This window comes from Spirochaeta isovalerica (assembly GCF_014207565.1).
In the GTDB taxonomy this organism is placed as follows: domain Bacteria; phylum Spirochaetota; class Spirochaetia; order DSM-2461; family DSM-2461; genus Spirochaeta_F; species Spirochaeta_F isovalerica.
Genome location: NZ_JACHGJ010000005.1, coordinates 1 through 115,343, shown reverse-complemented (window position 1 = coordinate 115,343; position 115,343 = coordinate 1). Strand labels below are relative to the sequence as shown.

At 47.6% G+C, this 115,343-nt stretch carries 100 protein-coding genes, 5 tRNA genes and 2 riboswitches (1 of these 107 running past the window's edge); of the genes, 58 read left to right on the top strand and 47 right to left on the bottom strand.

Annotated elements, in window-relative coordinates:
- The 7 genes from HNR50_RS13500 to HNR50_RS13470 form a co-directional block, all read right to left on the bottom strand.
- Positions 1 to 15: transfer RNA gene (locus HNR50_RS13500), tRNA-Gly, on the bottom strand (it extends 57 nt beyond the left edge of the window).
- A gap of 14 nt (positions 16 to 29) precedes the next feature.
- Positions 30 to 110, bottom strand: a tRNA-Leu gene (locus HNR50_RS13495).
- A 49-nt stretch (positions 111 to 159) separates the two neighbouring features.
- A tRNA-Lys gene (locus HNR50_RS13490) sits at positions 160 to 232 on the bottom strand.
- 25 nt (positions 233 to 257) lie between these two features.
- Positions 258 to 331 (bottom strand) — tRNA-Arg (locus HNR50_RS13485).
- An 11-nt stretch (positions 332 to 342) separates the two neighbouring features.
- A tRNA-His gene (locus HNR50_RS13480) sits at positions 343 to 415 on the bottom strand.
- Between the two features lie 146 nt (positions 416 to 561).
- Complete coding sequence (locus HNR50_RS13475; protein WP_184747297.1) at positions 562 to 2,757, bottom strand: AAA family ATPase; 2,196 nt, start codon at positions 2,755 to 2,757, stop codon at positions 562 to 564.
- Between the two features lie 13 nt (positions 2,758 to 2,770).
- Complete coding sequence (locus tag HNR50_RS13470; RefSeq protein ID WP_184747296.1) at positions 2,771 to 3,352, bottom strand: DUF6657 family protein; 582 nt, start codon at positions 3,350 to 3,352, stop codon at positions 2,771 to 2,773.
- Positions 3,353 to 3,416: 64 nt separating this feature from the next.
- Between HNR50_RS13470 and HNR50_RS13465 the strand changes: the two genes are divergently transcribed.
- Positions 3,417 to 3,785, top strand: coding sequence for a hypothetical protein (locus HNR50_RS13465; RefSeq protein ID WP_184747295.1), 369 nt, complete (start codon positions 3,417 to 3,419; stop codon positions 3,783 to 3,785).
- On the opposite strand, the gene HNR50_RS13460 is transcribed toward HNR50_RS13465, so the two are convergent.
- Complete coding sequence (locus tag HNR50_RS13460; RefSeq protein WP_184747294.1) at positions 3,782 to 4,354, bottom strand: 5-formyltetrahydrofolate cyclo-ligase; 573 nt, start codon at positions 4,352 to 4,354, stop codon at positions 3,782 to 3,784. The genes HNR50_RS13465 and HNR50_RS13460 overlap by 4 nt on opposite strands.
- A 66-nt stretch (positions 4,355 to 4,420) precedes the next feature.
- On the opposite strand from HNR50_RS13460, the gene HNR50_RS13455 reads away from it, so the two are divergent.
- Together HNR50_RS13455 and folE are read left to right on the top strand one after the other, a co-directional pair.
- A complete protein-coding gene (locus HNR50_RS13455; protein ID WP_184747293.1) occupies positions 4,421 to 5,173 on the top strand; it encodes an SDR family oxidoreductase in 753 nt (250 codons plus the stop codon).
- Positions 5,174 to 5,221: 48 nt separating this feature from the next.
- Entirely contained in the window at positions 5,222 to 5,797 is a 576-nt protein-coding gene (gene folE, locus HNR50_RS13450; RefSeq protein WP_184747292.1) for a GTP cyclohydrolase I FolE, read from the top strand.
- Here folE and rlmN read toward each other — a convergent pair.
- The 9 genes from rlmN to rpsD all read right to left on the bottom strand — a co-directional run bounded on the left by rlmN (position 5,794) and on the right by rpsD (position 15,940).
- Positions 5,794 to 6,822, bottom strand: coding sequence for a dual-specificity RNA methyltransferase RlmN (rlmN, locus tag HNR50_RS13445; protein ID WP_184747291.1), 1,029 nt, complete (start codon positions 6,820 to 6,822; stop codon positions 5,794 to 5,796). The two genes, folE and rlmN, sit on opposite strands and share 4 nt — an antisense overlap.
- An 8-nt stretch (positions 6,823 to 6,830) precedes the next feature.
- Complete coding sequence (locus HNR50_RS13440; RefSeq protein ID WP_184747290.1) at positions 6,831 to 7,766, bottom strand: spore coat protein U domain-containing protein; 936 nt, start codon at positions 7,764 to 7,766, stop codon at positions 6,831 to 6,833.
- A gap of 2 nt (positions 7,767 to 7,768) precedes the next feature.
- Positions 7,769 to 10,639 (bottom strand): fimbria/pilus outer membrane usher protein, encoded by a 2,871-nt coding sequence (locus HNR50_RS13435; RefSeq protein ID WP_184747289.1) that lies wholly within the window; start codon positions 10,637 to 10,639, stop codon positions 7,769 to 7,771.
- Positions 10,611 to 11,336, bottom strand: a complete 726-nt coding sequence (locus HNR50_RS13430) for a fimbria/pilus periplasmic chaperone (RefSeq protein ID WP_184747288.1) — start codon at positions 11,334 to 11,336, stop codon at positions 10,611 to 10,613. The genes HNR50_RS13435 and HNR50_RS13430 overlap by 29 nt, the downstream gene beginning before the upstream one ends.
- A gap of 36 nt (positions 11,337 to 11,372) precedes the next feature.
- Positions 11,373 to 11,831 (bottom strand): hypothetical protein, encoded by a 459-nt coding sequence (locus HNR50_RS13425; protein WP_184747287.1) that lies wholly within the window; start codon positions 11,829 to 11,831, stop codon positions 11,373 to 11,375.
- A gap of 245 nt (positions 11,832 to 12,076) precedes the next feature.
- Positions 12,077 to 13,465, bottom strand: coding sequence for a sigma-54-dependent transcriptional regulator (locus HNR50_RS13420; RefSeq protein ID WP_184747286.1), 1,389 nt, complete (start codon positions 13,463 to 13,465; stop codon positions 12,077 to 12,079).
- A 41-nt stretch (positions 13,466 to 13,506) separates the two neighbouring features.
- Complete coding sequence (locus HNR50_RS13415; RefSeq protein ID WP_184747285.1) at positions 13,507 to 14,754, bottom strand: Y-family DNA polymerase; 1,248 nt, start codon at positions 14,752 to 14,754, stop codon at positions 13,507 to 13,509.
- Positions 14,751 to 15,179 (bottom strand): LexA family protein, encoded by a 429-nt coding sequence (locus HNR50_RS13410; RefSeq protein ID WP_184747284.1) that lies wholly within the window; start codon positions 15,177 to 15,179, stop codon positions 14,751 to 14,753. Before HNR50_RS13410 ends, HNR50_RS13415 begins: the two co-directional genes overlap by 4 nt.
- Before the next feature lie 143 nt (positions 15,180 to 15,322).
- Positions 15,323 to 15,940: a 30S ribosomal protein S4 gene (rpsD, locus tag HNR50_RS13405; protein WP_184747283.1), complete on the bottom strand. Its 618-nt coding sequence runs from the start codon at positions 15,938 to 15,940 to the stop codon at positions 15,323 to 15,325.
- Between the two features lie 177 nt (positions 15,941 to 16,117).
- On the opposite strand from rpsD, the gene HNR50_RS13400 reads away from it, so the two are divergent.
- The 7 genes from HNR50_RS13400 (at position 16,118) to HNR50_RS13370 (ending at position 23,514) form a co-directional block, all read left to right on the top strand.
- Positions 16,118 to 16,402 carry a Dabb family protein gene (locus HNR50_RS13400; protein ID WP_184747282.1) on the top strand — a complete coding sequence of 95 codons (285 nt, stop codon included), beginning with the start codon at positions 16,118 to 16,120 and terminating at the stop codon, positions 16,400 to 16,402.
- A gap of 48 nt (positions 16,403 to 16,450) precedes the next feature.
- Entirely contained in the window at positions 16,451 to 17,680 is a 1,230-nt protein-coding gene (locus tag HNR50_RS13395; protein ID WP_184747281.1) for a GAF and HD-GYP domain-containing protein, read from the top strand.
- A 100-nt stretch (positions 17,681 to 17,780) separates the two neighbouring features.
- Positions 17,781 to 19,262, top strand: a complete 1,482-nt coding sequence (locus tag HNR50_RS13390; protein ID WP_184747280.1) for an NfeD family protein — start codon at positions 17,781 to 17,783, stop codon at positions 19,260 to 19,262.
- A 2-nt stretch (positions 19,263 to 19,264) separates the two neighbouring features.
- Complete coding sequence (gene floA, locus HNR50_RS13385) at positions 19,265 to 20,263, top strand: flotillin-like protein FloA (protein WP_184747279.1); 999 nt, start codon at positions 19,265 to 19,267, stop codon at positions 20,261 to 20,263.
- The gene (locus HNR50_RS13380) at positions 20,264 to 20,635 is read left to right on the top strand and encodes a hypothetical protein (RefSeq protein WP_184747278.1); all 372 of its coding nucleotides are present in this window, start codon (positions 20,264 to 20,266) and stop codon (positions 20,633 to 20,635) included.
- Between the two features lie 34 nt (positions 20,636 to 20,669).
- The gene (locus HNR50_RS13375; RefSeq protein WP_184747277.1) at positions 20,670 to 21,638 is read left to right on the top strand and encodes a tRNA-dihydrouridine synthase; all 969 of its coding nucleotides are present in this window, start codon (positions 20,670 to 20,672) and stop codon (positions 21,636 to 21,638) included.
- A 55-nt stretch (positions 21,639 to 21,693) separates the two neighbouring features.
- A complete protein-coding gene (locus HNR50_RS13370) occupies positions 21,694 to 23,514 on the top strand; it encodes a M3 family metallopeptidase (RefSeq protein WP_184747276.1) in 1,821 nt (606 codons plus the stop codon).
- 193 nt (positions 23,515 to 23,707) lie between these two features.
- Here the strand turns inward: HNR50_RS13370 and HNR50_RS13365 are convergent, their stop codons facing one another.
- A complete protein-coding gene (locus HNR50_RS13365) occupies positions 23,708 to 24,049 on the bottom strand; it encodes a hypothetical protein (protein ID WP_184747275.1) in 342 nt (113 codons plus the stop codon).
- A gap of 70 nt (positions 24,050 to 24,119) precedes the next feature.
- On the opposite strand from HNR50_RS13365, the gene HNR50_RS13360 reads away from it, so the two are divergent.
- Positions 24,120 to 25,070 (top strand): class I SAM-dependent methyltransferase, encoded by a 951-nt coding sequence (locus HNR50_RS13360; protein ID WP_184747274.1) that lies wholly within the window; start codon positions 24,120 to 24,122, stop codon positions 25,068 to 25,070.
- On the opposite strand, the gene HNR50_RS13355 is transcribed toward HNR50_RS13360, so the two are convergent.
- From HNR50_RS13355 to HNR50_RS13345, 3 genes are read right to left on the bottom strand one after another with little or no spacing between them, the layout of a single operon-like run.
- Positions 25,054 to 25,842, bottom strand: coding sequence for an amino acid ABC transporter ATP-binding protein (locus tag HNR50_RS13355; protein WP_184747273.1), 789 nt, complete (start codon positions 25,840 to 25,842; stop codon positions 25,054 to 25,056). The two genes, HNR50_RS13360 and HNR50_RS13355, sit on opposite strands and share 17 nt — an antisense overlap.
- Complete coding sequence (locus HNR50_RS22415; protein WP_246434021.1) at positions 25,835 to 26,878, bottom strand: amino acid ABC transporter permease; 1,044 nt, start codon at positions 26,876 to 26,878, stop codon at positions 25,835 to 25,837. Before HNR50_RS22415 ends, HNR50_RS13355 begins: the two co-directional genes overlap by 8 nt.
- 11 nt (positions 26,879 to 26,889) lie before the next feature.
- Positions 26,890 to 27,681, bottom strand: a complete 792-nt coding sequence (locus tag HNR50_RS13345) for a transporter substrate-binding domain-containing protein (RefSeq protein WP_184747272.1) — start codon at positions 27,679 to 27,681, stop codon at positions 26,890 to 26,892.
- Positions 27,682 to 28,057: 376 nt separating this feature from the next.
- Between HNR50_RS13345 and HNR50_RS13340 the strand changes: the two genes are divergently transcribed.
- From HNR50_RS13340 to HNR50_RS22410, 3 genes are all read left to right on the top strand, one after another.
- Positions 28,058 to 29,710 (top strand): Na+/H+ antiporter NhaC family protein, encoded by a 1,653-nt coding sequence (locus tag HNR50_RS13340; protein WP_184747271.1) that lies wholly within the window; start codon positions 28,058 to 28,060, stop codon positions 29,708 to 29,710.
- A gap of 134 nt (positions 29,711 to 29,844) precedes the next feature.
- Entirely contained in the window at positions 29,845 to 30,450 is a 606-nt protein-coding gene (locus HNR50_RS13335) for a hypothetical protein (protein ID WP_184747270.1), read from the top strand.
- Positions 30,384 to 31,250 carry a lipase family protein gene (locus HNR50_RS22410; protein WP_184747269.1) on the top strand — a complete coding sequence of 289 codons (867 nt, stop codon included), beginning with the start codon at positions 30,384 to 30,386 and terminating at the stop codon, positions 31,248 to 31,250. The genes HNR50_RS13335 and HNR50_RS22410 overlap by 67 nt, the downstream gene beginning before the upstream one ends.
- Here the strand turns inward: HNR50_RS22410 and HNR50_RS13325 are convergent.
- From HNR50_RS13325 to lipA, 3 genes are read right to left on the bottom strand one after another with little or no spacing between them, the layout of a single operon-like run.
- On the bottom strand, positions 31,213 to 32,115 hold the full coding sequence (locus HNR50_RS13325; protein ID WP_221439882.1) for a DMT family transporter: 903 nt from the start codon (positions 32,113 to 32,115) through the stop codon (positions 31,213 to 31,215). The two genes, HNR50_RS22410 and HNR50_RS13325, sit on opposite strands and share 38 nt — an antisense overlap.
- 5 nt (positions 32,116 to 32,120) lie before the next feature.
- Positions 32,121 to 33,701 carry an alpha-amylase family glycosyl hydrolase gene (locus HNR50_RS13320; RefSeq protein ID WP_184747267.1) on the bottom strand — a complete coding sequence of 527 codons (1,581 nt, stop codon included), beginning with the start codon at positions 33,699 to 33,701 and terminating at the stop codon, positions 32,121 to 32,123.
- Between the two features lie 31 nt (positions 33,702 to 33,732).
- The gene (gene lipA / locus HNR50_RS13315; protein WP_221439881.1) at positions 33,733 to 34,623 is read right to left on the bottom strand and encodes a lipoyl synthase; all 891 of its coding nucleotides are present in this window, start codon (positions 34,621 to 34,623) and stop codon (positions 33,733 to 33,735) included.
- A gap of 111 nt (positions 34,624 to 34,734) precedes the next feature.
- On the opposite strand from lipA, the gene HNR50_RS13310 reads away from it, so the two are divergent.
- The 3 genes from HNR50_RS13310 (at position 34,735) to lysC (ending at position 37,990) form a co-directional block, all read left to right on the top strand.
- On the top strand, positions 34,735 to 35,097 hold the full coding sequence (locus HNR50_RS13310) for a response regulator (protein ID WP_184747265.1): 363 nt from the start codon (positions 34,735 to 34,737) through the stop codon (positions 35,095 to 35,097).
- A gap of 24 nt (positions 35,098 to 35,121) precedes the next feature.
- A complete protein-coding gene (locus tag HNR50_RS13305) occupies positions 35,122 to 36,378 on the top strand; it encodes an alanyl-tRNA editing protein (protein ID WP_184747264.1) in 1,257 nt (418 codons plus the stop codon).
- 38 nt (positions 36,379 to 36,416) lie between these two features.
- Positions 36,417 to 36,594, top strand: a riboswitch (Lysine riboswitch).
- Between the two features lie 58 nt (positions 36,595 to 36,652).
- A complete protein-coding gene (lysC, locus tag HNR50_RS13300) occupies positions 36,653 to 37,990 on the top strand; it encodes a lysine-sensitive aspartokinase 3 (protein WP_184747263.1) in 1,338 nt (445 codons plus the stop codon).
- Here lysC and HNR50_RS13295 read toward each other — a convergent pair.
- Entirely contained in the window at positions 37,983 to 38,429 is a 447-nt protein-coding gene (locus HNR50_RS13295) for a hypothetical protein (RefSeq protein WP_184747262.1), read from the bottom strand. The two genes, lysC and HNR50_RS13295, sit on opposite strands and share 8 nt — an antisense overlap.
- Positions 38,430 to 38,466: 37 nt before the next feature.
- Positions 38,467 to 39,096 carry a hypothetical protein gene (locus tag HNR50_RS13290; protein ID WP_184747261.1) on the bottom strand — a complete coding sequence of 210 codons (630 nt, stop codon included), beginning with the start codon at positions 39,094 to 39,096 and terminating at the stop codon, positions 38,467 to 38,469.
- 248 nt (positions 39,097 to 39,344) lie between these two features.
- Here HNR50_RS13290 and HNR50_RS13285 point away from each other — a divergent pair, with 248 nt between their 5' ends.
- On the top strand, positions 39,345 to 42,497 hold the full coding sequence (locus tag HNR50_RS13285; RefSeq protein WP_184747260.1) for an InlB B-repeat-containing protein: 3,153 nt from the start codon (positions 39,345 to 39,347) through the stop codon (positions 42,495 to 42,497).
- Positions 42,498 to 42,568: 71 nt separating this feature from the next.
- On the opposite strand, the gene HNR50_RS13280 is transcribed toward HNR50_RS13285, so the two are convergent.
- Complete coding sequence (locus HNR50_RS13280; protein WP_184747259.1) at positions 42,569 to 47,806, bottom strand: Ig-like domain-containing protein; 5,238 nt, start codon at positions 47,804 to 47,806, stop codon at positions 42,569 to 42,571.
- Positions 47,807 to 47,819: 13 nt separating this feature from the next.
- A complete protein-coding gene (locus tag HNR50_RS13275; protein WP_184747258.1) occupies positions 47,820 to 49,907 on the bottom strand; it encodes a tetratricopeptide repeat protein in 2,088 nt (695 codons plus the stop codon).
- A 299-nt stretch (positions 49,908 to 50,206) separates the two neighbouring features.
- Between HNR50_RS13275 and HNR50_RS13270 the strand changes: the two genes are divergently transcribed.
- Positions 50,207 to 51,103 (top strand): DMT family transporter, encoded by an 897-nt coding sequence (locus tag HNR50_RS13270; protein WP_246434020.1) that lies wholly within the window; start codon positions 50,207 to 50,209, stop codon positions 51,101 to 51,103.
- A gap of 6 nt (positions 51,104 to 51,109) precedes the next feature.
- On the opposite strand, the gene HNR50_RS13265 is transcribed toward HNR50_RS13270, so the two are convergent.
- Positions 51,110 to 53,692, bottom strand: coding sequence for a response regulator (locus HNR50_RS13265; RefSeq protein WP_184747257.1), 2,583 nt, complete (start codon positions 53,690 to 53,692; stop codon positions 51,110 to 51,112).
- 81 nt (positions 53,693 to 53,773) lie between these two features.
- Here HNR50_RS13265 and HNR50_RS13260 point away from each other — a divergent pair, with 81 nt between their 5' ends.
- The 12 genes from HNR50_RS13260 to HNR50_RS13205 all read left to right on the top strand — a co-directional run bounded on the left by HNR50_RS13260 (position 53,774) and on the right by HNR50_RS13205 (position 67,606).
- Positions 53,774 to 54,223 (top strand): Rrf2 family transcriptional regulator, encoded by a 450-nt coding sequence (locus HNR50_RS13260; RefSeq protein ID WP_184747256.1) that lies wholly within the window; start codon positions 53,774 to 53,776, stop codon positions 54,221 to 54,223.
- A 184-nt stretch (positions 54,224 to 54,407) separates the two neighbouring features.
- Positions 54,408 to 55,775, top strand: a complete 1,368-nt coding sequence (locus HNR50_RS13255; protein ID WP_184747255.1) for a patatin-like phospholipase family protein — start codon at positions 54,408 to 54,410, stop codon at positions 55,773 to 55,775.
- A gap of 68 nt (positions 55,776 to 55,843) precedes the next feature.
- Complete coding sequence (locus HNR50_RS13250) at positions 55,844 to 56,608, top strand: YIP1 family protein (protein ID WP_184747254.1); 765 nt, start codon at positions 55,844 to 55,846, stop codon at positions 56,606 to 56,608.
- Positions 56,609 to 56,631: 23 nt separating this feature from the next.
- Positions 56,632 to 57,900, top strand: a complete 1,269-nt coding sequence (locus HNR50_RS13245) for an efflux RND transporter periplasmic adaptor subunit (protein WP_184747253.1) — start codon at positions 56,632 to 56,634, stop codon at positions 57,898 to 57,900.
- On the top strand, positions 57,863 to 58,648 hold the full coding sequence (locus HNR50_RS13240; RefSeq protein WP_281389109.1) for an ABC transporter ATP-binding protein: 786 nt from the start codon (positions 57,863 to 57,865) through the stop codon (positions 58,646 to 58,648). Before HNR50_RS13245 ends, HNR50_RS13240 begins: the two co-directional genes overlap by 38 nt.
- A gap of 8 nt (positions 58,649 to 58,656) precedes the next feature.
- Positions 58,657 to 59,871 (top strand): ABC transporter permease, encoded by a 1,215-nt coding sequence (locus tag HNR50_RS13235; protein WP_184747252.1) that lies wholly within the window; start codon positions 58,657 to 58,659, stop codon positions 59,869 to 59,871.
- A 10-nt stretch (positions 59,872 to 59,881) separates the two neighbouring features.
- Entirely contained in the window at positions 59,882 to 61,108 is a 1,227-nt protein-coding gene (locus HNR50_RS13230) for an ABC transporter permease (RefSeq protein ID WP_184747251.1), read from the top strand.
- A gap of 63 nt (positions 61,109 to 61,171) precedes the next feature.
- The gene (locus HNR50_RS13225) at positions 61,172 to 62,083 is read left to right on the top strand and encodes an efflux RND transporter periplasmic adaptor subunit (RefSeq protein ID WP_184747250.1); all 912 of its coding nucleotides are present in this window, start codon (positions 61,172 to 61,174) and stop codon (positions 62,081 to 62,083) included.
- Positions 62,083 to 65,202, top strand: coding sequence for an efflux RND transporter permease subunit (locus HNR50_RS13220; RefSeq protein ID WP_184747249.1), 3,120 nt, complete (start codon positions 62,083 to 62,085; stop codon positions 65,200 to 65,202). Before HNR50_RS13225 ends, HNR50_RS13220 begins: the two co-directional genes overlap by 1 nt.
- A complete protein-coding gene (locus HNR50_RS13215; RefSeq protein WP_184747248.1) occupies positions 65,186 to 66,508 on the top strand; it encodes a TolC family protein in 1,323 nt (440 codons plus the stop codon). Before HNR50_RS13220 ends, HNR50_RS13215 begins: the two co-directional genes overlap by 17 nt.
- Positions 66,509 to 66,554: 46 nt before the next feature.
- Positions 66,555 to 67,268 (top strand): AzlC family ABC transporter permease, encoded by a 714-nt coding sequence (locus HNR50_RS13210; RefSeq protein WP_184747247.1) that lies wholly within the window; start codon positions 66,555 to 66,557, stop codon positions 67,266 to 67,268.
- The gene (locus tag HNR50_RS13205; RefSeq protein ID WP_221439880.1) at positions 67,265 to 67,606 is read left to right on the top strand and encodes an AzlD domain-containing protein; all 342 of its coding nucleotides are present in this window, start codon (positions 67,265 to 67,267) and stop codon (positions 67,604 to 67,606) included. Before HNR50_RS13210 ends, HNR50_RS13205 begins: the two co-directional genes overlap by 4 nt.
- Here HNR50_RS13205 and HNR50_RS13200 read toward each other — a convergent pair.
- On the bottom strand, positions 67,593 to 68,492 hold the full coding sequence (locus HNR50_RS13200; RefSeq protein ID WP_184747246.1) for an adenylate/guanylate cyclase domain-containing protein: 900 nt from the start codon (positions 68,490 to 68,492) through the stop codon (positions 67,593 to 67,595). The two genes, HNR50_RS13205 and HNR50_RS13200, sit on opposite strands and share 14 nt — an antisense overlap.
- A 118-nt stretch (positions 68,493 to 68,610) precedes the next feature.
- Between HNR50_RS13200 and HNR50_RS13195 the strand changes: the two genes are divergently transcribed.
- Positions 68,611 to 69,270 carry an HAD family hydrolase gene (locus HNR50_RS13195; protein WP_184747245.1) on the top strand — a complete coding sequence of 220 codons (660 nt, stop codon included), beginning with the start codon at positions 68,611 to 68,613 and terminating at the stop codon, positions 69,268 to 69,270.
- Here HNR50_RS13195 and HNR50_RS13190 read toward each other — a convergent pair.
- Both HNR50_RS13190 and HNR50_RS13185 read right to left on the bottom strand, forming a co-directional pair.
- Positions 69,224 to 70,387, bottom strand: a complete 1,164-nt coding sequence (locus HNR50_RS13190; RefSeq protein ID WP_184747244.1) for an MFS transporter — start codon at positions 70,385 to 70,387, stop codon at positions 69,224 to 69,226. The two genes, HNR50_RS13195 and HNR50_RS13190, sit on opposite strands and share 47 nt — an antisense overlap.
- On the bottom strand, positions 70,372 to 71,130 hold the full coding sequence (locus HNR50_RS13185) for a methyltransferase domain-containing protein (protein ID WP_184747243.1): 759 nt from the start codon (positions 71,128 to 71,130) through the stop codon (positions 70,372 to 70,374). Before HNR50_RS13185 ends, HNR50_RS13190 begins: the two co-directional genes overlap by 16 nt.
- 126 nt (positions 71,131 to 71,256) lie before the next feature.
- Between HNR50_RS13185 and HNR50_RS13180 the strand changes: the two genes are divergently transcribed.
- Complete coding sequence (locus HNR50_RS13180; RefSeq protein ID WP_184747242.1) at positions 71,257 to 71,817, top strand: DUF1847 domain-containing protein; 561 nt, start codon at positions 71,257 to 71,259, stop codon at positions 71,815 to 71,817.
- Between the two features lie 297 nt (positions 71,818 to 72,114).
- Here the strand turns inward: HNR50_RS13180 and HNR50_RS13175 are convergent, their stop codons facing one another.
- Positions 72,115 to 73,047, bottom strand: coding sequence for a DMT family transporter (locus tag HNR50_RS13175; RefSeq protein ID WP_184747241.1), 933 nt, complete (start codon positions 73,045 to 73,047; stop codon positions 72,115 to 72,117).
- 44 nt (positions 73,048 to 73,091) lie between these two features.
- On the opposite strand from HNR50_RS13175, the gene HNR50_RS13170 reads away from it, so the two are divergent.
- The 8 genes from HNR50_RS13170 to HNR50_RS13135 all read left to right on the top strand — a co-directional run bounded on the left by HNR50_RS13170 (position 73,092) and on the right by HNR50_RS13135 (position 81,500).
- Positions 73,092 to 73,718, top strand: coding sequence for a hypothetical protein (locus tag HNR50_RS13170; RefSeq protein WP_221439879.1), 627 nt, complete (start codon positions 73,092 to 73,094; stop codon positions 73,716 to 73,718).
- Positions 73,719 to 73,814: 96 nt separating this feature from the next.
- Positions 73,815 to 74,450, top strand: a complete 636-nt coding sequence (locus HNR50_RS13165) for a hypothetical protein (protein ID WP_184747240.1) — start codon at positions 73,815 to 73,817, stop codon at positions 74,448 to 74,450.
- Between the two features lie 350 nt (positions 74,451 to 74,800).
- A complete protein-coding gene (locus HNR50_RS13160) occupies positions 74,801 to 75,823 on the top strand; it encodes a LacI family DNA-binding transcriptional regulator (RefSeq protein ID WP_184747239.1) in 1,023 nt (340 codons plus the stop codon).
- Between the two features lie 60 nt (positions 75,824 to 75,883).
- Complete coding sequence (locus HNR50_RS13155; RefSeq protein WP_184747238.1) at positions 75,884 to 77,161, top strand: ABC transporter substrate-binding protein; 1,278 nt, start codon at positions 75,884 to 75,886, stop codon at positions 77,159 to 77,161.
- A 97-nt stretch (positions 77,162 to 77,258) separates the two neighbouring features.
- Positions 77,259 to 78,146, top strand: a complete 888-nt coding sequence (locus HNR50_RS13150) for a carbohydrate ABC transporter permease (RefSeq protein WP_184747237.1) — start codon at positions 77,259 to 77,261, stop codon at positions 78,144 to 78,146.
- Positions 78,146 to 79,042 carry a carbohydrate ABC transporter permease gene (locus HNR50_RS13145; protein ID WP_184747236.1) on the top strand — a complete coding sequence of 299 codons (897 nt, stop codon included), beginning with the start codon at positions 78,146 to 78,148 and terminating at the stop codon, positions 79,040 to 79,042. Before HNR50_RS13150 ends, HNR50_RS13145 begins: the two co-directional genes overlap by 1 nt.
- A gap of 291 nt (positions 79,043 to 79,333) precedes the next feature.
- Positions 79,334 to 79,990 carry a beta-phosphoglucomutase gene (pgmB, locus tag HNR50_RS13140; protein WP_221439878.1) on the top strand — a complete coding sequence of 219 codons (657 nt, stop codon included), beginning with the start codon at positions 79,334 to 79,336 and terminating at the stop codon, positions 79,988 to 79,990.
- 142 nt (positions 79,991 to 80,132) lie between these two features.
- Positions 80,133 to 81,500, top strand: a complete 1,368-nt coding sequence (locus HNR50_RS13135) for an Hsp70 family protein (protein WP_184747235.1) — start codon at positions 80,133 to 80,135, stop codon at positions 81,498 to 81,500.
- Here HNR50_RS13135 and HNR50_RS13130 read toward each other — a convergent pair.
- Positions 81,488 to 82,111 (bottom strand): histidine phosphatase family protein, encoded by a 624-nt coding sequence (locus tag HNR50_RS13130; protein ID WP_184747234.1) that lies wholly within the window; start codon positions 82,109 to 82,111, stop codon positions 81,488 to 81,490. The genes HNR50_RS13135 and HNR50_RS13130 overlap by 13 nt on opposite strands.
- Positions 82,111 to 83,322, bottom strand: coding sequence for an MFS transporter (locus tag HNR50_RS13125; RefSeq protein WP_184747233.1), 1,212 nt, complete (start codon positions 83,320 to 83,322; stop codon positions 82,111 to 82,113). The genes HNR50_RS13130 and HNR50_RS13125 overlap by 1 nt, the downstream gene beginning before the upstream one ends.
- A gap of 98 nt (positions 83,323 to 83,420) precedes the next feature.
- On the opposite strand from HNR50_RS13125, the gene HNR50_RS13120 reads away from it, so the two are divergent.
- Together HNR50_RS13120 and HNR50_RS13115 are read left to right on the top strand one after the other, a co-directional pair.
- Complete coding sequence (locus HNR50_RS13120; protein WP_184747232.1) at positions 83,421 to 84,662, top strand: sensor domain-containing diguanylate cyclase; 1,242 nt, start codon at positions 83,421 to 83,423, stop codon at positions 84,660 to 84,662.
- A 62-nt stretch (positions 84,663 to 84,724) separates the two neighbouring features.
- Positions 84,725 to 85,123, top strand: coding sequence for a hypothetical protein (locus HNR50_RS13115; RefSeq protein ID WP_184747231.1), 399 nt, complete (start codon positions 84,725 to 84,727; stop codon positions 85,121 to 85,123).
- Between the two features lie 6 nt (positions 85,124 to 85,129).
- Here HNR50_RS13115 and HNR50_RS13110 read toward each other — a convergent pair whose 3' ends face one another.
- Entirely contained in the window at positions 85,130 to 85,270 is a 141-nt protein-coding gene (locus tag HNR50_RS13110) for a hypothetical protein (protein ID WP_184747230.1), read from the bottom strand.
- A gap of 190 nt (positions 85,271 to 85,460) precedes the next feature.
- Between HNR50_RS13110 and HNR50_RS13105 the strand changes: the two genes are divergently transcribed.
- Positions 85,461 to 86,366, top strand: a complete 906-nt coding sequence (locus HNR50_RS13105; protein WP_221439877.1) for an ATP-binding protein — start codon at positions 85,461 to 85,463, stop codon at positions 86,364 to 86,366.
- On the opposite strand, the gene HNR50_RS13100 is transcribed toward HNR50_RS13105, so the two are convergent.
- Positions 86,367 to 88,337: a GNAT family N-acetyltransferase gene (locus tag HNR50_RS13100; protein ID WP_184747228.1), complete on the bottom strand. Its 1,971-nt coding sequence runs from the start codon at positions 88,335 to 88,337 to the stop codon at positions 86,367 to 86,369. It lies immediately after the preceding gene.
- A 57-nt stretch (positions 88,338 to 88,394) separates the two neighbouring features.
- On the opposite strand from HNR50_RS13100, the gene HNR50_RS13095 reads away from it, so the two are divergent.
- Positions 88,395 to 88,967: a DJ-1/PfpI family protein gene (locus HNR50_RS13095; protein ID WP_184747227.1), complete on the top strand. Its 573-nt coding sequence runs from the start codon at positions 88,395 to 88,397 to the stop codon at positions 88,965 to 88,967.
- Positions 88,968 to 88,991: 24 nt separating this feature from the next.
- Here the strand turns inward: HNR50_RS13095 and lepB are convergent, their stop codons facing one another.
- Positions 88,992 to 90,731, bottom strand: coding sequence for a signal peptidase I (gene lepB, locus HNR50_RS13090; RefSeq protein WP_184747226.1), 1,740 nt, complete (start codon positions 90,729 to 90,731; stop codon positions 88,992 to 88,994).
- A 111-nt stretch (positions 90,732 to 90,842) separates the two neighbouring features.
- Between lepB and HNR50_RS13085 the strand changes: the two genes are divergently transcribed.
- From HNR50_RS13085 to HNR50_RS13035, 11 genes are all read left to right on the top strand, one after another.
- Positions 90,843 to 91,292 carry a hypothetical protein gene (locus HNR50_RS13085; RefSeq protein WP_184747225.1) on the top strand — a complete coding sequence of 150 codons (450 nt, stop codon included), beginning with the start codon at positions 90,843 to 90,845 and terminating at the stop codon, positions 91,290 to 91,292.
- 95 nt (positions 91,293 to 91,387) lie between these two features.
- A complete protein-coding gene (locus HNR50_RS13080) occupies positions 91,388 to 91,984 on the top strand; it encodes a hypothetical protein (protein WP_184747224.1) in 597 nt (198 codons plus the stop codon).
- Positions 91,985 to 92,085: 101 nt separating this feature from the next.
- Positions 92,086 to 94,473 carry a cache domain-containing protein gene (locus HNR50_RS13075; RefSeq protein ID WP_184747223.1) on the top strand — a complete coding sequence of 796 codons (2,388 nt, stop codon included), beginning with the start codon at positions 92,086 to 92,088 and terminating at the stop codon, positions 94,471 to 94,473.
- Between the two features lie 30 nt (positions 94,474 to 94,503).
- A complete protein-coding gene (locus HNR50_RS13070) occupies positions 94,504 to 95,766 on the top strand; it encodes a DUF1576 domain-containing protein (protein WP_184747222.1) in 1,263 nt (420 codons plus the stop codon).
- Position 95,767: 1 nt separating this feature from the next.
- Complete coding sequence (locus tag HNR50_RS13065; RefSeq protein ID WP_184747221.1) at positions 95,768 to 96,151, top strand: hypothetical protein; 384 nt, start codon at positions 95,768 to 95,770, stop codon at positions 96,149 to 96,151.
- Between the two features lie 108 nt (positions 96,152 to 96,259).
- Positions 96,260 to 96,889, top strand: coding sequence for a TetR/AcrR family transcriptional regulator (locus tag HNR50_RS13060; protein ID WP_184747220.1), 630 nt, complete (start codon positions 96,260 to 96,262; stop codon positions 96,887 to 96,889).
- A gap of 23 nt (positions 96,890 to 96,912) precedes the next feature.
- Positions 96,913 to 97,497, top strand: coding sequence for a TetR/AcrR family transcriptional regulator (locus HNR50_RS13055; protein ID WP_221439876.1), 585 nt, complete (start codon positions 96,913 to 96,915; stop codon positions 97,495 to 97,497).
- A 48-nt stretch (positions 97,498 to 97,545) separates the two neighbouring features.
- A riboswitch (molybdenum cofactor riboswitch) is annotated at positions 97,546 to 97,664 on the top strand.
- 6 nt (positions 97,665 to 97,670) lie between these two features.
- Entirely contained in the window at positions 97,671 to 99,401 is a 1,731-nt protein-coding gene (locus HNR50_RS13050; RefSeq protein ID WP_184747218.1) for an aldehyde ferredoxin oxidoreductase family protein, read from the top strand.
- Position 99,402: 1 nt separating this feature from the next.
- Positions 99,403 to 99,843, top strand: coding sequence for a hypothetical protein (locus HNR50_RS13045; protein WP_184747217.1), 441 nt, complete (start codon positions 99,403 to 99,405; stop codon positions 99,841 to 99,843).
- A 6-nt stretch (positions 99,844 to 99,849) separates the two neighbouring features.
- Complete coding sequence (locus tag HNR50_RS13040) at positions 99,850 to 100,074, top strand: MoaD/ThiS family protein (protein ID WP_184747216.1); 225 nt, start codon at positions 99,850 to 99,852, stop codon at positions 100,072 to 100,074.
- A 31-nt stretch (positions 100,075 to 100,105) separates the two neighbouring features.
- Positions 100,106 to 101,626: a sensor domain-containing diguanylate cyclase gene (locus HNR50_RS13035; RefSeq protein ID WP_184747215.1), complete on the top strand. Its 1,521-nt coding sequence runs from the start codon at positions 100,106 to 100,108 to the stop codon at positions 101,624 to 101,626.
- Here HNR50_RS13035 and HNR50_RS13030 read toward each other — a convergent pair.
- The 4 genes from HNR50_RS13030 to HNR50_RS13015 all read right to left on the bottom strand — a co-directional run bounded on the left by HNR50_RS13030 (position 101,623) and on the right by HNR50_RS13015 (position 105,301).
- On the bottom strand, positions 101,623 to 102,963 hold the full coding sequence (locus HNR50_RS13030) for an ABC transporter permease subunit (protein WP_184747214.1): 1,341 nt from the start codon (positions 102,961 to 102,963) through the stop codon (positions 101,623 to 101,625). The two genes, HNR50_RS13035 and HNR50_RS13030, sit on opposite strands and share 4 nt — an antisense overlap.
- Complete coding sequence (locus HNR50_RS13025) at positions 102,960 to 103,874, bottom strand: ABC transporter ATP-binding protein (RefSeq protein ID WP_184747213.1); 915 nt, start codon at positions 103,872 to 103,874, stop codon at positions 102,960 to 102,962. The genes HNR50_RS13030 and HNR50_RS13025 overlap by 4 nt, the downstream gene beginning before the upstream one ends.
- Before the next feature lie 64 nt (positions 103,875 to 103,938).
- The gene (locus tag HNR50_RS13020) at positions 103,939 to 104,541 is read right to left on the bottom strand and encodes a TetR/AcrR family transcriptional regulator (RefSeq protein WP_184747212.1); all 603 of its coding nucleotides are present in this window, start codon (positions 104,539 to 104,541) and stop codon (positions 103,939 to 103,941) included.
- Between the two features lie 97 nt (positions 104,542 to 104,638).
- On the bottom strand, positions 104,639 to 105,301 hold the full coding sequence (locus tag HNR50_RS13015) for a substrate-binding periplasmic protein (protein WP_184747211.1): 663 nt from the start codon (positions 105,299 to 105,301) through the stop codon (positions 104,639 to 104,641).
- Positions 105,302 to 105,552: 251 nt separating this feature from the next.
- On the opposite strand from HNR50_RS13015, the gene HNR50_RS13010 reads away from it, so the two are divergent.
- The gene (locus HNR50_RS13010) at positions 105,553 to 106,368 is read left to right on the top strand and encodes a ZIP family metal transporter (protein WP_184747210.1); all 816 of its coding nucleotides are present in this window, start codon (positions 105,553 to 105,555) and stop codon (positions 106,366 to 106,368) included.
- Positions 106,369 to 107,855: 1,487 nt separating this feature from the next.
- On the opposite strand, the gene HNR50_RS13005 is transcribed toward HNR50_RS13010, so the two are convergent.
- From HNR50_RS13005 to HNR50_RS12990, 4 genes are read right to left on the bottom strand one after another with little or no spacing between them, the layout of a single operon-like run.
- Complete coding sequence (locus tag HNR50_RS13005; RefSeq protein WP_184747209.1) at positions 107,856 to 110,129, bottom strand: glycosyltransferase family 4 protein; 2,274 nt, start codon at positions 110,127 to 110,129, stop codon at positions 107,856 to 107,858.
- Positions 110,126 to 111,322: an amylo-alpha-1,6-glucosidase gene (locus tag HNR50_RS13000; RefSeq protein ID WP_221439875.1), complete on the bottom strand. Its 1,197-nt coding sequence runs from the start codon at positions 111,320 to 111,322 to the stop codon at positions 110,126 to 110,128. Before HNR50_RS13000 ends, HNR50_RS13005 begins: the two co-directional genes overlap by 4 nt.
- Positions 111,319 to 112,461, bottom strand: a complete 1,143-nt coding sequence (locus HNR50_RS12995) for a glycosyltransferase family 4 protein (protein WP_184747208.1) — start codon at positions 112,459 to 112,461, stop codon at positions 111,319 to 111,321. The genes HNR50_RS13000 and HNR50_RS12995 overlap by 4 nt, the downstream gene beginning before the upstream one ends.
- A complete protein-coding gene (locus tag HNR50_RS12990) occupies positions 112,439 to 113,107 on the bottom strand; it encodes a PIG-L deacetylase family protein (protein ID WP_184747207.1) in 669 nt (222 codons plus the stop codon). The genes HNR50_RS12995 and HNR50_RS12990 overlap by 23 nt, the downstream gene beginning before the upstream one ends.
- Before the next feature lie 171 nt (positions 113,108 to 113,278).
- Between HNR50_RS12990 and HNR50_RS12985 the strand changes: the two genes are divergently transcribed.
- Positions 113,279 to 114,769 carry a glycoside hydrolase family 130 protein gene (locus tag HNR50_RS12985; protein ID WP_221439874.1) on the top strand — a complete coding sequence of 497 codons (1,491 nt, stop codon included), beginning with the start codon at positions 113,279 to 113,281 and terminating at the stop codon, positions 114,767 to 114,769.
- Positions 114,770 to 114,898: 129 nt separating this feature from the next.
- Here the strand turns inward: HNR50_RS12985 and HNR50_RS12980 are convergent, their stop codons facing one another.
- Positions 114,899 to 115,264 (bottom strand): JAB domain-containing protein, encoded by a 366-nt coding sequence (locus HNR50_RS12980; protein ID WP_184747206.1) that lies wholly within the window; start codon positions 115,262 to 115,264, stop codon positions 114,899 to 114,901.
- Between the last annotated feature and the right edge of the window lie 79 nt (positions 115,265 to 115,343).

The window sequence follows — 115,343 nt, the reverse complement described above, 5'->3', positions numbered from 1 at the left end:
CTGAGCTACTTTCGCAAAATTGTGTTTCATGCGAGCGAAGGGACTCGAACCCTTACACCGGAGGCACTGGTTCCTAAGACCAGCGTGTCTACCAATTCCACCACGCTCGCGCATTATACAAACAAATTAACTTTACAGTCAATCCCTTCGATGCAGGAATGAGCCGTAAAGGGTTCGAACCTTTGACCCACAGATTAAGAGTCTGTTGCTCTACCAGCTGAGCTAACGGCCCGCATTCGTAATATACAAAGTAAGTTTACGCCCAGCAGGATTCGAACCTGCGACCTACGGATTCGAAGTCCGGCGCTCTATCCAGCTGAGCTATGGACGCATATTACTTCGGGTGAATGACGGGACTCGAACCCGCGACAACCAGAACCACAATCTGGCGCTCTACCAACTGAACTACATTCACCATGTTTTCGGCGGAATCCGTCGTTTCCGCTGAACGAAGGCAATAATTATATATTTGCTGATTTTTGTCAACAAGTCCCGTATAAAATTCTATAAAAAAACTTTCAGGTCAGAACGCATAACCGGGCAGGAGGCTTCAGGCTGTGATCAGGCTTTTTTTCCGTATAGAATAAGGCTCGATCGGTTCCAGGAAACGGTTTTTCCCGAAAGCTGTTTTTTCAGTTCGGACTTGATCGCCGAATAGGCATCGTCACCCAGCTTTTCAAGAACGGCCGCACCGTAGCTATTGTCCGTTTTGCTGTCCAGCCAGCGGTCGAGCTGTTCGGGAAGGATGAGGCGGTTCTCTCCGATCTGTATTTCTTCTACCGAACTCTCGGGGAAAAGAGATTTCAGATTTTCTTTAAAATCCTCTTTTCTGTCATAACCGGAGGCGCTGTAGAGTTCTCTCTCAACTTCAGCCAGTTTCTCCTTCAGATCCGGGGAGAACTCCGACGGAAGGAAGGAGGACAGTTTGGTTCCTCCGGCCCGATGCGTTTCCACTATTACCAGGCGCCCATTCTTACCCAGAGCTTTATGCGCGCTGCCGAGCAGTTCCGGAATATTTCTCCTGGTTCCGAAGAGGTCCCGGGCGGCAAGGCAGTCGAAGAGAAAGCCCTTTGTTTCTTCATGCTCTTCGCCGTTCCAGGCCGCAAGGCTGTCTGCGAAAATCACAGGCCTCTCATTTTCCGGAAGTGTGCGGGAGTAGTGTTCGGTCAGAGAGAAGTCCCTCTCGTCGGGAATCAGTCCGCAAACCAGTCCCTCCGGTGCTTTCCTGAAGGCTTCCCAGAGAAAGAGACCGCTTTTCTCTTCGGGAATGAGGACCCGTTCGTGCCGGAGGATATTGAGACGTTCGAAAACCCTGTCCCGGATTTCCTGGAGGTAGAGGCTCTGCCCCGATGTGATTCGCTTAACCCATTTTTCCCGGGTTTTATCTCCCGGGGAGTAGGTGAGCACTTCATCGCGTGTATTTTCCAGCATGACAGCCATCTGGGCTTCCCTTCGACGGACAACTTCCTGCTGTATCGTCGCTTCGTAACCCATGGATGATGGCTGATAGAAATATCGTCCCTTAAGCTCTTCAGGCAGGTAAGCCTGGGCAACCCAGTGGTCCCTGTAGGCATGGGGATAATTGTATCCCTCACCGTGGCCGAAGCTGTGTTTGTCCCGGCTGGGATCTCTTAAATGATTGGGAACTTCGCGATTTTCCTCTTCCACAACTGACCTGAGGGCATCGAAATAAGCCATGGCCGAGTTGGATTTGGGTGCTGTGGCCAGATAAATGGCCGCTTCGGTCAGGGGAAAGGCCCCTTCGGGCATGCCTATCCTGTCGTAGGCGGCGGCCGCTGAGGTGACAACCGATATGGCATGGGGGTCGGCCAGTCCGATATCTTCCGAAGCTGATATGATCATTCTTCTCAAGATGAACTTCGGGTCTTCGCCGGCGCGGAGCATTTTAGCCATCCAGTAGAGCGCCGCATCCGGGTCGGAGCCGCGAATCGATTTAATAAAAGCGCTTATGGTGTCGAAATGGTAGTCCCCTTCTTTATCGTAGAGAACCACTTTCTGCTGGATGCTTTCCTCGGCGGTCTGCAGGTTGATGTGAATCTCTTCTCCTTCGGGGGGAGGGAAGGATTCCGGCGTCGTCTCCACCGCCAGCTGCAGGGCGTTGAGCAGAGTCCTCGCATCGCCGGCGGCGATCTTAACCAGATGCTCCAGGGCGCCTTCTTCGAAAGTGACTTTCCATTTTCCATAACCCCTGGCCCTGTTTTCCAGAGCGTTCGCCGCGACGGCCATCAAGTCTTCATCGTGCAGTTCTTTGAGCTGAAAGATACGGCTCCGGCTGACCAGGGCGCTGTTAACTTCGAAATAAGGATTTTCCGTTGTGGCGCCGATGAGAATAAATGTTCCGTTTTCCACCCATGGAAGAAGGGCGTCCTGCTGGGCTTTGTTCCACCTGTGCACCTCATCGACGAAAAGGATGGTTTTGCGGTCATAGAGCTCGAAGTTGTTTTTGGCTTCTTCAATGGCTTCGCGGATATCTTTGACCCCGCAGAGAACGGCGTTTAGGCTGATGAAGCTGCTCTTCGTCGTGCCGGCGATGACTTTGGCCAGTGTCGTTTTCCCCGTTCCCGGAGGCCCGTAAAAAATAAGCGAGGAAAGCTGGTCCGCCTGAATGGATCGTCTTAAAAGACGGCCTTTCCCGACTATATGCTCCTGTCCGGCAAACTCATCGAGAGTGCGGGGGCGCATGCGCGAAGCGAGAGGTTCCCGGTCTGTTCTCGTGCTGTTTTCAAAAAGATCCACAGAAATATCCGGATCAGATAACTTTTTTCAGTTCCGCTTTGGCCTGGGCAATCACTTCATTGTACTGCTCTTCAAGGGCTCTGCGGTTTTGACTGAGCAATTCCATGAATTCGGGATCCTGTTCCGGTTCTATGGGGATATCCCGTCCGGTCTGCTGACGGATTTGCTGCTGTTTCTGTCTCAGAACCGGCATGTACTGCTGTTTCAGCGCTTCGGAAAGATTCTGAATGTCTTCCACGTATTTTCCGAAGAGCTGCTGTAGCTGGCTGAATACCAGTTTGTAGATATCTTCCCTGTCGGAAATAAGGGCAAAAGCCTCTTCCAGCTGGTTCAGCCTGTTGTCGCTGTTGATATAGAGAGGCAACCTGATGTTCGAGAGCAGGATTTCGGCAAAACCCTCCTTTATAAAAAGAATATCTCCTTCAGGAAATTTTGAGAGTTTCTCTTTTCCTTCCTTTTCCGTCCCGTTGATAATGGATGAAGCCAGTTTCTGTCCCGACTCTTTCAGTTCTTTCTGTTTGAGTTTTTCTCTGTCTACCGATAGCCCTTCAGTTTTTTCAAGGGCCAGTTCCAATGCTGATTTGATTTTTGCCATATTATGAAAATAATATCATTGGTAAATTGAATCAAGGAGAGGATTAGGGTTAAGATTTACATATATGAAAAAGAATAGAAGAAGCGAACGTCACAAAGCGGAAAAATTCCAGACACGGGCACAGTATCTCCTGGAGAATTTCACATGGGATACTGAAGAGAGAATCCTTCTCGATGTAATGGCTCAGGGAACTCTTTCCATGAGCGATGCCAGAGAAGCCTCCTGGATGGAAGTGAAACGGGGACTCGACCTGGTCATTATCAAAGGCGTGGAACTGAAGCTTTCGGAAGAGAGCCTTGCCGCTTTCGATAAAGCCATGAGCGAACTGGTTGATTTTTCCGGAGAGGAAATAGATCCCCGCAACACGCTGCACAAAATCTTTTCCCACGAAACGGGAAAAAATATCAGCAAGGAACTGGCTCAGACTGATTAATCTGCTTTAAAAATCAGAAATCGACTTTCCGTACTTAACCCGTCGAGACGTCGGTCCTGTTCTTCCATAGGTATATCATCTCTGAACTGCCATTCGAAGGACAGACCGACCGTTTTCAGAACATCGCCCTTTTCCGACAGGAAGCGGTCATAAAATCCCCCACCCCTGCCGAGCCGGGAACCCTCCGGTCCGAAAGCGACTCCCGGCGTCAGCATTAAGGTTTTCCCCTTTTCCGGATTCCATAGGGGCGAACCGGCCAGAGGCTCCCGTATGCCCCATCTGTTTGTTTCCAGCGCATCATCCAGGCCTTTGATGTAATGGAATGTCATCTCTTTCCCGCAGATCCGGGGAACGGCAACAGCCTTTTGATCTTTTAAAGCCTGCCTGATCAGAAAGTCCGTTTTGAATTCTTTCCCGAAACTGAGGAACAGAAGGATTTGTTTCGCTTCTTTCCATACAGGCTGTTCTATAACAAGTTCGGATACCCTGCGGCTCAAATCCGTCAGGATTGAATCTTCCATATTATCAATGAGTGTATTGATTTCTTTCCTGATTGCTTTTTTATTCATGGTAAAATTGTAAAATCCACCGCTTCTCTTTACAAGAGATAAGCGTAACGTTTAATCTGGAATTATATGGATATTCAAGGAAAGAAAGCCCTTGTTACGGGCGGGGCTAAAAGACTGGGAAACGCTTTGACTCTCATGCTGGCCGGAGCGGGAGCCGAAGTGGCCGTTCACTATAACCGGTCGGAAACCGACGCTTACGATCTCTGCGATATGATTTGCAATGACGGCGGAACAGCCTTTCCCGTAGCAAAAGATCTATCCCGGAAAGGAGCTGCAGAGGACCTTTTCGGAGATCTGGACGCCATGGATTTTTTTCCGGAAATTCTAATCAACAGCGCCTCGATTTTTCATCTTGAAAGGCTTCTCGATTCCAGTGAAGAAACCTTTCACAGAAACCTCGATATCAATGCTCTGGTACCTTTGATGCTCTCCCGGGAGATGGCGAAACGGGTCGATTCGGGAGTTGTAATCAATATGCTCGATTCCCGTATTACCGATTACGATAATCTTCACGTGCCTTATCACCTGAGCAAGCTATCTCTTTTTTCTCTGACAAGAATGCTCAGCGAAGAGCTGTCCCCCGATTTCCGGTTCAACGCTGTGGCTCCCGGAGTGATTCTTCCTCCCGTCGGCGCCGATCCTTCGGAAGAGGAGAGCTGGACTGAGAGGATGAAAAACTCAAACACACTGAAAAGAATCGGTACGGCGCAGCAGGTTTGTGATGCGGCGGAATTTCTGATCCGCAATGATTTCGTCACAGGGCAGATTATCTTTGTAGATGGCGGAAGACATTTGAAAGGCAGTTTTTACGGCCTTTAAGCAGTTTTCTATTGCATTTTTACTATATAAGGGATTTTAATACATATCATGAATAAAGAAAGAGTTGCCAATCTTATCAAAGAATTATTGATAGAGATCGGAGAAGATCCTGACAGGGAAGGACTGGTCAAGACTCCGCAGAGGGTTGCAGAAGCCTATTCGTTCCTGACTAGCGGTTATGGAATGGATCTGAAAACGGTGATTAATGATGCCATTTTCGAATCCGATGCCAACAATATGATCATTTCCCGGGATATTGAGGTTTTCAGCCTCTGCGAACACCATATGCTGCCCTTTTACGGCGTAGCCCATATCGGTTATATCGCTGAAGGCCGGGTTCTCGGCGTTAGCAAACTGGCCCGCATCGTCGATTTTTACGCGAGGCGCCTTCAGATCCAGGAGAGACTGACCAATCAGATCGCCCGGGCCGTCATGGATGCCGTCGGCGCCGAGGGCGTCGGAGTCGTTATCGAAGCGCGGCATATGTGCATGATGATGCGCGGTGTGGAAAAGCTCAATTCCTCGATGATTACTTCTTCAGTACTGGGTAGTTTTCACAACGACCTGGCGACGAGGGAAGAGTTCATGAGCCTTATTAACAGCCGCTCCAACTTTTCTATTTAATTATTTAATCGCTCTTTGGTGGAGAGGAGGCCGCAGGCCGCATCGATGTCCTGACCGCGGGATCTTCTGATAGTCGTGGTGATTCCCTTTTTCTGGAGATGGGCCTGGAAGGCTTCCATAACCGGCCTGGATGATCCGTTGAGAGCGGAATCCGGGATAGGGTGAAAACCGATGAGGTTAACCCGTGTGTCGAGTCCTTTCAGGAGCCTGGACAGAGCGGCGCTGTGCCGGTCATCGTCATTGACTCCCGCAAACATGATATATTCGAATGAGACCCGTCTCTGACCACCGAAATCGTGCTGTTTCAGAATTTCCACGATCTCCTCAATAGGGTATTTTTTTTCCACAGGCATCAGCCTTTGACGCTCTTCGGGAAAAGGGCTGTGAATGCTTATGGCCAGGTGGCACTTGCTCTCTTCGAGGAACCGCTTCATGGCGGGAATGACGCCAATGGTCGATACGGTGATCCGCTTGGGGCTCATGGCAAATCCGTAATCGGCTGTGAGAATTTCCAGGGAGGTCAGTACGCTGTCGATGTTGTCCATCGGTTCGCCCATCCCCATATAGACTATATTGGTAATCTGGCCGGCTTCCTCAATTTCTGTGAACTGGCTTAGTATTTCCGAAGGAGTCAGTTGGCTCTGAAATCCCTGCTTCGCCGTCATACAGAAGGTGCAGCCCATTTTACAGCCCGCCTGGGAAGATAGGCAGAGGGTCTTGCGTTCCCCGTCGGGAATCATGGCCGCTTCGATAAAACGGTTCTGACCAAGGTCGAAGAGATATTTCTTCGTTCCGTCCTGTGAGATGCTCACCTTTTCGGGCTTTTCCTTATCTATGGAGTACGTCTCCGCCAGGAGGCTCCGGTTGGCTTTGGATATATTGGTCATCTCTTCAAAGGAACCGGCATTTTTTTCATAGAGCCAGCTGCAGATCTGTTTCGCCGTAAAGGCGGGGAGTTTGAGTTCTCCGCAGATCTCCTGTATTTGAGGGAGTGTTTTTCCGTATAAATTGGTTATTTCTTTCATCTTTGCTTTTATTGGCTTGTTAATTCAATATAGATAATATCTTCAAATTCGCCCGCATTGATACCCCAGAAATCACCGATCTCGATTTTTATATTGTATCGGTCTCCGTCGGGATCCGTAGCCGAACCTGAAGCAATTTGCAGGAATGTCGAACTCAGGGAAATCAGACTCTCGTCGATATAGCAGTAGTAGGGAATTTCGGAGTCCGGATCGACGGCATCCGTTCTGATCATGACTCCGCCATTTTCCGATCTTATGCTCAGTTCATAAGGATCAGTTGATGAAACGACAATATCTCCAGTTTGAGTTTCTCCTGTCGTCAGATTTCCGAAGTCAAAGGTTTTGTCGGTGCTGGTCGATGCGAAAGGGGCCCCGGTATCGACAATGGATACTTCACAGACCATGGCGCTGGCAAGAGTTACCTGGATTTCTGAAACTACCGAGAAATCCTTCCAGTTTCGGGAAGAAGAACCCGAAACCGTTCCCGTATAGCCTTCCACCCGTACTGAATCGCTGTATTGTCCGGATTCGGGGAATTGATTCTGTATAGGGATTACTAGCCAGAATTTATGATGATTCGTCTGCGGATCTGAGCTGCTTTCAAAAGAGCCGGCGATGACATTTGAATCGTCCAGAATGATACTGCGCGTCTCGTCATAGAGGTTGTAGGCAACTTCGCTGCCTGTCTGTTGAGAAGTAAAGGCTCTTTCCGAAATGCTTCCGCCATTACCCCAGCCGAAAGAAAAGAAGTATGATATCGCCTCGCTGCCGGCACTGTATGCGACATCGAATTCGCAGAGAATGGCAATTTCCTCATTACCGCTATAGTCCGATATGGAGTTTCGAATTTCTGTCTGAACTTGTAAATTCCAGCTCTGAGCTTGAATTGGGAGCGCTATATTGAATAAAGCTATGATAAATACAATTCTTTTAATTTTCTTCATATCTATGACCTGTCTTCCCGGAGTACTTTTAAATCTCCGAGGTCCAGTTTTTTTTCGGTTTCCTCGGGAATCTGAATATTCAGAATATAAGAGGAATTGTTAATGTTTAATGTGCACTCTCCTCTCTGAAGCCCATAGATGAAAAAGACTCCTTCTCTGTCAGTGAAAAACAAGAACTCTTCTCCTTCCTGATCAGTCAGAGTTCCCGTTTCAAAAGAGAGTGCCGAACCCTGCCCGTCAACCAGCCGCCCCGTGATATAAACATTATTTCTTGTGCCTGTATATATAACCGTACCGCTTTTGTAGCGGGGGAAAAGTGTAAAGGTTGATGTGCCCAGTTCCGTATCGATATCTATCTGAGGTTCAGCTAAATTCACGGCGATTTTTTTAGAATTGTAAGATCTGAGATTGTTCACTACGGGATTTCCAAGAAAATCAGAGCGGAATTCATAGCTGTCGGAACGGGGATTGATTCCCACATTGAGGTTTTCCAGGTTGAAAACAGGAATAACAATGGCAAAGCTGTCTGTTATCGGTCTGGATAAGGCAATATGGCGGTCGGCGAAAACCAGAGCCGTCTCGAATCTTGACTGGAAGTAGGAGGTATAATTCCCTCCGTCCGAGCGAAGGGTTGAGGATAATGATCCGTAAAATCTGTTGAAGGATGTGCTTCCCCTCAATGACAATGTGCTTTCTGTATCTCCGGAAAAAGGGAGACCCGATATCCCTGCTGACAGAGAACTGCTGTTCGCGCCTTGAAATCTTTTTTTCCAGCTTATATCCGCTCCCTGTTGAGAGTTGCTGCTTTTCACAGTTAAGGATTGATTGTCATTGTAATCATTGATATGGATGAGAAGCGAGACAGTGAAATCACTACTTCCGTCAGGGAGAAATTTCTCTTTGAAATCCATACTGGCTGATAAGTTCCTTGAGAATTTTTTCCTTAACCCGAGAGATACCATGCCGCTGTTTCCGTTCTCCTCTCTTCCGAATGAGAAGGATGCTCCAGGCTGAATATATATGAAGTCTGCCAGATTGTAGGATAAAGTACCCTTGATTTCTAATAAATCCGGAGGAGATTCCTCTGTAGAGCCTACGGGAAAGAAGGCCGGGCTGTTGTAACGGCTGAATAAACTGAAAGTCGGGATCCTGGGATTATTGGCTGAATGGAAAAAATAAGAGAGGGCCGCGGAAAATCCCAAAGAGTTCCGCAGCGACGACCAGCTCTGATTGGCTTCCAGTTCAAAGGTTCCCGCTCTGGTCGGGAACAGGAATGAGAGCCCGGCCATTTCGTCACTGAAATCGCTTTGAATATTTATCCCTGCTGTCATAAATGAAAAGCCATAGAGAAAATTACCCGTAATAAGAGGCAGTTCCAGTGAGTATGGAGAAATTCCAATAGAAGCGGAGTAATCAATATCTCTGTGGCTTAAACCATCAGAAGCGTAGGGTATGAGGAATTCCTGCTCCTGGACTGACCCGAAACTGTCTTCGATGGAAAGACGGATTTCATTTATGCCCGATCTCAGAGGGAGATCGGTTAGGTTGAACCTGCCCGGAGGGAGTTGTCTGCTCTTTACGGGATACCCGTTAAGAAAAATGCGGACAAAAGAGGGTGATTCAAGTGTAAACTGAAAAAGGGGGTTCTCTGCACCATCCGCTGATGTTATCTCCGGTTTCCTCGCAAAACTGATACCCTGATATCGGCCGAATTTCTGAGCTCCTCTGTTGTCCACACTGAAATCGCCGAGAATGAGTCTGGATGAAATTCCTGTGAAATCGTGGATGATGCTGAGAGAGGGGTATTCCTCCTGGTAGGGGTAGTTCAGAGTATAATCCCCTGTAAAAATCCAATTGCGGAAGTTAATGGCCGTATTAAATTGTATTGAACCGGGCAGGCTGTGAGTGTTATCAGCTCCGATTGATTCCCAGATCCATTGCTGATTGTGGTATAAGTTGAGGTAGAAACTGAAATCGGATTGCTCTATCAGGTTTTCCCTGTCCGGGGATTGATAGTTTCTGACTCCGAGATTCTGTTCTTTTAACATGTCTGCTGGAATCGATATGGATAGATACAATTCACTGCTGTTATATGAACTCTTTATACCCGATTCTTCAAGAATTGTACTGACTCTGTACTCTTGTGGATCTTCGGGCAGGGGAAAACCGGCTAAAATATCATCGGTCAATAAGGGTGATAGATAGTCCAGAAGCTGCTGATAAAGTATTTTTATATCAGCTGATTCTTCGGGATATAGAGAAATCTCGCCTTTATAATCACCGTTTATTAAAATCGGGATCTGAATTTTCTGATCCTCTGTGCCGGACGGATCTCCGAAAACCAGGGCAAATAAATCTTCCTTGTCTATCTCTTTTGAGACTTTGCCAGCAGTGCTGCTTTCGATCTCTTCTATGAAATTCTGATTGATTTTATTGATTATGAAATCCAGTTTCCTCTCGATCCCCAGACTGATGGATCCCGATGAGCTGAGGCTGAAAATTGTATTTCCCTTTTCGCTTTCAAGGGCGGTTGAATTAATTGTGATATTATCTTCATCCAGTTCGAAAGTGTTTATTATGAGATAGCTAATATTATCCTTTCTGGATTTTTCCAGCAGTACAGGAGTTTCCTGGATCGGTATGTAAACCTCATCTTCATTGTAAAAGACAACCTCTGCTTCCATTTTTTCTTTAAAAGCTGTGTTCATATTATAAAGGAGTTCCGATAGGGCAGGGATGTCTTCCGTTTCAGCTTGATTTACCAGAAGAATTCTTGACTGGGCGGAAAGAGAATAGGGAAAGAAGAGTATGAGAAGTGTCAGTAATAGAAAACCATTAAATAAATTAGTGATCTTGATAGAAAATGACAGCATTCAGCTCTCCGTCAGTTACTTCTGGAGGCCGGGAGATGAAGAATTGTCTTTTTTCACCGGCCAGGATGTTTTCCCCTTCGATCCCCTCGAGATCAGGCCCGGATAGGATCAGAGGATCGCTTCCCATATTATCGGTGATTTGAAGACTTAAATTACTAAGAATCCCATGGGCTTGCCCTTTATTGCTGAGAACCAGGCGGAGTTTTCCGTCATCGACGGCAGTAAGAGATTCCACAATGACATCAGGCTTCATCGATTTTGATTTTACATAAACCGAGCCAATATAGCGGAACATTATTTTCAGTCCGCCGGACTCATTGTCTTCTGTTGAGAAGTTTACCGGAAGCTGCTCGGCAATAATCCTGAAAGGCAACTCCGATGTGATATCCGCCATTCCTTTCCATTGAACCTTTACAATCTGGTTCTCTCCGGGTTTCAGGATAATCTGGGAAGGATAGATGATAAACAGATCGTCTGCCGGTTCGTTTATCTCATCTCCCTCAAGGGTTGTCGAGCGCGAATATATGCTCATTTGAACAGCAATGATATCTTCATTGCTGTTGATAACCGTGAAGTTTTTTACTGATCCCGATCCAGTTGTAGACATGTCTGTAGAAATGGGAGTCAGTTGAAAAGAAAACAGCGGAACGCTTATCATTAAGAGCAGAATTGTGTATATGACTGTTTTTCTTTTCATACTTCCTCTAGTCCTGTTTATAGAATAGCAGGTGAATTAAGGTGCTGCAATTGTAAATGTCAGTGTATCCGTGTAAGTTCCGGAAGGGAGAGCGGGATTTCCCGTATAGGATATGTTGAGATCCTTGTCCAGGCCGTCAGCATCTGTGACGGTGGTTGTATTGGTGATAACCGCTGATCCGGAAGTCAGATCTATGGATGCACCGTCGTAGGTAAGCGTGTAAGCCAGAGAATCACTTGGTCCGGCCAGCTCTGACGAATTGTCCGAAGAGACGGTGACTGTGTAAGCTGAGTTACTGATTTCCGTTACAGTTGCGACTTTCAGATTCGAAGCATCATTTAGAAGGTCCAGATCGTTATACACACCATCTACCGGTGTTACGACAATTGCCATATTGCTATCTACCGTTCCGGTAAGGGTCAGTGTTCCTGTCGTGTCTGCCATAGCGGGAAGGGAAATGAAGGCTGCAACAGCCAGCGTCAAAATAAATTTCATATTTCTCATTTTATACCTCTTTAGGTTGTTTAATTTTGTTTACGGTAATCTATATGCATTAAGTGTGCCAAAAAAAACAAAAAAATGTATAAAATGGTAAAAAAAGGATAGGGAAAGGATCTGGGGGGCCTTTATCGCCGGATATTGAAGGAAAATGCTTTCCGGTTTTCGGGTGAATTTTCACATAGTATATCTATTCTCGTCGTCTTTATCGTTTTTATTCGACATTTATGACGAGAAGGATCTCAATTATCCCATTCGGTCGTATCTATTTGCAGAATCTGAATCCTGGAACGTATTCTTCTTTCGCTGATGCCGAGCTTTCTCGCCGCTTCGCTTTTGTTTCCTTCCGATTCTTTCATCGCCTGGACAATGAGATCCGTTTCATAGCTGTTCATCAGTTCATCAAAGTTTTTGTTGATGAGGACCCGGCTGTTTTTCTCATCGCGGGCCATATCAATGAGCGGAGGCAGATCGATCATTTTAATCGTATTGGAGCGGCTGAAGATAACGGCTCTCTCGATGATATTTTCAAGTTCCCGTATATTGCCGGGATAGTCGTACTTCATCAGGGCATCCATGGCGTCATGGGACACGCCGGTTATTTCTTTGTGATTTTTGTGGCTGAACTTTTCCACAAAGTGATTGATCAGCGGACTGATATCCGCTTTTCTCAGCCGTAAGGGCGGAATATCGATATGCACGACATTCAGTCTGTAATAGAGGTCCTGCCGGAATGTTCCCTCTTCAATCATTTTCTTCAGATCTTTGTTCGTCGCGGCGATTATCCGTATATCACAGGTTTCAAGTTTTTCCGAGCCGACCTTCTGGATCTGCCCGAATTGAATGGTGCGGAGGAGTTTGACCTGGACTGTCATGGGGATGTCGCCCACTTCATCGATAAAAAGGGTTCCTCCGTCGGCTATTTCAAAAACACCGCTTTTTTCACTTACCGCTCCGGTAAAAGCTCCCTTCACATGACCGAAGAGCTCGCTGTCGATAAGCGTTTCCGACAGAGCGGCAATGTTGACCACCCGCATGATTTTATCCTTGCGCGAGCTGGCGTAGTGAATGGCATTGGCCAGCATTTCCTTTCCGGTTCCGCTTTCACCGGTTATGAGAACCGATGCGTCGCTGGCGGAGATCCTCCAGGCCGTATTCAGTATGTTTTCCATGGTGCCGCTCTGGGAAATGATGGATTGGAATCCGTGTTTTTCCTCCAGCTGTTCCCTTAGCATTCTGTTTTCTCTGACAAGAAGGCTTTTTTCTTCTACAGAGAGAAGCAGCTTCTGAAGCATGGGAGCGGTAACCGGTTTTGTCAGATAATCCCGGGCGCCCTCCTTCATGAGATCAACAGCTACCTGGATATCAGTCTGGGCTGTGAGCATAGCCACATCTATATGGGGGTTGATCTCTTTTACCGACTTCAAAAGGTCCATACCGGAACCGCCGGGCATCATATAATCAGTCAGAATGAGGTCGATGTTTCTTCCCCTGACGATTTCAAGAGCCGGCTCCACGCTATCGGCTGAGAATAACTCAAAAACGGGCTGCTTAATCTCTCCGAAGAGAGATTCAATGTATTTTCTCTGGAGATTATCATCTTCGACTATTAGCACGGACATTTGTGACATATGTTTATTATAGTTAGAATAACCATTCTTGTACAATGACTTTATCCTGCGGAGATAAGAGGCAATTCATTCCAGTTCGTCGTGTAGCGCGGTGAGAGCTGCTCCCTTTTCATCTGCCAGTGGCTCGTCTCCCGGATGTTCATGCAGTTAACCGTATTCCGTCCGTATTTCCGGTTGATCCGGTCCACCGATTCCATGACACGGTATTTTCTCGGATCCTCCTTCAGGAACAGATCCAGCTGGCCTCTGTTCTCATCCTCTATTCCCGTGAGGTAGACGGTTATTTTCTTGTATTTGAACCCTTTGCGGTAGATCTGTTCCAATCCGCGCCTCGCCGCGCTGATGATATCGGGGGGGTAGGCGCTTGGTACCGCCAGTTCAATGGTGGCCGCATTGGAGTACTGCCGGTCTCCCTGACGGAAGTAATTGGTCGATACGGATATGTTCACATAGCGGCAGACCGATTTCTGCTTCCTCAGTTTTTCCGTTGCCGTTGTCCCGTAATCGGCCGCCGCCTCCATCAGATCCAGAAGGTCCGTAACGGGGTAGCTGAAGCTTTTGGAGGAGAGGATGCCCTTTTTCGGGGGAGGGGCCTGCTCCATGTCTATGGACGGTTTCCCCTCCAGCTCCCATTTTGTTCTCAGTCCCACCATGGTGAGGTTCTTCTTTACCCATGAGTCGCTCTGCTGCGTCAGCTGGAGTGCCGTAAAGATTCCGTTCCTGTTGAGAAAGGCCTGGTACTGGCGGCCGATTCCCCAGATATCACCCACTTCCAGCTCTTTGAGGAAAAGCCGGCTGTCGCTGCTGCTGAAGTCAAAATAGCCTTCCGGCCTCTTCTTTGCCACCTTGTTGGCCGCCTTGGCCAGAGTTTTCGTCGGTCCTATGCCCACGGAGACGGGAATTCCCGTCCAGGTCATAACCGTTCCCCGGATGAGCCGGGCGATATCATCCTGGCTTTCTCCTCCCAGAATGAGAAAAGCTTCGTCGATGGAGTATATCTCCAGTTCCGAGGCGAAATTCCGCAGGATATTCATAACACGGGACGACAAGTCGTGATAGAGTGTGTAATTGGAAGAAAAGACAGCAATATCATATTTCTTTATATGGGATTCCACTTTGAAAAGAGGAATCCCCCGGGGGATCCCCAGAGCTTTGGCTTCGCGGCTCATGGCGACAACGCACCCGTCGTTATTGGAGAGGACAATGACCGGCTTATTCTTCAGGTCGGGACGGAAAACCTTTTCGCAGGAGGCGTAGAAGGTATTGCAGTCCACCAGCGCGTATTTCATAGAAAGCTGTGGATGGCGTGGGTGACAACCCCCCACACCTGAAAATCAGTTTCGTCGCCGATTTCAATGACGGGGTAGTCGGGGTTTTCCGGGAGGAGGCACCATCGGCCCAGCTCCCGGTGGAGCCTTTTGACGGTAAATTCGCCGTCGACGACGGCTATGACGATCCGCCCCGTTTCCGGCCTGATGGAACGGTCCACGACGAGAAGGTCCCCCGTGTCGATTCCCGCTCCGATCATGGAATCGCCCTGGACGCGGACGATGAAGGTGGACGCGCGGTTTTTTATAAGGTACTCGTTGAAATCGAGAGAGCTGTCCGAGTAATCGTCGGCAGGCGAGGGGAATCCCGCCTTGATCAGATCGCAGAAAAGAGGGACTTCCACGACCGGGGCAATCTGTACCGGGGAAAAAATAAAACTAATCATATGTTAAGTATAATTCTGTTTAGACAGGCAGTCAATTATCCGGGAAGAGAAAGAAAAAAAAAGAGCCCCGGAGGACTCTCTTTTATGAGATGCATTAAAATCGCATCGAACAAACGACACAATGTGTCGGTCATTATGATGCTTTATTTGGAGTAGAACTCGACGACCATCTGCTCATTGGCAACGGAGTCGATATCAACTCTGAAGGGAAGTCTTTCGACTTTGCCTTTGAGGGCGTCTTCGGAGAAGCTGAGCCATGAAGGAACAGTTCTGTCGTTTTTGGAAACGCACTCTCTCAGGACTTTTTTGGTTGCATCGTTATCTTTAACAAGGATCTCGTCGCCCTCTTTGACAATCATCGAAGGAATGTCGGATCTCTTGCCGTTCAGTCTGATATGTCCGTGGTTTACGAACTGTCTGGCCTGAGCGCGGCTCTGTGCCATACCGAGTCTGTAAACAACGTTGTCCAGTCTTCTTTCGAGGAGGATCATCATGTTGTCACCCGTAAGACCTTTCAGTCTTTTCGCGTGAAGAAAGACGTTGTAGAACTGCTTTTCGCTTACGCCGTAAGCAAATCTGATTTTCTGCTTTTCAACGAGCTGCTTACCGTAGTCGCTCTCTTTCTTTCTGATTCTCTTCCCTTTTTCTACACCGGGACCGTGAGGTTTCTTTTTCAGTAATTTATCGTATTTATGGTTACCATAAATATTGACACCGAGACGGCGGACAATTTTACCTTTCGCTTTGGTATTTCTTGCCATTACTACACCTTACCCTTTAAAATATTTCTCTGGTTCATACGAACCGGGTTCCCATGATATAACCGAACAGATGGGCGTGTCAATTCCGGCAGCGCGGGTCTTCGCGCCTTTATTCGATTATTTATTGGAATATTGAGCTGAAGGTATATTATAAATGATAGTGAGGATAACCTGTTTATGATCAGTCATGTTGTTATGTGGAAGTTGAAAAATATCTCAGAGGGAGATGAGGTCGTCAGGAGACTGAAAAATCTGGAAGGGAAAATTCCCGGACTAATCAGTATAGAGGCAGGGGCCGATACTAATAGAAGCGATGCAGCATGGGATGTGGTTCTTATTTCAACACATGAATCGAAAGATGCCCTTGATTCCTATCAGGTTCACCCTGACCATATGGAAGTGAAGAAATTTATCGGTTCCGTTGCGGCTGAAAGGGCGGTAGTTGATTTTTCCGGCTCATAATTATCTAACAGGGGTTAACCAAAGCGGTCAGGAGATTGCATTCAGATTATGGCAGTAAAAAACAAAATTAAACGAATTCTTGAAATTGATTCCGATCTCAATAGAGTGCAGGACCTCGATTTGCTTCTGGACCGGGTTCTCTACGAAGCACGGCGATCCGCTAATGCTGATGCGGGGACTCTCTATATCAAAGAGAAAGGGAAACTCAGTTTCAAGTACTCCCATAACGATACGAAGCGGAAGGAGCTGGATCCCGGACAGAAACTGATTTACTCCTATTTCACCGTAGACATAAATGAAGAGTCCATTTCAGGATATGTCGCGGCGAACCAGATACCGCTCAATATTCCTGATATGTACAACATCCCCAAATCCAAACCCTACAGCTACAGCACCTGGTACGATGAGAAATCCAATTACAAGTGCGTTTCCTCTCTGACCATTCCCCTCGTTTCCAACCAGGGCGAGGTTCTGGGTGTTCTCCAGCTGATCAATGCTAAAGATGATGAGGGAAACATCGTCCGTTTCAAAAAAACCGACGAATCCTTTTTGATGCATTTCGCCAGTGTGGCCACCGTTGCCATCCAGCGCGCCCAGATGACCCGGCAGCTTCTGCTCCGGATGATACAGATGGCCGAGATGCGGGACCCGAAGGAAACGGGTCCTCATGTAAAAAGAGTCGCCGGTTATGCCGTGGAGCTCTATGAAGAATGGGCCCGTCGGAAGAAGATCGATCAGGGCGAAATTGAAAAGAACAAGGATATTCTCCGCATGGCGGCCATGCTTCACGATGTGGGGAAAGTGGGGATCTCCGACCTTATCCTGAAAAAGCCGGGACGCTTCACCGAAGAGGAATTCCTCATTATGCAGTCCCATGCCTATATCGGGGCTCAGCTCTTTTTCGGCAAACAGTCGGAGTTCGATCAGATGTCCATGGAAATATCGCTGTATCATCATGAAAACTGGGACGGCAGCGGTTATCCCGGACACATCGACCTCGAAACCGGCCGACCTCTGGATTCGGAAGTAAACGCCGGCGGCAAGAGAGGATTGGAAGGGGAGGAAATCCCCATCATGGCCAGAATCGTTTCCCTTGCCGATGTCTACGATGCTCTTTCTTGTCGCCGTGTCTACAAAGAAGCCTGGGATGAAGAAAGGGTCTATGAGGAACTGAGGAAGACACGCGGAAAAAAATTCGATCCCGAGCTTATCGATATTTTCTTTGATATTCTGCCTCACATCCTGCAGGTCAAGAAGCAGTATCCCGATGTGGATTGAATGGATTCTAAAATAATCATTATATAATGATTGATATATTTTCTTCACCTTTGACAGCGCCTTGCTGAAGGCTTAGTCTTTAAAGCAGAGGTGCACAGCAATGAAGAAGATTGCATTTCTATTTCTTATCTTTTCCTTACTGACTCTTCACAGCCTAATCTCACAGACCGATAGCGCAATACAGAACGGACCGGTTTACATCATTCCCGTCAATGAGGATATCGATCCCTTTCTCGTCGTATTTCTCAAGCGGAGCATCGTCAAAGCCAAAGAGGCTGAATCCCCCATGATCATTTTCCAGCTCAACACCTTCGGCGGGCGCGTCGACTCCGCGCTGGAGATTACATCTCTCATAGGCTCTGTCAGCTGGGCCGAGACGGTTGCCTACATTCCCTCCGCATCAGGAGGAACCGGTGTCAGCTGGTCTGCAGGAGCGCTCATTTCCTTTTCCTGCGATAAAATCGTTATGGACGCCGGAACATCCATGGGCGCAGCAGCTCCCGTATACCAATCTTCCGAAGGGATGGTCATGGCGGAGGAAAAAACCGTCAGCGCCGTGCGGGGGCAGATGGCGGCTCTCGCCGAGAAGAACGGTTACCCCCGGTCCATTGCTCTGGCCATGGTGGATGACGACCTTGAACTTTATGAGGTCGAAACCGATGAAGGCGTCCGCCTTTTCACTCCCGGAGAGATTCAGGAACTGGAGCGCGTCTCCGGCAGTACAATCGTCCGGGGGCGCCAGTTGTCGGCGGCCGATAAACTTCTGACCTTAACCGCGGGAGAGATGGAGCGATACGGCGTTTCTTCCGCCACCGTTACCGGCCGGGACAGCCTTTATGACTATTTGAAAATTACCGGATCCTCGGTTGTCGTTCTGGAAAAGAGCAGATCCGACTGGTTTGTGGCTTTTATCAGCAGCGCCGCCGTCACCAGCCTTCTTGTTATGGTCGGGCTTGTCGCCCTTTATCTTGAAGTGACCAGTCCCGGTTTCGGGATACCCGGCACAATCGCGCTGGTTTGTTTTACCGTTGTCTTTGCCGCCAGCACTATGATCGGCAATATGGGTTCGCTGGAATTGCTCCTGTTCCTGGCCGGCGTCGTTCTGCTCCTGGTCGAAATTTTCATTATTCCGGGATTCGGAGTCACCGGTATCAGCGGGATCATTCTCATCCTTCTGTCTCTGGTTCTGTCCCGGCAGGATTTCGTCGTCCCCGAGTTTGTCTGGCAGTGGGATCTCTTCCGGAAAAATCTCCTCTATGTTTCATTAAGCCTGGTAGGCGCTCTCGCCTTGATCGGGGTGCTGATGATTATGCTTCCCCAATCCCGACTCTTCAGCCGGCTCGTACTAAAGAGTGACGGAGATGGCGGCTCTGATGATGCAGTTGAATCAGCGGGCGAGGTCAAAAGTAATCGACTTGGAGAGAAGGGGACAGCTTTGACGGATTTGAGACCCGTCGGCAAAGCGGATTTCTCTGGAGAAATTCTCATCGTTCAGACCGATGGCGAGTATATCGAAAAAGGTTCAGAAGTTATTGTCATAAAAAAAGAGGGGCTGCGGCTCGTGGTCCGGAAAGGAGTTTAGGAATGTTTATAGCATTGTATATTGTCGGCGGAATTGTCAGCCTGATTTTTCTTTTTATCTTTATTATGTTCTTCGGTCTGTGGTTCCGGGCTCTGCTGTCGGGAGCTTCGGTAAAAATGAACCGGATTATCGGAATGTGGATCAGGAAAGTCAGTGCCAAGCAGATTGTCGACAGCCGGATCATGCTGGTGAAAGGCGGTCTGGCCACCAGTTCCGATCTTCTAGAAACCCATTATCTGGCCGGCGGGAATGTCATCAACGTGAGCAAAGCCCTCATAGCCGCCAACAAAGCGGATCTCGACTTGCCCTTTTCCAAAGCGGCGGCAATCGACCTGGCGGGACGGGATGTTCTTGAAGCGGTCAAAACCTGTGTTAATCCCAAAGTCATTGACTGCCCCCATCCCGACAAGGGGAAGACGACTATCGACGCGGTCGCCAAAGACGGAATTCAGCTGAAGGCGAAAGCCCGTGTCACTGTCCGGACCAATATCGAAAGACTGATCGGAGGAGCCACGGAAGAGACGATAATTGCCCGTGTCGGCGAGGGGATTGTCACGACGATCGGTTCCGCCCAGACTTACAAGGATGTGCTGGAAAACCCTGATAATATCTCCAAGACGGTACTGGCAAAAGGCCTCGATGCGGGGACCGCTTTTGAAATCCTCTCTATTGATATCGCCGATGTGGATGTGGGTTCCAATGTGGGAGCCAAGCTTCAGGCCGATCAGGCGGAAGCTGATATGCGGCGCTTCCAGGCTGTTGCCGAGCAGCGCCGGGCGGCAGCAAAAGCGAGAGAAGCGGAAATGCTGGCTGAGATCCAGGAAAACAGAGCCAAGGTTGTCCTGGCGGAAGTGGATATCCCGAAAGCCATGGCCGAATCGTTCAGAAAGGGGAATCTGGGTATTATGGATTATTACAGAATGAAGAATATCCAGGCGGATACGTCTATGCGGAACAGCATCGGGGGAGATGGCAATCCCGATAACGCAGGCGGCAGATAAATGAAAATCGGCGACCTTATATATAGCATGATCACACTCGCGCTCATGATCCTCGTCATCGCCAGTCCGATCCTGAGGAAGATCTTCCGGTCGGCCGGTAAGAATCTCAAAGGTAATACGGCACCGAGTGAGGATTCCCTGTATGATAGCGTCGATTCGGCAAAAGTCGTTGACAGAATGTTCAGCCAGGGAGAGAAGGCAGATAAAAAATGGGATTTTTCCCGACCCGACTCTGTACTTCCCCGTAAAATATCCAGTGAAGTGAAGACCCCTGCGGCTATGGAGCGTATTGATTCTCTTCCTCCCCTTAAGAAAGCTGTAATCTGGAGCGAGATTCTGGGAAAACCGGTCTCTCTGCGCGATTTGGAGTAGTGATCAGATTTCACTCCTGTATTAGAATATCCCGATGATTAAGACTCTTTACATGGCTCCCATGCTGGTTTACACGGACAACACATTCCGTGAAGTTTATTTCCGCCACTTTTCGGGATTTGACCGTGCTGTCGCTCCCTTTATCGTTGTTGCGGAAAACAGCCGATATCGGAAAAAATCCCTTCAGAGTTTGCTTCCCTCCCTGCATGAAGCAATACCTGTGGAACCTCAGATACTCAGTAAAGATCCCGATGCCTGCGCCGCTCTGGCCAATTTGCTGGAAGATGCGGGGTTCAAGTCGGTCAATATCAATATGGCCTGTCCGGCCGACGCTGTGGTGAATAAAGGTCGCGGTTCGGGTTTTCTGCCCCATCCTGAGAGGGTTCAGGATTTTCTCGCTTCAGTCATTCCGAAGATCCGTCTGCCCTTATCGGTAAAAGTGAGAACGGGATTGTACTCGCACAGGGAAATTGAAGCTCTCATACCTGTTTTCAATACCTTCCCCTTAAGTGAGGTTATAGTTCATCCCAGACTGGGAGTTGATAAATATGAGGGACCGGTCGATCTCGAAGCCATGAAATCTGTTGCCGCGACACTGAAACACCCGCTGGTTTTCAGCGGAGATGTGAGCCGCAGGACATGGATTGATTTTTCAAGTTCTTTTAAAGAGGTGGAAAGATGGATGATCGGTCGGGAATTGCTGCGGGATCCTTTTCTCCCGGAAGATATCCGGGCTTATGAGAGGGGAGAGGCCGATCGTCTCCGGGAAATAGTTCCTTTGAATCGGGAACGTAAAAACAGGCTTCGAGATTATCACGATGATCTTCTCGATACTTTGGGAAAGAAAATCAACCGGCAGGAAGCTCTGGTGGGAAAAATGAAGAGCTACTGGCAATATCTGGAAGCCCTTTTCCCCGGCCGCGAAGCGGAGATGGAAGAGATGAAGCGGATACTTCATCTTGACGAATATAACATATGGGTCAATAAATTATTTAAGGAATAAATTGTGCCTACAAAACACATCCGCCACTTTAAGTCATAAACAGGAAGTAAAAAAAATGTCATTGAATACAAAACTGAACAACGAATATCTGAAATTGCATACAGCGAAGGAAGAGAGCTTCTGGGCTGCCTATATGAACCATTCATCTTATGAACAGGGAGATTTTGAAAAAAAAGAAACGGCTCTCAAAGCCTTTATGTCCGATTTATCCCGTTTAAAAGAAATCAGAACCGAGCTGGATAAGGAAGGGCTTAGCCGCTGGGAGAAAACGGGACTTGAGGGATGGCTCCGTTTTTTTCAATGCCACGCCATTGAGGATCCCGAAGCTCTGGCCATTCAGAAGAGACTTATTGAGATGGAAGGCGATATGGGTCGGAAAAGACGGAATTATCCCCTTGGCTATACCGATCCGTCTACAGGGGAGCACAAGGAAGCCGGTATGGGAAAACTTCTCCTTCTTGTGGGAAGCGACCCCGATGAAGCTGTCCGGAAGGCCGCCTGGCAGGGTATGAGAGATCTTGAGATTTACCTGCTGGAAAATGGTTATATCGATCTGGTGAAGGAACGCAATAAACTGGCTGAAAAACTCGGGTTCGAAGATTATTACGATTACAGCTGCCAGGTAAACGAAGGATTTTCCCGCGATCAGCTTTTTTCTATTCTCGATGTTCTGAAAGATGATACCTCAGAAGCCTGTTTTGCTTCTTTTAAAAAAGCGGAAAAGGATAACAGTGGTTTGAAAGCCAATCCCTGGAATATCCGGTATATGGCATCGGGAGATCTGACAGAGAGACAGGATCCTTATTTCTCCTTTGATCAGGCCTTGCTCCGATGGGGCCGTTCTTTTTCCGCAATGGGAATCGACTATAAAGGTGCCCGCATTCAGATCGATCTTGTCGCCCGTAAAGGCAAATACGAAAACGGCTTTATGCACGGTCCTTTCCCTCCTTATAATGATGGCAGCCGGTTCCTGCCCGCCAGGCTGAATTTTACAGCCAATGCTGTTCCGGGACAGACCGGGGGCGGCTGGAAAGCTATAAAAACCCTCCTTCACGAAGGGGGGCATGCCGCTCATTTTTCCAATATCGATATGCCTGCTCCCTGTTATTCCCAGGAATTCGCTCCCACTTCGGGAGGATTCGCCGAAATTCAATCCATGCTGATGGATTCTCTGCTCTTTGATGGCGACTGGCTGTGGAAATATGCGGAAAACAGCGATGGCGGGAAAATGCCCGATGAGCTGATCAGTGAAATTGTCCATAATAAGTATCGCTTCCTGGCCTTCGATCTCCGGTATCTGACAGTCGTCGCTTATGGAGAAAAAAGGATATACGGATTATCCGATGATGAGCTCACAGCCGATAGAATTCTTAAAGAGCTGCGTGAAGCGGAGAATGAGTTCTTCGGATTTGACAGTCCCCGTCCGACTCTGGCTGTTCCCCATCTACTGACCGGCGAAGCCGCGGCGACCTACCATGCCTATGTTCTGGCTATTATGGGTGTTTACCAGACCAAACGCTACTTTATCAACAAATACGGTTATATAACCGACAACCGGGAAGTGGGACAGGAAATGGCTGAAAGATACTGGAAGCCCGGAAACTCTAAAACCATGCTTCAGTACATAAAGGATCTGACGGGAGAGAATTTCAGTGCCGACGCTACGGTTGAACTTGTCAATACATCTCTGGATGACCACAAAAAGGCTGCAATGGATTCAGTAGAACGTATCAAATCTATCGAGAGTGAAAGAACTCCCATAGACTTGAACTGTTCGATTAAAATGGTTCACGGAGATGAAGTTATCGCCGACTCGGAAGAGGGATTCGAAAAAATGTGTGAAAAGTACGGAGACTGGTACAGATCGCTTTCATAAACAAATGAAACAGGGCGTTCAGACCCCGAAAAGCTCAGTAAGGACCGCAAAGACCTTCAGCCGCCAGCTTGCCGCAGACAACATGAGCTCCCCCTTTTACGGGGAGCGAACAAAGGCTCCGATCATCTGAGGAGCCGACCTTAATGTTACTTGATAACCAGGATTGAAACAGGGCGTTCAGAAACCGAAAAGCTTAATAAGGACCGCACAATCCTTCAGCCGCCAGCTTGCCGCAGACAACAAACATCGACAGCCCTGTTTCAAGCAGCGTAATTCCGCTCTCTTCCGCCAGGGTGATCATCTCTTTGGAAATAAGTTTATCTCTCACGAAAAGAATGTGTGAAATTCCGGCCATATCGGCAGTACGTACAGCCTGAATGTTCGCTAGGCCCGTAATCAGTACGGCGTTTACCGGTTCGAGAGTGAGAATGTCGCTCATTAGATCGGAACTGCAGCCTGTTGTCAGGTCCTTGTCCAGATCGTCTCCGCAGATTACTCTGCCATCAACTGCTTTAATGATGTCACGTACTTTCATAGTTTCTACACATATATAATAATAAACATAAGCTATTTGCAATAGCCGTACCGAAAAAGGGAGTCAGATATTGTCCAATAACTTCGAAATCAGCAAAATCCTCAGCCATATCAGAAGCAATTTGACGAAAACCGAAAGCCGCGATTTGCAAAGGCTGTTTCACGGCCGCGGCGGAACATTTGACGGCTTGGGATTTCTCAATGCCGATTTCTATCCTCCGGCTATCTTTATCACCCTTTATGAAGAGCGTTCTCCCGGGTGGCTCGAAGAGTTCGCTTCGGAACTGATGGGATCAGGTTCGATTGCCTCTGTTGTCTTTCAGGACAGAACCTCGGCTCCCTGGAAAAACAGTTTTTTCGGCGAACCGCTTCCTCTTCCGCATATGGTCGAGGAGAATGGCCTGCGTTACCTGGTTTCTCTGGGGAAAGGGGAGAATCCGGGAATTTTCCCCGATATGGGCGAAGGAAGAAGCTATCTCCGCTCCATCAGTTCCGGCAGGAAAGTCCTCAATCTCTTCTCCTACACCTGTGCTTTCTCCGTAGCGGCAATAGCCGGCGGAGCTTCCTATGTCCTCAATGTGGATATGAACAGCAATTCCCTGTCCCGGGGGAGGGAGAATCACAGGCTGAACAATCAGAGTCTTGAATCTGTCTCCTTTATGAGTCACAACATATTGAAATCTTTCGGCAAAATAGTCCGTTCGGGCCCTTTTGATCTGGTCGTTATCGATCCTCCTCCCTCTCAGGGAACAAGTTTCAACCTTGAGAGGGATTATGGAAAAATCCTGAGAAGATCGGCGGAATTCCTGACTCCCGGCGGAGAAATCCTGGCCTGCCTCAATTCTCCCCGGTATGATTTTTCCTGGTTTGAAAAATTCATTGAAGAGAATTCCGGAAGCTTCAGACTGATAAACCGCCTTGAAGGAGGTGAGAGCTTTCCCGAATCCGGCCCGGGAGCCGGATTGAAAATTCTACACTTTCAGAGAAATACTGATGAACCGATTTCTAAAGAACATTCTTGAGAAAGTTCTTCAGCTTTTCATTTTTCGGGTTTTCAAAAAGATCCTTCGGTTTCCCTTCTTCCAGAATCATCCCGTCCGCCATAAAAACGACGCGGTCGGCCACTTCTTTTGCAAATCCCATTTCATGGGTTACGCAGAGCATGGTCATCCCCTGATTGGCTAGATCCCGCATAACCGCCAGTACTTCCCCTACCAGTTCCGGGTCGAGCGCGCTTGTCGGCTCGTCGAAGAGCATGATCTCCGGTTCCATCGCAAGCGCCCGTGCAATGGCGACGCGCTGCTGCTGTCCTCCCGACAGTTTGTTCGGGTATACATCTGTCTTATCGGATAATCCTACCCGTTCAATCAGTTTCGCTGCAGAAGCAATGGCATCGGCCTTTGATTTTTTCCGGATAATGATCGGTGCGAGTATCAGGTTTTCCAGAACGGTTTTATGGGGGAAAAGATTAAAGCGCTGAAATACCATTCCCATTTCCAGGAGCATGGCCTTCTGCTGATCCGCCGGAACCCTGTGAACGGTCCGGTTATGCTTTCTGTGAAGAAACAGTTTGTCCTGGACAAATATCTTGCCGCTCGTTATCTCCTCCAGGTGAATCAGCGAGCGGAGGTATGTCGATTTTCCCGCGCCGGACGGACCGATAATGCAGATCACTTCTCCTTTTTTGACGGCGAGATCCACATCTCTGAGGACTTCAAGATGTCCGAAAGATTTGGAGAGATTCTCAGTTCTGATGAGATATTCGTATTCATTGGTTTCTTTTTCGTTATTCATAGACAGACAACCTCTCTTCCATTTTTCCAAATATCCTGGTAAAGATTGCTGTTACAATCAGATAAATTACCAGAGCCGGAAGAAATACGAGATAGCTTCCTTCGCTGGTCATAATCGTTTTGGATATAGTGGTGATGTCCATGAGAGAAATCGCAAAAACAAGCGAAACATCTTTGATCATCATAATAAATTCATTGGCAAGAGGCGGGATCATTCTTCTTGTGGCCTGAGGAATGATAATATGGGTCATTGTCTGAGCATAACCCAGTCCCAGCGTTTTGGATGCTTCGTGCTGGCCTTTGTCGATAGACTGTATAGCCGCACGGACGATTTCGGCACAATAGGCTGCGGCATTCAGCGAGAAGGCAATTAAAGCCGCAATGAAAGCGCCTTTGTAAACAGCTTCGGGATCGGAGATGTCGAAAAGTCCTCTCCAGGAGAATCCGAAGATCCCCGGTACGGAAAAATACACCACGAAAAGCTGTATCAGAAGGGGAGTTCCCCTGAAGAAAAATATGTATGCACTGGAAAGCTTGCTGATAATTACATTTTTTGAAATCTTGCCAAGGGCGAGAAAAATACTGAAAACAAATCCGATCAGTATGGACAATGTTGTCAGCAGCATTGTCAGTTTGACGCCGTGCAGAAAATTCTGTTTGATTCCCAGCATCCGGTAGGTGTAGTTAATCATCTGTCCGGTAAACTTACCAACACCTTCATCGGCCTGGAAGATATTTCCGGCAAAACCGACATAGGATTCCTGAAGGGCTTTGGCTCCCGATGTCGTAAAGGACAGGTAGCTGATGGCTTTAAAATCGTTATAGGTTATGGTAAGGCGTTTTCGGGAACTGTCTTTTTCATCTTCGATCATCTGTTTCACTTCCGCCGAGGCATGATCCATCATGGCCGATTCGGAGACATTGATAACCGAAAGAACAATAAACAAAAGAACAACTGCCACAATAATTATGGCAGTTGTTTTTGAAGACTGTTCCCATTGTCTAATATTAATTAGTTTTTTGAGATAATCTTTCATTATGACCCTTATCAGCCACCGAACCAGTATTCAGTGTTTTCCTGGAAGAAGCCTTCCTTTTTCAGGTCATCGATTGCTTTGTTGATGGCGGACTGAAGAGCTGTGTTGCCTTTGGTCAATGCTACGCCGAACTGTTCGGCTTCGCTCTTGTCGAGATAGGCGATTTTGTATTTGCCGGGGTATTTTCCGACCTGCCCGTCCGCAACTGTGGAGTCTACGACTACGGCGTCGATCTCTTTATTGTCAAGCTGTGTGAAACAGGTTATGACCTTTTCGTTCTGGGCGACCGTACAGTTCAAAGATCCTGTGGAAATGTAATCGGAGATCAGAATATCCGAAGTGGTTTCTTTCTGGACCGCCAGCGCGAGTCCGTCGAGGTCCTGGAATTTTGTAACTTTTCTATCTGAATCGGCCCGTACCACGACTGCCTGGTAGTTGTCGATGTAGGGGGTTGAAAAATCCATGGTTTCTTTTCTTTCTTCAGTAATGGTTACAGCTGAAATAACAACGTCGTAATTAACGCCGATACCCTGAAAGATTCCGTCCCATGCCGTGTTGATGAAAACGATTTCAAGACCGAGTTTCTCTCCGAGCGCTTTTGCGAAATCAATATCGTAACCTACAGGCGTTACGCCGTCGTTGGCAAAATCCTCAAAAGGGGGATACCCGATTTCGACACCGATTGTCAGAGTCCCTTCTTGCATAAGGTTAAGGGGAGATGCTTCTTTTTCCTGAGAACCGCCCGCATACATTGACACAAGAGTGACAATGCTAATTAAAACTGTAAGAATCCTCTTCTTCATACTTAAGCTCCTGTTGTCTGTTTTTTATTTTCTACAGATAGATACAAATTATATTTTTTATAAAAATTGTGGTCAACAAATATTAAAAATTCATGATATTGAGTGAATTTAGATTGAAATCAACGAAAAATACTTTATGGTGTGCGCAAAAAAACGGAATTCAGCTTTATTTTTGTTACTTTTGAAGGAGTAAGAGGATTCTACACGTAGAAATACACTCTATTCCGCAAGATGCAATATTGTTTAATATTATTAATAAATTCGTATATTAATCCTACAGAGTTACGACTATCGTAGTAACTAAAAAAGCGTTGCCTGATTGAAAATTCAGCCGCATAATTTTTATGACTTTTCAAATTTTCCCAAGGAGTTATGTGTGAAGAAAAAAGTTTACCTTGTGCTTCTCTTGTGTCTTATTCCGGCAGCGCTGTTCGCTGAAGGAGATGCGGAAGTGAGTTTCGGGATCATCTCCCTGCTGCCTCCGCTTCTGGCAATTATTCTGGCTTTTGTAACCAGACAGGTTATTCTGTCTCTGTTCCTGGGAGTTTTTTCCGGGGCCCTGATGATGAATGGCTGGAATCCTTTCTATGCTTTCCTGAGAACGCTTGATTCCTATATTGTCGGCTCTCTGGCCGACGGTTGGAATGCCGCAATTATTATTTTTACGCTTTCCATCGGAGGCATGATCGGAATCGTAAATAAGATGGGTGGAACCCAGGCCATAGCCGAAGCTCTGGCGAAAAAAGCGAAAACAGCTAAAAGCGCTCAGATAGTCGCTTCGGTTATGGGCTGTGTCGTTTTCTTTGATGACTATGCCAATACGCTTATCGTAGGACCAACCATGCGGCCTCTTACGGATAAGATGAAGATCTCGAGAGAGAAACTTGCGTTTATTGTCGACTCAACCGCAGCTCCCATTGCCGGCCTGGCTGTCATTTCCACATGGATCGGTTATGAGTTCGGTCTTATCGGTGACGCTTTTGCTGCCATAGATCAGCCTGTAAACGTTTTTACTTTCTTTATGCAGACAATTCCCTATCGTTTTTATAATTTGTTCGCTCTGGCTCTGGTATTCATACTGGCTCTTCGGGGCCGTGATTACGGTCCAATGCTGAAAGCGGAAAAGAGAGCCAGGCTTACAGGACAGGTTCACCGCGAAGGCGCCAATCTTATGGCCGGTGATGTGACTGAAGGTGCAACGTTCAAAGAAGGGGTAAAACTGAAAGCCTCAAACGCTATCGTTCCCATTCTGACTCTGGTTATCGTGGCTTTTGCCGGTCTCTGGTATAATGGATACGGTTACAGCGATGAAGGAACCGTCTGGTATACATGGGAAGGGATCAGAACCTGTTTCGGTAATGCCGACGCTTCTGTAGTTCTTATCTGGGGGGCCATTACCGGTACAATCGTAGCGGGAGTTATGGCTCTTGCCCAGAAACTTATGAGCCTGGGAGAAGTTTTCGACGCTTTCGTTGATGGATCAAAATCTCTTCTCATTACGGCGATCATTCTCATACTCGCCTGGTCTCTCGGAACTGTTGCCGATGAAGTGGGAACCGCCAATTATCTGGTCGGCGCTGTTTCGGATAAAATCCCCGGCGGTCTGATTCCGATCATCGTTTTTGTTATTTCCATGGTTGTGGCATTCTCCACCGGTACGTCCTGGGGAACAATGGCAATCGTTATTCCTCTGGCTGTTCCTCTGGCTGCCGCTTATGTTCAGGCTGATCCCGCTCACGCGCCTCTGGTTGTCGGAACAATGAGTGCCGTTCTTTCCGGATCCATATTCGGAGACCATTGCTCACCCATTTCCGATACGACAATCATGTCTTCCATGGCTTCGGGATCGGACCATATCGACCATGTCAGAACCCAGGTTCCTTATGCGCTGACAGCTGCGGGTGTCGCTATCTTCGGTTATTTCCTGACTGGTGTCCTTAATGTTCCGTCATGGATCGCATTGATTATCGGTGTGGCGCTGCTTGTCGGTATCGTTCAGTTTATCGGTAAAAAAACAGACGAGGCATAACCGTTTTCATAGAGCTTCGCTAGCTTGAGATGTCTTGTTTTTGTAACACAATTAATCGTTAAGGTTTGGAGCTTCCTCCGGGGAGCTCCTTTTTTAATTTGATATCGGTTCCGGTGAGTCTTATAATAATTCCGATGGCACCTCATTTCTCAAAATCTGTTATTTCTTATCTTCTTATCCTTTTCGTTTTTGCTCCTATGGGTCTTTATGGTAATCCTGCGAACAGAGCATCTGATAAGAATCTTGTCACTATGGAGTATCTTCCTTTCTGGGCTTCCATTGCGGCTCGGGGCGGAGGAGCGGGCTTCGGGTATGAAAGGCGGATAAATGATTTCCTGGCTGTTCAGGTTCTGACCGGAGCCGGGGGCGTACCGGCGGAAAACGGCGGCTCGATTCTCTTTGGCGCTTTATCGGGCGATGCGGTTTTTTCGCCTTTTCCCAAAGCCAGGTCTTTAAAGCTGTCGACAGGAGTCGGTATTTTATACTTTGGAGCTATCGGAGAAGAGCGTCAGGGCTCTCTTGAAGCGCATTTTTTTATTCCTTCCGTTCATGGATCGATCGGCTGGCGTTTCAGTTTCGGCAAGCGAAAGGTCAGCTTTATACTTGAACCTCAACTGACTGCCGCCCTGATTTTTCCCGGTCCCACGGGTTCCGGTCCCGCAGGAGAGCTGGAGTGGTATTCCACGGGATACTGGATGGCGATGATCTATCCCAATCTGTCTCTGGGGGTGAGCTTCTGATGAAAGGTAAGCCGTTTTTTTACATCTTTTTCATAATTCTCTTCACAGGTTGTCAGATCGGTTTTTATCTTCAGGAAGATCGCTGGGGGGCTGATTCGATCCGCGGTGCCACGGATACGGACAGAGCATTGATGTTTCGTCATGAATCGCTCAGAACGGCTTACAAGGCGGGAGAACTGACAGAAGCCGATGGACTGAAAGTTTACAGCAATCTCAAGTATGTTATTCAGGAAGAGGGAGATGTTTTATACATCGTTTTTTTCGGTACCGATACGGCGGAGGATGTCTACTATGATATGATTCACTGGAAGGAACCCTTCTGGACGGATATCGATCCGGACATGGCGGTTCATGCCGGTTTCAACCGGCCTTTCCAGGATATCGCTCCTGAAATCCGGGAGGCGGTTCAGCTCTATCTCGACGGCGCGCCCCCGACCCCCCGGGTTCTTCTTTCCGGACACAGTGCCGGTGGCGTGCAGGCCGTGCTCTGCGCCTTTTATTTATCCCGGGAATTCACCACCGGGGAACTTGATGATATTTACTGTCAGATCGGAGGCTCTCCCGCCCCGGGAAACAAGGCTTTCGCCGATGCGGTTGAAGCGGAATCGAGAATCACTTTGCACCGCTACCGCAACGGAAGCGATATGATGCCCGGTATGCTGACCGAAGAGATGGGATATTATCACGCCGGACAACCCTACCATATCGGACCGGAACCCGATCCCATTACCGCTTTTTCCTCTTTATGGCTCGCCTGGCATTTTATCGGGGATTACGCCGATTCGCTCCGGGCAGAATAATGATCCCCTTCTGATAGAGAATGCCCCCGATGATGATTAAGAGGCCCGCGATAGTGGTCAAGGCGATTTTCTCTTTGAGAACCAGAGCTATGAGTACCAGTGATAGAAGAGGCGACAGATAAGCCAGAGTGCTGACCGATGCTGTCGATTCTGCCATTTTCAGAGCTTTTGACCAGAGGAAAAAAGTGATTCCCATTTCAAAGACACCCACATAAGCGGCGCTGACCAATCCTTTTACCGAAGGAAGGGTTATGTCCGAAAAGATCAGTCCGTAGACGACCACATAAATCAGTCCGAAGAGAAAATTCAGAAAGAGTTTCACCGACTCCTCCCGCTTATCTTTCATGTTTATTATCCAGTACGCTCCCCAGACTACGGCGCTTAAGAGGGCCAGGAACACGCCGAAGGAATTAACGGTCTGACCCGGCTCTCCTCCCGATGAGATGAGAACCACGCCGAGCAGGCACATGATTAAGGCAATCAGGCTTTTCCTGTCCGCCTTCTGGCCCAGAAAGGGAACGGATAGAAGAACAAGCATAATGGGCCAGGTGTAATTGAGAGGCTGGGCGATCTGGGCCGGAAGCAGTGAGTAGCTTTTGAAGAGAATCAGATAGTAGGCAAAGGGATTGAAAAGTCCCGCCAGTGTGGAAAAACGCAAATCGACCGAATTGATTTTCATCAGTACGCTGCTTTTTCCCTGAAAGAGGATCATCAGAAAGAGGATGATGACCGAAGAGAGGGTGGAAAAGAGCAGCAGATGGTAATGATCCATCTCTCCCAGGGCAATTTTAAACGCCGAGGCGACTGTCGCCCAGAAGAGGACCGCGGTCAATGCGGTGAGCACCGCTCTTTTCTGATTCTTCAATTTTTTTACTCCAGAAGCAGAACCGAAGCCCCGAATCCCTCCAGCTGGGAAAAAACAGTCCATTGACCTGATTCGGTCTTTCTCGAGGGAGCGGGTCTGGCTGTATTTGACGACCAGTATAGCTGTTTCACCTTTCTGTTGCCATAAGAATCGTCAAGTTCCACGGACACATCCCCGAGCTCTCTTTTACCCAGATTAATCAGGGTCAGAACTGTCTGGTCGGAATCTTCGCGGATAAAAGCGAAGACCGAAGGGGAGGATGTGGTCAGCAGCTTCATGTCACCCGTACGAAGTGCCCGGTATGATTTCCGAAGGTCTATAAGATCTTTATAGGTGTGAAAGAGAGATGAATCATCTTCCATCTGATCGGCCAGGCTGTCGGGGAAAGAGCTTTCCTGCCATCTCCAGGGAAAACCTGTGGTGAAACCATCCCGGGGACCTTCGAACCAGTGGAATGGGCGGCGGATATCCTCATCGGGTTTGACTCCTCTCATTCCGATTTCCTCTCCGTAATAAATGAAAGGGGTTCCGGGAGACGTCAGCAGGAGGAAAGCGGCGTTTTTTGCCAGTTCGCGGCTATTCATAAGCTGGGAGACCAGACGGTTCTGGTCGTGATTGGTCAGAAATGTGGCGTAGTCGTTTTTATCATAATTTTCCAGGACGCGGTTCCAGGCGGCGATCAGATTTCCCTTTCGGGCGGTTTTCACCGCGCTGACCATGGCATCGGCCAGAGAGAATTCGAAACATATATCGGTCTCGTCCCGGCTGTAGGGGAGAATGTTCTCCATGGAATCCCAGACTTCGCCGACGGTCAGAGCAGCGGGATTGATAGATTTGTAGTAGTTGTAAAAATCCTCAAGCCACTGGTGGGTTTCTTCTGTATTTTCCAGCTGGCCATCAGTTTCCACCATGTATTTGAGGGCGTCCAGTCTGAATCCGTCAACACCGGTCTCCAGCCAGAACCTGATGATATTATGCATCTCTTCCGTTACTTCATTATTGGTATAGTTCAGATCGGCCATGATCCGATCGAAGACCGAATAGTAGTATTCTCCGTCCTTCGGATACCAGATGTTCTGTCCCCAGGGGCCGGTTGAGGGCGTTTTCTCACTATTCCATATGTACCAGTCTTTATTCTCATTGAACCAGTTGACTTCAATCGACGAGTGATTCATAACCAGATCCATGATGATCTTGATATCCCGCTTGTGGCATTCATCGATCAGTTCTTTATAATCTTCAAGCGTGCCGTATTCGCTGTTCACATCGTAGTAATCGGAGACATCATACCCGTGGTAGGAGGGAGACTGATTGATCGGCATCAGCCAGATTCCATTGATTCCCAGGTCCTCTTGCAGGTAGTCGAGTTTGGCAATGATTCCCTGAAAATCGCCGATACCGTCTCCGTCGCTGTCGTAGAAACTGCGGACGAATATTTCGTAGAATACGCGGTTGCTCCACCATTCTCCCTGATCGGGCAGCGGCTGCTCTTTTTCAGAAAGACCCATTGTGAAAGCGTTTGCATTGATGAGCAATAAAAAAGCTGAAACCTTAAGAAGTCTCAGCTGTTGAAGTTTGAATCTCAAAACATAATCTCCTTAGGGATGATTATGGCGACTATTGAACTTTTTGTGAAATAATTTTTTTATAGAGATCGAAATGCTTGCCCGCATGATAGCTCGATCGCACCAGAGGACCGGATTCGCAGAAAGTAAATCCCTTTTCCAATGCCCGTTCACGCAGCTCTTCAAACTCTTCCGGCGTCCAGTATTTTATGACCGCGGCATTCTTTCTGGTGGGCTGGAGGTACTGGCCGATGTTCAGGATCGATACGCCTGCTTCCAGAAGATCGTCCATGGTTTCGAGAATCTCCTCCCGTGTTTCGCCCAGGCCTATCATCAGGCTCGATTTCACAACCGAATCGGGACTGTTATCCTTCATCATCTTCAGAACCTGAATGGAGTTTTCGTATGTGGCTCCGGAACAGATCTCCTTTTTGAGCCTTCTCACTGTTTCTATATTGTGGCTGACCACTTCGGGCTTCGAATTGCAGAGAACTTTGATGTTCTCCTCTTTTCCCCTGAGGTCCGAAGAAAGTATTTCAATGGAACAGACGGGATTTATTCGGCGGATTTCTCTGACTGTTTCCGCCAGGACAGCGGCCCCCCCGTCATCCAGATCATCTCTGGTCACCATGGTGATAACGGCGTGCTTCAAATCCAGATCTCTGACAGCTTCAGCTACTTCCAATGGTTCGGCTTCGCTGACAGGTCCCGGCTTTCCCGTGGTGACCGAACAGAACCGGCACCCTCTGGTACAGATCTCTCCGAGGATCATAAATGTCGCCGTTTTATATTTACCCCAGCACTCGTGCTGGTTGGGACAATTCGCTTCGGTACAAACCGTATTCAGCTTGCCGCCGCCCAGAGCCTTTCTCACATCTTTGTACTGGGTTGTCGTGTTGAGCCGCACGCGGAGCCATTCCGGTTTTCTTAAGGGTTTTTCCATAGCCATAAGATACAGAAAAAATGACTGATACGCCAGTAAAACTCCCCCCTTTCTTTGCATTTCCCGATTTGGTTGCTTAGAATAACTTATAGATATCCATGGGAGTGAATCATGAGTGCCAAAATTATGTGTGTAGATGACAGCCCGACCATCAGAATGCTGGTCAAACAGAATCTGGGACCGCAGGGCTTTGAAATTATTGAAGCGTCCAACGGACAGGAAGGTCTGGATAAACTCAGTTCCGATATAGGTCTGTTTCTGGTCGATGTGAATATGCCGGTTATGAACGGTTTCGATTTTGTCAAATCTCTCAAAGCCAACAGTTCCTACAGCTCCAAGCCCGTTGTTTTTCTCACGACAGAAAGCGGAGTGGATAAAAAAAGCGTCGGTAAAGAGCTGGGAGTCAACGGATGGATCGTCAAACCCTTTGAACCGGAGTCTCTGGTGAAAATCGTCACCATGCTGACCAAATAGACTCTCTTCTGTTAAGATAGGGATATGACAGAAAAACTCTTTTATAACGATCCCTATCTCTATAGTTTTACATGCTCCGTCATCTCTGCCGTTGAGGAAAAAGGTTTGTGGAAGCTCGAGCTCGATCGGACGGCCTTTTATCCCGAAGGCGGGGGACAGCCGGCAGACCGGGGGCTCCTCGGCGGGCAGGAAGTCGTCGATGTACAGAAAGATAAGGGACATGTTTTTCATTATTTAAAAGAAAAACCTTCAGTCGATGAGCTGAAGGGTGAAGTCGACCGGATATTCCGGATGGATTATATGCAGCAGCACACGGGACAGCATATCCTTTCGGCTGTGCTGAAGCGGGTTGCCGGAGCTGCGACCGTAGCTGTCCATCAGGCGGAAGATTACACATCCATCGAAATCGATCACAGCGAGTTTCCCGCTGAAACCATAGAGCTTATCGAAGATGAAGCCAATAAACTGGTCTGTGCCAATCATCCGGTATATTGCTTCCTTAACGGAGATATCCCCATATCTCTGTTCCCTTTGAGAAGAGATACCAAATTCACTGAGGATGTAAGACTCGTACAGATCGGCGGCGAGTCTCTGGAAAACCGCAAAGAGGCCCTTGAAGATGCCGCAAAAGCACTGGCTGATGATTTTGAAAGCTTTTCTCCGGGAATCAAGGACCTGGCGGCCTGCGGCGGCGTGCACCTGAAACGGACCGGAGAAGTGGGTCTTATTAAATTCCAGAAACAGGAGAAGGTGAGGGGAAGGCTGCGGCTGTTCTGGCTGATAGGAAACCGGGCTTACCGCGATTACAGGACCAAATCGCAGTTGACAGATAAAATAGGAGAGGCTCTTTCCGTTCCCCTTTCTGGAATAGAAAGCGAGTTTAACCGGTTCATGGGTGCTCTTGGTGAGGAGAAAAAAAGAAACAGCGACCTTCTGAAGGAGATGGCATCTCTGAAAGCGGAGGAGATCAGGGGCCAAAACCAGTCGGGAAAGCAGGTTTTTCTTTTTGATAAGGCTGATCCGTCCTATTTCAAGCAGATAACCATAGCCCTCAGTTCCTTCGATAACATTCATCTCTGTCTGCTCAACATCAGTGGAGGAGCGGGGCAGTGGGCCCTTATCTCTCATAAAGAAAATACTGACTTCAATGTGTTCCGGAATGACCTTCTGTCCCTTCTCGATGGAAAAGGAGGCGGGAAAGCGCCGCTCTGGCAGGGAAAGATCGGAAAGACTGAAGAGATTGATGTTTTTGCCGATCAATTTGAATCGGCCTTCTCTTGACCACTGAGGGCTTTTCATCTAATGTAGGGGCAACAAACCGGATCAATAGAGGTGCGGCTGATCATCAGTAAGCAGCGGAGGGGGTGATGCCCCGATGACGCTGGCCGAAAGGGGTCCGCCGCCGAAGAATAAGACTTCATCATAGGTATTATTCTGGTTTCTGGCGCTAAAACGTCAGAGGCTGTCACTGCCTGGCAGTGGAGAGCTATTGGTATTTCTCATATTCAGCTCCTTTATCCAGGTGTCCGGTTGTTACATAAAGGAGACTTTTCCCATGATAGTACTTAAATTCGGCGGAACTTCAGTTGAGAATGCCGAAAGAATCGATAGAATACTCGATATCGCGGAAGCGCAGCTCGATCGCGCTCCCGTACTGGTTTCTTCCGCCATGGGGAAAACCACCAATAAAATTGAAGAAATCATTGTCCATGCCGTCGAAGGCGACAGTGAAGAAGCGTACCGGCTGACCGGTGAAATCAGCGATCATCACCTCAATACGGCAAAGGAATTTCTGACAGGCGGTAACCTGGAATCGACCTATGCCGCAGTGAGCGAGCTCATGTCCCAGTTCTCATCGCTGGTGAAGGGTTTGTCGCTTCTGCACGAATGCAGTCCCCGCAGCCGTGACGCCCTTCTGTCCTTCGGCGAACTGCTCTCCACCAGACTGATTGCCGCCCGTGCCCTGGAGAGGGGAATCAATACGGAACTGCTTGATTCGCGGGATTTTGTTATAACCGATGAGAACTTCAATTCCGCCCGCCCCATCGGGGCATTAACCGAAAAAGCTGTTCGAGATAGGGTCTTTCCCGAACCTCTCAAGCTCATTATCGCCCAGGGATTTATTTCTTCCACGGAAAAAGGGGTAACCACAACTTTGGGCCGCGGAGGAAGCGATTATTCGGCAACCATCATCGGTTCTGCCCTGTCGGCTCAGGAAGTCCAGATCTGGACCGACGTCGACGGGATAATGACATCGGATCCCCGCTTTGTAAAGGGTGCCAAAACCATTGACAGCATAACCTATTCGGAAGCGGGAGAGCTGGCTTTCTTCGGAGCAAAGGTCGTTCATCCGGCGACCATCCAGCCGGCGGTTAAGCAGCAGATTCCCGTGCTGGTTAAAAACTCACACAATCCGCAGGCTCCGGGAACGGCGATTCTGCCTGCCGTTAACGACAAAGGAGTCAAGGCCATAACCGGAAAGAGGGAAATCACAGTGGTTTCCATCTCTTCGTCCAATATGCTCAATGCCTACGGGTTCCTAAAGAATATCTTTACAATTTTTGACAGATACAAGACTTCCGTCGACCTTATCTCCACTTCCGAGGTTTCGGTATCCATGACGATCGAAAACGCTGAAAGCGTGGAGGGGATCGTTAAGGAACTGGAGGAAATGGGCACGGTGACTGTCGAGTCCAACAAATCGATTATCTGTCTGGTCGGCCAGGAATTGTGGAAGGATTCGGTTTTTGTCTCACGGGTTTTCGGATCGCTGAACGGGACGCCGATCAGGATGATTTCCCTCGGAGCCTCCGATACGAATCTGTCCATTGTCGTGCCGGAGGAGAAGCTGATCGGGACGATACAGTCGCTGCATGATGAGTTTTTCAGTTGAGGTTGAATGATTTGATAAAGATGTCATAGCATTCAGCAAAATCCTTATCGTTTTCGTAATAAGAAAGCAGTTTGGATTGCAATTCATTCAGTTCGCCTTTATAGCTTTCGATACCGGAGATAATGAGCGTATTTATTTTATCTTTTGAGGATCTCGACGCTTTTCCATAGCTTAATCCGAAGCCCCCGGCATCATCGATCAGTCTATTGATAATGGCAATTCCATCTTCCGGGTTTTCGGTCTCGATAATTTCAAACATCTTCACCTGAATTTCCAGATATAATTCGGCTAATGCCTTTTCTTCCGATGGGAGCAGATCCTCATGAGTTTCCTTTCCCCTGACGAAATGTGCTTTGTCATCTATTTTCTTTTGAGAACAAGCGGAGAATATAAACGTGAGTGTTGTAGCGAATAAGACAAATTTCAGAATGTTATTCATATGCAAAGTAGGGGTCCCGAAGGAACCCCGATAAACATTATTTGATTAATAAAAGATCCAGAAGAGAATCAATATTTTCATTAGAGCTTCTCAGTAGGGCTCTGTAAGCATTAACATCTTTAGGCTTGGTCATCTCAGCAGCGGTTCTGTAATAACCTTCTGATATCAATGAGCCGTCGCTTCCGAATATTTTTATTTTCAGCTTAACAGAGTTTGCACCATTAATTCCGAAGCCGCTAACGCCACTTGTTTCGACCCGGGTTGTAACAACGACAAGAGCGTCGAGTTCCTTCTCCTGGATTATGGATACCGCATGATCTGCTGACGATTCTTCATTTTCGAAAAGAGCCGGGTCGGAATCAACTACGACAGCATCGGAATCCGTACGGGCGGCTACACCATTAACTATGGCTGAAGTTATTACCTCGGCATTTTCTGATTCAGCTGCAAGAAGCTCTTCTTTTACAGAACTGACGGCAGCGTTATGCAGACCCGCATCTATCAGGGGGATTACGGGTAGAGTTCTCTCTCCGTAAGAAACACTGGTAACGCCAATTCGGGAAATCCCGTCAAGAGAACCAAGCATAGAGCCTTCCAGTTTAAGTGTCGCACAGGAACTTAAAGCCAGAGTCAGAAGAAGAGCTAAAGCTAGAACCTTTTTTTTCATTTACATACCTCTATTGTTTAAAAATTCAATTCTGCAAGAGTCAAGAGTTAAATACATCACATAGGTGTTTAATGTCAAGAAAAAAAAATGATGATAATAGTTTAATTATTATCTAAATATTTTTAATATGCCCCGAGAAAGAAGAATATCTCAATTGTTAATAATGATTTGAATCTAAAATTCATTTAACAATCCGATATCCATTGATATAATGTATAGTGCCTCTGTCAGGGCAACAGGAGAATATTATGCGACGTACCTTCCTTTTTGTTCTATCATTAACATTTCTGATACTATCAGGCTGTGATCAGCTATTAATCACTCCACCGGAGCTTCTGGCCATCTCTTTTGACAAGAATAGCGAAGATGCCAGTGGTGTTATGGAGGATCAGATTGTCGACAGCGGCGATCTTGTTCCGATTAAGGAAAATGAATTTTCCCGGGCCGGGTGGGAATTCGCCGGTTGGTCAACTTCTCCTGAAGGCGGGGCATTATTCTATGGTACAACAAATTATATCCTGATTACAGAAGATACAACTTTATATGCAACCTGGGCGGAGAGCCACTCTCTGTCCTATGATGGTAATGGAAATACTTCGGGTACCGTTCCCCTATCTACGCGGGAATACGGAACCGGCATGACTGTTCCTGTCGCCGGCAACACGGGGAATCTGGCGAAGGACGGATTCTCTTTTTCCGGGTGGAACAGACGGCCTGACGGAAGCGGAACCAATTATTCCGAAGGCGAGGCGTTTCTCATGGGCGAATCAGATGTGACTCTTTACGCCCGATGGATTGTCAATCAGACCGTATCCTTTAATAAAAACAATGAAAACGCTATGGGGGATATGCCCGATCAGATCATTCCCCGCGGGGCAAGTGTGCCTCTTCATGCCAATGCATTCCTGTATCCCGGCTGGACATTTGCCGGATGGGCTGTCAGCCCTGAGGGAATAATCGTATATGCGGATCAGTGGTATTTTTCCATGGGAGATTCCAATGAATCCCTCTATGCAGTCTGGACTCAGAGCCCTTCACATAATGTGACTTTCGATGCCAATGGCGGTACCGGAACCATGGGCTATCAGACGTTCCGGGAAGGACTGACGGCTTTGCTCGCTCCCAACTTATTTGTTCGTAACGGATACGCCTTTGCCGGGTGGTCCACAGCCGATGACGGAACAGCAGAATATGCAGATAATGATGAGTTTCTTATAGGATCTTCAGATACGACTTTATATGCTGTCTGGTCAGCACTGACATATGAACTTTCATTTGATAAAAATCATGAGGACGCAACCGGGGAAACAGCTCCACAATATCTGGATTGCGACTCGACTCACTATCTTAGTGCCAATGGATTTACCAGACCCGGATGGTCATTTGCCGGATGGGCTGCATCGCCATCGGGCAGCGTGGTTTATGCCGACGAGGCAGACTATACGATGGGATCTGAAGATACTGTTTTGTATGCACAATGGACGCCAAATACATATTCGATAACTTTTAACAGTAATGACGGGGACGCGGCCGGTTTCATGGCTGAACAATATCTGGCTTGTGAGTCAAGCGGCAGTCTGACAGCCAATAACTTCTCGAAATCCGGATGGATTTTTTCCGGATGGGCGGAAACAACTGATGGTCCGATCCTCTATGAAGATCAGGCTCTATTTACCATGGGTGCGGAAGATGTCATTCTCTACGCCCGATGGACTCCGTCACCCTATACGATCACATTCAATAAAAATGATAGCGAAGCTACCGGCTCAATGGATGATCAGGTCATATTGAATGGATCAACTGAAACTCTGGATCCCAATCAGTTTGTGAAAACAGGTTGGTCATTTGCCGGTTGGGCGACTTCTCCCGGAGGAGAAATGGTATACGGTGATGAAGATCCTTTTATTATGGAAATCGGCAATGTCGATCTATATGCCCTTTGGGAGATCAACTCATACCATCTGCGTTTTGACGGAAACGGGATGGAGCCGGAGAGATCGGTCACCGGTTCCATGAATGAGGCCGTTCTGGAGTACGGAGAAGTCATTGTTCTACCCGTTAACGCTTTCTCAGCGGATTTTTATGTTTTTGCCGGATGGAGTACGAGCCAATGGGGTGGTGGTACAGCATTTTCCGACGGAGCTTCTTTTGAGATGGGGTCCGGAGATGTGACTTTGTATGCCCAGTGGACTGATATTTCCTATTCGGTTATTTATGATAAGAATGATGAGAACGCGGTAGGGGATATGTCTATGTCTGTTTTGTTTGCGAACCCCTTTATTCCTTCGATGGCTTTGAATTGCTCTTTTGAGAATTCGGGATTTACTTTCGTCGAATGGAATACGGATCCGGATGGTTCAGGCACATCTTTTGCAGAATGGGATTACTTTTTCGGCGGAACAGGAGATCTCGTTCTCTATGCTATTTGGGGGCCTGAACTATACCCGATTCAATTCGATAAAAATGATCCTGCAGCTCAAGGCTTTATGGATTTTCAGGAGCTGGTATATCTGGAAACGGGTACTCTTGTTCTCAACGGTTTTGTAAGGGAGGAAGCTCATTTTTCCGGCTGGAATACTGAGCCTGACGGTTCAGGTGTGTCCTATTCCGATGGCGATTCCATTACAATGGATACAATGGGGAAAACTCTCTATGCTCTCTGGGATATCAATGAATATACCATTACTTATTACGATACAGAAGCGTCCGGCGGTTCAGTTCCGGGGCCTCAGACTGTAGAGGCGTATAGTTCAGTTGTGCTGGCGGATAATCCGGGAGAACTGGTAAAAAACGAAGACGGATTAACATTTGTTCTTAATTCATGGGCATTGTATCAGAATGGAGAAAATACGGGAATTGTTTTCGGTGCTGGAGATACCATAGAGATGATGGCTTCCGATATGGATCTTTATGCACAATGGACAGCGTTAGGGGCTACAGGTCCTGCTGGGGGTATTATTATTGCTGATAAAGGCAGTTATTCCGATGGTTGGCGCTATATAGAAGCATCCCCCAGCGACCTCAGTTCCGGTATTAGCTGGAATAATGGAGTCAATACGGATAGTACTGCCGACGGATTTGATTTGGGTGCCGGTTTAATCAATACTTCTCAAATCATCTCATCTCAGGGTATCGGGACATACGCAGCACAGTTGTGCGATGATTATTCCATTGTTAATGATTCGGTAATTTATGATGACTGGTATCTTCCGTCGTTAATGGAAATGGATGCTTTTATGAGTTCTAACTTTAGGGGTGATTTGACTGTTGGCAGTTATTGGAGTTCCACGTCTTTGACTGTTGATTCTGCCGAGGCTTATGCATTTGACGGGGATTGGTTTTCACCCGGTTCTTATACTAAAGATGAAGAGTTAAGAGTCCGGGCAGTCAGGCGATTCTAAAAAAAGTAGGCTTAATTGTAGTCATTAAGGCCTGAATAAAAAAAGGCGGCCATTCGGTCGCCTTTGTTCTATTAGTAATTATCCATTCTGGCTATCAGATTGATCCAGTATGCCCAACCCGTCGTGTTTGTCCAGTAGCCGTCGTATCCATAGTATAAGAACCTTCCCTGTCGGACAACCGGAAATCGGTCTGAGTAATTTTGTGATCTTCCGTATAACCATCCGTTTACAGGATTATCTCTTCCCGGTCTGTATAGTCCTCTTTCGTTCAAAGGACTGGAAGAAGTTCCGATAGCTACCTGATCCTCATTGGTTGTAGTCGGGATACGTGTTGAACTTATAGGACTTGTCCATACTGTATTACCTGACCGCCAGGTATACATATAGTATTTATCAGCCAGATAAGTATATGAATTCCCATAACAGATTTCGTTGGGCTGCTGATAGGCTTCTGTTGTCGTCGTCGCCGGATAGCCCCAGCTTGTCCAGTTATCCGATGCTGTTTCCAGGAATTTGAGCCCACCATAATAACCCATTGCGACGACTCCCTTATTGCTGCTCACAATATTTCTCACTTTGTTTGCAGTCGCGTAGAGACTTGAGTTGGGTGTGATAATCACCGGATCTCCGTAAATCGTGTTGTATGAACTATAGGTTGAACTTACAAGGGCTTCAGGCAGAAGTGTCACTGTCCATACCGGTTGAGTTCCGGAATAATAGGATGGTATGGCTGTCGGCAGATCATATTGCAGCTGACTTTTAAGGTTACTGGCAATTGTAGCATCTGAAGGGCTGTAAATGATTGTGATATTGGAACCGAAGCCCAGTACTCCAGCCGGAGAATAGGGACCCCAGCCTCCAGTCGTTGCATTGTAGGGCTTAACATAATAGTAGCGCAATTTTTCCTTTTCATCGGCAGCAAGACTTTCCGTAATTACCGATCCGCTGGTTGAAAGGCCTTCAGAGGTCATTGTGATGGGATCGGTATTCGGGTTTCCATTTTCTGTAGATGAATACAAGTGATAATATGTTGTTCCGGAAGCACCGCTGACAGGAGTCCAATATGCTGAAACTGTTGTCGAAGATGACCCTTTGGTCGCATAGGTCATGTTTATTAATTGGAAATATATATAATCGCTTATTTCATAGTTCGCTCCTGCTAAATTCCCTGCCTGGTCTCTTACTGTTATATAAGCATATTTATTACCATTGGAAGGAGAAAATTGAAAGTCTGAGGACATAGTAGAAGCATATGTTCTATAGCTGTTCCAGGAACCATTATATACACTGGCTGTTCTAACTTCCAGATCAGCAGTACCTGTAAGGTTGTCCGTATAATTAAGAGTCATTTTAAATGAAAGTGATGGCGTGGCCGTATCGTTATTATTTATGTAAAATGTTCCCGATGGAGCTATCGTATCAAGTATAATCGAATCATTTATATATCCCGAATAATTACCTGCTTCATCATATAACTCAGCATAAATAGTTTTGGTCCCGTTTGTAGAGGCTAGAGTCGTATTGATTGTTGTCGAAGATCCCGTAAAAAAGGTTCCGGAGATTTTCCAGCCGGAAGGATTGTAATCGTAGTAACGTATTTTTACCGGACCGACATTTGTCCCGCCATAACCATTAATGTCACCAGTAATCTGTACATCTACATAAGTACTGTTTGTATAGGTGTAATCGCTGTCATCGGGGTGAGTCGGACCTGTTATTAAGACATCAGTTATTCGAGGTCTAATAGTATCGACAGTAATTTCATGGTATGCTTCATCCGACCAGTTGCCTGCCTGATCTCTTTCAGATACATAGAGATAATATGTCCCGTCAGTTAATGATTCAGTGTGGTTCAATCCAGTTGTATTTACATCATTATCCGGGTTTGTACTGTTAAATCTGTATTTGTATTTGCCGATTCCTCCACCTCCTCCGGAGGACCATGTCCAAGTGGGAGTTGTGTCGTTTGTTGCCGTTCTGTCATCGTCAACAGTAACGTTACCCGTTCCCCATAGGTTCGGTTTTGAGGGAGGGGTAATATCTACAGTTATAGTATGGGTTCCTGTTTTATCTTCCTGCCATTCTGTGGGATCATCGATATATTCCTGAATTTCCAGAGTATGATTCCCGTCCATGAGACCGTCGAATTTCTCCAATACTGTCGGAGTGATCGGGGATGTTGACAGAGGGCTGGCAACCGTGTGCCATGCTTCTCCATCGATTCTGTACCGGTACTGCTTTCCGGCTCCGCCGAGACCCGAGACGGCATTCCACGTTATTTCGGTGACATTTCTAATTGTCGGATATGCATCATTTATGGCAATTTCCGGAGGAGTTTTGGCGCTCGTATCTACTTCAACGGTCCAATCGGAAGGTGCCGACCAGTTACCGGCAATATCCCTTTCTCTTACAGAAAGAGTATGATCGATCCCCGGAGGTGTTCCGAGAAGATCATCTGAAGGGCTGAATGTCGTATCGTCTGTTTCGGCTGACCAGTCCGGATCGGCATCAGTATCGAGGTTCCATTGGTAAACGCCCATACCGCCGCCTCCTGTGGACCAGAACCAGTTCGGCCTGACGCTAGGGGTAAGGGTCGGGCCTGTAAGGTCAGGTGCGGCTGGAGCTACTATATCCCGAAGTAGAGGAAGCTGTACTGTTGAAAAGTTTCCTGCGACATCAAAGGCAGATAGGTTTATAACATAATCACCATCGATATTTGCGCTTACATTTGTAACTTTCTCTGTCGGGTTAGTAAAACTGAGCGTTCCCGGACCGGAACCTTTTGACCAGACAGTTGAAGCTAATCCACTTCCCGATTCTGAGATTGAACCATCGCCACCGTTGAAATCAATCGTAATTTCCTGATTATCAAAGTTAGCGATATATTGAAAGGTTGAAATATTAATTGCCGGAGCAATAGTATCTACTTTAATATCCCGGGATGCCGGGGCTGAAGAGTTTCCGGAATAATCATAAGCTATTACTGAAAGAGTGTGCGAACCTTCCGCCAATGCTGTGTTCGGGCTGTAGAACGTTTGCTGAACATCCGTATAAGTACTGAAACCGTCAAAGCTCACCCTGTAGAAATCTGCACCGGTAGAAGCGCTCCAGGTCCATTCCGGTTGAGCGGAATTTGTAAATTCCGGATTGTTTCCCTGAACCGCCAGATCTGCAATATCAGCTGGAGGTGTTGTATCCCATAAGAGTGGAATCGGATCGTGTGTTCCTATATTTTCTGCACTATCCGTAACTGTTAATTGAATGAAATAGTCGCCGTCTGTATCGGCCCAAATGTAAGGAGATGCAATATCAGCTCCATCATCTGAATCCTCTCCATCTACTTCCGCGTTGAAGTAGACGCTTCCGGGGCCGCTGATCATTGACCACTGATAATCTGTAATTGCCGTATTGTCAGTAATGCTGTAGTCCGTTCCATTTTGCATCTGAAGGGATGTATTCAGTAGAAAGGGGAGACCGGGATAAGTTATGGTCGGACTCTCTCTATCAAGAGTAATTGTGCTGGAGCTGCCAACTGAAGATCCCTGTTCCAGATAGTCCCAAGTCTTCACGTAAATGGTATAAGGGCCGTCTGTGTCGGGTAATTGCAGTGAAAAATTATTGTTCCAGTCATCGAACTCATCCAGGGCATTCTGGTAGGCAGTATCATCGGGATAATCACCCCGAACTGGAAGCGCTAGTGCATCCAGCTCGCCATTAGTTGTCGAAAGCTTCATTTTGTAAATGCCGCTTGGATCTACTGATGACAAATTCAAATTGATGATTCTGTCTTCCCTGTTTGTATAGCTCAAACCGTTTTCAATTAAGACAATGGGACTTGATAAATCATCCGGGCCTTTTGTATCGAGGATGATTTTCACGATTTTTTCGTCTGACCAGTTCAATGCCGAGTCTCTGAATTTTACTTTCAGGTATTTTTCCCCGTCTCCGGCTTCCATAAGCCAGTCTTTTGTCAAGGCAAATGTTTCTGCATCCGCATCAGCCGGTTCTTCTTCGGTTTGGCCGTTTGTAATTCCGGCATTACTGCTGCTTCCCCAGATTTTCATTTTAACTATAGTGCTGAAATCATCTGTAATCTGGGAAAAGTCTAATCGAATCTCTTCATCCGTTCCTTTGGCTATTGTTCCGGTCGGCAAAGGCACCACTTTCCCATAAACCTCATCTACAAGGGAAACGGGGCCGTCTGGAGGGTCTGTATCGATTGAATCTCCGGTATTGAAAATCCAGACATTTTCATCTCCTCCCAGCTGATTCCCGGCCAAGTCTGAAACCGTCGGCTGAAGAATAACCCTGTATGCCGTATTCGGCTCAAGTTCAAGATCCCAGAGCTCGAGAATTCTGTCAGGTTCATCTCCAACAGATTTCAGACCTATTGTGCCTGGTACCAGAGAGGAATCGGATACTTTTTCAAGAATGAAATCAGTGTCTGTTATGCTTTCAGGAGCCAGAGCCTCATCAAATGTTATTTGAAGTAATGTTCCATTGTAAGGAAAATATGACAGATCATCCCAGTTAAAATCCAAGGGTGTCGGCGGCTGGATTTCATAGGTTATATCACATGATGTTACTTGTGACTTAACAGACGATGCATCGATAACTTCAGTCTCGTATGAGAATGACTCTGTTACTCCCGGTGTTATATCAAGAGTTATAGGAGCTGAACCTGATCCATTAGTCAAAGCTGTCCAGGAACTCCAATCAGTATCACCGGATTTTCTATACCTGAAATTAAGGTTGTCCGTATCGCCGTTATAATCTGTCGCAAATATATTAATCGATACATCTGCAGAATTTGTAAAACCTCTCCCGCTGTCTATATCAAGAGATTTTATCTGAGGTTTTATGGACGAGGGGGCATCGGCCGTAGTAAAAGACCAGGAAAAATCAGCTTCTATGCTGTTATCATTTACATCGAGAAGATTGTCGCTTATGTATACGGAATAGACTGTTTTATAACTTAGATTATTGCTCGGATTGAAGTTTACTGTTTCCCCCGAAACTGTGAACGAACCGTTTACAACAGAACCTTCTTCATTGGTAACAACAATCGTCGTACTGCTCACGCTCGACTCGGCTATGCTTTTATTGAAAGTAATAACAATATTATCAATATCAATCGCAACCCCTGTCGCTCCCGACTCAGGATACAAAGTAGAAATCGAAGGAGGAGTTACAACAATCTCAACCTCCTCCTCAATCGTCTCCATCAATGGACTGGAGCATCCGAAAAGGACGACCAGAAGGACCAGTAAGGGTAATTTCATTTTGATTAAAAGTTTTCTTCTGCTCATCCTCTTCTCTCCTTTACTCCTCGTTTTCCTCGTCCACTTCCCAGTCTGTGACCACGTTGGCCCGCGCCGCCGAAGCTCTGCCGATAACCGATATCTCGTTGTTCAGGTAGGCGTACTGGGCGGCCAGGTCGGGAGCTTTGTTCTGAAGATCCTGATAGAGGTTCTTAACCTGATCGTACTGCTCCATTTCGTACCGGGTTTTGGCAATGGCGGCGATAATCGTCGGCGTATCCGGTTTAAGTGCGTCTGCTTTGTTATACATATTCAATGCGGCATCCATTTCTTTCTGCAGGAAGAGAATGTTTCCCATATTGATCATGGCGGGAGCGAAATCCGGTTCCATCCGGAGGGCGCGGTTGAACTGCTCCTCCGCTTTGTCGTATTTTCCGTATTTGGCGTAGACGACGCCGAAACTGTTGCGCAGTCTGGCCGTATCGCGGCGCTGGAGTTTTTCACTGAATTCCGCCACATGAGGTTCCAGTTCCCTTTCGATAAAGATATCAAGGCTTTCGTTGTAGTTGCTGATCATGTTCTCCTGGGAGGGGAACAGGAGCGGCAGGGCTCCTCCGGGAACGGTCGCCGCTTTGTATTTGGTCCAGGCATCATGGACGGGATAGAACTGGGCGCGCCCCAGTCCGTCGTATTCACGCCATTCCCTGGCACCGTATTTCCAGGCTTCGAGAAAGCCTTCCGACAGAAGGGTTATTTCCACGGGAATCCAGGTTTTGTCGTCGTGGAAAACGAATTCATCGAGATTCGTAAAGGTCCTCCTGGCTTCCTCTTTGGTTATGCCCAGGGAGAAGGCCATATAAATATGTCCGGGTACGGTGATAAAGGCTGTTTCAATGCCGACCGATTCAAGCAGAGAAGTAGCCAGAACGGAAAGGTCGTCGCAATCGCCCGCGCGGAATGTCAGAGTCTGGGAGGGAAACTGGACAAAGTCCACAGCATCGGAGTTTTCCGACATTTCGATATAGGAGGATGCCGGGTCGATTACATAGTTCATTCCGTAAAGCTCCAGGGTTTCGAAAATCCCCAGGGCAATCCTCAGATTCAGATTTATGGCGCTCTGGTCCAGCTCTCTGATGACTCCCGCCGTATTCCGGGCGAAGAGCTGCACGGTCGGGTCCTTTGCCGAAACGAATGAGGCGGCTTTGCGGTCATCGTCCCAGGTCAGGGAGTTCCGTCCCAGAACCCGGATGGTCTGTGGGGTCGAGTAGGAAATCTTCCGCCCCAGAAGATTGTAGCTGACCTGGATTTCAGTGGACACTTTAGAGGTATCGGTCAGATCCAGCAGTCCGGTCGTAAAAATCGCTTTAAGATCGACTTCGGCCGTTTCTCCTCTTTTTAAAAGTGGCACAGTCGCGCAGACTTCCGGTTGCTCCATATACTGATCCACATAAAAAGATACTTTCAGATCCTCAATGGTATTCCGCTCCGTGTTTTTAATAATCAGTTTTCCGAAGGCGTTGTCGCTGTAGTATTCATAGAGGATGGGGAAGAGAGGATCGATCTCGATCGATTCCATTTCCAGTTCCGAACGGTTGTCTTTCGAGCCCAGGCGGAACACCGTGCCGATCTGGAAACTCAAACCGTGGTGGAGCATCTGGTCGGGATAAATAAAATATTTGTAGCCGGCTCCCGCTGTCAAAGTGAGGTTCGGGGTCATATCGAAAAGGACGTTTACGTTTCCTCCGAACCAGGGGTTGGAAAAGACTCCCTCCTCTCCGGAAACCAGTCCCAGATACCATCCGCCCTGTGCCCCGACATCGAGGCTCATGCGGTTCAAAAGCTTCAGGTTTACGCCGACTCCCATGCCCGCAGTCAGCATGACCAGATTGTTCCCGGGGTAAGGGAGAACCCCCGCCGTCACATCCCCTTCCAGGTAGAGAAAGGGCAGCGAGTCGAAAAGGTGCTGAATCTTCAGGTCCGCGCCCCCTCCTATCGTCGCACCCAGGTCGCCCATTCTGCCCCCGGGCAGGCCGAGATTGAACTGGGGAAAAATCTGTATGCTCGTGTTTTCATTGATCTGTGCGAAAGCAGCCGATGAGAGGAAAAAAAGGAATAGCGCAAGGGCTATTCCGGCGGTTTTATTTTTCATATGAATACCCTTGAAAAAGAAAGTGATATTTTGCTGAAAAATATTGTGTGTCTTTTATAAGTATAACTCCGGAAGCGACATATTACTCACAAAACGGGGAAAAGAATCATAAATAATGTAAAAATGAAAACCCGCTAACAACAGATATCTCTTAGTAATTTATACGCCTTTTTATAGTAGAGCAGGAATGTGAACATCGGCTGTTATAAATATATACTGAAGTACTCCGCCCTACCATTAATTTTTTTTCTAAAAATTAAAAAGTTGCATTTTTATCCTTCATAAGGCATATTCAATCCATGCAAATGATACTGGGGCAGATTTTCGCCTTATTGACCGCCCTCTGCTGGGCTCAGAATTCACTAATATATTCTCATCTGGGCAGGAAAACCGGATCCGATGCGGTCACCCACATTCGTCTCTGGCTGGCTGTTCCGGTCATGCTGCTGGTAAATTATCTTTTTACGGGGCAATTGTCGCCCTTTAGTCTTCCTGTGCAGCCGCTAATCCTGATTCTCGCATCGGGATTTTTCGGCTTTTTCGTTGCCGATCTGTTCCTGTTCAGGGCTTTTGTGGAGATCGGCCCGCGGGAAGCTCTCGTCATCATGACCACCAGTCCTGTATTCAGTCTCGTTTTTTCTTGGATTTTTCTCGGAGAGACGCTCTCTCTTGTTAAAACAGCCGGCATCCTCATCATTCTGGGGGGAGTCATATGGGTTATTCTCGAAGAGAAGGACGGAAAGAACCAGGGACACGGCCATAGCGTACGCGGCGTTTTGTACGCCCTCCTCGGGGCGCTGACCCAAGCGATCGGACTCATTTTCGCAAAGATGGGAATGATGGAGGGTGTCCATCCCGTTTCGACGAACTTTATCCGCATAATCGCCGGCCTGGCCGGGCTTTTCATCTATTCTCTTATCCGGAAGAAGGTGAGAAGCGATTTCGCCGCATTCCGTTCGATAGGTAACTTTTTACTTCTTCTCTTCGCTGTTGTCGTGGGGCCGGTTCTCGGGATCATTCTCAGCCTCTACGCACTGAACTGGGCGCCGGTGGGGATAATCACAACTCTGATGCAGGTAAGCCCCGTGCTTCTTCTACCGGTGGATATTTTTGTTTTCCGGAAAAAGGTTTCCGCCGGCGCGATTCTGGGCACGGTTCTGGCTGTCGGGGGAACCACCCTGCTGTTCCTCTTTTAACCAATCTCAGCCTTTGAGAATCCGCGCTACTTTCTCGGAGAGTTCTATAAAATCGAAAGGTTTCTGAATAAAATCCTCCAGTCCCAGATTCATCAGATCCTGTATCCTGTCATCTTTAATAAATCCGGAAGCCAGTAGAATCCTGACCTCGGGATTAATCTGTTTCAGCTCTATAAAAGTTTCCTTGCCCGAAATGCCGGGCATCGACATGTCGAGGATAACAAGGTCGAAGGCTCCGCCGTTCTTTCTGTACAGATCCACTCCTTTGAAACCGTCCTCCGCAACCATGACATCGTAACCGCATTCCTTCAGGATGGATTCGGTCAGAACCCGCAGAACTTCTTCATCATCAATAACCAGAACCGATCCTTCTCCCTTGACCAGTATCCGCTCTTCCGGCGCTTTCTGTTCCTCTTCGATCATCGCTGAGGCCAGAGGCAGATACACGGTGATAACCGTTCCCCGCCCCGGTTCGGAGTAGAGCTCGATAAAGCCTTTATGCTGATTGACTATATGCTGAACCATTGTCAGCCCCAGCCCCGTTCCCTTGCTTTTGTCTTTCGTGGTGAAAAAGGGATCGAAGATCTTCTTCTTTTTTTCCGCAGGTATCCCGACGCCGGTATCGCTGATGGCAACCGCAGCGTATTGTCCCTGGGCATATCCCTTTTCATCCTCGCCGGAATAACGGTCTATGGTTTTCGTATAAAGGGTAATTTTCAATTCGCCGCCGTTCTTCTCTTTTTTATCGCGCATTTCCGTCATGGCGTGATAGGAGTTAATGCAGAGATTGAGAAATATCTGTTCAAGCTGGGCGTTGTCAGCCTGGACGCGGATATTTTCCCGGGGCAGGTCGAGAATGAATTTGACTGATTTGTCAAAGGAATTGCCGCAAATGGCCTTCACGTCCTCCAGAGAATTTCTCAAATCGATGGATGTGAAATTCAGTTCATTGGTCCGCGAGAGACTGAGCAACTGCTGAACCATGGCCGCCGCCCTGTTGCCCGACCGGTCTATTATGCTCAGACAGTCGGTAAATGTCTTATCCAGTTCCGGATAGTTGCGTTCCGCCAAATGGATAAGTATGGATGAGGAGGTGACGATTCCGGTCAGAACATTGTTGAAGTCGTGAGCGAAGCCGCTCGTCAGGACACCCAGGGTTTCCCATTTCTGGGTTTCCAGGAGCTGGTTTTCAATGTTTCTTATCTGGGTAATATCATCGAGGCGGATAACGATTCCCGACTTCCTGCCTTCCAGAGGGGTCAGATGGATGTTGAAATACCGGTCCGGTAATGGCTCTATTTTCACGGCATTGTCCGACCATGTTCTGCCTGTTTCCATTACTTCGGATATCGGCTCTTTGAACGTCAGGAGGAAGGGGAAGCGGTTAAAGAGTTCTGAGTCGTCTTCCTCGGATAGATCCTCTGCCTGTTTGTTCCAGTGAATCAGTCTGCCCCCGGAATCGGCCGTTATTATCAGACTGTTCAGCGACTGGATTATATTGTTCAGGTAATTTTCCGTCTGCTTCAGTTTCCGCTCTGTTTTTTTTCGTTCCTTCAGTTCATTTGTCAGCGATTCGCTTCTCTCTTCCAGTTCCGACATTTTATCGAAAAGAGCCTCTTCAAGAGTGGCATAGGATTCGGCGAGCTGGGCGATTTCAAGGTTATGGCGCGCGTTTATACCGTCCAGCTTCTTTCTGTCCGGTTTTAATTTGATATCGGAAAGATCAATAGAGTGTACATAGGACCGCAGCTCCTCGATGGGGCGGCTGATCGATCTGCCCAGAAAAGCTGTCGCCCAAATGGATATGAGCATGATAAAGAGGATGCCGCTGAAGATGGCAAATTGTTCCTGATCTTCCCTGATGGCTATTTTGTTATGCAGTTCATTGACAATATTGTCCACAAGCAGAAGAAGGGCATCATCTGTTTCATAGAGCTCTATTGCGAGGTTTTTCTCCTTTTCCCCGTTTACCAGAAGAAAGTTTTCCATCTCCTTAATCTTTTCCAGAAGATCTCCGGCTTCTCTTTTCAGACTGTCAGGAAGATCCTGAACCAGGTTGGAAAGACTTTCTCCATAGGATTCCATCACTTCGGGATCGGAAAAACTGATTTTATTTTCCTGTGAAAGAAACGTGAGGAATTCAGATAATTGCAGAACCGGTTGTTCCTGTAGTTTCCCGGTCATCTCCTCGATCCTCTTTCCGTCAGCTGTAATTATCCTCAGAAAATCCCTTTGCCTGCTATGCAGATTAAGTACCATCTCCGTCAGTTCATCCCGTCTCTGCCTGAGGCTGTCAAACCTGTCGTAGAGAGAGCTGTTGCTGTCCAGTAGAGACCTGTTTATCTGCAAAGAGTAGCGATCCAGCATACTGTCAAGCTTCTGCCGGTCGCCGAAAATGGGAATATCATTGAGAATCATTTTCTCCATATACTGCTTTTCTATAAAAAGGCTTTTCATGGAAATGAGAATGTCGGCCTGTTCGTAGTATTCCTGTTCTGTTTCTCCCAGGAAAAAGATGCTGCCGGCCATTCCGAGAAGAGTTGCGATATTTAAAACGATAAGAATCAGAATCCTTTGAGATATTTTCATTATAAACTTATTATAAGGGGACTTCTGGCACTTTATGAATAAAAACTATATATTTTAAGTAAATTTCGAAAGGATTTTAATGTGAAAATTACATATAAAGGCGATTATTCCCTCAAAGTTATTCTCGAACTGGCCTGTCATTACCCCGACAAGCTGATTCATATCGAGGATATCGCCAACAGGCAGGATATCCCCCGGAAATTTCTGGAGCAGATCCTGCTTAATTTGAAACGGGGCGGTTTTCTGGTGAGCCGCAAAGGAGCCAGGGGTGGTTACGCTCTGGCCCGTCCTCCCAGAGAAATAACACTCGGAGAGGTTGTCCGATATATTGAAGGTTCAGTGTATCCCATCTCCTGTATCGACTGCGAGGCTCCGTCTCCATGCAACGAGCTGTCGACTTGCATTTTCGCTCCGGTCTGGCGGAGCGTCGGCGATGCCATTTCCTCTATTATCGACAGTGTCGATTTCGAAAAGCTGAAAGAAGATTACCTTTTGAAAAAGAACGGATACATCCCCGATTATCAGATTTAAATAAAATTCACAAAAATTGTTGACAATAGAAAATGATGTGGTTATATTAATCTTGTTAGATAGTCCTAATTTACATTGCATGAAACCATAATTTTCCCGTGAAGAGCGGTCTGTGAAGTTTTCACAGCCGCTCTTTTTTTTTGCATTACACTCGGCTATAATTTTTCCGGAGGCTTTGTGCTGTATGAATTGGTTCGGAAAAAAAGAAGAGCCCTGGTGCCTTGTGCTCAGTGGCGGCGGAGCGAAAGGGATTTATCATATCGGTGCCTGGAGAGCTCTCCGTGAGCTGGGAGTCGAGGTCGAAGCCTTTATCGGAAACTCGATCGGCGCCATAATCGCCGGTTTTCTGGCTCAGGGAAACGAAGAGGATCTCTATTTTATCGGTGATAACATCACGGTTGATTTTCTCATTAAAATTCCCGAAGAACTGACGGAAAACGGCGAGCTGAAAATGAATCTTAAGAACATACCTTCCATGAGAGAGTTTTACCGCGATGCCATTCACGGGGGCGGCCTCGATACGACGCCGCTCAGAAAGCTGCTCGACAGCTCCATCGATGAGGAAAAAATCCGGACCGGAGGGAAAGATCTGGGCGTCGTGACCTTCAATATTTCCGAACTGAAAGCCAAAGAAGTTTTTGTCGAGGAGATGGAGCCGGGAACGCTTGTTGATTACCTTATGGCCAGTTCGGCTTTTCCCGGTTTCCACAATCCTGTTATAAGAGGTAAAAAATACATTGACGGCGGCGTTTACGATAATATTCCCTACCGTCTGGCCAGGGCCCGCGGCTATAGAAAAATCATAACGATCGATATTTCCGGAATGGGAGTCAACAAGCGGCCGAATATAGAAGGGACCGATACCGTTTATATAAAGAACTCTATCAATATGGGGGGAGTTCTGGACTTCAACCGCGAGTTTCTCGATCGTTTCAGGGAACTCGGATACCTGGATACTCTAAAAACATTCGGGGCTCTCAAAGGGGTCGTGTATTTCATAACGCCCGACAGTAAAGCGGAAAAACGATTTACCGATCTGCTGACGGATCCCCAGGTCGTTGCGCTGCTGACTCCCTACCTTCATGAATCCGATGAGGAAAACCACCCTGTAGAGATGAGGGTCAGGTCGATACTGCCCCCTTCCATGCGCCATAATAAAGGGGACCTTCTCTACAGTCTTATCGAGTGCTGCGCCGTAATTTTCCGTCTTGAAAAAATCCATCAGTATTCGGTAAACGAAATGATTGAAAAAATCAGAATACGGCAGAAAGAGGAAGACAGAAAGCTCAGCTTTCTCGATTCGGTGAAAAGCCGGAGCGAAAGCCGTCAGCTGATAAAGAGGATAAATAAAGTTCTCAAGGAAACCAGAGTCCGGGAGAACCTGAAAGAATGTCCCTACTACAACCTTTGTCTGGCGGAAAAGATCCTCGGTGGCCCGAGGGGAACGAAGGGGACGATTATTATAAAGGGGCTTCATTCCATTTATCCCGAACTGGAAGGGGCGCTTTTCTTTCTGGAACTTATAAACAAAATGTTAATTATTAAAATATAAAATTCTATTGATTAGACTTGCTTTTATAGTAGTATTAGATAAATGGTGTATTAAAAAGGAGTTTTTGTATGAAAAACACTTTCATTCTCTGGAAAGAAATTATTGCCAATCCCTTCGAAGGATATAAAAAGCTGAACAATGATACAAAATTGTTTCTTCCTTTTTTAACTATAATAATCCTGTTTCTCTTTTCTGTTCTCTTAATGATTCCCATGCAGACCAGCGATGTCTACGGAGAGGCCATGGCACGGGTCCAGCAGGCCGCTCTTGCCGACAGGGGAACGGAACTGAGTGATGAGCAGATGACGGCTATGGCTGAACAGATGAAGTCCCCCATGGTCCGGAACATCACTATCGTATCGACAATCGGCGGCGGGCTCGTCAGCTATATCGTAATAACGCTTGTATCGGCGCTTATTCTCAAACTGCTATCCGGCGGGTTTAAAAAAGAAGCCGTGAAATACTCGCTTGTTCTGAAAATCATCCTCTTTGCTTCTATCGTCAGTATGGTGCAGGCTCTTTTGAAGATGGGGATAACCTTGAGCGGCGACTGGCAGAGAGCCCTGGCGAGGGTCAACACAACGGGAGATCTCCAGATGGCCCTTCAGTCTCCCGTCAGCCTGGCGGCCCTCTTCGATCCCGTATCGATGGGAAGACAGGTCTACTTCCTTCTCGATTATGTTACCGATATTTTCAACTGGATCTATTACCTCTTCCTCTATGCCGGATTGAAAGGGGCTCTGGCTCTCGAGAAAAATAAAGCCCTGGCCGTAACTGTCATTATGGCTGTCATTTCAATCGGCATAGCGCTCGCATTTACGCTGATCGGTTGAGATTTGTCTGAACGGAATTGAATATGAAAAAGAAAATAGTCTATATCGTCATTATCGCAGTTATTGTTCTATCGGTCGTCGCAGGCGTTGTAGGCCGTAACCGGACCAGACTGAAGAAAGTTGATGTATACGCAGTCGGGCTTGAGGATTTTCGCAGGGAAGTTTCGTCGAACGGTGAAATCCGGTCCCGCGAAAGCAACCGTCTGATCAGTACGGTCAGCGGCAAAGTCAAATCCATCCATCATGAAGAAGGCGAGTACGTGCTGGCCGGAGATGTGGTCGTCAGTCTGGACACATCGGATATGGAGCTAAGACGGGAAAACCTCGTATCGACACTGGAATCGACGAGAATCATGGTCCGGAAGGAACTGCTTTCCCTGCGATCCGCCTATATGCAGGCTTCCACTGCTTACGAACAGGCGGAACGGGATTATCTGAGATCGGAAGATCTGAGGAAAAAGGAATTCGCCAGCGAAGTGGAGCTTCAGGCCAAACGCGACGCTTTCCATATCGCTTACGACAATCTCACCTCGGCCATGCAGCAGCTCCGGTTCCGGGAGGGCCGGGATCCCGAAGAGGGCAGTCCCGATTCCCGGACCGACGATCAGATCGTCGAAGAATCGTCCGAAGTGAAGCAGGCTCTTCTCAATCTCCGGTCCCATGAATCGGATATGGAGGATTTTATCTTCCGCGCATCCATAGACGGTATCATTACCGCCCTTCCTGTCGAAGAAGGGGATGTGGTTTCTCCCGGCATGCTGATCGCTTCGGTCCATAATTCGGGGGCTTTGAAAGTCGCTGCCAATATCGATGAAGTGGATCTCTCCTATCTTTCGGTCGGCCAGGATGTAAAAATCGAATCGGATTCCTTTATCGGAACCGAGCTGAAGGGCCGGGTTTCCTATATCGCCCCGATCATACAGAAGATTGGCGATTCCCGGGTCTGCTCCATAGAGGTCGACATTCTGGAGAACCCCGGCGACGTGGCCAGAATAGGCGCCAGCTGTTCCATTTTCATAACAGTGGAAAACAGAACGGAACGTCCGGCCATACCTGTTGAATCCTATTTTATCGAGGATGACGGCAAATATGTTTTCCTTCTGGAGCAGGATCAGTATGACGATAACCGCTTTCTGGTGAAGAAACAGGAGATTGAAACCGGAATTCTGGGCATTGAAACTGTTGAAGTGACTGACGGGCTCTCCGAAGGGGATTTTATCATCAGCTCCGACAGGGCGGGTATCGTCGAAGGCGATGAAGTGGAAAGGTCCGGGGATAATGATCAGTCTTAAGGGAATACGCAAAATATATCAGATGGGGGAAATCGAGGTGAAAGCCCTCGACGGCATCGATCTCGAGATAGGCGAGCACGAGTTCGTCTGCATTATGGGAGCCAGCGGATCGGGAAAGTCTACGCTGATGAATATCATCGGCTGTCTGGACCGGCCCAGCGAAGGATCCTATACGCTGGACGGCAGTGACGTTTCCGCCCTTTCCAGCCGGGAACTGGCGGATATCCGAAATAAAAAAGTGGGGTTTGTCTTCCAGACATTCAATCTTCTTCCCAGGATGACTGCCCATCGCAATGTGGAGCTGCCTCTTATCTATGCCGGTAACAATGATAACGAGCGAAAGAGGAAAACCGCTCTGGCTCTGGAAAAAGTTGAACTCTCGGACCGGGCGAAACACAAGCCCAATGAAATGTCGGGGGGGCAGCGGCAGAGGGTGGCCATCGCACGCGCTCTGGTTAATGATCCCAGCATTCTTTTTGCAGATGAACCGACGGGAAACCTCGATTCGCGAACCGGTCTGGCCATCATGGCGCTTTTTCAAAGACTACACCGCGAGGGGGCAACCATCGTTATGGTCACCCATGAAATGGATATCGCTCTGCACGCTCAGAGGATCATTCATTTGAAAGACGGAAAGATCATCGGCGACGAAAGGGTTAAAAAGTCCCGCGATGCCGAAGCCGAGTTCAATTCCGTGGCGGATCTGGATCACGATAATCTCTCCGACGCCATCTCCAAGCACGAGTAGGGAATCCAGTGAATATCACCGAAGGCCTTCGCCAGTCCCTTGAAGTTATCCGGGGCAACAAAGTCAGAAGTTTTCTCACCATGCTCGGCATCAATTTCGGCGTGGGCTGTCTGATCGCCATTTCCGTCGTCGGTCTCGCCTTCCGCGATTCGGTCAATTCGGAAATGGGTCGCTACGGCTCCACTCTGCTCTGGGTTCAGACAAACTGGCGTGCCTACGCCTCCTATGAACCGCGGACATACATGTCTGAAAGGGACAAAACCTATTTTGAATCCGCCTTGCCCGGAATGATCAGCATCGAATCCATTTTTGATGCCAATTACACCGTCTCCTATAAGGGAAACACAACTCAGACCACTGTTATGGGTGTCGAACCGGCCCATTTCGATATGTTTTCCGTCAATATGGAGCAGGGCCGGCTCTTTATGGATGATGATATTCAGAATAAACGGGCTGTCTGCATCCTCAGGCCCGATATCGCCGCCACGCTTTTCGAGGACGAGGACCCCCTGGGGAAAATGGTCACCATCAACGACAGAAATTTCAAAGTGATCGGTATTACCGAGCGAATGGGGCAGGGGTTTATCAGCGACGGATCGGACAATAACACCATTTTCGTTTCCCAGGATTATGTAGCCACCAGAATCTGGGACGGCAGGGATATCAAATACTGGTTTCTGATTATGAAGTTCGATGTCCTGGATAATGTCAATCTGGCCCAGGAGAGGATCACTCATTACCTGAATACAAAATACGGAAAACTGCGCGGCGAAGAGCGTTTTCAGATAGAACGGCTCGATACCTATGTGGGGATGGTGGATAAAATTCTCAACATCATCTCCGTTCTGGTTCTGGTCATCGCCGTTATTTCCATAGTCGTCGGCGGACTGGGCATCATGAATATCATGCTGGTCGCCGTAACGGAACGAACAAGGGAAATCGGTATCCGTATGGCCATAGGGGCGACATCCCGGGATATTCTCGTTCAATTCGTCATAGAATCCATAGCCCTCTGCCTCATAGGCGGCGGGACGGGAATCATTTTCGGAGCCACCCTTGCGGCGGTAGCCTGTGCCATACTGGAGTGGAAATTCATGATCAGTCTGTCCATTGTTCTGGGAGCTCTTTTTATCTCCACTTCCATCGGACTGATTTTCGGGATATATCCCTCCTATAAAGCTTCCAAACTGATGCCGATTGAGGCTCTGAGGTCGGAGGTTTAGAGGAAATACTATGTTTAAAACCCTTTTTGCCGAAGCCATATTTGCCATAACCGCCAATAAATCCCGGACGCTTCTCACTCTGCTGGGAATCGTTATCGGTATAGCTTCCGTCATTACCGTTCTGGCGGCGGGCGAGGGCGGAAAATCCATAATCATGAAAGAGTTCGAAGGTTTGTCTCCGACGACGCTGCAGATCATGCCCAACTGGCAGGACTGGAGTTACAACCGGGCCTTTGATATCGAAGGGATGACTGACCGCGACTTGAAGGATCTGGAGAATCTGGGGAAACATATCCGGAGCATTGCGCCGATCTCCAATATGAGCTCCATTATAAAAGTCGGCGATGTGGAAAAGCGCCTTTCGGTAACCGGAACCAACAGCAATTATATAGACTTCGTCGAGTTCGAACTGGAGTCCGGACGGATTATCATGGATGAAGAGGTAACGGGCCAGAGCAAGGTCGCCATAATCGGCCAGATTATAAAGGAAGAGTTTTTTCCCGATAGCGATCCGGTGGGGCAGTATATGTCCGTCTTCGGCACGCCTGTCAAAATAATCGGCGTTCTCAAAAGAAAGGAGAAAGCCGATACCATTTCCATCTCCAATCCCGATGACGGCTATAACAATGCCATTGTCGTACCCATTTCCCTTTTCGAACGGCTTTTCGCCAACGAGGGGGATTTCTATACGGTGCTCTGCCGGGCCAATTCCATCGAGGAGATTCCCAAAGCCAAGAAGGAAATTCTTAACATACTGGCGAGAAACCATGGCAAATGGGACGATCGCATTAATAAATTCATGATTTTCGGAATGAAAGAACAGCTCGATATGATCAATACGGTCGTCGGGACGGTGACAATCGGGGTCGCCGTCCTGGCGGGTATCGCCCTTCTGGTGGCGGCTATCGGCATTATGAACATCATGCTGGTTTCCGTGAAGGAGAGAACCAGGGAGATCGGTCTGCGCAAGGCTATAGGGGCCAAAGAATGGCATATCCGCTCCCAGTTCCTGATTGAGACCCTGATTCTCTGCGGAGGAGGGGGGCTTCTCGGTCTGGGGCTGTCTTTCGCCGCATCCTATCTTATCGGGTATTTCGCCAAATGGCCGGTTATCATCAATCCTGCAACGGCGGCTTTTTCGGTCCTGCTCTCATTGCTGACCGGCCTTCTTTCCGGATTCTATCCGGCGACCCGTGCCGCGGCCCTTATCCCTCACGAAGCTCTGCGCTACGAATAGATTTTTTACTGCTTCCTCCAGTCGAAAATGTGTATAATGAAATCCCCAATCAAGGAGATTTCTATGGGCCGACGTATTTCCCTCAAACTGTTCAATCTTTTTTTTCTTCTCATCATCATTTCCCCAGTGACAGCCCAGTTCGGCGGGCCGGGTCGCAACAATTCAAACGGCATTATCGCCGTTGCCGGAGCCGCCGGAACGGACCGCGTCATCACCGTCGGCGGGCGTTTGACTCCTTTAAGGAAAATTACCCACAGCATCAGCGTCGAAGGATATGTCGATGCCATTCTTGTGAAACAGGGAGACCGGGTCTCTCCCGGATCTCCTCTCGCCAGGATCAGCCGCGATGTCATAGGCGAAAGTTATCGACCGGTCATTCTCGAATCGCGGATCTCCGGTATCGTTTCGCAGATCCATATTTATGAGAACGAATCGGTCAGATCAGGCGCGGAAGCTGTTACGGTTCTCGACGACCGTTCCTATCTTCTCAAGGTTAGCCTGAGTGATCGCGATGCCCCGGCGGTCCGCAGGCTGGGTGCTCTGCCTGTCCAGGGGATGACCCCCGAGGGGCAGTCATTCAGAGGCCGTATTGAATCGCTTTCAACCGAACCGGATTACAATACGGGACTTTTTACCCTGACAATTTCCTTTCCCCGCAGCAGCGACCTCTATCTGGGGACGGTTCTTTTTGTCGACCTTCCCGTGGAAAAGGCATCGGGCATCGCTATTGAATCATCTGCCGTAATCAGGGAAGAGGGGAAGGCTTATGTCTGGATTATCGATGATCAGGGGCTTATCCGGAAACAGGCCGTTGTTGCCGGAGACATTTCTGAAGAGAATATAGAGATAAAAGAGGGAATAGCCGAGGGGACCCGCTATATCCGGACTCCTTCGGGAGAAGAGAAGCCTGATATGTCCATCAGGGAATTGATACAGGCCACGATGTCGGGGAATGCGGCTCCCGGAGGCAACTGATGCTCAATTTCCTTTTCCATAAATCGACAGGTTTTTTTCTGCTTGTCCTCCTTCTTATCGGAGCCGGCGTTTTCGTTCTCTTCAGGTTGCCCGTCCTCATGTATCCCCAGACGCGAAGGCCTCAGGTTTCGGTTAGCATCAGCCATCCCGGCATTTCCGCTGTGGATTTTCAGGAGCAGTATGCCGACAGGATAGAGAGCAGCCTTATGGCTCTTTCCGGACTGGATCTGATGGAAGCGACCTATTCCACCGATTCGAGCCGATTTACCCTTACTTTCGACTGGAATGTGGAGAGCGAGGAGGCCCATATGGCTGTGGAAAGCCAGATGGTGACCATCAATGCGACTCTTCCCGATGTTATCCGCGATTCCTATTCGGTCCGTTTTTACGAAGGGGAGAACGCCGGATATCTCGTAATGGGCCTGACTTCGGCGTCCACACCTTCAGACGAGCTTTATAATATTCTTAAAACCAATATGGAACCGAGGCTTCTCAAAGTGGGGGACCTGGAGGAGATCGGGTTCTATAACACCAAGCGCCTTGTCGTGGAAATGACACTCCGGCAGGAAAAAATGCTTTCCTACGGCATCACGATCAACGATGTGAATTCGGCCCTGCAGTCCGGTTTCCTTCCCCAGCCGCTCGGTTCTCTCCGTACGCCCGAAGGGCGATACAGTCTCCGTCTGGAAAGAACAGAGAGAAGCCTCGAGAATCTGGCCAGGCTTGAAATCAAAGAAGTCGGCGATTCCCTTATCAGCCTCGATGATATTGCCGACCTGGATATACGTTATACACTTCCAAGCCGTGTTTTTCTCGTCGAAGGGGTTCCGGCCGTTCAGTTGACCGCCACTCCTGTCGAGGGCGGAAATGTCAACGCGCTGACCAGCGATATCGAAAAGATCATTGAAGAGGGGCGGCTCGGAGGGCTTATTCCCGAAGACACGCAGACTGCTCTCTATCTCGACCCTGCCAAATATATCCGGAAGTCAATCGATAATGTCATTCAGGCGGCCATTATCGGGGGCTTTCTGGCTATTCTGGTCGTTTTTCTGGTTCTGGGAGAGTGGAAGAATACGCTGTTGATCGCCATTTCACTCCCGGTCAGCATTATTTTCAGTTTTCTTTTTATGTGGGCTTTCGGGGGAACGATCAACCTGATTTCTCTCGGCGGGCTGGCTCTTGCCGTAGGGATGATTGTCGACTCCACCATAGTTGTCATGGAGAATATCCATCGTCACCGGCTTGAAGCCGGAGACGGAGCCAACCGCATTCTTCACTGGAAGAAGGTGGTTCTCGATGCGGTGGCGCAGGTCCGCTCACCGGTTATCGCTTCGACTCTCACATCGGTCCTTGTTTTTCTTCCCATCTCTTTTACCGCTCCGCTGACAAACGCCATACTGGGAGATCAGGCCCGTTCCGTTGTTTTCGCCCTTCTCGGTTCTCTTCTGGTTTCCCTGACGGTTGTTCCCGTTCTGGCCTTCTATGTGTTTATGGGGCATCAGAAGCAGAGCCGCGTCCTTGGTTTTCTGCAGAGAGGAGATAAGAAGTTCTTTCACGGGCTTATTTCCCTATACGGCAGGAGCCTCGACTGGCTGATGGCCCGAAAAGCCAGAGCCGCCTTATTCCTTTTAATAGCATTCGGGATTCTCGTAACAGCCGTTCTCACTGTTTTTCCCCGGATCCCCAAGGAGATTATATCCACCCCCACATCAGACAGGATCATCATCTTTTTCCGCAACTCCGAGGTCTCCGATCCGGAGGTCTATATGGAGGAAATCCTTCCGGAGATGAATGCGAAGATAGACGACGTTCTGGGGGATTTGCTGCTCGATCGCTTTACCAATCTCATGGGCCGGTTCAATCAGACATTCCTCGACCTCCGCAGTTCCGATGATACAGAGGAAGCCATGGCCAGGCTCCAGAAAGCTTTTGTTTCCGAGGGAGACTGGTATTACAACATTATGACCTGGAACCCCGCGGAGCTGCCGCTGCCCAGAAGTTATGATTTCCAGCTCAGCCTCTACGGGCCCGATGCGGCTGTGAAAGTCGATCTGCTCACCTCTATTCAGACCCTTCTCAATGAGGAGGAGATTTTCCGTATGGTCTTCACCCAGCCCTCTTCCTCTATTGTCGATCAGCTGAATCTGACTTCCCGGAAAGAGACTGTTGGCAGTTTCACCGGGCTTTCCGAATCATCGCTGACTTCGCTGATCCGGAGAATCCTGAGCGGCACTTCGTCCATTTCGCTGACAGACGGTGTCGAGAATATCCAGGTATCCGCTTCCTATCCGGCGGATCTGGTCGATTCAAGGGAAAAACTGGAGGATTTTCTTATTCCCTGGCAGCAGCAGTTCATTCCTCTCAAACACTTCTTCAATTTCTCCAAAAGCAGCGGCGTGTCCCAGGTATACAGTGAGAACGGCGAGCCGGCATTCCGTCTTTTCGGAATAGCCGGACGGAGAATCAGCGATGCCGAGAGACTGGAGCTCCAATCCCGGGCCGAAATATTTCTGAGCGAAAACCTGACTCTGCCCGAAGGATACAGTTACACCTTTGACAACCCCCGCATGGAGATGGACAAATCAATCCGCTCACTCTTCGTGGCTCTGGGAATCTCTGTCATTCTCATCTATCTTCTGCTGGCTTTCCAGTTCGATTCCCTGTGGATCCCGCTGGTTATCCTTGTCACCATTCCGCTGGGACTGGTCGGTGTTATCTTCAGTTTGTGGATTTTCAATTCGACATTGAACCTCAACTCGCTGCTGGGAACGATTCTTCTGGGAGGCATAGTGGTGAACAACGCCATTATCCTCATCGACTTCTACCTGAAATCGAGACTGGAGTTTTCCGATTACCGCGAGGCTCTATCCCATGCGGCCAGAATCCGCTTCCAGCCGATTCTCATAACCACGCTGACGACCATTTTCGGCATGCTGCCCCTGGCTATCGGAATGGGAGAGGGGTCCAATATTCTTCAGCCCTTGGGTATAGCCGTCTCGGGAGGGCTTCTCGTATCGACTTTATTTGCCATATACGCTGTCCCGTCGCTCATCGTTCTGACGCACAGCAATAAAAAATCACGTCACCACAGAGAGAGGAATCATGAAAACAACCAATAGAAAACTGTTACTGCTGACTCTGATTTTCTCAATGGCTTCTTTTTTGCCGGCCGATCCGCTTATCCTCTCGCTGGAAGAGGCCTGGAATATCATGGAGATCAACAACAGCGACCTCAACAAGCTGTATCTGCAATGGGGCGCGGCGCTCCGCAAATCTGGCAGCCGCGAATATCTGCGTCCCTCCATAAGCGCCGAGGCGGGGATCAGCCGTTCGTCGGGATTGATCAGCCTCCTGACGAATGAAGACACTGTTACTAATTTTGATGAGAAGAAGAACTGGACCGTCAGCGGAGCTCTAAAACTCTCCTGGTCATTGGCTCCGGGGGTAAGTCTCGAGGCGAAAAGCAGGGCCATAGACGAAGAGCTGCTCCGTCTCCAGATCGAAGAGAAAACCCGTTCTCTCAAATACAGCCTGACCGTTCTCTACTACCAGATCCTGGCGGGAGAGGAGCAGATCGCGCTCCAGGAGGAAAACCTCCGACTGACCACATCGCGGGTCGAGCAGGCAGAGGAAAAATACAATCAGGGGCTTCTGTCGGAGCTCGATCTCCTGTCGGCAAGACTCTCGGCGGCGCGGGATGTTCCGAAGCTTCAGAAGGCGAAAGCCGATCAGGAGAAGCGCTATCTGACCTTCAAGAGCTATCTGGAAATGGACAGATCGACAGAGGTGGCGCTCACCGGCAGAACCATCGATTCCATTGAACTGCCCGATCTCGAGACCGCCCTTATGGATGTCCGATCGCATATCGACCTGAAATTGCTGGTCCTTCAGATCGAAAAGGCGAAAATCAGTCTGGAAAAATCCGGAAAGACTTCCTTCGTGCCCACTTTGACGCCGTCGCTCAACTGGAATAATAACATCAGCACTGATTTTTATGATGCTGGTGAATTCGAGCCCGATTTATTTAAGGACACCATTTCACTGGGGCTCACTCTGAAAATCCCTCTCGACAGTTATCTTCCCGGTTCATCGGAAAGGCTCGCTATGCAAAGCCTTGAAGAGGCCATTGAGATCGCCGAGATAAACAGGGAAAAGTCCGCCCGCTCTCTCGAGGACAAAGTGAGGACTCTTTATCTGGATATGGAACTGAGCCGTTCCAATGTGGAACTCCAGAAGCTGAGCATCTCTCTTCTCGAACAGACCGTGGCGAAAAACGAGCAGCTCTATGAAAACGGAAGGCTCTCGCTCGCCGACCTTGAGGATAGCCGGATGGACCTGAAGGCTGCGGTCCTGACCCTGGAGGATGAGAAAAGAAATCTGACAAACCTGACCATTGAGGCGGCTTACCTTTTAAATCTAAATTAAACAGAGAGGCTCTGTACCTATCCATAGAAATTCTATAAAGTACGTTATGGTCAGAAAAGAATTTTTTACAGGCATGCGGGACACCTTTCCCCTTCTGCTGGGGGCGTTCCCTTTCGGATTGATCTACGGGGCCCTGGCTGTTTCCGCCGGATTATCGACACCGGCGGTTCTGGGCATGTCCGCCATTGTCTTCGCGGGATCGGCTCAGTTTATCGCTGTAGGACTGGTGGCAGCGGGCGCTCCCGTCTCCATAATCATTCTGACCACCTTCGTCGTCAATCTCCGCCATATGCTTTACAGCGCGGCTTTGCTTCCGGATCTGAAAAATCTCAATCAGCGCTGGCGTTTTGTTCTCGCCTTTTTTCTGACCGATGAAACATTCGCCGTAGCCGCCGGTCGGTGGAGGAACAGCGATGTCTCTCCCTTTAAACACTACTATCAGCTCGGATCCTCTCTGGCCATGTATCTCAACTGGCAATTCTGGACGCTGATGGGACTGCTCGTGGGCAGCCGAATCCCCGATGCGGAAGCCTGGGGGCTCGATGTGGCCATGGTCGTCACATTTATCGGCATGACCATTCCCTACATCCGCAGCAAACCCATGGTTATGGCGGTTCTCACTTCCGCCGCCGTTTCGCTTATCAGCTGGCAGCTCCCCTATAAACTGGGTCTGATTTTAGCCGCTGTGGCCGGCATTGCCGCGGGAGTCTCCATGGAAAAAATGGCCTCGATGAAAAAAAGCCGGGAGGTGAAGCCATGACCGCGATGCAGGAACTTTTCATGATTCTCGGGATGATGGCAGTCACTTTTTCCGTCCGCTATGTTCTTCTCGCCTTTTCCGGCCGTTTCACCCTTCCCGAAAGCCTGGAGAGAGCCCTCCGTTATGTTCCGCCTGCCGTTCTGACAGCCATAATCATCCCTTCGGTGCTACTGCCTGACGGACAATGGGATATTTCAATGGGAAATGCCTATCTGCCGGCGGCAGTCGCCGCTACGATTGCGGGTTTTCTTTTCCCGAAGAAGGTGCTGGCGGCTTCCATCATTTCCGGGCTGGTTGTTTTCGCCCTGTTTTCGTGGCTTCTGCCTATTGCCAGTTGAGTTTGTATATACTGATTTTCTCACGGATTCCCTTCAGCTTCGCCGGTCCGCAGGGCATCAGGATATCCTTTTTTCTCCGGGTATGTTTCATATAATCTTCATAGAATGCCTGCGAAGCGAAAATCCGGTCTCTTTCTTCATACAGATCGCCGCTTTTGGGCAGTGAACTTTTTTTAAGACCTTCAATTCTGAATGTAATGTTTATATCTATGCCGTGTATATCTTCGGTAGCCGGGTCGATTACATAGGTCTGTCCCTTATGAAGGCCTATCCGGACTTGAATGGGAGGGTTTTTTGATCTGCTGTTTCTCTTTTGAAGTGTTTTCAGGATTTTTATGGCGCAATTGGCCGCCTGGGTCGACTTTTCGAAAGTCGCGAGAAATCCGTCGCCCGTATTTTTGTAGAATAGAACCGGGGCGCTGTACAGAATCGGTTTGGCAATTGTATTCAGCCTTTGCTTTAAATGGAAAGCGATCTGTTCATCGTAAACCGACTGCCTGGTGGATCCGCAGATGTCCAGAACCATAATTGCTGAATCGTTTTGCACTTCGGTGAGGGAGACAATCTGAGATTCTCCCGACTGAACAGTCACGACGACAGCTTCGGCCAGTTTGATCTGAAGGGGGAGGCTGACTTCTCTTTTTTTCGAACCGACGGGAAGCCATTTGTAATGGGAATAATACTCCGACCCGTTGGAGGACTTTTCATCCCTTATGTATAGCCTGTCCTTTTCCTGGATGATCGTGGCGTGCCTTGAGGAAATGTATTTGTTGCCAATGGATATCTGCGCTTGCGGATCTCTGCCCATAAGGATTTCTCCCTCCGACAGATTATAGAAGCTGCTGCTGTTTGTAAGAATGTCCTTAACCTCTATCCTCAGCATCATGTGCCCGGTAAACCCCTTTCGTATTATTCATAAAGTATAGCAGGGAAAAAGTCTTTGTTCACGGTCCGATGGAAAAAACCGGCTTGATTAAAGCCGCATCAGCCTACACAATAAGCGAATGAAATACAAAGCAGTAATTTTCGATATGGACGGCACGCTTCTCGATACCATAGATGACATCGCCGATGCCTCAAACAGGATACTTAAAGAGATGGGATACCCGGAGCATCCGCGTGAGTCTTATTTCATGTTTGTCGGGAACGGCGCCAGAAAGCTCATAGACAGGGCTCTTCCGGAGGAAGTCGTAACAGATGAGCTGGTGGACAGGCTTTTAAGCGAGTTCCGTGTGGGATACCGGTCCATACAGTACAATAAAACAGATCTCTATGAAGGAATAGGCGATATGCTTTCCAAACTGAAGGCGTTGAGAATTCCTATGGCTATCGTCTCCAATAAGCCCGATGAAATGGTGAAGGAAATCGCAGATCATTATTTCGATCCCGGCCTCTTTGTTTCCATTGCGGGACAGAAAGACCATATTCCGGCCAAGCCCGATCCCCAAGGAGCTTTCGCGGCGGCTCGCGATCTGGGCGTCTCCCCCGATGAATGCCTTTTTGTCGGCGATTCTTCGGTGGATATGGATACCGCCCTTAATGCGGGAATGACTGGTGTCGGGGTATCCTGGGGATTCCGCTCCGTAGAGGAGTTGAAAGCCCATAAGGCCGCTTTTATCATTGACGCACCCGGTCAGCTGCTGTCTCTTTTTTCAGAAGCATAAGAATGGGAATGACCATGATGATCTGGGAGATGATCATGGCCTTTGCCGGTCCGAGAAGATCGGCGCCCCATCCCAGCAGAGGGGAATAGACCGCGAAAAGCAGGGCGCCGGCAAAGGATGTTATGGAACCCATTGTGGCCCGTTCGCTGTCGGTAAAGTGGCTATGGTTGAAGCTTTCCGAGGCGGTACAGCTGACTCCGAAAAAGAGAGATGTCGTGGAAATCAGCACCGGCGATGCCATGGTCGGAATACCGAGGGCAATGATATGGGTGATCCGGCTGTAGATTTTGGAAACGAGCATCATCGTCCGTACACCGTAACGGTCAATAACTTTTCCGCTGAACCAGAAGCTTACGGCGCCGCCCAGATTCGACAGGGTCCTAGCCAGCCCGACCGCCCATACGGGCCAGAGCAGAGAGACGAAAGCCGCCTGAAACTGATAGGCCGACTCGCCTCCCGCATCAGAGATGAGATTGGCGAGACTGACCCGTCTCAGTTCCCTGTTTTCTCTGAAAGCTCGGAAGGCTTTTTTCAGAATGTCCATTGAAGATTTATCTCCATCGCCATCGCTCGGCGGGTTTTTGAGAAATAGACTGAGAGGGATAATCGCCGCCTGAAAAAAGACGGAAATAATCAGAACCAGCCTGATGGACTGCTGGGCGATAATCCCTCCCAGAAGTGCCGAAAGGGCCAGGGCTATCTGGAAGAAGGAATTGACCCGCCCCGAATAGCCGTGAAATTCCTTTTCTTTTCCCAGGACTTTCAGTGAGTCGTAAAGCAGGGCGCTGTTATTGCCGCTGTAGAAAGCTGATGCGAGCCCTTCGAAAACCGCGCCTGCCATGAGTAGAAAAGATCCGGACGCCGCCGCGTACAAACCGACCGAAAGGGTTCCCGCCAAAGCTCCGGCCGTCAGAGTCATTTTTCTCCCGATGCGGTCCGAGAGTATCCCCGTGGGCAGTTCAAAAAAAGTCGATGCCAGACCGGTCACCGAGAACACGAGCATAGCCGTCATATAGGAACCCGATACCTGTGAAAAGTAGATGATGGCTACTGGCGAATAGAGACGGAAATCAGTAAAAAAATTAATGATTCCCAGGAGTTTTATGTTCTTTTCCATATGATGTGGCTGTGTTCTCCCAATGAGGCAAAAGGTTCTTTTCTGTAATAAAGCCGTTCCGATTCCAGCCATTCATCACGGCTGATAGGAAGGGGGATTATGGAGCGGAGGAAATGATTGAAAACCCTGATGCCAGACCGGAGGATAATCTCTCCCCTGACGGTTTTCAGGGTTTCTTCAATTTCATCCGGCGTCATTTTTCCCGTGGGCGTGAGTTTCCTGTGTTTGTGATTCGGTTTATCCTTAACCAGAAGCCTCCCGTTGAGGCCCCGCTTCAGCAGATATTTATTTGTGTTGTATATGAGAAGGGAGGCGAGCCCTCCCGGCTTCACAAGAGTCGCGCAATGCCTGACCGCAGAGGGAGGGTCGTCCATCCACTCGGCCACGCCGTGGAGCAGCACAAGATCGAAAAGACCTTCTTTCCCGGGGGATAGTTCCATAAGACTCGACTTTTTTAATGTAATTCTCATATCCAGTCCTGCGGCTTTGTTCTCCTCTTTCGCACGGGCCAGCATGGTTCCGGAAATATCGCAATGGAGCACTTCGTTCCCGAAAGCCGCGCAGAACCGGGCAAAACGTCCCGTACCTCCTCCTGCGTCCAGAACCCTCCACTTTCCTTCTCTCAGATCCGGACAGAAATCCAGAATATCCTCTTTGAGAAGCTCAAACCTTATGTATCCCTTATCTGTTCCGTATATTTTATCTTCCAGTCTTAAGGCGAGAGAATCGAAATTTCTATCCATCCGTCCATAATAAGATGAAAATCCCCTATAATCAAATTAGAGATGAATAAAAAAAGATCGAATCAGAGCATTCGTTATTGTCTATATATATTAAAGTGAATATACTTGACTTTATCGGAGGTTATCATGCAGTTAAATTGTCTGGATTGCTCAAATAAATCCTGTAAAACCAGAGGCGCCGATTGTTTCGGTCTTCACGATCACAGTGTCGCCCGTTATAAAGAGGGAGATCACCCCCGCATGGTGAAGTCCAGTTCAGCGCTCATCGATAACGGCCGGGCCGGAGAATTGTCCCGTTTTCAGGAAATCATCGAATTCTGCAAACTGCAGGGATATGAGAATGTCGGCTTGGCATACTGCTTCGGACTCGAAGTTCTGGCTGAGGAAGTGCGGTACAAAATGGAATCAGCGGGAATTAATATCCTGCCGGCCCGATGTACCATGGGCGGCGTCAAGGAACCGGAAATCGATGAAAGCAAAGAGGCTCCCCATATTTCCTGCAATCCCGCGGGTCAGGCTGAGTTTCTCAATAAAAGAGCCGACTTCGTTGTGGAGATGGGACTCTGCCTCGGACATGATGTCATGTTTCATCAGGAACTCAAAGTTCCGTTTACCGTACTTGTTGTTAAGGACAGGGTGTATAGCCACAACACCGTTGAAGCTATAATCAACTACAAGGCTGAATAAAGCAAAAAAAAAGACCGCCTTCCATAGAGGCAGCCCTTTTTTTTCAAGCACAAAATTTCAGTAAAATCTTTTGGAGAACGGCAAGGCCGGTTGAATCAGTTTATTCTCCCAAAGACTATAAGAGAATCAGGTAAAGCACGTTGAACAGCAGATTCTCTTTTGCGGAGAGCTTTCGTAAAAGCCGGATGAACCATCTCTCCATGTTCCGGGTGTAGGGGTAAGGCCGGATGTCTCAAGTACCCCCGGGAACAATAGTATTTTCTCATCCTGAAGAGCTGTTGTATATAGGAAAATTTCCTATTTTTGTGGCGATATTTGCATTTTTTTTTCTTTTTTTATCGAATTTCTGAAAATTACGTCCCACTGACTGGCCAGCATCCCCAATAGCATCAGTCCGCAGCCGATGTAACCTCGTAATGACATACCTTCAGCCAGAAAAATAATTCCGCCGATTACGGCGAATACCGATTCCAGGCTCATGATTATGGCAGAATGGGCCGGTGGGGCGTCTTTCTGTGCCACAACCTGTAGCGTGTAGGCTATCCCTACCGATCCCAGACCGCCGTATAGAATGGGGATCGTCGCCTGCAGAATGTCTTCGAGAATAATCGGCTCCCGGAAAACAGCTACGGCAAAACTGTAGAAAGAACAGACGGCGAACTGGATGGCAGACAGGACCAGGGGATCGATCTTCCTGGAGAAATGATCGATCGTCAGAACATGGATGGCAAAGAAAAGAGAGCAGGCCAGTATGAGAAGATCTCCCCTGCCGATTTGAAATCCCCCTTTTACGCTTATGAGGTATAGACCGGCTGCGGCAAAAAAAGCTCCGATCCATGTGGGCAACCCGGTTCTGTGACTGAGGGCAATTCCCAGAATGGGGACGAGAATAACGTAAAGGCCGGTTATGAAGCCCGCTTTACCCGCTGTGGTGTACTGGAGTCCAACCTGCTGCAGTGATGCTCCGAGAAACAGCACTGTGCCTGCTGCGATGCCGGCGATCAATACCCCTTTTCTGTTCAAACCGGACGATTTGTATGCCTCTCTTCTGTTCTTCCCGAAGAAAAGTATAAGTGGCATAAGGGAAAGGGAGCCCAAAGCAAAGCGAATGGCGTTGTACAGATAGGGGCCGATGTGGTCCATGCCGACAAGCTGAGCGACAAATGCGAACCCCCATATGGCGGAAGTCAAAATAAGCAGAATATCAGAGCGCAGTGTTTTTTTTTCCATAGGCTTTTGTACCATGTAGCGGGAAATAAGTCTATTATAAGGTTATGAAGATGAATTTGCAGAAACTAAAAGAGGCTGAGCAGCAATTTCTCAGCCGCTATCCCGGCGGATTCGGTAATCCCGAAATGGTCGTCATTTCCAGAAAGCACAAGCCGGAGAAAATGAAAACGCTGACAGAGGAGTCCTTTCTCCCCGATTTTTTTGAAGACCCGTCATTGATCGTGGAAAACATGATTAAAGTCGTGACACGGTCATCTATGGTATCGGTCTTCGAGAAGCCGAAATTCCGTGATTACGCGCGAATGATCAGCTCTGATGAAAAAGCGCTTCTCTCCAGGGGGCTTTATGAAAGGCTTTACGGCGATGAGGCCGGTGGTTTTGAAATGATGCTGGAAATCCTGAAGCTGGGCAAACTGGCTAAATGGACCCTTATGACTGTTATTCCCGTTTATTTCAGTCCCCATAAGGAGGTTTTTATCAAACCCACGACTGCAAAGAATGTAATAGGGTTTTTCGAAGTGGAGGATCTGGTCTACAAGCCTTATCCGACCTGGGATTTTTACAGGGGATTCAGAGACCTCATCGGTGAAATGAAAGATCAGGTCAGCGATTCCCTGTCTCCCACCAATGCCGCTTTTACGGGCTTTTTAATGATGAGCTCCGGTCTCTGAAATTTACATTCATGGAAATTTAACAGATAATTTCTTGTCAGTTCAGGAATTGAGGCATAGACTGTACAAAACTGCATAAGATAGTGAGGATCTATTATGAAAAAAACATCTCTTTTGGTTACAGCCCTGCTGTTCTTCTTTCTGTTCTCCTCTGCGGCGCTGTCTGTCGATGAATTCCATTATGCCTACGGTCAGTGGGAAATGCAGGGCAACCGCCTTGTTCAGAAAGATCTTTTAGCCGGTATGGCCCGGGTCGATATTCCCTTCCCCCAGGAGGGAACTGTTGTGTATGATTTTAATGTCCGCTATGAAGATGGTGGCACCGAAGACCTTCATGCAGGTTTCGGAATCCATTTGTTCGTTAACAATCCGGCTCCCGGAAAAGCATGGGGGAATGATAAATCCTATCTTCTCTGGCTGAATTACGATACCGATCCTTCGGGGATTACCAACGGCTTGAGCGCCCAGGTCTATAAAAGCCTCAGCCATCATGAAATGGAACTGGTTGCCGATTACGATCTGAACCGGTTTGCTTCCCTGCTTACCAATACCAACAAAGATGCGACCATTCCCGTGAAACTGGAAGTGAACAGCAATACGGGCGATGTTAAAATCGCCGATCCAATGCGAGACGGATGGGTGTATAAATTCAATCTCGGTAATGCGAAACCCCTGAACGGAAAATTCATTTCCCTGCGGACAAACAGCGGTAGCTTCAGCTTCGGTTACTGAGCTTTTGCCAATAAAAAAATAGAAGCCGTCCTGCCGGGATAGGATATCCCTGAGGACGGCTTGCATATATTAAAGCCTCAATCGAGGCATAACCTGGGGGAGTGTTCCTTTCGGATCATAATAAACCTCCCTTTCGATTTGTAAAAATATTTTACACCTTTTTAACTTTTCAATCCATAAATACTTTTCTCAACAGGATTTGACAGGCTTTTATCATTGTCGGAAATTCATTTGACATATTGGGTAAGTGCTTGTATTATAAATTAAGTGCACACGTGTGCGTAGAAGTAAATACTTAATATATAGGTATATAGCATAATGCAAAAATAACGTGTGCACAGGGTAGGGGTTTGAAGGTTACGATAAAGGACATAGCAGCAGTTGCCGGTGTAAGTCATTCCACCGTCTCCCGTGCATTAAATGACAGTCCTCAGATCAGTCCGGCTACCAAGGATAAAATAAAAGATATCGCCCGGACCATGAACTTCGAGTTCAATGCAGGGGCAAGAAGTTTGAGCGGGCGAAAGACAGGCAATATTGCTGTCGTCTATCAGGCGAAATACGATCAGTTCGGTTCATCGCTTTATGTCAGTCAGCTTTTTATCGAACTCCGCCACTTTCTGGAAAGAATGGATATGGATGTTATTCTCCTCGAGGGATACCACCCTGATACGGGAGCCAGCAATATCAGCCGGCTTTTGAGGCAGCAAAAGGTTGACGGCTTCCTTATCGTGCATAATCTTATAACTAAAAGGGATTACGAAAGTATAAGAAGGTCCGGTTTGCCGGTGGTTCAGCTTCACATGCCCCCGATTTACTGCAACAAAGAGGAGCTTGATTATTTTTTTACCGATCATTTCATGGGCGGGCGGATTGCAACGGATTATCTGATCAGGCAGGGGTGTAAAAAGATTCTGACCGTACCGACGACCGATTTTGATTCGGAAGAATTCAAATTGAGAACCCAGGGGTATAAGCAGGCTTTGGAAGACAATAATATCCCCTTTAAGGAAGAACTGGTTGTCGCCATAGACAGCACTTACCTGAAAGGGTACTACCTTTTTAACAGCATCCCGGAAATTCTGGCAAATGTCGACGGAATTTTCTTTCAGACTGATATTCAGGCCTTCGGGTTTCTGACAGCGGCCAGAGAGAGGGGTATCCGTATACCGGAAGATCTTAAAGTCATCGGTTATGACGACGCGCCGATTTGCGAGTCGACTAATCCGCAGCTGACTACGGTTCATCAGCCGAGAAAAAAACTGGCCGAACTGGCTTGCGACAGAATCATAGATCTGATCAACAAGCGCAATAACGAATCGAGGATACAGGAAGTCTTATTCCCCCATATCGTTGTGAGGGAAACATCTTAGTAGGGATTTAAACTGCATGGGGCAGTTTTTATATTAGGAAATTACTTAAAGGAGTAAAGAATGAAAAAAGTTTTATCGCTTTTACTGATGGTTATGCTGGCTACAGCGGTTTACGCCGGTGGACAGCAGGGAGACAAAGACATGGCTGACGGCGGTGATGTTACCGTTACAATGTTCCAGCTGAAAGTAGAGATCAAGGATGCTCTGGATGCTTATGCGGCCAAGTATTCCGAAATGACTCCCGGTGTTACAGTAAAAGTTGAAACACTTGGTGGCGGTGCCGACTTCGGCGGTGCCATGAAAGCAAAAGCGCAGGCCGGCGAAATGCCCGATATCTTTGTTATCGAAGGAAAGGGCGGCTACGATGTATGGAAAGACTATATTGCCAACCTCGATGATCAGCCCTGGCTGAAAGATACCGATCTGGCATTCATGGTCGATGGAAGTGCTTATGGTTTTCCTGTAGCTATCGAAGGTTACGGACTGGCCTATAATGCCGATATCCTTGCTAAAGCCGGAATCGATCCCGCAACTCTGACTACCAGAAGCGCTTATGAAAAAGCATTCATGACACTCGAAGCCAAGAAAGACGAACTGGGAATCGATGCACCCGTAGCCATGGCTGCTTCCGTAGCCGGCGGTATGTGGTGGGTAGCCGGTCAGCACAACCTGGCAGCCTACTGGGGCGGCGGTCTCGACTTCAATGACACAAGTGTTATCGAAGAAGCTCTTGCCGGAAAAATGGATGAGCCCCGCTTCCGCGAATATGCAAAATACGTACAGCTTCTCTTCAAATATGCCGACCAGAATATCCTTCTCAACGGAAGCTATGACGATCAGGTCGGATCTTTTGCCCAGGGCAAAACAGCATTCCTCCACCAGGGGAACTGGGTTGATCCCAACATGAAGCAGCTCGGCGTAACTTTCAAAATGGGTTATGCTCCCCACGCCTTCACAGAAAAACCTCAGACAGGTCTCTATCTCTTCGCTCCCAGCTGGTACTGTGTGAACAGCCAGAGCCCCAGAGCGGAAGAGGCTAAAGCATTCCTCACTGCAATGGCAACTACAGCCGATGGTCAGTCCTACATCGTAAATGAAGCCGGTATGATTCCCGCATTCAAATCCGTGGAAATCAAACCTACCGGACAGTTGAGCCAGGCTTTAATGGCTGCTAACGCCAAGGGCGGAAACTACGGCGTATTCTTCGGAATGCTTCCCGATGGTGCCGGTCAGAACGTTTTCGGACCTATTTATGACCTTTTCGCTCAGAATCAGGATGATCTTGAACAGTTTATTGCTGATATGAAAGACGCTTTCGCTCAGCTTCCTAACATGTAAGTATTTTTTGAGACGCGCGGTTGTCAAACCGCGCGTCTTCATCCATTTGTTTATTTGTGAAAATCATCACAGATAAAATTACCAGGAGTTCCCCGGGATGAACAATAAACGATTAGTCAATATCCTATTTCTCTTTCCCACGGTTTTTGCATTTGTCATGATTATCGTGGTTCCGTTTTTTTTCGGGCTGTATTATTCTCTGACCGATTGGAACGGAGTCAGCCCCAATATCAATTTCATTGGATTCAAGCATTATATGAATCTGTTTACCTTACCTGATTTTCTGCACTCATTTGTCATTACTATAGCTTTTACCGCCATAAACGTCATTCTGGTAAATATAGTCAGTTTCTCATTATCTCTTATTGTCACAAGTAACCTCAAGCTCCGGAATTTTTACCGGGCCGGTTTTTTCGTACCCTACCTGATCGGCGGGATCGTACTCGGTTACATCTGGCAGTTCCTTTTCAACAATATTTTCCTCGCTATCGGAGACAGTCTTTCCATTGGCTTTCTGCAGGCTTCTTTCCTCAGCAAGCCCGATACGGTTATCTGGGCCATGTCCGTTGTCAACACCTGGCAGTATTCCGGATATCTCATGCTCATTTATGTGGCGTCAATTCAGAGCATACCCGCTTCATTGATGGAAGCCGCTCAGGTTGACGGCGCGCCATATCTTAAAAGAGTGATCCATATTCTCATTCCCATGATGGCTAACGCATTCACCATTTCGCTCTTTTTGACCCTGACCAATTCCTTCAAGCTTTTTGATATGAACTTCACTCTGACCAACGGAGGGCCGGCTACGCGCTTTCTGGGCACTCCGGTCAAAGCCAGTCAGATGTTTGCTATGAATATTGTCGATACGGCCCAGGCGAATAAGATGGCGGAAGCTCAGGCTAAAGCTGTCGTGCTCTTTCTCACCCTGGTCATAGTGGCGTTAATACAGGTTACTATAAACAAGAGAAAAGAGGTGGAAATGTAATGAGTAGTTTAAGTCGATTGAGTCAAAAAGGCGTCGGTGGGAATTCCCGCAGAGCCGGTAGAATTACTCTGGAAGCCATAACCATTTTTCTGTTTATTCTCTTTATGGTTCCCTTTGTCATGGTCGTTCTGAATTCAGCCAAAACATCAAAAGAGATAATCTACAACGCTATTGCCTGGCCTGAAAGCTGGGGTCAGCTCTGGACAAATATCTCATTGATTTTCAACAACAGGACAGTGGACTATCTGGGAGCCTTTGTCGACAGTTTTCTGATCACATTCCTCTCCCTCCTGGTTATTGTTGTTTTTTCGGCCATGGCTGCCTGGGTTCTGGTCCGGAATCACAGAGACTGGGCTGTCTGGATCTTTATGATCTTCGTTGCCGCCATGGTTATTCCCTTCCAGGTTCTTATGTATCCTCTGGTTCGCTGGATGAGGGTTCTGGGAGATTTCCTCAATTTCAAATTGCTGGGAACCATACCGGGTATGGTTTTCGCTTATCTGGGATTCGGGTCTTCCCTTTCCATTTTTATTTTCCATGGATTTATCAAGAATATTCCCTATGAGCTGGAGGAGGCCGCAACTATTGACGGTTGTACCCAGCAGAGAATCTTTTTTCAGATCGTCTTTCCTCTTCTCAAGCCGATTATGGTAACGGTTTTGATTCTGAACGGAATCTGGATCTGGAATGACTATCTGCTTCCGGTCCTCGTTTTGGGATCGAACGGAGCGGTTCAGACTATTCCCATCGCGGTAACGGCTTTTGCCGGAGCCTACCTGAAACAATGGGACCTGATTCTGACATCGACCCTGCTGGCCATTTTACCCGTTATCGTTCTCTATCTTTTTGCTCAGAGATACATCATAAAGGGGATGGTTGAAGGAGCTATTAAGTAGAACGAATTAAATCGCCTGCTTTAATAATACCTTAAAGAGCCGCCGTTGAATTCCGGGAAGTCTTCAGCGGCGGCTCTCTTTACTGTGAAGAGGTGATTAATCGTTTCGTTTAAAGCATCGGGCGGCATGGGATATCTATGACATCCCCCTCACATTCCTGCCGGATGCCGCTTTTCATCAGAATTACGGGAATGATGTTGAAGATAATACGTCAGTCCGTTTCCTCTGTTCATGTCCTTGTAAGAGGGGGAGTAAATAAGATGTTTCTGTACGATAAAGGAGAAGTTTATTTTGGGTGAGAGAATACTGGGGATCATATTTGATCTCGATGGTGTCATTACCGATACGGCTGAATTTCATTACAAAGCCTGGCAGTGGCTTGCGGATAGAGAGGGACTCAGTTTTGACAGAACGGTAAATGAGCAGCTCAGAGGCGTTTCAAGGCGCAAATCCTTAGAAATCATTCTTAAGGGATCAAATATGGAGGAGGAGAGAATCCTCCGGTGCATGGATGATAAGAATGCATACTATCAGACATTGCTGGAAGGGATTTCCCGCCAGGACATTCTTCCCGGGGTCGAAGATCTGCTGAAAGGCATCCGCCGGAGGGGGTGGAAGATTTCCCTTGCGTCAGCCAGCCGCAATGCCCGTTTCATTCTGGAAAAACTGGAACTCATTTCCTTTTTTGACGGGTTGAGCGACGGGTATTCAGTGGTTCGTCCGAAACCGGCTCCCGACGTTTTCATTCATGCCGCCGGACAGCTGGGGCTTCCGGTAACGCAGTGTATTGTTGTTGAGGATGCGGAAGCCGGTGTGAAAGCGGCCCTGGAAGGGGGAATGAAAACTGTGGGGATCGGGCCGGAAAACCGCGTCGGCGCAGCTCATATCCGTTATGACGAACCGGGGCTGATAGCCCTTGATGATTTGCAATCCCTGATTCCTGGCTGATTATTTTTATATACTATTTATGGGGAGACGGCAGAGGCGGACTCCCTTTTTTATTTTCCTACCGGTCTGTACTGTACAATTGAGAGTTTTACCTATTAAATATTAAAAGTTTTACTAAATCAGCATATTGAGGATATTCACCATGACAGAGCTGGGGATTGGGATCGACTTCGGAACGTCCAATACGACGGTAGCGGTCTTCGACGGCAGACAAATCACATATCTGAAGCTGGACAATAGAAGCGGTAAAGGAATCATAATGCCCACAGCCCTCTATCTGGACCGGGAAGGATCTCCTTCTGTCGGAGCAGAGGCTCTGGTCCGCTGTCTTGAAGACAATACGGGGCGGAAAATCGTGCTTTCCCAGAAGGACGTGGGGTCCGTAACGGTTCATATGGGTGAAATGGATCGGGATTATTTCATTGAGCGGGACCGGACTTTTACCACTATAGTTCAAGGGAAGATCGATTCGGAGTTGCCTGGACGGCTTTTCAGGTCCATGAAAAGTTACCTCGGTGACAGCGGAGATCACCGCTTCGACGTTTTCGGCAGAAAGTTCCGCCTTGAAGCCATTTTGACGATCATACTCAGACACATAGGCGGAGAGATAGAAAATCAAACAAAGAACATTGTGAAAAAGATCGCGGTCGGCCGTCCGGTTCTGTACAGCGGGTCAACGGGGGATGCGACATCCCTGGCGCTGGAGAGAATGAAAACTATCTGCGCCAATGCCGGACTGGGGGATGTCTCTTTTCTGATGGAACCGGAAGCCGCCGCCTTAAGCTATCTCCACAGTCATGAATCGGCGGAAGGCGAAAACATTCTCGTCGTCGACTTCGGAGGAGGAACTCTCGACCTCTGTATTATGACGAGGGAAAATAAACGCTACAGCTTAAAGGCCGTTGCCGGTGTGCCGCGGGCGGGTGACAACATCGACCGTCTGATTTACCGCCATAAAATCTTCCCTTTTCTGGGGGATGGTCTCGGGAATGCAGAGGATTTTCACTTCTCCGAGTTTGAAGAAAACCTTCTCAACTGGCAGAGCACATACCTGCTCAACCAGTCCCGCTTTATGGAAAAGATCAACAATCTGATAAAAAGCGGCGGTCAGAATGGTGAAAAAGGGAAACGTCTGAAAAAACTGATCCGCCTCAACGGGTCTTTTCAGCTCATAGAGCTTATTGAAGAAGCAAAAATCGCGCTCTCTACTGTGGAGATGACTTCCATTATTATGGAGGAGATAGATCTTTCAGTTGAATTTTCCCGGACCGATTTTAAGGATATCCTTGAACCTGTATTCAAAGACATCACGGCAGTTGTCGCCGAAGTTCTGGACAAAGCGGGGCTTGATAAAAGGGATTTGAGCCGGGTCCTCTGCACCGGGGGGTCATCGAGGATTCCCGCCGTCAGGCAGCACCTTGCTGAACTTCTCGGACAGGAGCCGGAGGAATGGGATTCCTTCAGGGGGATCGCCGCCGGTCTGGCCGTGGCATCCTATCAGGGGTTGTGAACGAAAGACCGGCTGTCGCCAAGAAAGATTGAATCGATGTTGTGACAGTCTCCTATCCTCTTAAAATCCACTCTCCAGATTTCCCCGTTGTTGGGAAAGGGAGCCTCGTAGAGTGGGAGGGTATTTTTCAGTATGGCCCGGATAATACGGAAAGCCACAGCATGGGTTACAATGAGAAGAGTTTCATCCTTTTCATCCCCTTCCAGTTCCCGGAAAAACGAGAGAAGTCTATCGGCTATCATCGAATAGGACTCTCCGCCGCCCGCGGGAACCCAGTCCCATCTTTTCAGGGGATCCGGTTCATAATGTTCTTCCCTCTTCACTTCATCGTAGTTCATACCGGAATATATGCCCAGATCCTGCTCGGCGATTCTCTCATCCTCGCTAACCGGCAGATTGAAGACTGCGGCGAATTCCTTCGCCGTTTCGAGAGCCCGTACGAGTGGGGAGGATATGATGCGGTCCGGTGTGGTTCTGCTTTTCAGTTCTTCTGCAATCAGCCGGGCGTCGTTTCTTCCCGCATCAGTCAGGGGGTAGGGGAGGCGGCTCGCCAGTATCCGGTTTCTGTTCGCTTCGCTTTCCCCGTGGCGGATCAGCAGGAGTTTTTTCATTATTCATGCCTCCTGAGAGTCAGGCTCAAAGCGCCGGAGAGCAGGAGAATCGCTCCGGCCGTCCCGAAAGGGAGGTAGGGGGAGAGGCTGTACATTTCCGCGGCTATGCTTCCCGCCGGTATGGAAAGGAGCCCGAAGAGTAGATTCCCGGCCGCCAGCTGTCTGGTCCTTTTTCTGTTATCGAGATGATCGGCCCAGAGGCTGTCGAGAAGCGGACGTATGAGGGCCGCACTCATTCCGTCGAGAAGAACGGAGAAAAGCAGCAGGCTCCAGTGATGACCGGGAGAGAGGAGAAGCAGGAGGAGCGACAGGCTCCCGGCGAGAAAACCGGTTGTCAGCATGGTCTTTCTCTGTCTGTTTTTCACTCTCGGCATAATACCCAGAAGTACGATCATAGTGATAAGGGAAATAACCATGGGAACGATGGAAATAAATCCCGATTTCAGTCCCGCCACATCTTTCAGATAGGCAAAATAGAAAAGCGGTTTAAAGATATAAAAAAATTGCACCACCGCCTGGAGAACAAATGTTATGATCCGCTGCCGGTCGGCGAGAAAATAGGAAAGGGACTCACTCAATCCCCTTAACATGCCTGTGTGCTTTTCCTCTTTTTCGAAAACCGGTTCCGTCCACAGAATATTCCGCACCAGAAACATCAGCCCCATTATGACAGCCGATCCGAGATAAATCAGTCTGGTGCCGCCGATGATCCCTTTATCGGCGACTATGAGTCCCGCGAGTGGAGCGAAAAAGCCACCGGTCAATACCATAAAGTGAAGCCCCGAATAATTTCGCAGTCTCTGGGAGGACGTGGCATCTTCTGTCACCATGCAGGTGAAGGAGACATATACCACTTTATTGATGCCGTTTAGAACTGCGGCTATGAGAAACCCGACGATGCTGCGGCTCGTGGCCCAAACCAGGCAGGCCACCATCCATGAGATCATATCAAAAATCACAGTTGTTTTTTTTCTGCCGAGACGGTCTGTCAGGCTCCCCGAAATCAGAGATGATAGTATCTGAGTGCCAACGAGAACTGTCTGGGTCAGGCCGATCTGTCTCTCTGTCAAACCCAGTTCCATCATGTAAAGGACGGCATAGACCGTGAACATATTAAAAGGTATGGACCAGAATGGCTCGGTCATGGTTACGACGCGGCCGTTGTGGCTCATTCCGCGCAGCCAGGGAAGCTTCGATGTGTCTACTATCATCTTTCCCTTTTTAGCAGTTTTCGTCCAGCCGTGCAATGGCGGGAAGACCAAAATGAAAGCAGTTTGAATTTTCAAAGCTTACATAGGAAAATTAAACTATGGAAAGAAAGGTAGATCCGGATCAATACGGAATGGCATACGCTCTTCTCAGATGTGATAATACCTCTCTTTATCTTCTGGACTGCAATGCTATATTCCGGGAGCTGTCAGGTCTGGAGTGCCATAAAAAGAAAAATGCTGCTCAGATTGCATTCGGTGACAGGACTGAGCTTTCTCTGGAAAAGATCCTGACGAGGGACACAATGATCCTTACATTTGCCCGGACCGGCAAATCCCTGAAAGCGGGGCGGCGCAAGGTGGAGGAAGGGCTTTTCGAACTGATTGGTATAGACTTCACCGAATATCAGCGGAAAGAGGAATACATGCAGTTCCGCACGGCAGGTTACAGACAGTTTATAGAAAACCTCCAGGGAATCGCCTTTCAGAGGATGCTCAAACCCGAGCGTCTGGCCATGTTCACCTCCGGAGCCCTGGAAAAGCTGAGCGGCTACCCGGAGGACCAGGCCAGGGATCTGGCTTCCTGGCTGGAAATCATTCATCCCGATGACAGAGACAGAATGGCGGAAGAAGGGCTGAAAATTTATGAAAAGCCGGGCTACGAGAATGAATCGGAATACAGAATTATCCGGAAGGACGGAGAAATCAGGTGGGTCAGAAGTTATGATAACCATTTCCGGTCCGAAGACGGGGATTTCGAGATGGTCCAGGGCCTTATCGTCGATGTAACCGTCCAGAAGAAACAGGAAGAGAAGATCAGGGAGCAGAATATACTTCTCGAGGAATTGTCCATTACCGATCATATGACAGGATTGTCCAACCGCCGTTTCATGAGCAGCATTCTCGAGCATTTTATCAGCGACTACAGGCGTTCGGGAGAAACCTTCTCTCTTCTCATGCTGGATCTGGATCACTTCAAGCTGGTTAATGACCGCTTCGGCCATGACGGGGGAGATGCCGTTATTAAAAAAATGGCGGAAATTCTCAGGCACAATCTCAGGGAGACTGATTTGAAAGCCCGCTGGGGCGGAGAGGAGTTTCTCGTCCTGCTGCCCCGGACCGATCGAAGGGAAGCTGTATTTATTGGTGAGAAGCTTCTCGATATCGTCCGGTCTGTAACGGTTACCCATAACAAAATCGATATCAAATTCACTTTTTCCTGCGGAGTAGCGGTAAACGATCGTCGGCTATCGGAGGAAATCCTTCTTAAACATGCCGATAAGGCGCTCTATCTGGCTAAAGAAGAAGGACGCAACAGGGTTGTTCTCTGGAGTGATAAATAATACACAGAAAAAGTTTATAATATGATAAAATACTCTGAAAAATAAACTGAAGGGAGTGTATTATGAATCAGAGTGTTTTCGATCAGGTTCTGGCAGAAACAGAAAAATCAGTAAAGGGATTTGTAGTCGATGAATGGAAAAATCGTGGACTTTTCCAGAGATTCGGTGAATTATATGAGATGATAAATGGATATGAGGCCGAAGAGGAGCAAAAGATTTACCTCTTCCGCCGCGGTGTGATTCTCCTGGCAGTCGAAGCTGTTCACGATATATTTCCTGCAACCGATTATTTCAGAAAGAATCCCGATGAAAGATTTACAGTTTTCCGGACTCCCGGTCAGGAAAAACATGAAGGAAAAATAGATGAATGGGTCAAAATCGAAAAAGCCAACTGGGACCGACAGGGAGAAGCCGGAGGAGCGGTCGAAGAAGCGTCTCTCCGGGGGACTTGGTGGGATTAGTCGTTATCAGAAGATAAACGCCCTTTTCTTTTTCTTTTTCACTTTTTCAATGGTTTTTACCATCCTCAAGGACAACGAAGAAGTAGCTGCTTCTTCGTTGATCCCTTTTATTGTTTTTGAATTGCTGTTTCTTATTCTCTTTTCCATCGGGGATAAACCTGCCAGCAGAAGAATTCAAGTCGTTTTTTTATATTTCATATCGGGCTTTGTCATAGTATCCAATGCTGTTATCTATAAAGTAGGCTATATCCTTTTCATATTCGTTTACTTTCTTTCAAAAAAACATTCGGTCTTCATTAAGCGAACATCCTTATACCATATAATTGTTCTTTTATTCTTGGGATTATCCATATTCATGAGTATCCTGTCCAACCCTATTATGGCCATTACGGCTGATGAAGAACTGGGACTTTGGCTTATTCTTAATCAGTTGAATTTTCTATTTACGACAATTCTCCTGATCATCATCGTCTTCGAAGATGACATCAAACGCCTCACTCTGGAAAATCAGAAGCTGAATACCCAAATCGAGAAAAGCCGTGTCTTCGTCAATCTCGGAGAAAACATCTCCGGGCTGGTTCACAATATGAACGGAGACCTGGGGCTCATGTCCATGGCCGTGAGCATGCTTGAGGAGGATGTGGAGCACAAAGCCGTCGAGTTCGTTAGAAAGGGCAATAAAAATCTGCAATCCAAAATTCGCAATATCCTCACTCTGGCAAAATACTCCCAGGCGGAAACCGATATGGAGTTCAGCATCAACGCCCTTCTATACAGCCTTCTGGAAGTTTTCAATATCAACAAGCAGTTCAGGATTGTAACCACAAATACTGAATTTACCGATGAGGTCTTTTTTTACGGGAACCCCTCGGAGATCTCCCAGATATTTGAAAACCTTCTGAAAAATGCTTATGAAGCATTGGTAGAATACAAAACCGCCATGGATGAGCAGGGGCATAAAGATTACGATCCCGTCCTGACTATAGGTATCAAAGGACAGACGACGGAAAGCATTATTTCTTTTTCCGATAACGGCCCCGGTATTAAAGCCTGCCTGGAGAAGGACTGCACTGGCGATTGTTCCCGGTGCGATGCCTTCAAGGTCGGCAGAACGACAAAAAAAGAGGGAACCGGCCTGGGTATGGTTTCGGTTCTCCGAACACTGGAAAAATACGAAGGGAATATGAAAATCCGCACTTCTCCGGAAGGTACGGTGATCGAGATTATTCTGGCCCGGGGGTAGCTAGTCCCTGTGCACCAGGAATCCGGCGAACTCGTCATCGGCTGTACGCATAAACTTTTCGAGCTCCCGGTCCTCCAGATGAATGAACTCTCCGAAGGTCGTTGTTTTGTCCGTATTGATATCTTTATCATTTTCGCAATAGGTCGTCTGGTAAAAGGCCAGCTTCTTGGTTTCGTCAATTCCTATTTCGACGAGCCGGCGCGCCCCCTCGCGTATTTTCTTTAGTTTCTCTAACAGGTCCTCATCGGAATCAATATGCCATACTCCGAAAAGGATAGGGCTGTCGGGATTTTTCATATCGCCGATAAATTCCCCTCTCAGCAGATCATCCCGTTCCTTTTTCAGGTAATAGACAAAGTCGAAATGCTCAGCCAGTTTCCGGTCCGTAACGAGGAAATTCCCCGTTTCCGGATCGAGAGTGAAGATCATGATATTGCCGATGGCCTGACCGTAACTCTTGAACAGTTCCCCTTTGTATCCGTTCAGGTCGACATGTTTTTCCAGCTTCACCATGGTATCTCTGATCGCCAGGGATATGCGGTACATCCATTCCTTGATAACCGGATGGTCGCAGCGGTAGCTCTCGATGGTCTCCAGCAGCTTTTCCTCCGATTCATAACCCTGCAGATAAATCAGAATCTGACGGTAGACATCGCGCATATTGTGGAACTTGCTGAACTGCATGATGATGTCGAAAAGGAAGATTTCCATTTTTCTCATCTGCCAGATGACGGATATTACCGCATTGTGGGGTGTTCTTCCTGTGATTTTCGTCGATTCCTGCAGTCCGGTAAACTCGAAGTAACGCCGTTCCAGACTCATGAACCACTTTTCCTTCTCTTTCTGTTTCTTCTTGAAGCGCAGGGTCCAGTAGGTTCCCTCTCCCACGACGCTGTTGATGGCGATGTTCTCCACGCCGATGGTTGAGAAAATCTGAACCGTTCCGAGCCCTTCCCCCTGTTTCCGGATCTTCGTTGTCTGTCCCATGAAGGCGGGATAGCCCTCTTCGTCTTTTATCATCAGCTCGGCCTTGATTCCCGTGCCGTTGTCGCCGACCATCAGGTAGACGTTTTCCTCATCCTGAGAGAGCTGAATGGTGATCATGCCCCTCTCTCCTTTCTCCTTGATCGCGTCAATCGAGTTGGCGAAGAGATTGATCAGCGCGCGGCTGATATTGACATAGGAGCCTTTGATCGAAGAAATTCGGGACTCCATATGGAACTTAATATCACAGTCTTTCATGGACGTTTCGATATAGGGAATGATCCTTTCGGTAATCAGATCCTTCAGGTTCACTTCATGTATGGTTTCGATGCTGTCCCGGAAAGAGTTGAGGATATTGATCAGGCCCGTGGTTTCCCGGTTGATGTCTTCGATAATGCGGTCGCAGTTTTCCAGAGCCAGCTTTTCCACCATGGAAGAGAGAAGGCGAACCACTTTCCGCGCGTCGTGGCGGGTGTTGCCTATCTCTTCCAGAGCGGAGTTCCCCCGGATCTTCCTGGTGCTGCTTCGCTTGATAATCTGAGCCCGGGTCGCGGAAAAGTAGTGATAGATCAGGTTCCTGTAAACGATGGACTCTTCAGATATGAAGCCCATGCTGGAAAAGAAATCCATGGTATCCTGCTGTTTCTCCCAGACATAAAGGCTTATGGTGGATCCCGTGGGAATCATTTCCGCCAGAAATTCGATAAAGAGGGTCCCTATCCCCATTCCGCGGCCGAAGGGGCTCGTGGTCACTTTGTAAATAAGGAAATCTTTCTTCTCCCTGTCGGCGTAAACAAGAATGTAGCCCAGAAGCTCTCCCTCGTGGATATAGACGAAACTGTGTTCATAATCCTTTATCAGATTCGGATTCTTCACATAGGGGGAGGGGATGATGAAAGTATCGATATTGAGCAGAGGATTGTGAAGAATCCGCTTCTCAAGCTCCGGCGTCAGAGGGCTTATGGAATTTTTTGATATGGCAACCATATATTTATTATGAATCATCCCACGGAACTGTACAATTACTGTATACTTTTCAACATTATGAAAAAGATTAAAACTTTACTGTTCTATTACGATGATTTTTCCAATTTTGAAGTGGCCTGTACGGCTTTTCAATTCCACGATGGTCTTATTACAGCGGCGCTGGAGCAGCGGCCTTTTAAGAGCGAAGAGAATATGGTGATGATTCCCCATAAAACGCTTGATGAGATAAATCCGGCCGAAATCGATCTATTTGTCATTCCCGGCGGCAATCCCACATCTCTTTTTGAAAACGCCACGCTTCGCAGCTTTCTGACAGCCGTGGCAGACAGGGGCGGTGTCGTCGCGGGAATATGCGGAGGGACAGGGCTTATGGCGGCCATGGGGCTGCTGAAGGGAAAGAAGTGCACGGGAAACAGTGCCGGTATAGGCCCTGACTGGAAATGGGGATATCCGCTCTTCAGCGAGAGCATCATTACCAATGAGTCGGCGGTCGTTGTCGACGGTAATATGGTAACCTCTCAGGGAAGGGCTTTTCTGGAAATGTCCCTAAGGCTGAATGACGTAATGGGTATGTACAGCTCCGAAGAAGAGCGGCAGCAGGACCTGGACTGGTGGATGGGCGGGAATTGATACCCGCCCCTTAGCAGTCTCTTATCAGGGGATGCCGATCCGTCCCAGAGGGAAGAGCCGGAAGACGACGAATCCCTCGATCCACCGCTCGTCGATGGTGACGGGGTGCAGGTAGGACTTGTGAACAAAGCTGTTCTCGTCCTCTCCCACGAAGAAGCGGTCCGCTTTGTTCAGGCCGTGCCTCAAGTCCAGGGAGTTGTACCGGTTGTCCCCCATGACGAAGTAGTTGTCATCTTCGATCAGGCCGTTCGCCGGGAAAGGGGGAAGGTTGCGGAAGTCATAGTAGCGGAGAATGTAGCCCAGAAACTCTCCCAGAAGCCGTTCGTCCTCTTCCAGTCCGGACTCGGCCGCATCGGTGGGAAGACCGGTGAAAACACCTTCCATATAGCGCAGATTGTCAAGAATCCAGGAACTTACGATCTGCTTGTATCTCAGGTCCGTATTGGATGCCGTATCGAAGAATTCTCCCTCTCCGCCCCGGGCTCCGTGAGACAGAAACTCCCAGCCCCTGCTCCACAGTTCCGCATCGTCCAGGTTGTAGATAAAATGGACATTGTCGTCGCGGAGGTTTTCAATTTTCTGAAAAGGCTGATATGACAGATCTATGGATAGGTACCCTTTATTAATTCTGTCGTATTTGTTCTGAAGTCCGTTTTTAACCGCGGCGAGATGGGATGCTATCAATCGATTGCGGATTCCTTCCGCTTCACGCTTCTTATTGTCTATTTCGTTGAGAACAGCCGTCCGGTCGAGACCGCTGATGGCTCTGTCCCATTCGGTCAGCATCTCTCTGGCCGCTCTGTCGATCGGTAGATACTGGAGCTGGTTCAGACTGCTCTGAGGCAGAGTATAAAGATCCGTTTCCGAATGTATGTCTTTTTCCAGAATTTTGAACTCCTCATCGAGGCTTTCGCGATAATAAATAACATCATTGATAATCTGAATCTGTTCTCCCGGAAGGCCTACCACCCTCTTTACCAGCGGATCGGCTTTTTCATTTCCCGCTTCGTCGTAGCGGTCAATATTGACGGTTGTAAAAGTAATCATATAAAGGAACTGGGAGAGAAGATGCTTCAATTCGCTTTCTACGGTTTTTTTGTATTTCGGGTTCCGGAATGTGACGATGTCTCCCCTGTGGATTTTCTGAAGCGGGGGGATCCGGAATCTGGTGAAGGGGAGTTCCGGTCCTCTTGTTATTTTGTCCACTACCGGTCTGTCTTTGACAAAAAAGACCGGGTACATCGACTCAGAGGGAATGCTGTAAATCTGAATCAGAAAGATATTGATCAGCAACACGAAGATGACCGCAGATAGAAGGGCATCCACCCAGCTGAAGATTTCCCCGAAGAGGCTCTTCTTCTTTTTGGCATTTTTCTTCTCCCAGGCTTTTATCTCTCTGGAGTAGAGGAAAATCTGCCAGGCATTGAATAAGAGTGAAGCCAGCAGAAGCAGTTCCAGAAACAGTGGCGTTTTCAGAACATCGGGGTCGCTTGTTATAAGCGAGGCCTTAAGACAGTATGCCAGATAAAAACCGAAAGTTGAAATCAGCAGATAGCTGTTGAAAACTTTTAATAGCTGATCGCTGAATTTATTGTTGAGCCTTATGATAAAGAAGATATTGGCTCCGATAATAGCTGCTGATACAAGGCTGAACAGCTGGGCTTTACCCGTCGGTTCCATTCTCCATGAATAGAGTATCTGAACGAGAAAATAAAGGGCTGTCGTAATTATAAGTCTTCCGCTGTATTTGTTGAATTTCTGCATAAACCAAAGAATAGGTAAAACTCACCTTTAATTCAAGATTCAGGATATTAACAATTGTTAAAAAGAAAATGTGTTTAATTTTCAGATGGGTCATACTATAATAGAGCCAGTATGAAAAACACGGTAAAAAAAGGGAGGGGAGCTGCTATTCTCATCATGGCTCTGGCTTTTTCCCTTTTCCTCATAGACCGATTGTTCCTGATCGAAAACAGAACTCTGCATTTAGCCGGAACTCTGGCGGTTCTGCTTTTTTATTCATTAGTTCTGCGCGTCTCCGGCAAAAATCATAAACATGATATTCCCGTTCCCCTGGATGAGGATTCTCTTTCGGATGATTCTTCTGCTCCCGGTGTTCTCATACCCGTTGAGGATGAAAGCGATCTGGGAGAGCTGATTGAGGTGGGAGGAGACGTTCCAGAATACAATCCCTTCCAGCCTGAAATCCGGGAAGATATATACAGACTCCCCGTCGCCGTTCCCTATACGCCAGATTCTGAACCCATTGAAGAACTGGAAGCCTTTGAAGAGCCGGTCGAGGAACTCGAACCTGTAGACGACTGATCTTTTTTCTCCAACTTTTCTCCTCTGCGAATTTGTAAAAACCACCACCGCTTCTTATAATTTCAATAAAGATCGAATTGAAACAGGAGAGAAAGATGAAGCAAAGATCCATAGCATTGCTTTGTTTGTTGCTGGCAGGAGTGTATTCCATCGGGGCTCAGGCTGATTCAAATTATGTTGATGTAAAAGAGACAAATGAAGAGATAGCCAGACTTCAGAGAACCAATGACAATCACAGGACGATAATAGAAACCAATGCAGAGAGAAAGGCCTTTCTGGAAAACAGAATTCAGACCTCTGAATCCAGGCTGGAGAAAATCGCGGAGAATCTGGCTTATGCCAGTGAAACCAATCTGGAACTGAATTCCATCAGCCGGGAAACGAAAGACAGAGAGACTCTGGATAGACTGGATTCGAGCCGGGCCGAGCTGAAAAGCGTAATGTGGATTTTAAGGACAGAGCAGACCAGGTTGACCGAACAGGTCGCTTCGGATAAAGACGAAGTGGAATTCCTGACCAATGATTCGGCGAGACGGGAAGCCATCGTCGCCAGAAATGAGGAATTGATTGCCGAGAAGCAGAAAGCCGTATCGGATACGGAGGCGAAAATCAACGAAGTTTCAACTAAGCTTGATTCTATCATCGGAGAGCTTGAATCTCTGAGAGAGGAAGTTACGACAGACGGGAATTGATTGACCTGTCTGCTGTTGGAAAAAACGAGCCGCTGTTCTACGAGTTCAGCGGCTTTTTTCATAGTTGACACCAAATTTTTCTGATCTTATCATATATGAACGTGAAAAAGAAAATATCGATCCGCTTTATTCTCATTCTCGGGATGCCCGGTCTGGTTATGGGAATTATAAGCTTCATCATCCTTTCGACTTATTTCTCTTCGAAGCAGGTCTTTACCGAACATGCCAGAGAGATAATGGGTAATATTTCTTCCTACACCATAGATAAGTCGCGCAGTCACCTCTATCCTGCCCGGGACGCCGCTCTGCTCACGAGCGGTCTGGCTGTTAACAAAATAGTCACATCCAGCCGTAAAAACGAAATGGAGCACTATTTCTTTGAGCAGCTGATGGTCAATTCCCAGTTCTCCAACATTTATTACGGAACGGTTGAAGGGGAGTTCGTCATGGTTTCCCGCCGCGGCGAAGAGGGGTTTATGACAAAGAACATCTCTCTGACTGATGGAGAGCGTTCTGTCGTGTTCCGGGAGACTGATCTGTTTTTCCGGGAAACCCGCCAGTATTCCGATGATCAGGATACTTATGACCCCCGGAAGAGACCCTGGTTCATTCAGGCTATAGAGGCCAGAAGTCTGATATGGACCGATCCCTATGTCTTTTTCACCTCCCGTAATCCCGGAATTACGACAGCCAGCCCGGTCTATAATGATAACGGTTCTCTTCATGGTGTCGTCGGGGTGGATATCGAAATTTCCGAACTTTCCGATTTTCTGGCCAGTCTGAGCATAGGAAAAAACGGAAAAGCCTTTATTCTCGATAACACGGGCAAGGTTCTGGCCTATCCCGAAAAAAGTCAGCTTACAGTCAATACCGATGATGATGCTGTTCATCTGGCCACTATCGGCGAACTGGAAGACGAAGTGAGTAAAGCGGCTTATGAAGCCCTGCAATCGAAAGAATATGAACTGGATGAAAAGAGCGAGCTTTTTTTCACCTTTAATTATGAGAATCAGGTCTTCCATGCCATGTTTGCTCCCTTCAAGGCTTCTTATTGGCCCTGGTTGCTGGGAATCTATATTCCCGAAGATGACTATATCGGAGCTTTGAAAAAAAACAGAACCTCTTCCCTTATCATATCCCTGTCTCTGGGGCTTGTTACCATTCTTATCGGATTTTTCATAACCCGGTCGATAGTCCAGCCCCTTATCCGTCTGCAGGGCGCTGCGAAATCGGTGGGCAGCGGTAATCTGAAAAGTCCTCTCAATATTGAGACGTCCTACAGGGAAGTGGATGAAACCGCCAGAGTTTTTGAACTGATGCGTATCGAACTGGAGGAGAAATCGCGCATAGAAGAGCAGCTTCAGCAGACCCAAAAGGTCGAATCCATCGGCCGGCTTGCCGGCGGGGTAGCTCACGATCTGAATAATCTATTGACTCCGATACTGGGCTACAGCGAAATGCTTATGAACAAAATGGAGAACGAAGCCCTGAAAAGGCAGGTCCAGCAGATCTTCAAAGCGGGTGGCAAAGCCCGTGATCTGGTTCAGCAGCTACTGGCCTTCAGCCGCAAACAGGAGCTGGAGTATAAGCCGCTTGATCTCAACAAAGTGGTTACGGGGTTCCAGAAACTTCTCAAGAGAACCATACGCGAAGATATTTCCATTGAAATTGTAGAATCGGAAAAAACACCCATAGTCATGGCCGATCCCGGACAGATCGAGCAGGTTATTCTCAATTTATGCGTCAATGCCCAGGATGCCATGCCTGCCGGAGGAGTTCTCACTGTAGAGTTGACAGTTGTGGAAATGGAGAACAGTTCGGGACGGAAGTACAATAATATCGAAAAGGGGTCTTATGTTCTGCTGGCCATCAGCGATACGGGACAGGGGATGGCGCCGGAAATCAAGGATAAAATCTTCGAACCCTTTTTCTCTACGAAGGGCGAGTTCGGCATCGGACTCGGACTTGCCACGGTATATGGTATCGTGAACCAGCATAACGGCGATATCCTTGTCTACAGCGAACCCGGACGGGGGTCGACCTTTAAAGTCTATCTTCCCTTGAGTTCGGAAAATCTGCCGGCGGAAAAGAAAGAAGCAGATGGAGAAAACCGACGGGGGTCTGAAACAGTTCTAGTCGCCGAAGACAACAGGCAGGTTAAAGAACTGACGGAAACCATTCTGCGGGATCTGGGATATAATGTCCTGAGCAGCGCCAACGGCACGGAAGCTATAAATGTTCTCTCAACCTACAAGGGGAAAGTGGATATCCTTCTTACCGATGTCATCATGCCCGATATGAACGGCAGAGAGCTTTATGAAAAAATATCCCGGAGCCGGAAAAATCTGAAGGTCCTGTACATGTCGGGTTATGCCGACAAGGCCATGGCACAGCAGAATATTCTGGAAATGGGTTCTCTGTTTATCCAGAAACCCTTTTCCATGGGAAGTCTTGCCAAAAAGTTGCGCGAAGTCATAGAAATGGATTGATAGACACTATATTTCATGTAAGAATCCCATATGGCTCAAAAAGAAATCAGTAACCATACTTATCTTCTGATAATTCTGTCCTTGCTTCTGACAGGAATGATCTTTACCGGTCTGGCCGATTCCGGCATTAGTGCGACCGCGAAAGGTTTTTTGAAAATACAAACACATCCGGCCAGGCTTATTAATGATTATATTGAAATCGCCGGTACCGGCGGAGCCCTGTTGAACGGAGCTCTTGTAGGGGCTATTGGCCTTCTTTTGATTCTGGTGTCCCGGATACCCCTCTCGGGACCGACTTTCGCCGCTGTTCTGACTATGGCGGGTTTCGGTCTTTTCGGAAAAACCCCTCTCAATATCCTACCGATTTTTTTCGGTGTATATCTATCGGCCCGGCTTGTGGGAAAAGGTCTCCGTGACTATCTTATGATCGCCCTTTTCGGAACGGCTCTGGCTCCTCTTGTCAGCACTCTTGCCTGGGAACTGGGACTGCCTCCTCTGGCGGCTGTTCTTGCCGGTACAGCCGGGGGGATCGTTACAGGTTTCTTTCTTCCCGCCATCGCTGTTTCCATGCTCCATCTCCATCAGGGGTATAACCTCTATAATATGGGGCTGACCTGCGGTTTCTTCGGGCTTTTCGCCGCCGCACTTTTACGGGGATTCGGCCATGAATATGCCGGGGCTTTTTACTGGTTCGAGGGGACAAACCCCTATCTGTCACTTCTCGTTCCGGCCATGTCGCTCCTGCTGATCGCTGCCGGAATCGTCAGAGACGGGAGGAAGGTCTGGAAAGCCCTGAGAGAAATTCTTACCATACCCGGCCGTCTTCCCTCGGATTTTATCGATCTCGTCTCCGCGGGAGGAACCCTGCTCAACAGCGGACTGATCGGCTTGGCCGGTTCACTTTATATCTACCTTATCGGAGCGCCTTTTAACGGATCTGTTATCGGCGGTTTGCTTACCATAATGGGTTTCGGGGCTTTCGGTACCCATATTTCCAATGCCTGGCCTGTTGTTACCGGTGTCATCCTGGCTACTCTGGCTACAGGGAATTCCCTTAATTCCCCCGGCCCTGTTCTCGCGGCGATTTTTTCTACGACGCTGGCTCCCCTGGCCGGAGAATTCGGTATTCCCGCCGGTGTGGCGGCCGGTATCATTCATCTCCTCATGGTGCTCCAGACGGGGGCCTGGCACGGCGGCATGAATCTCTATAACAATGGTTTTGCCGGAGGTTTGACGGCATCTCTAATAATTGCTGTTATTCAGTGGTACAGAACGAACAAAGAGGAATTCTGATATGAAAAGAAAAGACTTCATTCTCCATCTTATCGGGGAAATCTCAAGTTATATTCTCCAGGGCGATCCCATGAGGATGGTTATCTCCCTTCATCAGGAGGAAGACGGCCTTCATCTGTGCATTATCGATGACAACGAACACAGCGATGAGGAAATCAAAAAAATAGACAAGGCCCTCAACAGCCGGAAAAGACCCGAACTGGCCAGCTATTACGGCGCTATGACCGGTCACGACCTTCTGGGCTCCTCCAGGCTCAATCTTCTGGGGTGGCAGCTCAAGCACTGCGATGTTGCCAGAACCGGCAGTGGTATCAAGATCGATCTCTGGCTGGGCGGCGACCGCTTCGACAGCCGGAAGTTTACCATACCTGAAGGGAAAAATTAGTTTATTTTTAATTTTGTTCTTTTTTTATCGATAAAATAAAGGTTCCCCCTTTTCAACCGTTGCCTGAGTGTGAAAATTTTTGTATGGTGTACCTTATCGAGTAATTTAATGATGTTTAACCATATAGAAGACAAAACGCTGAGCCGTACCGTTATAAAAACCCGCCGACGCATCCTGGAAGCATCGTTCGAGCTTTTCGCCCGCAACGGAATTTTCAGGACGACAATGGTGGATATCGCAGACGCCGTCGGCTTGACCCGGAGAACGCTTTATAATCATTACGATACCAAAGAGGAACTCGCTCTTCTCCTTCACAAACTGCTGTTGAATGATGTCCTGGATAACTGCAACTACAAACTGCAGCCTGGAGACATGAACAAAGAGGGAATCAAACACTGTCTTGTCTCGCTTTACAATTATCTCATCAAGGATTCCGAACGACTGGCCTTTACTGTCTATTTCGATCAGTACGCCCGGGAGCGGAATGATTTAATAGGGGAAGAAAATCTCTTCGTCAACTATCTTCTGAACAATACGAAAATTATCGAGTATTTTACTCAGTTAAAAATTAATGGGAGCTTTAGAGATGCTTCCGTGGCTCCTGAATTGATGGCGAAAATATGTTTTGAAAGCCTGATCGCCTATCTTGAAAGGATCAGTTTCAGACTTGAAGCTCATAAAGAGCAGGGCATTGTCAAATATCACGATTACATTATGCTGATAGATAAGCTGCTTTAGGGCATTGAAGGAGACTCATAGTGATGGATCTCGGAATACTGGGCTATGACGATTCAAGGACCCTTAATAAAAAAAGAGGAGAAATCCTCGAAGCCGCCAAAGTTCTTTTCATCGATCAGGGAATTGACAGAGTTTCCATGCAGATGATTGCCGAAGCGTCCTCCATAACCCGTAGGAGCCTTTACAATTATTATGAATCCAAAGAAAAAATTGCCGTAGATATCCAGATTCTCAACCTGAGAAAAGTCAGTTTTTTCGATACCTGGAATATTCTGGGTAAACCGGCTGTTGAAGTGAAAGAGATTATAAAAGATATTCTTGAAAACCAGCTTCAGGAATATATGTTTATCAGCTGTTTCGATATCTTCTTCAGCAGGGGATATCCCGATAAAAAGTATGTGGATTTCATGCAGCGGGAGATCAGCACCAGGACATTTGTTTCCAATCAGGATCTGTCCCGTCCCGAATCTGTAGATTACTCCGAGTTCGCCACAATCGATATGCTTATTGCCTACACACAGAGATTGGTTATGAGGATTGTACGGGAATCTCTGTCTTTCGCGGTTGTAGAGGAAGAAGTCAATCTCATCTGTTCCCTCCTGACCTGATCCTTTAAAATCTTAACATTTACAAATCAGAAATGCATTGTATAATTATAAATAATCCATCTCCGAGTCTGTTTTCCTAAAGTCTTCTATGGAATGCAGACCGTCAGGGTCTTGTGGAGAAATCCCCCGGCCTCCCGTGTTTGGAAAGGAGAAATCAGACAAGGGAGAAATGTATGGATAAAATTTTACGTGTCAGGATGAGTTCCAAACCGGAATACTCTATCGAAGAAGTAGGCGACTATGCCGGGATCGGCGGGCGCGCTCTCACCTCAAAAGTCATTTTTACGGAAGTTCCTCCTCTCTGCCACCCTCTGGGGCCGGAAAATAAGCTTGTAATTGCTCCGGGGCTTATGTCGGGAAGCGCCGCGGCGATTTCCGGGCGTCTATCCGTCGGCTGCAAGAGCCCTTTGACCGGAACGATTAAGGAATCCAACGCGGGAGGTCAGGCAGCCCAGGTTCTGGCTAAGATCGGTTACGCCGCCATCATTCTCGAAGGGGAATCTCCTGAGGGAAAACTCTATACTCTAATTGTCAGGAAAGACAGCGTGGAAATCGTTCCCGCCGACGATATAACAGGCCTGAACAACTATGCGGCTGTAGAAAAACTTGTGGCCAAATACGGTGAAAAATGCGCTTATATGTCTATCGGTTCTGCCGGTGAAAGAAAGATGGCCAACTCATCAATCGCCGTAACCGATATGGAATTAAGACCTACCAGACATTGCGGAAGGGGAGGCGTCGGCGCCGTAATGGCTTCCAAAGGCATAAAAGCCCTTGTTCTCGATGATGCGGGCTGTTCCGTCAGAAAGCCTGTTAATGATGAGGCTTTCAAAGCCGCCAACAAAGAGTTTATCGCCGGAATCAAGAAACACGCGGTTTCCGGACAGGGGCTCCCCGCCTACGGGACCAACGTCCTTGCCAATGTTATCAACGAAGCGGGCGGATTTCCCACTAACAACTTCACAACGGGACAGTTCGACAAAGTTCATAACATCAGCGGCGAAACCCAGGCTGAAACCGAAACTTCACGGGGCGGCCTGGCTACCCACGGATGCCATCGCGGCTGCGTTATTCAGTGTTCCGGTACCTATGTGGACAAAGATGGAAACTATATAACCAAGCAGCCGGAATACGAAACAGTCTGGGCTCACGGAGCCAACTGCGGTATCGATGACCTGGACGCCATCGCCAGAATGGACCGTATGGATGACGATTTCGGATTGGATACGATCGAAATGGGCGCCACCATCGGTGTGGCCATGGAAGCGGGACTCTGTGAATTCGGAGACGCCGAAGGCGCGATGAAACTGGTCAGGGAAGTCGGCGAAGGGACGCCTCTGGGTAGAATCCTCGGAAGCGGAGCCGCTGTTGCGGCCAAGACATTCGGTATCGAGAGAGCTCCGGTCGTCAAAGGACAGGCCATGCCTGCCTACGACCCGAGACCGATTCAGGGTATCGGAGTAACCTATGCCACCACACCTATGGGAGCAGACCACACGGCCGGTTACGCCATTGCCACCAACATCCTTAAAGTGGGCGGATTTGTCGATCCTCTGAAACCTCAGGGGCAGATCGAACTCTCTCGGAACCTGCAGATCGCCACGGCAGCCATAGACTCGACGGGAATGTGTCTCTTTATAGCTTTTCCCATTCTCGATCAGCCTGAAACCTTCAACGCTTTCGTCGATCTGATTAACGCATTCCACGGCCTGAATCTGACTGCCGATGACGTAACAGCCCTCGGTAAAGACATTCTGACCTGGGAGCGGGAGTTCAACAAAAGAGCGGGATTTACCAAAGAGCACGACAGGCTTCCCATGTACTTCAAACGGGAGAGACTGGCTCCTCATGATGCCATTTTCGACGTGACAGACGAAGAACTGGATCAGGTTTTCAACTGGTAATATGAAATATATCGGGAAAAATGAAAGCGGCAGTCTTATACTCACCATGGAATTGCAGAAAGGAGTTCTGGTTCCCTTTCTTGAAGAGGAAACGGTAACCGCTTTCATCCTCAGAGTTCTGAATCTCTCAAAGGATCAGATGGAAAAAGAGGTTCAGACTCTGATTCTCAATAACGGTTGTGTTGATGAGCCGGAGGCTAGGGTTCTGGCCTCCGGCGATACATTGGTGCTTTCCGGTGCCATGCCCGGGCTTGTGGGGGCTATGCTTAGAAGCAACAGCCCCATAAAAGCCATGAGGAACACCATAAGCGAAGCCTCTTCCGGAAGAGATGAGACTATGGCTGAAGGCTTTATCCGCCTGAAACTATTTAACACAGTTCTCACCGATCATAAAGAAGATGTTCTGCGCTGCGGTTTTTATATAGAGGAAACAGAGGGGTAGAGGATTTTGACTGTTGAAGTGAAGACTTTTGCCACATTGCGGACTGTATATCCCCCTGTTCCCGAGATGGAAATCTCCGAAGGGGAGTCTATCGGCTCCCTTGTGGACAGGCTGGGCATTCCCAGGGAGAAAATTACCATCATATTTATCAATAATATTCACGGGACATTCGACTCGCCTGTAAAGGGGGGGGATTCCATAGGCCTTTTCCCTCCCATAGGGGGAGGGTGAATTTTAAAGGATCATAACCGATAATTGAGTTATGCGCAGAACCAGAAGAAATGTCCTGATGATTCTCTTCGTTTCCATAATTTCTCTTTTGAGTGTATATCTGGGACTTTATTCCAATTACCTAAAAGATACTGATGAAATATACAGTCGATACGCAACAAAGCTGGAAAGAGAATCCGAAGCGCTTATCAGCCTCTATTCGGAGTGGGCCGTCCAGATCTGGGAAACGGAGATTAACACAGAGCCGGTTCTGACGCTGCTCCATAATGCTTATAATGCAAACGATGAAGCGGAAAAGGATGCCTATCGAAAAGAGCTCTACAAACTTCTTGAACCTTTTTATGCAAATCTGATCAATCATAATTTCAGACAGATCCATTTTCATGAGAAAAATAACCTGAGTTTTCTGAGAATGCACAGGCCGTCCCGTTACGGTGACGATCTGACAGGTATCCGCTATTCCGTCGAATCAGTAAATCAAACAAGAAAACCTCTATCCGGTTTTGAGGAAGGCAGGATCTTCAATGGATACAGGAATGTCTTTCCCCTTGAATACAAAGGGGAAAATCTGGGAACGGTGGAAGTCAGTTTCAACATGTCTCTCCTCATCAACAAGCTGGAGGAGCGATTTTACGGCAAAGCCCAGTTCATTATTCTCCAGTCTGTCATAGACGAAAAGGTGTTTGACGAAGAGAAAAGCAATTATATTCCCTGGCAGATGGACAGTTCTTTTCTCCTCGATAAAGGAATTTCTGAATCCTGTATTCTGGAAAATGTTGTTGAGGAGAGCGACAAAACCGCAATCAAAAGGATTCTTGATAAAGAGCTGAAAAGCAACAATGAGAGCTTTACCATTCATCTTCCCGGTGGTGAGGGATTGATTCTCTCGTTCCGCGCCGTCAGGAATTTTGATAAACGCATCGTCGCATATATATTTACCAGAAGCCCCGATGATAGCATTATCGATCTTCAGAAATCGTTCCTTATCATCTCCATAAGTTTTGCCCTGTTGTTTTTTCTCCTCTTGTTCTTTCTCTACTATTACAACAAATCAGAAAAAAAGCTGGAGGAACTGGTCATCCATGATCAGCTGACCGGAGCCTATTCCAGAAGGATTGTGCTTGAGAAACTGAAATATGAACTGGAACGTTTCCGTCGATACGGGGGGCCTTTCAGTATCGCCATGATTGATATAGACCATTTCAAAGCTGTAAACGATGAGCATGGCCATTTGGCCGGAGATGCTGTATTGAAAGAGATGGCCAGTCTTATATCGGGTAAAATCCGGACTACAGATATTTTCGGAAGGTACGGTGGTGAGGAGTTTTTATTGATTCTCCCTGAGACAGACTTGTCTATGGCTCACCAGGTCCTGGATCTGATCCGTATCGAGGTCGGAAATTTCCTGTTTTCCAAGGCCGGGCGGATTACCATCAGCATCGGAGTCGCGGAAGTGTCTCCGGAGGAGGCCGAGATTAATCCGCTTATAGAGGCTGCCGATACCAACCTCTATAAAGCGAAGAATGAGGGACGGAACAGAGTCGTTTCCTAAATCAGAATATCCTTTCTTTTGAAGATCCAGCCGCTGATAAAAAGAGACAATGCGGTTATACCCAGAAAAAGAGCGACTTTCCACCAGATAATACCGTAATCGGGAACACTGAAATCCGTATCCATCCAGGTAAACGGGCTGATGTATCCAATCATCTTTGCAGCGGGAGATATCGCCGATGCGGCTGATGATATGGAATTGAGAAAATAAAAGAAAAATACAATACCCAGAGAGGTCCCCAAAACGGATTTCCCTCTTTTAACCAGAAGAGAGAGGAGCAGGACCAGTGAACTCATGGCAAGGAGGAGCAGGAAGACATAAGTGCTGAGTATAAACATGACCCTCACACTATAGGCTTTGAAAATATGGGAATAAAAATCTGACGGCAGTTCGAGCAGCTTAATTGCCCGATCCATTGATGTCTCCGAATTACTGAACTGATTGAGAAAAAGAGACGGGTCGGCTTCGAAGAAGAGAAGAAACAATTCCGGCGATCGGAAGAAGTCCTCTTTCATCGACTTGTATTCCTCCATTTCTCCGCGGACGTTTTCGAGGAATTCCTCTCTCTTTTCAAGGGGGAAGGAAAAGAGGGACATATAGGGATCGGGATTCTCCAGTACGCCGGAAAAAAAGCCTTCCGGATCCTTTTCCGCTTCGCTCAGAAGACTGTTCATTGCCTCAGGGTCGAGATCCATCTCTTCCATCTCTCCTCTGTTGCCATTCAGAAGCCCTGCTGCATAAGACAGGGATAGAGACCCGAAACTGTCTTCGTTGATATTAAAAGCTTTATAGATAGAACCGGGGTGTCTTTCCACAGCGTTTATCAGAACCTTTTTATCCTCTGGAGATAGAAAGAGTGTCACAGGGGAATCCGCCTTTACAAAGTTCATGGCAACGAGGCTTGTCAGGAAGTAGAGAAGTGAAAGTATGGTTACATATGAGAGGAGGACAGCAGTCTTGCTGATGAATATCGACCTTCTGGAAACCGGTCTGGTATAGAGAAATTCAGCTGTTTTTTCCGCTTCCTCCTTTGCCAGAAGGTTCGCGGCCACAATGGAGACGAATATACAGGCGAGGAGGACGTTGTAGATAGAGTTGTATGTGACATAAAACCCTGTCAGGCTGGCCAGACTTGTCAGATCGGCTCCGAAAGCTGACAGCAGACCCTTCATCATGGGGTTTTCAAATAGCGCTTCCATCTGGAGCAGAAGGCCATCGGCGTTGATGGCCGGATAGAAGAGCATCCCGAAAAAAAGTATACCGCAAATGGAGAGGCTCCAGATGAGAAAGGATTTGAAATTCCTTTTCATTTCCATTGAATAGATTGTCAGATTCATACTGTATCCTCCTTTCCGTTGTAGTAATGCATAAAGATTTCCTCAAGACCGGGATCCTCCAGGACGGCGTCTTCAAGTGGCAATTGAGAGAGGTTTTTCATCAGGTCCCGAACATTTCCCTTGTAGAGTCCTTCGGCACCCCGCTTGTTGAGGCTTAGCTGAAGAACGCCCGGTGCCGCTTTTTCCAGCTCTTCAGCGGAAAATGACGTGCCTCTCGGAAAAATAAGACGGAAGCGTTTCAAATAAAGCTGTTTCAGTTCCTCCATTCCGCTGTTTTTTATGATTTTCCCTTCTTTGATTATGGCCACGCGGCTGCAAAGTCTTTCCACTTCCGACAAAGTATGGGAGGAGAAAAAAATAGTGGCGCCCCGTTCCTGTTCTTCCCGGAGTATTTCGTAAAAGCGAGACTGCATCAGAGGGTCGAGACCGCTGGTCGGTTCATCGAGAATAAGGAGCTCCGGCCGATGTAGAAGAGCCTGAATGATGGCTACTTTTTTTCTGTTTCCCAGAGACAGGTCTTTGATCGACCGGTTTGTATCCAGGTCCAGCCTTTCGCAGAACCGGGTAATAATGCTTTTATCTTTCACCTTGAAAAGACGGGCGGAATAATCGAGAAGTTGCCCGGTTTTTAATCCGTCGTAGTAATTCAGCTCCGATGGAACGAAACCGATCCGCTGCCTGAGAAAGTCTCCCGAGGAAAGAGCATTCTCGCCGAATAGCCGGACGTGTCCCGAATCGGGAAAAAGCAACCCCAGAATCGTCCGGATTGTTGTGGACTTCCCCGCGCCGTTGGGTCCGATGAAGCCGAATATTTCTCCCCTGGAGACGGATAGATTCACATCGATGATTCCCCGGGATTTCCCGTAGGATTTGGTCAGACTTTCTGTTTCCAGAACCGGACTGTCTTCCATAATTAACTCCTATGTAACTATATGACTTATATCTATTAAATGGTCATACGGTTGGTAAAAAAACTTATTCCTCAATCAGCTTTTCAATAGACGACTGGAGGAGAAGGTCAACAACGGATGGAAAAACATCTTCTCCTATATCCTTTTTGTGGAGGTAGAGGAAAAATAGTGCCCGGAAAACACCAGTAACCAGTTTAGGATCGTCCACTTTCAACTTGCCTTTTTCTTTCCAGGTATCCACGAGTTTCGATGCGAAATCCACATCGGCATCCATAGCGATCTGAAGCTGCTCCGGAGTAAACTTCTGCCAGAGATAATCGAATTCGTCTCCGCTTAAAAGCCGCCGGATAAAGGGGTCGCTGTCCACCTGTTCCATAATGGATGAAATAACTGATTTCAGCTGTTTTCTGGCATTATCGCTGTTTTCACTGAGTAGATCGTACATTTTTTCGTGCTGATCCGTTTCATAATGCCGGATAATGGCGAAGTAAAGGTCCTCCTTGGAAGAAAAAAACTGGTAGAAAGCCCCTTTGGATATTCCCGACTTCTTTGCCAGATCTTCGACACTGGTTTTTTTGATCCCGTACCGTCCGAAAGCTTCTCTTCCCGTTTCCATCAGCCGGATACGGATATTCTGTTTTTCCTGATCGGTAAAACCTCTTGGCAAGTCATCCTCCTGAAATCATATGACCAAAAAAGTAAATATAGTCATATGTTAGCAGGAGAAAGATAAGAAGTCAACATTTATTGCATGAAAAACATAGCTACTGATATCTTTTCAATACAATATCGTACAGTCCTTCATCTTTCAAATCATCCAGAGCTTTCTGAAACTGTTCGATCAGTTCATCATCAGTATCTCTGTGAAATCCGAAATAGTGAAACCCTTCACTCAATACATAAACGCTTTCGAAATCTTCGGGGTTCAATCCTTCCTGCGTCATTATCCAATGCAAGACATTCTCGTCATAGGCAAAGAGATCGATCCTTCCGGTTTTTAACTGCAGAAGGCTTGAAAGGGCGCTGCTCGTCAGTTCAATTCCTTCCCGGTCAAGTCCGAAGAGATCCTGGAGAAGCTGTTCTCCTGCGTCATCCCGGATAGCTCCGGTTCTGTATTTCTTTATATCATCGGGAGATGATAGGGATATAAGCGAATTTTTTCTGGCGAACAGGACATTTTTACTGGAGGAGATCGGACCTACCCATTTGAACAGATTTTCCCTTTGAGGTGTTCGCGTTATGGCGAAAAGAACAGTCTTTTCCTCTTCCAGCAACATTTTGTAGGAACGGGCCCAGGGGAGGATGCGTATGTCCTGTCTGGTTTGCCGGGAACCCAGCTTATCGAGGCATAGAACCATAAGATCGATGGAAATTCCCTGAAGCCGGCCATTCAATTCAAAGTTGTAGGGAGGAAATTCTTCGCTCATCAGGTACAGATCGTCAACATTCTGAGCAAAAATGCGGTCTATTGCTGTAACAGTCAGTAAAATGATGAATAATATTGATAATTTTGTTTTATATTTATACCAGTGGCTCACATTTATAAAGTAGTTGAGAATCCTGGGAGTATCAAGGATAAAGAAATAACATTTCCAGCTATTGATAATTATTCTTAATAAGAATTGCCACACATTATAAAATTGATTAATATCTGAATAACAACATGGAGGATGCATTTATGATTCAATGGTTATCTCAGTTTCACCCTGTTATGCAGGCTTTGATTGGAACCCTCTTTACTTATGCCGTTACAGCCCTGGGCGCCGCGATGGTTTTCTTTTTCAAATCGATTAACAAAAAGGTGCTCAACGGTATGCTCGGTTTTGCCGCAGGGGTCATGATTGCCGCCTCCTACTGGTCTCTTCTGGCTCCGGCTATTGAAATGTCAGCGGAATTCCCCGGGGCCGACTGGATTCCCGCTGTTGTAGGTTTCCTTCTCGGGGGAGCTTTCCTCTGGATTGTCGATAAAACGCTGCCCCATGTACATCCCGGTTTTAAAAAAGGAGAGCAGGAAGGGGTTAAATCAAGCTGGCAGAGAAGCGTTCTGCTTGTCCTGGCTATAACCATACACAATTTCCCCGAAGGCCTGGCTGTCGGTGTGGCTTTCGGTGCTGTCGCGGCCGGTATTCCTTCCGCTTCCATTGCGGGAGCTGTCGCTCTTGCCATCGGTATCGGGATTCAGAATTTTCCTGAAGGGGCGGCTGTATCGGTTCCTCTCAGACGTGAAGGCTTATCGAGGAGAAAGAGTTTTGTCTACGGCCAGTTTTCCGGTATGGTAGAACCGGTCGCAGGAGTCCTGGGGGCCGCTTCTGTTATTCTCTTTCGGCCCATATTGCCCTACGCTCTGGCTTTTGCCGCCGGTGCCATGATTTATGTCGTTGTTGAGGAGCTGGTCCCCTCTTCTCAGGAGGATGAAGACCACAACGATATTTCCACTATAGGAGCCATGCTGGGCTTTGCGGTAATGATGACGCTGGATGTCGCTCTGGGGTAAGGAAACGGGTAGAAAGCCGGAATTCCCTTTATATAGGAGTTGTTTTCATATCATTTTTATATCTCTTAAAATAGCTTTCATTCTCATTATTGCTGAATTGGTGTTGTCCGGCATTACGCGTCAGTACACCAATAAAACTAAAATCGGAATCTGAGTTCGCTATTGTCGCATCTCCATGGCTGTCTCCGGCCAGCAGGATTCCTCCTCTTTTCAGATATTGTTTTGCGTGCCGGGATACAAATTCCGCATGGTCGGAAATGAGCAGATCTACTGAACTCTGCAATGCATCAAATGGCTCTCTGTAATCTCCTGATAAAAATAGTATTGCAGGTTCTTCATTATACTCTTTGTATTTATCTAGGTATTTTAATATATCATCTTTGTTTGAGAAGATTTTTTCGCTCTTTTATCTGAATCCAGATATATAACCTCCGGAAAAATGAGAACCGGAATTAAAGAGCAATGTTCTTACCGTGGATATTGCCGCCGATTCCAAAGGGCGATTGATTGCCCTATAAAACATGCTTGCCTATAAAGGGAAATTGGCAAACATCGTAGCGATTCCAATGGTTATATAGAAAAAATCCCTATCTGAATTGTCGAAGGATCATCTATGAATAGCAGTAACATATTGTTTATTTCAGGTAATAACACCAAATAGGGTATAAAACGATAGAGCATAGTTTTTTTTACGGAATAGGATAGAATCCTCTTCACATCCGAATAGTCCTATCTTCCCATCATTTACGAGAGAATGAGCAGTAATCCCATTGTTGCGCCCATAATTATGCTGTAGAAGATCGTCATAATAATGCTAACAGCAGCATAGGCTTCAATATGTCCGGGAGTTAAATTTCGAATAAATGCCATGTTTATTACAAATACCATAAGCGCTTCGACAATCTACATTGTTTAGTCGCTTAGTCCGTTATAGAGAATTCTCAATACCAGATTCGTCACAGTTGCGATTACATTTATCATGAAGCTATACTTGGGACTGCCGTCATTCAAAATTAATACATCCATCTTTTTACCCTCTAACATTAAGGGAAAAGAGAAGGCAAATATCTTAAGATATGTTTCCGCCAGTTGGAAAAAGGGTCTTTCGCTCCGAGAAAGTAGACATCTTCCTCTGAGAAAAAGATAGAGGGTATGGCCATTGCCAACCCAGGACACCCATGAGGAGAAGAGTCCCTATGGAGACTTGGTTTGCTTTTCCCCTATTATTTCTGCCGATTAATAATCCCACAGAGGTGCCCATTCCACTTACAAAGAGAGAAGAAAAAGCGGCAATTAAGAACATCGGTGGACTAACAGGCGTAGTAACGAATAAAGCGCCGGCACCCATGAAAAGAGCGGTTATCAATCTATCAGCCCTATACATATTTGTGCTGAATACAGACCTGATAATCATGGGATTGGCATATTCCGGAAACAGCTGGTTATACAGATTTTCAGTATATTCAGGTTATTTTGGTGATGGTTGTTTATTTAAAGCTGCTGATTTGTCCCTGCAGTTTTTTCATTTCAACCAGAGAAAGCAGGTAAGACAGGGTCGATTCCGCTCCTTCGTTCCCGCTTGTTCTATCGATCTGCAAACCGTCACGGCATCCTCCCGTAAGGACATCGTACAATGGTTGGCCTAGATCATTCCTCCCAAGAAACCAATCGAAAGTCCTGCCCGCATGTTTTATCCAGTAAGATTCACCCGATGATGCAAAATAGGCTGCGATACAGGCGGATAGTGTCGCATGAGCCTCAATAGGCTGCTGATCATATAAGGCTCGCTCGGTCCCTTTGCTATAAAATCCATAGGAACCAACGGGGCGAAAGGATCCCGATTCGGAAGATTGAATCTTTAAAAGCCATCGCAGTGTTTCATAGCCGATTTTCAGGACTTCTTCGTTTTCCAAAAAGCGCCCGCTGACAATCAGGGCATGGGGCATTTTCGCATTTCCGTAAGTTAGCGCAGTTTCAAACCAGCTCCAGTCCGGAGAGGATACGTCTCTGTACAGTCCGACTAATCTCTCTGACAGAATTTCTCCGATCTTTCCGGATCTTCGATCACCGTCCAACCGTTTTAAATATTCATTTATGCCCAGAAGCGCATAGGCCCATGCTCTGGGAGATGTAAAGCTGGTAACCTCGGGAAGAGAGTGTTCGAAAAGCTCTGCAGCCAGCATCTGAAGTCCTTTCTGGTTGGAGTGCCCGACACAATAGCCCAATGCCCACAAGGCCCGACCCGAACAGTCTTCCGAGACTTTCTCCTCAATCCATTTGCGGTCAAAACTCAGAAAGTTTCGAAACCTTCGCGATTTCCGGTCATAGGCATGGTTCAGGAAGGCCATATAAGTTATACAAAGACTATCAATTTCAGGAGTATTGAGATTAGCATCCTGGAGCATGAGGGTCAGCAGGAGAGCCCTCGCATTATCATCGGTGCAGTAGCCCTCGCTGAACAGGGGAACAGTATACCTGGCATGCTGAAAAATCCCTGTGGAATCACTCATCCGTAAAAGGTGATTCAACTTAAGGTTGGGAAGATCTACCGGGTATTCATCGAGGGTTCTGATGGAGGATTTTTTGCTACCCGGAAAACTGTGGTCCACACCGGCTTGTCGGAAAGAATCCACATACAGTTCCGCTATCCTGTTCCATACCATGGTCCTTCCCATTTTGTAGGCATTTCTGCGCATGGATTGACGATGGGGTTCATCTTTCAGCAACTCCTTTACGGCTTTTTCGATTCCGATTGAGCTGCGGAAGGGGACGAGTTTTCCCCTATTATCAGCCAGTAGTTCAGCCGCATGCCAGTAAGGTGTTGAAATGACGGCATTCCCTGTCCCGAAAGCGTAAGCCAGTGTTCCGGAAGTGATCTGTGTTTCCGAAAGATAGGGAGTGATATATATATCAGTGGCACCAATGAATCTCATCAGTTTATCAAGTTCCAGGAAGCTGTTAAAAAAAACCACATGTTTTTCCATTCCCAGATCCTTGGCCAGTCTTTTAAGACCTAACCTGTACTGTTCCCCTTCTTCCCTTAGCAGATTGGGGTGAGTCTGCCCTACGACAATGAAAACAAGATCGGGAAAATCTTTGACAATGGCCGGTAATGCCTGCAGAACATATTCTATGCCTTTGTTGGGTGAGAGCAGTCCAAATGTTAAAAGTACCTGTTTCCCCGCGACTCCGAATTCCCCTTTATATTGATTGGAATCAGCAAAGGGCTCATCGGGAATCCCATGAGGGATCAAATCAATTTTAGAAGGCGGTACCTGATAGATATCTTTCAATAATTGAAGCCCTTTCTCCGTCATGACAATTAAGCGCGTCGAAAGAAGAATCAGTTCTCTCATGACTCTCATCTGATCCGGTGAAGGATTATGGAGAATTGTGTGGAGCGTTGTGATAACTGGCATTCTCAGCTTATGCAGCAGGGTCAGAATATGGCTCCCTGAGACGCCGCCGAAAATTCCGAATTCATGCTGTAGCGAAAGTGCATCGATATCTGAGATATTCAGATAGTCAGCTGCTTTCAAATAGGACGAAAGGTCCTGTTCCTCTATTTCGAAACGAACTTCCCCGGGGTATTCGTACCCTGTCGGAATATCGTTAATCGCTATAACGGAACATTCGGGATTTGCCGAATGATTGGCAACCGCTGTTCTCAGGTCAGTTGTAAAGGTGGCTATCCCGCACTTTCTGGGGAGGTAGTTTCCCAGAAAAGCAATGTTTTTAATGCTGGATGTTGTGGCGGTCATCGCGAAATCCTCCTGTAGGACTGTTCTCTAAGGGCATCGAAGAAAGGGGTTTTCCTCTCCCTCACACATTGGGCTGCATAATAATACATGGCGGCAGACCAGGTTTGCCAATCCTGGCCTTTCGCCTCTCCGTTTTGGGCTTTTATCCACTCATTAAAACCGAAATCCCGAGTCTCATCTTGAGATTTTCTTATCACTTCCGTCAGGAGCAGCAGTTTCTTTTCAGCAAGACTGTATTGCTCAGCAGCTACCAGAGCTGCGATGTAGAAGCCTGTGATAAAAGGCCAGATTCCCCCGTTGTGGTAGTCTCCCGGCTTGTTGTATTTTTCATATCGATCAAGCCAATCGGGATCCTTCGGAGTGATATAGGGAAAAAAATTGGGCGGAAGGTCTATGGCCAGATCTCCTCTTTTCTCCATGGATTGGCATTCTTCATCAATCCAGCTGATAATTTCTACAGCTCTTGAACGGCTGGCCAGTCCGGAGAGGATCGCCAGACTATTTCCCAGAAGATCAAACCGTTCGCTGCTGTAAATCTTGAATGACCAGAAAGCGTAATAGGGTTTATTTCTGACTATCAGGCCTTCGTGAACATGATGATGAATCTCCCCTTCCTTGATGGTAAAACGGTCAATGGCTTTATGGAGTCCATCAGCTTCATTGTTGAAACCGAACAGCCGGAGATAGGTGTAGACAAGAGTGTTGACATATAGTCCGTAACCGATGACCCATTGTTCGTCCCGCCAGTCGGTTGTCGGCTCCTGGGCTACGAGGAAACCGTCCGTGGGACTTTGATATACCATCCAGGTCAGCGCTTTTCCCACTTCTGTTTCAAGAAAGGTTTCCTCTTTTGAGAATTCTCTGTAAATGGCAACGGCAATGAGAAACAAAGGGGTCGTATCACTGGCTCCTCTATCCTCCCGGTCGTGAATCAGAGAGGGTATATGCCCGTGGGCTGATTGATTTGCGGCAAGAGTTTCCAGAACTCTTTTCGCTTGCGATACAAGGTCTCTGTCTCCTGTGAGAAGCATTCCCGGAAGAGAAATCATCAGATCTCTCGTGTAAGGCTCGGGATATCCCCACCCGGCCGTGCGGGGCAGTCCCTTAAAGGGGCCGTGGGCATTGTGCTTAAGGACAGCGAGTGCGGCTGTCTGTGCAACTTCAATCAGCTTCCTGTCCCGTTCATTCATCATTTTATCTCCAGTTTTCTTTGAACAGTCTCAACAAATTTTTCGGCCACCACGTGATAATCAAAGCATTTGACAGCTCTCTTCCTGGCCTCGTTGCCAAGCTGTTTTCTCAAAGAGGGATTATTCATCAATTTAAATAGAGAATCGGCTATATCGGGGATGCTGGCTCTGTAGTCAACCACTCTCGGTTTATCAAAAACTATCTTTTTTGATTCTCTGAATCCAGCTTCCGCGCCCAGAGTTGTTTCCCTTAAAGTAATTTCCTGAGCAATATCTGCCAGAAGTGCTGTTTTTCCGTGTATCAGGGTATCTTTAGGCCCCATGGCATTTATGCTTATCACTGCTTTGCCGCAGGCTCCTGCTTCTACCTGAGGCATGCCGAATCCCTCCAGCCGGGAAGGGGCGGCATAGATGTCGCAGGCTCCGAGAAGGTAGGGGACAAAATTCCGGGATATTATACTTGTCTGAAAAATAACCTTTTTTTCAATTCCCAATTGCCTGGCCAGAAGAAAATCCTGGGAGTTCTGAAGTATTGTTCTATCCTGGGGCCAGACTTTGCAGACATAGCGCCAGTCAGGAACCTCTTTATCCACAAGCGCAAGAGCATGCATCATTTCCTGTCCTCCTTTCGATGCCGCATCGCCCCCTATTGTGAGAATCATTAGCTGATCCGGTTTGATGCTCAGAGCTTCTCTGACAGATGTGATTTTTATATCATCGGGGCTTTTGGGAGAGAAGGCTGCGGTATCGCATCCAACGGGAAGAACCTCAATATTCTCTTCCCTAATTCCGTCCCTCACATACATTTCCTTGACCCAGTGCGATGTAACAAAAATCAGAGGGAGCTTGTTGAGGATATCCTGATAATTGGCGATATAGCCATCGGCAACAAGCCACGGTACAGCCGTCAGTCCGAATGACTGGGGATGAATGATTATTTGAGGCGAATACCCCCAGAACCCCACTCCGGCAACCACATCAGGCCGGAACCATCGGTAATACCATTCCTTTTCCTGTTCAGACTCGAAGTGTGCGGCATGGGCATCTATTCCCATCTCGATCAAACCTTTGTAGAGCAGATCTCCCTGTGTGGCCAAGCCTCCCGGAGAGGGTGGAAACTCATATAGGACCAGAACTTTCATGGTGACTCCTTGTGTCATTCAGCCATTGCCGGGCTGAGATGCGATTGGGAACAAGCCAGAACGCCTCGACGCGGGGGGTAGTTTTTGCCTCAAATGTATTGTTTCCAAAATTGTAGATTTCTCTGATAATTCGGTATTTTCTGCGCCAGATCTCTTCGGGAAGGGGGAGAGTAATCTGTGCTTCGCTTATCGGCCTCGGCAGGTACTTATGACAGCCGTCTTCATAGGCGAATAAACAGACTTCACTAGCTTTCACATCTTTTTTAATCCATAGCTGTAGCAAAGCTCTTCCCGTTTCCTCATGGCGGAGATGCCTGGTGTATTCTCCGCGGGGGCTGTGGGTGTAGATCCGGTCGAAGGAAATCGAAGGTAGTTTTTCCAGGATTGTATGGCATATGAGACCGGGTGTAAGTGGGGTCTGTCCGGGGCCGTCATCGAGATCCGCCATTGCTCCCGTTGCTCCGAATTCTTTTAGCGCTCTGAAAAATCTGTGTCTTCGGTCATCATCTCCGGCGCGGCATAGACTGAGAATAAAACAACTTTCAAAGCTTGTGATTAAAAGAGATCCGCCTGCCCATAGGGTTTCGTCATCGGGGTGAGCGATTACGACGGCAATTTTTTTTAGTGATCTGTTTCCAGTATGCACGTTGGCATCCTCTGGATAAGTCGCCGCATTAATAAATCCGGAAACAATATCAATTTTAAGTTTAAGGCAATTTCGGGAAAACTGTCGGATATATTGAAACTTTTATTTAAGGTTGCTTATTTATACCGTTAATGGCTTAAACTTATAGAGCATGCGGGATGGAGTTCTTCTTTGAAGAAAGGGGCAGAGATGCAGATAAATGTCAAAAGAAGAGATGTCGAGTTCAAGCCGGATTCCTCAAGAGTTATAGCCAGGTTCCTCTACACGAATGATGAAAGAAGCCGAACGGTTATAAAGCGGGTTCTTCAGCTAAGTGAAAAAGAGACAAAGGATAAATTGAATCAGGTACTGAGAAAGTACTCAAGGCGCCACAGGAATATCTCCAGGATTTTTGAAAAACATTTTCTCCAGTTAGGCGGTTTGTTTGAAAAGATCGGTTTGAATCCATCAGATCTTGATATTACACGGAGAGCACTTATCGGCGCCTATTTCACTATGGAATACTCCATAGAAGCGGCTGCCTTTTTCAATCCTTCCATAGTTGAATCCCCCGATCAGTCAGGAATCCTCCCCGGAGAAAAAAGGGTGAATCTCAGTTTTCGCGCAACGGGAGAGGGGCATATCTCTTCTATTGTATTCCGTGCCGGCATACTGGATAGGGAGAGCAATCTGACTCTTGAACCTGTGGGAAATATGCTGGCGGAGGCGGAAAGAATTAAACGGTTTATTTATAACAAACAGATCTTTCTGGAAAAACTTTATGAAATGCAGGACATTCACAGCATTGTCCCTCCGGAGGAAATACTGGGAACGCTTGGCGATACGTTTACATATGGTGAATTAGAGACCTGTGTAAGGGAAGCCATAAAAAAGTATAATTTCCCGCTGGATAAAGAGCTGGCATTCAATCAGATCATGTGGCTGGCCTCATCTCACTACGAAATTGAATTCTCCATGGATTCGGCCATATGCGAAAGGGTTATATTCCCCATATCTTCAACAGAACGGAGCGGCATAGAAGATGCCCGATTTGTGAAGTTTTTTGATGATGACGGGCAAGTCATTTATTACGCTACTTATACGGCGTATGACGGTATGTCAATTATGCCCAAACTTATTGAAACAAAAGACTTTTATCATTTTAAAGTCCTTCCGCTTCATGGTCATATAGCCAAGAATAAAGGGATGGCTCTTTTTCCCCGTAAAATCGATGGAAAGTATGCCATGCTGTGCCGTATGGACGGGTGCAACAACTACATCTCCTTTTCCGATAATATTAATATCTGGAATGAAGCCTTTCTTTTTCAATCTCCTCATTACTCCTGGGAATATATTCAGATCGGGAATTGCGGATCGCCTATTGAGACTGAGGATGGCTGGCTGATCATCACTCACGCTGTAGGCCCTATGAGAGAATATGTTCTGGGAGCTGTTCTTATGGATCTGGAGCAGCCCAAAGTTGAAATCGGCCGGCTGGAATTCCCTCTGTTGGCACCTAACGAGCGGGAGAGAGAAGGTTATGTTCCCAATGTAGTTTATTCCTGCGGCTCCATGATTCATAATGAAGACCTGATCATTCCCTATGCAGTTTCTGATTATGCATCGACATACGCCACAGTAAATCTGAAAGAGCTTCTTTCTGAATTGAAAAAGACCAAGTAGAATTAACCATTTATTCGGGGAGATGGGTCGTTGATTCAAATCCGGGTTCCGCAAAAGTCCTTTCCCGAAATGGGCTTAAACTTGAAGGTCAGCTTTCCGATTTCTATTTTATGGACTAACAAATTCCTTTTATATTTCCCCTTCCTCCAGGAAACTGAAATAGCCTGAATGAGAGAACACAACATGATCCAGCAATTCTATTCCCAACAGGATGCCGGCTTCCTGAAGTCGGTATGTAATATCCCGATCTTCTTTGCTCGGTTCCAGATTGCCCGATGGATGATTGTGAGCAACCACAATGGAAGCGCTTCGTAATTCTATGGCTGTACTGAATATCTCCCGGGGGTGAATTATAGCCCGATTCAGAATTCCCTTGGAAACAGTTTTCACATCGATGACTTCGTGTGCTCCGTTCAGACATATGCAGAAAAAATACTCCTGATGCCTGTCTCCGTAATGGGAGAGCAAGGGATAGACATCCCTATATGTCAACATAGTTGAAGGATCACTTTAAAAGGAGTTTCAACTATGAGATACAGTCTCGGATTCAAAGAGACACAGGTAAAAAAGGTAT

Excerpts from the sequence above, each read along its gene's own strand:
- HNR50_RS13470 (WP_184747296.1), bottom strand. The coding sequence starts at position 3,352 with ATGGCAAAAATCAAATCAGCATTGGAACTGGCCCTTGAAAAAACTGAA.
- HNR50_RS13465 (WP_184747295.1), top strand. The coding sequence starts at position 3,417 with ATGAAAAAGAATAGAAGAAGCGAACGTCACAAAGCGGAAAAATTCCAG.
- HNR50_RS13460 (WP_184747294.1), bottom strand. The coding sequence starts at position 4,354 with ATGAATAAAAAAGCAATCAGGAAAGAAATCAATACACTCATTGATAAT.
- HNR50_RS13455 (WP_184747293.1), top strand. The coding sequence starts at position 4,421 with ATGGATATTCAAGGAAAGAAAGCCCTTGTTACGGGCGGGGCTAAAAGA.
- folE (WP_184747292.1), top strand. The coding sequence starts at position 5,222 with ATGAATAAAGAAAGAGTTGCCAATCTTATCAAAGAATTATTGATAGAG.
- rlmN (WP_184747291.1), bottom strand. The coding sequence starts at position 6,822 with ATGAAAGAAATAACCAATTTATACGGAAAAACACTCCCTCAAATACAG.
- HNR50_RS13440 (WP_184747290.1), bottom strand. The coding sequence starts at position 7,766 with ATGAAGAAAATTAAAAGAATTGTATTTATCATAGCTTTATTCAATATA.
- HNR50_RS13435 (WP_184747289.1), bottom strand. The coding sequence starts at position 10,639 with ATGCTGTCATTTTCTATCAAGATCACTAATTTATTTAATGGTTTTCTA.
- HNR50_RS13430 (WP_184747288.1), bottom strand. The coding sequence starts at position 11,336 with ATGAAAAGAAAAACAGTCATATACACAATTCTGCTCTTAATGATAAGC.
- HNR50_RS13425 (WP_184747287.1), bottom strand. The coding sequence starts at position 11,831 with ATGAAATTTATTTTGACGCTGGCTGTTGCAGCCTTCATTTCCCTTCCC.
- HNR50_RS13420 (WP_184747286.1), bottom strand. The coding sequence starts at position 13,465 with ATGTCACAAATGTCCGTGCTAATAGTCGAAGATGATAATCTCCAGAGA.
- HNR50_RS13415 (WP_184747285.1), bottom strand. The coding sequence starts at position 14,754 with ATGAAATACGCGCTGGTGGACTGCAATACCTTCTACGCCTCCTGCGAA.
- HNR50_RS13410 (WP_184747284.1), bottom strand. The coding sequence starts at position 15,179 with ATGATTAGTTTTATTTTTTCCCCGGTACAGATTGCCCCGGTCGTGGAA.
- rpsD (WP_184747283.1), bottom strand. The coding sequence starts at position 15,940 with ATGGCAAGAAATACCAAAGCGAAAGGTAAAATTGTCCGCCGTCTCGGT.
- HNR50_RS13400 (WP_184747282.1), top strand. The coding sequence starts at position 16,118 with ATGATCAGTCATGTTGTTATGTGGAAGTTGAAAAATATCTCAGAGGGA.
- HNR50_RS13395 (WP_184747281.1), top strand. The coding sequence starts at position 16,451 with ATGGCAGTAAAAAACAAAATTAAACGAATTCTTGAAATTGATTCCGAT.
- HNR50_RS13390 (WP_184747280.1), top strand. The coding sequence starts at position 17,781 with ATGAAGAAGATTGCATTTCTATTTCTTATCTTTTCCTTACTGACTCTT.
- floA (WP_184747279.1), top strand. The coding sequence starts at position 19,265 with ATGTTTATAGCATTGTATATTGTCGGCGGAATTGTCAGCCTGATTTTT.
- HNR50_RS13380 (WP_184747278.1), top strand. The coding sequence starts at position 20,264 with ATGAAAATCGGCGACCTTATATATAGCATGATCACACTCGCGCTCATG.
- HNR50_RS13375 (WP_184747277.1), top strand. The coding sequence starts at position 20,670 with ATGATTAAGACTCTTTACATGGCTCCCATGCTGGTTTACACGGACAAC.
- HNR50_RS13370 (WP_184747276.1), top strand. The coding sequence starts at position 21,694 with ATGTCATTGAATACAAAACTGAACAACGAATATCTGAAATTGCATACA.
- HNR50_RS13365 (WP_184747275.1), bottom strand. The coding sequence starts at position 24,049 with ATGAAAGTACGTGACATCATTAAAGCAGTTGATGGCAGAGTAATCTGC.
- HNR50_RS13355 (WP_184747273.1), bottom strand. The coding sequence starts at position 25,842 with ATGAATAACGAAAAAGAAACCAATGAATACGAATATCTCATCAGAACT.
- HNR50_RS22415 (WP_246434021.1), bottom strand. The coding sequence starts at position 26,878 with ATGAAAGATTATCTCAAAAAACTAATTAATATTAGACAATGGGAACAG.
- HNR50_RS13345 (WP_184747272.1), bottom strand. The coding sequence starts at position 27,681 with ATGAAGAAGAGGATTCTTACAGTTTTAATTAGCATTGTCACTCTTGTG.
- HNR50_RS13335 (WP_184747270.1), top strand. The coding sequence starts at position 29,845 with ATGGCACCTCATTTCTCAAAATCTGTTATTTCTTATCTTCTTATCCTT.
- lipA (WP_221439881.1), bottom strand. The coding sequence starts at position 34,623 with ATGGAAAAACCCTTAAGAAAACCGGAATGGCTCCGCGTGCGGCTCAAC.
- HNR50_RS13310 (WP_184747265.1), top strand. The coding sequence starts at position 34,735 with ATGAGTGCCAAAATTATGTGTGTAGATGACAGCCCGACCATCAGAATG.
- HNR50_RS13305 (WP_184747264.1), top strand. The coding sequence starts at position 35,122 with ATGACAGAAAAACTCTTTTATAACGATCCCTATCTCTATAGTTTTACA.
- lysC (WP_184747263.1), top strand. The coding sequence starts at position 36,653 with ATGATAGTACTTAAATTCGGCGGAACTTCAGTTGAGAATGCCGAAAGA.
- HNR50_RS13295 (WP_184747262.1), bottom strand. The coding sequence starts at position 38,429 with ATGAATAACATTCTGAAATTTGTCTTATTCGCTACAACACTCACGTTT.
- HNR50_RS13290 (WP_184747261.1), bottom strand. The coding sequence starts at position 39,096 with ATGAAAAAAAAGGTTCTAGCTTTAGCTCTTCTTCTGACTCTGGCTTTA.
- HNR50_RS13285 (WP_184747260.1), top strand. The coding sequence starts at position 39,345 with ATGCGACGTACCTTCCTTTTTGTTCTATCATTAACATTTCTGATACTA.
- HNR50_RS13280 (WP_184747259.1), bottom strand. The coding sequence starts at position 47,806 with ATGAGCAGAAGAAAACTTTTAATCAAAATGAAATTACCCTTACTGGTC.
- HNR50_RS13275 (WP_184747258.1), bottom strand. The coding sequence starts at position 49,907 with ATGAAAAATAAAACCGCCGGAATAGCCCTTGCGCTATTCCTTTTTTTC.
- HNR50_RS13270 (WP_246434020.1), top strand. The coding sequence starts at position 50,207 with ATGCAAATGATACTGGGGCAGATTTTCGCCTTATTGACCGCCCTCTGC.
- HNR50_RS13265 (WP_184747257.1), bottom strand. The coding sequence starts at position 53,692 with ATGAAAATATCTCAAAGGATTCTGATTCTTATCGTTTTAAATATCGCA.
- HNR50_RS13255 (WP_184747255.1), top strand. The coding sequence starts at position 54,408 with ATGAATTGGTTCGGAAAAAAAGAAGAGCCCTGGTGCCTTGTGCTCAGT.
- HNR50_RS13250 (WP_184747254.1), top strand. The coding sequence starts at position 55,844 with ATGAAAAACACTTTCATTCTCTGGAAAGAAATTATTGCCAATCCCTTC.
- HNR50_RS13245 (WP_184747253.1), top strand. The coding sequence starts at position 56,632 with ATGAAAAAGAAAATAGTCTATATCGTCATTATCGCAGTTATTGTTCTA.
- HNR50_RS13240 (WP_281389109.1), top strand. The coding sequence starts at position 57,863 with ATGAAGTGGAAAGGTCCGGGGATAATGATCAGTCTTAAGGGAATACGC.
- HNR50_RS13230 (WP_184747251.1), top strand. The coding sequence starts at position 59,882 with ATGTTTAAAACCCTTTTTGCCGAAGCCATATTTGCCATAACCGCCAAT.
- HNR50_RS13225 (WP_184747250.1), top strand. The coding sequence starts at position 61,172 with ATGGGCCGACGTATTTCCCTCAAACTGTTCAATCTTTTTTTTCTTCTC.
- HNR50_RS13220 (WP_184747249.1), top strand. The coding sequence starts at position 62,083 with ATGCTCAATTTCCTTTTCCATAAATCGACAGGTTTTTTTCTGCTTGTC.
- HNR50_RS13215 (WP_184747248.1), top strand. The coding sequence starts at position 65,186 with ATGAAAACAACCAATAGAAAACTGTTACTGCTGACTCTGATTTTCTCA.
- HNR50_RS13210 (WP_184747247.1), top strand. The coding sequence starts at position 66,555 with ATGGTCAGAAAAGAATTTTTTACAGGCATGCGGGACACCTTTCCCCTT.
- HNR50_RS13205 (WP_221439880.1), top strand. The coding sequence starts at position 67,265 with ATGACCGCGATGCAGGAACTTTTCATGATTCTCGGGATGATGGCAGTC.
- HNR50_RS13200 (WP_184747246.1), bottom strand. The coding sequence starts at position 68,492 with ATGATGCTGAGGATAGAGGTTAAGGACATTCTTACAAACAGCAGCAGC.
- HNR50_RS13195 (WP_184747245.1), top strand. The coding sequence starts at position 68,611 with ATGAAATACAAAGCAGTAATTTTCGATATGGACGGCACGCTTCTCGAT.
- HNR50_RS13190 (WP_184747244.1), bottom strand. The coding sequence starts at position 70,387 with ATGGAAAAGAACATAAAACTCCTGGGAATCATTAATTTTTTTACTGAT.
- HNR50_RS13185 (WP_184747243.1), bottom strand. The coding sequence starts at position 71,130 with ATGGATAGAAATTTCGATTCTCTCGCCTTAAGACTGGAAGATAAAATA.
- HNR50_RS13180 (WP_184747242.1), top strand. The coding sequence starts at position 71,257 with ATGCAGTTAAATTGTCTGGATTGCTCAAATAAATCCTGTAAAACCAGA.
- HNR50_RS13175 (WP_184747241.1), bottom strand. The coding sequence starts at position 73,047 with ATGGAAAAAAAAACACTGCGCTCTGATATTCTGCTTATTTTGACTTCC.
- HNR50_RS13170 (WP_221439879.1), top strand. The coding sequence starts at position 73,092 with ATGAAGATGAATTTGCAGAAACTAAAAGAGGCTGAGCAGCAATTTCTC.
- HNR50_RS13165 (WP_184747240.1), top strand. The coding sequence starts at position 73,815 with ATGAAAAAAACATCTCTTTTGGTTACAGCCCTGCTGTTCTTCTTTCTG.
- HNR50_RS13155 (WP_184747238.1), top strand. The coding sequence starts at position 75,884 with ATGAAAAAAGTTTTATCGCTTTTACTGATGGTTATGCTGGCTACAGCG.
- HNR50_RS13150 (WP_184747237.1), top strand. The coding sequence starts at position 77,259 with ATGAACAATAAACGATTAGTCAATATCCTATTTCTCTTTCCCACGGTT.
- HNR50_RS13145 (WP_184747236.1), top strand. The coding sequence starts at position 78,146 with ATGAGTAGTTTAAGTCGATTGAGTCAAAAAGGCGTCGGTGGGAATTCC.
- HNR50_RS13135 (WP_184747235.1), top strand. The coding sequence starts at position 80,133 with ATGACAGAGCTGGGGATTGGGATCGACTTCGGAACGTCCAATACGACG.
- HNR50_RS13130 (WP_184747234.1), bottom strand. The coding sequence starts at position 82,111 with ATGAAAAAACTCCTGCTGATCCGCCACGGGGAAAGCGAAGCGAACAGA.
- HNR50_RS13125 (WP_184747233.1), bottom strand. The coding sequence starts at position 83,322 with ATGATAGTAGACACATCGAAGCTTCCCTGGCTGCGCGGAATGAGCCAC.
- HNR50_RS13120 (WP_184747232.1), top strand. The coding sequence starts at position 83,421 with ATGGAAAGAAAGGTAGATCCGGATCAATACGGAATGGCATACGCTCTT.
- HNR50_RS13115 (WP_184747231.1), top strand. The coding sequence starts at position 84,725 with ATGAATCAGAGTGTTTTCGATCAGGTTCTGGCAGAAACAGAAAAATCA.
- HNR50_RS13110 (WP_184747230.1), bottom strand. The coding sequence starts at position 85,270 with ATGGAAAAGAGAATAAGAAACAGCAATTCAAAAACAATAAAAGGGATC.
- HNR50_RS13100 (WP_184747228.1), bottom strand. The coding sequence starts at position 88,337 with ATGGTTGCCATATCAAAAAATTCCATAAGCCCTCTGACGCCGGAGCTT.
- HNR50_RS13095 (WP_184747227.1), top strand. The coding sequence starts at position 88,395 with ATGAAAAAGATTAAAACTTTACTGTTCTATTACGATGATTTTTCCAAT.
- lepB (WP_184747226.1), bottom strand. The coding sequence starts at position 90,731 with ATGCAGAAATTCAACAAATACAGCGGAAGACTTATAATTACGACAGCC.
- HNR50_RS13085 (WP_184747225.1), top strand. The coding sequence starts at position 90,843 with ATGAAAAACACGGTAAAAAAAGGGAGGGGAGCTGCTATTCTCATCATG.
- HNR50_RS13080 (WP_184747224.1), top strand. The coding sequence starts at position 91,388 with ATGAAGCAAAGATCCATAGCATTGCTTTGTTTGTTGCTGGCAGGAGTG.
- HNR50_RS13070 (WP_184747222.1), top strand. The coding sequence starts at position 94,504 with ATGGCTCAAAAAGAAATCAGTAACCATACTTATCTTCTGATAATTCTG.
- HNR50_RS13065 (WP_184747221.1), top strand. The coding sequence starts at position 95,768 with ATGAAAAGAAAAGACTTCATTCTCCATCTTATCGGGGAAATCTCAAGT.
- HNR50_RS13060 (WP_184747220.1), top strand. The coding sequence starts at position 96,260 with ATGATGTTTAACCATATAGAAGACAAAACGCTGAGCCGTACCGTTATA.
- HNR50_RS13055 (WP_221439876.1), top strand. The coding sequence starts at position 96,913 with ATGGATCTCGGAATACTGGGCTATGACGATTCAAGGACCCTTAATAAA.
- HNR50_RS13050 (WP_184747218.1), top strand. The coding sequence starts at position 97,671 with ATGGATAAAATTTTACGTGTCAGGATGAGTTCCAAACCGGAATACTCT.
- HNR50_RS13045 (WP_184747217.1), top strand. The coding sequence starts at position 99,403 with ATGAAATATATCGGGAAAAATGAAAGCGGCAGTCTTATACTCACCATG.
- HNR50_RS13035 (WP_184747215.1), top strand. The coding sequence starts at position 100,106 with ATGCGCAGAACCAGAAGAAATGTCCTGATGATTCTCTTCGTTTCCATA.
- HNR50_RS13030 (WP_184747214.1), bottom strand. The coding sequence starts at position 102,963 with ATGAATCTGACAATCTATTCAATGGAAATGAAAAGGAATTTCAAATCC.
- HNR50_RS13025 (WP_184747213.1), bottom strand. The coding sequence starts at position 103,874 with ATGGAAGACAGTCCGGTTCTGGAAACAGAAAGTCTGACCAAATCCTAC.
- HNR50_RS13015 (WP_184747211.1), bottom strand. The coding sequence starts at position 105,301 with ATGAGCGAAGAATTTCCTCCCTACAACTTTGAATTGAATGGCCGGCTT.
- HNR50_RS13010 (WP_184747210.1), top strand. The coding sequence starts at position 105,553 with ATGATTCAATGGTTATCTCAGTTTCACCCTGTTATGCAGGCTTTGATT.
- HNR50_RS13005 (WP_184747209.1), bottom strand. The coding sequence starts at position 110,129 with ATGACCGCCACAACATCCAGCATTAAAAACATTGCTTTTCTGGGAAAC.
- HNR50_RS13000 (WP_221439875.1), bottom strand. The coding sequence starts at position 111,322 with ATGATGAATGAACGGGACAGGAAGCTGATTGAAGTTGCACAGACAGCC.
- HNR50_RS12995 (WP_184747208.1), bottom strand. The coding sequence starts at position 112,461 with ATGAAAGTTCTGGTCCTATATGAGTTTCCACCCTCTCCGGGAGGCTTG.
- HNR50_RS12980 (WP_184747206.1), bottom strand. The coding sequence starts at position 115,264 with ATGTTGACATATAGGGATGTCTATCCCTTGCTCTCCCATTACGGAGAC.